Annotated in this window: 101 protein-coding genes (2 of these 101 cut by a window edge); 61 read left to right on the plus strand and 40 right to left on the minus strand. The window is 72.7% G+C overall.

Features of this window, described 5'->3' with window-relative positions:
• The 3 genes in view from AB8735_RS24015 to AB8735_RS24025 are tightly spaced (at most 53 nt apart) and all read right to left on the minus strand, a layout consistent with a single transcriptional unit that may run on beyond the window.
• Window positions 1-438, minus strand: partial view of a fumarate reductase/succinate dehydrogenase flavoprotein subunit gene (locus AB8735_RS24015; protein ID WP_372409297.1) — the 5' portion only. The gene continues 1,500 nt to the left of window position 1, outside the view; 438 of the gene's 1,938 nt are visible here — the first part of the coding sequence; its start codon is at window positions 436-438; its stop codon lies off the left edge, out of view.
• A 13-nt stretch (window positions 439-451) separates the two neighbouring features.
• Window positions 452-1,333, minus strand: a complete 882-nt coding sequence (locus tag AB8735_RS24020; RefSeq protein ID WP_372409300.1) for a hypothetical protein — start codon at window positions 1,331-1,333, stop codon at window positions 452-454.
• Window positions 1,334-1,386: 53 nt separating this feature from the next.
• Window positions 1,387-1,671, minus strand: coding sequence for a hypothetical protein (locus AB8735_RS24025; RefSeq protein WP_344020279.1), 285 nt, complete (start codon window positions 1,669-1,671; stop codon window positions 1,387-1,389).
• Between the two features lie 354 nt (window positions 1,672-2,025).
• Here AB8735_RS24025 and AB8735_RS24030 point away from each other — a divergent pair, with 354 nt between their 5' ends.
• The 7 genes from AB8735_RS24030 (at window position 2,026) to AB8735_RS24060 (ending at window position 12,547) form a co-directional block, all read left to right on the plus strand.
• A complete protein-coding gene (locus AB8735_RS24030) occupies window positions 2,026-3,981 on the plus strand; it encodes an ABC transporter family substrate-binding protein (RefSeq protein ID WP_372409302.1) in 1,956 nt (651 codons plus the stop codon).
• Between the two features lie 433 nt (window positions 3,982-4,414).
• Window positions 4,415-6,322: a translational GTPase TypA gene (gene typA, locus AB8735_RS24035; protein ID WP_372409305.1), complete on the plus strand. Its 1,908-nt coding sequence runs from the start codon at window positions 4,415-4,417 to the stop codon at window positions 6,320-6,322.
• Between the two features lie 395 nt (window positions 6,323-6,717).
• On the plus strand, window positions 6,718-8,349 hold the full coding sequence (locus AB8735_RS24040) for an ABC transporter substrate-binding protein (RefSeq protein WP_372409308.1): 1,632 nt from the start codon (window positions 6,718-6,720) through the stop codon (window positions 8,347-8,349).
• Between the two features lie 90 nt (window positions 8,350-8,439).
• Window positions 8,440-9,366, plus strand: a complete 927-nt coding sequence (locus AB8735_RS24045; protein ID WP_372409310.1) for an ABC transporter permease — start codon at window positions 8,440-8,442, stop codon at window positions 9,364-9,366.
• Window positions 9,359-10,357, plus strand: coding sequence for an ABC transporter permease (locus tag AB8735_RS24050; RefSeq protein WP_372409312.1), 999 nt, complete (start codon window positions 9,359-9,361; stop codon window positions 10,355-10,357). The genes AB8735_RS24045 and AB8735_RS24050 overlap by 8 nt, the downstream gene beginning before the upstream one ends.
• 11 nt (window positions 10,358-10,368) lie before the next feature.
• Window positions 10,369-11,424: an ABC transporter ATP-binding protein gene (locus tag AB8735_RS24055; RefSeq protein ID WP_372409314.1), complete on the plus strand. Its 1,056-nt coding sequence runs from the start codon at window positions 10,369-10,371 to the stop codon at window positions 11,422-11,424.
• Window positions 11,417-12,547, plus strand: a complete 1,131-nt coding sequence (locus tag AB8735_RS24060) for an ABC transporter ATP-binding protein (protein WP_372409317.1) — start codon at window positions 11,417-11,419, stop codon at window positions 12,545-12,547. Before AB8735_RS24055 ends, AB8735_RS24060 begins: the two co-directional genes overlap by 8 nt.
• Window positions 12,548-12,636: 89 nt before the next feature.
• Here the strand turns inward: AB8735_RS24060 and AB8735_RS24065 are convergent, their stop codons facing one another.
• Window positions 12,637-16,449, minus strand: coding sequence for a helix-turn-helix domain-containing protein (locus AB8735_RS24065; RefSeq protein WP_372409320.1), 3,813 nt, complete (start codon window positions 16,447-16,449; stop codon window positions 12,637-12,639).
• Between the two features lie 480 nt (window positions 16,450-16,929).
• Here AB8735_RS24065 and AB8735_RS24070 point away from each other — a divergent pair, with 480 nt between their 5' ends.
• From AB8735_RS24070 to AB8735_RS24105, 8 genes are all read left to right on the plus strand, one after another.
• Window positions 16,930-17,640 (plus strand): hypothetical protein, encoded by a 711-nt coding sequence (locus tag AB8735_RS24070; RefSeq protein ID WP_372409321.1) that lies wholly within the window; start codon window positions 16,930-16,932, stop codon window positions 17,638-17,640.
• 308 nt (window positions 17,641-17,948) lie between these two features.
• The gene (locus tag AB8735_RS24075; protein ID WP_372409323.1) at window positions 17,949-19,583 is read left to right on the plus strand and encodes an ABC transporter substrate-binding protein; all 1,635 of its coding nucleotides are present in this window, start codon (window positions 17,949-17,951) and stop codon (window positions 19,581-19,583) included.
• A gap of 9 nt (window positions 19,584-19,592) precedes the next feature.
• Entirely contained in the window at window positions 19,593-20,516 is a 924-nt protein-coding gene (locus tag AB8735_RS24080; RefSeq protein ID WP_344020255.1) for an ABC transporter permease, read from the plus strand.
• Window positions 20,509-21,492: an ABC transporter permease gene (locus AB8735_RS24085; RefSeq protein WP_344020252.1), complete on the plus strand. Its 984-nt coding sequence runs from the start codon at window positions 20,509-20,511 to the stop codon at window positions 21,490-21,492. Before AB8735_RS24080 ends, AB8735_RS24085 begins: the two co-directional genes overlap by 8 nt.
• A 10-nt stretch (window positions 21,493-21,502) precedes the next feature.
• Window positions 21,503-22,510 carry an ABC transporter ATP-binding protein gene (locus tag AB8735_RS24090; protein ID WP_372409326.1) on the plus strand — a complete coding sequence of 336 codons (1,008 nt, stop codon included), beginning with the start codon at window positions 21,503-21,505 and terminating at the stop codon, window positions 22,508-22,510.
• Window positions 22,507-23,544: an ABC transporter ATP-binding protein gene (locus AB8735_RS24095; RefSeq protein WP_372409329.1), complete on the plus strand. Its 1,038-nt coding sequence runs from the start codon at window positions 22,507-22,509 to the stop codon at window positions 23,542-23,544. The genes AB8735_RS24090 and AB8735_RS24095 overlap by 4 nt, the downstream gene beginning before the upstream one ends.
• Window positions 23,545-23,625: 81 nt before the next feature.
• Window positions 23,626-24,177, plus strand: a complete 552-nt coding sequence (locus AB8735_RS24100; protein ID WP_344020246.1) for an RNA polymerase sigma factor — start codon at window positions 23,626-23,628, stop codon at window positions 24,175-24,177.
• The gene (locus AB8735_RS24105; RefSeq protein WP_372409331.1) at window positions 24,174-25,208 is read left to right on the plus strand and encodes a hypothetical protein; all 1,035 of its coding nucleotides are present in this window, start codon (window positions 24,174-24,176) and stop codon (window positions 25,206-25,208) included. The genes AB8735_RS24100 and AB8735_RS24105 overlap by 4 nt, the downstream gene beginning before the upstream one ends.
• A gap of 49 nt (window positions 25,209-25,257) precedes the next feature.
• Here the strand turns inward: AB8735_RS24105 and AB8735_RS24110 are convergent, their stop codons facing one another.
• From AB8735_RS24110 to AB8735_RS24120, 3 genes are all read right to left on the minus strand, one after another.
• Window positions 25,258-25,803, minus strand: a complete 546-nt coding sequence (locus AB8735_RS24110; RefSeq protein WP_372409333.1) for a Uma2 family endonuclease — start codon at window positions 25,801-25,803, stop codon at window positions 25,258-25,260.
• A gap of 129 nt (window positions 25,804-25,932) precedes the next feature.
• Window positions 25,933-26,265 (minus strand): hypothetical protein, encoded by a 333-nt coding sequence (locus AB8735_RS24115; RefSeq protein ID WP_344020240.1) that lies wholly within the window; start codon window positions 26,263-26,265, stop codon window positions 25,933-25,935.
• Complete coding sequence (locus AB8735_RS24120; protein WP_372409335.1) at window positions 26,262-26,870, minus strand: DUF6232 family protein; 609 nt, start codon at window positions 26,868-26,870, stop codon at window positions 26,262-26,264. The genes AB8735_RS24115 and AB8735_RS24120 overlap by 4 nt, the downstream gene beginning before the upstream one ends.
• Window positions 26,871-27,264: 394 nt before the next feature.
• Between AB8735_RS24120 and AB8735_RS24125 the strand changes: the two genes are divergently transcribed.
• Window positions 27,265-28,125, plus strand: a complete 861-nt coding sequence (locus AB8735_RS24125; RefSeq protein WP_372409337.1) for a hypothetical protein — start codon at window positions 27,265-27,267, stop codon at window positions 28,123-28,125.
• Here AB8735_RS24125 and AB8735_RS24130 read toward each other — a convergent pair.
• The 6 genes from AB8735_RS24130 to AB8735_RS24155 all read right to left on the minus strand — a co-directional run bounded on the left by AB8735_RS24130 (window position 28,114) and on the right by AB8735_RS24155 (window position 37,164).
• Entirely contained in the window at window positions 28,114-29,097 is a 984-nt protein-coding gene (locus tag AB8735_RS24130) for an ABC transporter ATP-binding protein (RefSeq protein WP_372409338.1), read from the minus strand. The genes AB8735_RS24125 and AB8735_RS24130 overlap by 12 nt on opposite strands.
• A complete protein-coding gene (locus AB8735_RS24135) occupies window positions 29,090-30,139 on the minus strand; it encodes an ABC transporter ATP-binding protein (RefSeq protein ID WP_372409339.1) in 1,050 nt (349 codons plus the stop codon). Before AB8735_RS24135 ends, AB8735_RS24130 begins: the two co-directional genes overlap by 8 nt.
• Window positions 30,140-30,842: 703 nt before the next feature.
• Complete coding sequence (locus AB8735_RS24140; RefSeq protein WP_344020230.1) at window positions 30,843-31,820, minus strand: ABC transporter permease; 978 nt, start codon at window positions 31,818-31,820, stop codon at window positions 30,843-30,845.
• 10 nt (window positions 31,821-31,830) lie between these two features.
• Window positions 31,831-33,651 carry an ABC transporter substrate-binding protein gene (locus AB8735_RS24145; RefSeq protein WP_372409341.1) on the minus strand — a complete coding sequence of 607 codons (1,821 nt, stop codon included), beginning with the start codon at window positions 33,649-33,651 and terminating at the stop codon, window positions 31,831-31,833.
• 105 nt (window positions 33,652-33,756) lie between these two features.
• Window positions 33,757-34,749, minus strand: coding sequence for an ABC transporter permease (locus AB8735_RS24150; protein WP_372409342.1), 993 nt, complete (start codon window positions 34,747-34,749; stop codon window positions 33,757-33,759).
• A gap of 264 nt (window positions 34,750-35,013) precedes the next feature.
• Window positions 35,014-37,164, minus strand: coding sequence for an alpha/beta fold hydrolase (locus AB8735_RS24155; protein WP_372409344.1), 2,151 nt, complete (start codon window positions 37,162-37,164; stop codon window positions 35,014-35,016).
• Window positions 37,165-37,388: 224 nt separating this feature from the next.
• Here AB8735_RS24155 and AB8735_RS24160 point away from each other — a divergent pair, with 224 nt between their 5' ends.
• From AB8735_RS24160 to AB8735_RS24195, 8 genes are all read left to right on the plus strand, one after another.
• Window positions 37,389-37,583: a hypothetical protein gene (locus tag AB8735_RS24160; protein WP_344020222.1), complete on the plus strand. Its 195-nt coding sequence runs from the start codon at window positions 37,389-37,391 to the stop codon at window positions 37,581-37,583.
• Between the two features lie 115 nt (window positions 37,584-37,698).
• The gene (gene mshB / locus AB8735_RS24165; protein WP_344020220.1) at window positions 37,699-38,670 is read left to right on the plus strand and encodes an N-acetyl-1-D-myo-inositol-2-amino-2-deoxy-alpha-D-glucopyranoside deacetylase; all 972 of its coding nucleotides are present in this window, start codon (window positions 37,699-37,701) and stop codon (window positions 38,668-38,670) included.
• Window positions 38,664-39,044, plus strand: coding sequence for a DUF6113 family protein (locus tag AB8735_RS24170; protein WP_344020218.1), 381 nt, complete (start codon window positions 38,664-38,666; stop codon window positions 39,042-39,044). Before mshB ends, AB8735_RS24170 begins: the two co-directional genes overlap by 7 nt.
• A 229-nt stretch (window positions 39,045-39,273) precedes the next feature.
• On the plus strand, window positions 39,274-42,030 hold the full coding sequence (locus tag AB8735_RS24175; RefSeq protein ID WP_372409347.1) for a hypothetical protein: 2,757 nt from the start codon (window positions 39,274-39,276) through the stop codon (window positions 42,028-42,030).
• Window positions 42,031-42,180: 150 nt separating this feature from the next.
• On the plus strand, window positions 42,181-43,140 hold the full coding sequence (locus AB8735_RS24180; RefSeq protein WP_372409349.1) for an ABC transporter ATP-binding protein: 960 nt from the start codon (window positions 42,181-42,183) through the stop codon (window positions 43,138-43,140).
• Window positions 43,137-43,877, plus strand: coding sequence for an ABC transporter permease (locus AB8735_RS24185; RefSeq protein ID WP_344020212.1), 741 nt, complete (start codon window positions 43,137-43,139; stop codon window positions 43,875-43,877). Before AB8735_RS24180 ends, AB8735_RS24185 begins: the two co-directional genes overlap by 4 nt.
• A 96-nt stretch (window positions 43,878-43,973) precedes the next feature.
• Window positions 43,974-45,110 carry a sensor histidine kinase gene (locus AB8735_RS24190; protein WP_372411905.1) on the plus strand — a complete coding sequence of 379 codons (1,137 nt, stop codon included), beginning with the start codon at window positions 43,974-43,976 and terminating at the stop codon, window positions 45,108-45,110.
• 24 nt (window positions 45,111-45,134) lie between these two features.
• The gene (locus tag AB8735_RS24195; RefSeq protein WP_372409350.1) at window positions 45,135-45,758 is read left to right on the plus strand and encodes a response regulator; all 624 of its coding nucleotides are present in this window, start codon (window positions 45,135-45,137) and stop codon (window positions 45,756-45,758) included.
• A 210-nt stretch (window positions 45,759-45,968) separates the two neighbouring features.
• Here AB8735_RS24195 and AB8735_RS24200 read toward each other — a convergent pair whose 3' ends face one another.
• A complete protein-coding gene (locus AB8735_RS24200; RefSeq protein WP_344020206.1) occupies window positions 45,969-46,802 on the minus strand; it encodes a transglutaminase-like domain-containing protein in 834 nt (277 codons plus the stop codon).
• A 21-nt stretch (window positions 46,803-46,823) separates the two neighbouring features.
• The gene (locus AB8735_RS24205) at window positions 46,824-47,825 is read right to left on the minus strand and encodes a GNAT family N-acetyltransferase (RefSeq protein WP_372409353.1); all 1,002 of its coding nucleotides are present in this window, start codon (window positions 47,823-47,825) and stop codon (window positions 46,824-46,826) included.
• A 114-nt stretch (window positions 47,826-47,939) separates the two neighbouring features.
• On the opposite strand from AB8735_RS24205, the gene fdxA reads away from it, so the two are divergent.
• Window positions 47,940-48,260 carry a ferredoxin gene (fdxA, locus tag AB8735_RS24210; RefSeq protein ID WP_199892752.1) on the plus strand — a complete coding sequence of 107 codons (321 nt, stop codon included), beginning with the start codon at window positions 47,940-47,942 and terminating at the stop codon, window positions 48,258-48,260.
• A 126-nt stretch (window positions 48,261-48,386) separates the two neighbouring features.
• On the plus strand, window positions 48,387-49,484 hold the full coding sequence (gene dapC / locus AB8735_RS24215; RefSeq protein WP_344020201.1) for a succinyldiaminopimelate transaminase: 1,098 nt from the start codon (window positions 48,387-48,389) through the stop codon (window positions 49,482-49,484).
• Between the two features lie 88 nt (window positions 49,485-49,572).
• Here the strand turns inward: dapC and AB8735_RS24220 are convergent, their stop codons facing one another.
• Together AB8735_RS24220 and AB8735_RS24225 are read right to left on the minus strand one after the other, a co-directional pair.
• Window positions 49,573-50,007 carry an ATP-binding protein gene (locus tag AB8735_RS24220; RefSeq protein ID WP_344020199.1) on the minus strand — a complete coding sequence of 145 codons (435 nt, stop codon included), beginning with the start codon at window positions 50,005-50,007 and terminating at the stop codon, window positions 49,573-49,575.
• Between the two features lie 299 nt (window positions 50,008-50,306).
• Window positions 50,307-51,269: a hypothetical protein gene (locus tag AB8735_RS24225; RefSeq protein WP_344020197.1), complete on the minus strand. Its 963-nt coding sequence runs from the start codon at window positions 51,267-51,269 to the stop codon at window positions 50,307-50,309.
• Between the two features lie 112 nt (window positions 51,270-51,381).
• Between AB8735_RS24225 and dapE the strand changes: the two genes are divergently transcribed.
• Both dapE and AB8735_RS24235 read left to right on the plus strand, forming a co-directional pair.
• Window positions 51,382-52,461 carry a succinyl-diaminopimelate desuccinylase gene (gene dapE / locus AB8735_RS24230; RefSeq protein ID WP_344020195.1) on the plus strand — a complete coding sequence of 360 codons (1,080 nt, stop codon included), beginning with the start codon at window positions 51,382-51,384 and terminating at the stop codon, window positions 52,459-52,461.
• Window positions 52,462-52,541: 80 nt separating this feature from the next.
• Complete coding sequence (locus AB8735_RS24235; RefSeq protein ID WP_372409356.1) at window positions 52,542-53,288, plus strand: TIGR00730 family Rossman fold protein; 747 nt, start codon at window positions 52,542-52,544, stop codon at window positions 53,286-53,288.
• A gap of 216 nt (window positions 53,289-53,504) precedes the next feature.
• Here AB8735_RS24235 and folP read toward each other — a convergent pair whose 3' ends face one another.
• The gene (gene folP, locus AB8735_RS24240; protein WP_372409357.1) at window positions 53,505-54,365 is read right to left on the minus strand and encodes a dihydropteroate synthase; all 861 of its coding nucleotides are present in this window, start codon (window positions 54,363-54,365) and stop codon (window positions 53,505-53,507) included.
• A 122-nt stretch (window positions 54,366-54,487) separates the two neighbouring features.
• On the opposite strand from folP, the gene AB8735_RS24245 reads away from it, so the two are divergent.
• The gene (locus AB8735_RS24245) at window positions 54,488-54,847 is read left to right on the plus strand and encodes a DivIVA domain-containing protein (protein ID WP_344020189.1); all 360 of its coding nucleotides are present in this window, start codon (window positions 54,488-54,490) and stop codon (window positions 54,845-54,847) included.
• Window positions 54,844-55,440, plus strand: coding sequence for a DNA-3-methyladenine glycosylase I (locus AB8735_RS24250; RefSeq protein ID WP_372409358.1), 597 nt, complete (start codon window positions 54,844-54,846; stop codon window positions 55,438-55,440). Before AB8735_RS24245 ends, AB8735_RS24250 begins: the two co-directional genes overlap by 4 nt.
• 24 nt (window positions 55,441-55,464) lie before the next feature.
• On the opposite strand, the gene AB8735_RS24255 is transcribed toward AB8735_RS24250, so the two are convergent.
• Window positions 55,465-56,265 (minus strand): enoyl-CoA hydratase-related protein, encoded by an 801-nt coding sequence (locus tag AB8735_RS24255; protein WP_372409359.1) that lies wholly within the window; start codon window positions 56,263-56,265, stop codon window positions 55,465-55,467.
• Window positions 56,266-56,575: 310 nt separating this feature from the next.
• Here AB8735_RS24255 and AB8735_RS24260 point away from each other — a divergent pair, with 310 nt between their 5' ends.
• On the plus strand, window positions 56,576-56,743 hold the full coding sequence (locus AB8735_RS24260) for a DUF3117 domain-containing protein (RefSeq protein WP_004950282.1): 168 nt from the start codon (window positions 56,576-56,578) through the stop codon (window positions 56,741-56,743).
• 112 nt (window positions 56,744-56,855) lie between these two features.
• On the opposite strand, the gene AB8735_RS24265 is transcribed toward AB8735_RS24260, so the two are convergent.
• Complete coding sequence (locus AB8735_RS24265; protein WP_344020539.1) at window positions 56,856-57,569, minus strand: O-methyltransferase; 714 nt, start codon at window positions 57,567-57,569, stop codon at window positions 56,856-56,858.
• A 142-nt stretch (window positions 57,570-57,711) separates the two neighbouring features.
• Between AB8735_RS24265 and sigE the strand changes: the two genes are divergently transcribed.
• The 5 genes from sigE (at window position 57,712) to AB8735_RS24290 (ending at window position 62,406) form a co-directional block, all read left to right on the plus strand.
• On the plus strand, window positions 57,712-58,497 hold the full coding sequence (gene sigE / locus AB8735_RS24270) for an RNA polymerase sigma factor SigE (RefSeq protein ID WP_344020182.1): 786 nt from the start codon (window positions 57,712-57,714) through the stop codon (window positions 58,495-58,497).
• Window positions 58,494-59,186: a zf-HC2 domain-containing protein gene (locus tag AB8735_RS24275; RefSeq protein WP_372409361.1), complete on the plus strand. Its 693-nt coding sequence runs from the start codon at window positions 58,494-58,496 to the stop codon at window positions 59,184-59,186. The genes sigE and AB8735_RS24275 overlap by 4 nt, the downstream gene beginning before the upstream one ends.
• 105 nt (window positions 59,187-59,291) lie before the next feature.
• The gene (locus AB8735_RS24280; RefSeq protein WP_372409363.1) at window positions 59,292-61,055 is read left to right on the plus strand and encodes a trypsin-like peptidase domain-containing protein; all 1,764 of its coding nucleotides are present in this window, start codon (window positions 59,292-59,294) and stop codon (window positions 61,053-61,055) included.
• 105 nt (window positions 61,056-61,160) lie between these two features.
• Complete coding sequence (locus AB8735_RS24285; RefSeq protein ID WP_344020178.1) at window positions 61,161-61,586, plus strand: sec-independent translocase; 426 nt, start codon at window positions 61,161-61,163, stop codon at window positions 61,584-61,586.
• A gap of 115 nt (window positions 61,587-61,701) precedes the next feature.
• Window positions 61,702-62,406 (plus strand): hypothetical protein, encoded by a 705-nt coding sequence (locus AB8735_RS24290; protein WP_344020175.1) that lies wholly within the window; start codon window positions 61,702-61,704, stop codon window positions 62,404-62,406.
• A 23-nt stretch (window positions 62,407-62,429) separates the two neighbouring features.
• Here AB8735_RS24290 and AB8735_RS24295 read toward each other — a convergent pair whose 3' ends face one another.
• The 3 genes from AB8735_RS24295 to AB8735_RS24305 are packed head-to-tail and all read right to left on the minus strand — an operon-like array spanning window position 62,430 to window position 65,548.
• The gene (locus tag AB8735_RS24295; protein ID WP_344020173.1) at window positions 62,430-63,587 is read right to left on the minus strand and encodes an Mrp/NBP35 family ATP-binding protein; all 1,158 of its coding nucleotides are present in this window, start codon (window positions 63,585-63,587) and stop codon (window positions 62,430-62,432) included.
• A gap of 43 nt (window positions 63,588-63,630) precedes the next feature.
• Window positions 63,631-64,254, minus strand: a complete 624-nt coding sequence (locus AB8735_RS24300) for a DUF1003 domain-containing protein (RefSeq protein ID WP_344020171.1) — start codon at window positions 64,252-64,254, stop codon at window positions 63,631-63,633.
• Window positions 64,244-65,548: a magnesium transporter MgtE N-terminal domain-containing protein gene (locus AB8735_RS24305; protein ID WP_344020169.1), complete on the minus strand. Its 1,305-nt coding sequence runs from the start codon at window positions 65,546-65,548 to the stop codon at window positions 64,244-64,246. The genes AB8735_RS24300 and AB8735_RS24305 overlap by 11 nt, the downstream gene beginning before the upstream one ends.
• Window positions 65,549-65,699: 151 nt before the next feature.
• Here AB8735_RS24305 and AB8735_RS24310 point away from each other — a divergent pair, with 151 nt between their 5' ends.
• The gene (locus tag AB8735_RS24310; RefSeq protein WP_372409365.1) at window positions 65,700-66,512 is read left to right on the plus strand and encodes a hypothetical protein; all 813 of its coding nucleotides are present in this window, start codon (window positions 65,700-65,702) and stop codon (window positions 66,510-66,512) included.
• 391 nt (window positions 66,513-66,903) lie between these two features.
• Here AB8735_RS24310 and AB8735_RS24315 read toward each other — a convergent pair whose 3' ends face one another.
• Window positions 66,904-67,407, minus strand: a complete 504-nt coding sequence (locus AB8735_RS24315) for a hypothetical protein (protein ID WP_344020165.1) — start codon at window positions 67,405-67,407, stop codon at window positions 66,904-66,906.
• Window positions 67,408-67,498: 91 nt separating this feature from the next.
• On the opposite strand from AB8735_RS24315, the gene AB8735_RS24320 reads away from it, so the two are divergent.
• Complete coding sequence (locus tag AB8735_RS24320; protein ID WP_372409367.1) at window positions 67,499-68,503, plus strand: DMT family transporter; 1,005 nt, start codon at window positions 67,499-67,501, stop codon at window positions 68,501-68,503.
• On the opposite strand, the gene corA is transcribed toward AB8735_RS24320, so the two are convergent.
• Window positions 68,481-69,599 (minus strand): magnesium/cobalt transporter CorA, encoded by a 1,119-nt coding sequence (gene corA, locus AB8735_RS24325; protein WP_372409368.1) that lies wholly within the window; start codon window positions 69,597-69,599, stop codon window positions 68,481-68,483. The genes AB8735_RS24320 and corA overlap by 23 nt on opposite strands.
• A 484-nt stretch (window positions 69,600-70,083) precedes the next feature.
• Here corA and AB8735_RS24330 point away from each other — a divergent pair, with 484 nt between their 5' ends.
• The 4 genes from AB8735_RS24330 (at window position 70,084) to AB8735_RS24345 (ending at window position 73,122) form a co-directional block, all read left to right on the plus strand.
• Complete coding sequence (locus AB8735_RS24330) at window positions 70,084-70,689, plus strand: suppressor of fused domain protein (protein WP_372409370.1); 606 nt, start codon at window positions 70,084-70,086, stop codon at window positions 70,687-70,689.
• A 103-nt stretch (window positions 70,690-70,792) separates the two neighbouring features.
• Entirely contained in the window at window positions 70,793-71,434 is a 642-nt protein-coding gene (locus AB8735_RS24335; RefSeq protein WP_344020156.1) for a DUF6758 family protein, read from the plus strand.
• Window positions 71,435-71,519: 85 nt separating this feature from the next.
• Window positions 71,520-72,374: a PHP domain-containing protein gene (locus tag AB8735_RS24340; protein ID WP_344020154.1), complete on the plus strand. Its 855-nt coding sequence runs from the start codon at window positions 71,520-71,522 to the stop codon at window positions 72,372-72,374.
• 142 nt (window positions 72,375-72,516) lie between these two features.
• Window positions 72,517-73,122, plus strand: a complete 606-nt coding sequence (locus AB8735_RS24345) for a MarC family protein (RefSeq protein WP_344020152.1) — start codon at window positions 72,517-72,519, stop codon at window positions 73,120-73,122.
• Between the two features lie 92 nt (window positions 73,123-73,214).
• Here AB8735_RS24345 and AB8735_RS24350 read toward each other — a convergent pair whose 3' ends face one another.
• Window positions 73,215-73,367, minus strand: a complete 153-nt coding sequence (locus tag AB8735_RS24350) for a hypothetical protein (RefSeq protein ID WP_344020150.1) — start codon at window positions 73,365-73,367, stop codon at window positions 73,215-73,217.
• 217 nt (window positions 73,368-73,584) lie between these two features.
• On the opposite strand from AB8735_RS24350, the gene AB8735_RS24355 reads away from it, so the two are divergent.
• Entirely contained in the window at window positions 73,585-74,538 is a 954-nt protein-coding gene (locus AB8735_RS24355) for an NYN domain-containing protein (protein ID WP_372409373.1), read from the plus strand.
• A gap of 79 nt (window positions 74,539-74,617) precedes the next feature.
• Window positions 74,618-75,394 (plus strand): VOC family protein, encoded by a 777-nt coding sequence (locus AB8735_RS24360; protein WP_372409375.1) that lies wholly within the window; start codon window positions 74,618-74,620, stop codon window positions 75,392-75,394.
• Here AB8735_RS24360 and AB8735_RS24365 read toward each other — a convergent pair.
• Both AB8735_RS24365 and AB8735_RS24370 read right to left on the minus strand, forming a co-directional pair.
• Window positions 75,366-76,235: an alpha/beta fold hydrolase gene (locus AB8735_RS24365; RefSeq protein WP_372409376.1), complete on the minus strand. Its 870-nt coding sequence runs from the start codon at window positions 76,233-76,235 to the stop codon at window positions 75,366-75,368. The genes AB8735_RS24360 and AB8735_RS24365 overlap by 29 nt on opposite strands.
• 68 nt (window positions 76,236-76,303) lie before the next feature.
• Window positions 76,304-78,718, minus strand: coding sequence for a DEAD/DEAH box helicase (locus AB8735_RS24370; protein WP_372409378.1), 2,415 nt, complete (start codon window positions 78,716-78,718; stop codon window positions 76,304-76,306).
• Between the two features lie 537 nt (window positions 78,719-79,255).
• Between AB8735_RS24370 and AB8735_RS24375 the strand changes: the two genes are divergently transcribed.
• Window positions 79,256-80,005, plus strand: coding sequence for a ferritin-like fold-containing protein (locus tag AB8735_RS24375; RefSeq protein ID WP_344020140.1), 750 nt, complete (start codon window positions 79,256-79,258; stop codon window positions 80,003-80,005).
• A 50-nt stretch (window positions 80,006-80,055) separates the two neighbouring features.
• Here AB8735_RS24375 and AB8735_RS24380 read toward each other — a convergent pair whose 3' ends face one another.
• The 4 genes from AB8735_RS24380 to AB8735_RS24395 form a co-directional block, all read right to left on the minus strand.
• Window positions 80,056-80,346 (minus strand): hypothetical protein, encoded by a 291-nt coding sequence (locus tag AB8735_RS24380; protein ID WP_344020138.1) that lies wholly within the window; start codon window positions 80,344-80,346, stop codon window positions 80,056-80,058.
• Window positions 80,347-80,544: 198 nt separating this feature from the next.
• A complete protein-coding gene (locus tag AB8735_RS24385) occupies window positions 80,545-80,772 on the minus strand; it encodes a DUF3107 domain-containing protein (protein ID WP_344020136.1) in 228 nt (75 codons plus the stop codon).
• A gap of 158 nt (window positions 80,773-80,930) precedes the next feature.
• On the minus strand, window positions 80,931-81,566 hold the full coding sequence (locus AB8735_RS24390; RefSeq protein WP_344020134.1) for a TetR/AcrR family transcriptional regulator: 636 nt from the start codon (window positions 81,564-81,566) through the stop codon (window positions 80,931-80,933).
• 175 nt (window positions 81,567-81,741) lie between these two features.
• A complete protein-coding gene (locus AB8735_RS24395) occupies window positions 81,742-81,960 on the minus strand; it encodes a hypothetical protein (RefSeq protein WP_344020132.1) in 219 nt (72 codons plus the stop codon).
• A gap of 159 nt (window positions 81,961-82,119) precedes the next feature.
• On the opposite strand from AB8735_RS24395, the gene AB8735_RS24400 reads away from it, so the two are divergent.
• The 12 genes from AB8735_RS24400 (at window position 82,120) to moeZ (ending at window position 95,642) form a co-directional block, all read left to right on the plus strand.
• Window positions 82,120-83,115 carry an alpha/beta hydrolase gene (locus AB8735_RS24400; protein WP_344020130.1) on the plus strand — a complete coding sequence of 332 codons (996 nt, stop codon included), beginning with the start codon at window positions 82,120-82,122 and terminating at the stop codon, window positions 83,113-83,115.
• Complete coding sequence (locus tag AB8735_RS24405; protein ID WP_344020128.1) at window positions 83,108-84,190, plus strand: DUF3152 domain-containing protein; 1,083 nt, start codon at window positions 83,108-83,110, stop codon at window positions 84,188-84,190. Before AB8735_RS24400 ends, AB8735_RS24405 begins: the two co-directional genes overlap by 8 nt.
• 83 nt (window positions 84,191-84,273) lie before the next feature.
• Complete coding sequence (locus AB8735_RS24410) at window positions 84,274-84,369, plus strand: Ms4533A family Cys-rich leader peptide (protein WP_338399801.1); 96 nt, start codon at window positions 84,274-84,276, stop codon at window positions 84,367-84,369.
• Between the two features lie 183 nt (window positions 84,370-84,552).
• A complete protein-coding gene (locus AB8735_RS24415) occupies window positions 84,553-86,298 on the plus strand; it encodes an ABC transporter substrate-binding protein (protein ID WP_372409381.1) in 1,746 nt (581 codons plus the stop codon).
• On the plus strand, window positions 86,295-87,299 hold the full coding sequence (locus tag AB8735_RS24420; protein WP_344020123.1) for an ABC transporter permease: 1,005 nt from the start codon (window positions 86,295-86,297) through the stop codon (window positions 87,297-87,299). Before AB8735_RS24415 ends, AB8735_RS24420 begins: the two co-directional genes overlap by 4 nt.
• A complete protein-coding gene (locus AB8735_RS24425; RefSeq protein ID WP_344020121.1) occupies window positions 87,296-88,285 on the plus strand; it encodes an ABC transporter permease in 990 nt (329 codons plus the stop codon). Before AB8735_RS24420 ends, AB8735_RS24425 begins: the two co-directional genes overlap by 4 nt.
• Entirely contained in the window at window positions 88,282-89,877 is a 1,596-nt protein-coding gene (locus AB8735_RS24430) for a dipeptide ABC transporter ATP-binding protein (protein ID WP_372409383.1), read from the plus strand. Before AB8735_RS24425 ends, AB8735_RS24430 begins: the two co-directional genes overlap by 4 nt.
• 276 nt (window positions 89,878-90,153) lie before the next feature.
• Window positions 90,154-91,671, plus strand: a complete 1,518-nt coding sequence (locus AB8735_RS24435; protein ID WP_372409384.1) for a DUF3492 domain-containing protein — start codon at window positions 90,154-90,156, stop codon at window positions 91,669-91,671.
• On the plus strand, window positions 91,668-92,696 hold the full coding sequence (locus AB8735_RS24440; protein ID WP_372409386.1) for a hypothetical protein: 1,029 nt from the start codon (window positions 91,668-91,670) through the stop codon (window positions 92,694-92,696). The genes AB8735_RS24435 and AB8735_RS24440 overlap by 4 nt, the downstream gene beginning before the upstream one ends.
• A 46-nt stretch (window positions 92,697-92,742) precedes the next feature.
• Window positions 92,743-93,657 carry an NAD(P)-dependent oxidoreductase gene (locus tag AB8735_RS24445; RefSeq protein WP_199892790.1) on the plus strand — a complete coding sequence of 305 codons (915 nt, stop codon included), beginning with the start codon at window positions 92,743-92,745 and terminating at the stop codon, window positions 93,655-93,657.
• Window positions 93,645-94,400, plus strand: coding sequence for a spherulation-specific family 4 protein (locus AB8735_RS24450; RefSeq protein ID WP_372409390.1), 756 nt, complete (start codon window positions 93,645-93,647; stop codon window positions 94,398-94,400). Before AB8735_RS24445 ends, AB8735_RS24450 begins: the two co-directional genes overlap by 13 nt.
• A gap of 63 nt (window positions 94,401-94,463) precedes the next feature.
• On the plus strand, window positions 94,464-95,642 hold the full coding sequence (gene moeZ, locus AB8735_RS24455; RefSeq protein ID WP_344020111.1) for an adenylyltransferase/sulfurtransferase MoeZ: 1,179 nt from the start codon (window positions 94,464-94,466) through the stop codon (window positions 95,640-95,642).
• A 567-nt stretch (window positions 95,643-96,209) separates the two neighbouring features.
• Here the strand turns inward: moeZ and AB8735_RS24460 are convergent.
• From AB8735_RS24460 to AB8735_RS24490, 7 genes are all read right to left on the minus strand, one after another.
• The gene (locus AB8735_RS24460; RefSeq protein ID WP_344020109.1) at window positions 96,210-97,733 is read right to left on the minus strand and encodes an alpha/beta hydrolase; all 1,524 of its coding nucleotides are present in this window, start codon (window positions 97,731-97,733) and stop codon (window positions 96,210-96,212) included.
• Between the two features lie 35 nt (window positions 97,734-97,768).
• On the minus strand, window positions 97,769-98,041 hold the full coding sequence (locus tag AB8735_RS24465; RefSeq protein WP_344020107.1) for a hypothetical protein: 273 nt from the start codon (window positions 98,039-98,041) through the stop codon (window positions 97,769-97,771).
• Between the two features lie 115 nt (window positions 98,042-98,156).
• The gene (locus AB8735_RS24470) at window positions 98,157-99,728 is read right to left on the minus strand and encodes an alpha/beta hydrolase (protein WP_372411906.1); all 1,572 of its coding nucleotides are present in this window, start codon (window positions 99,726-99,728) and stop codon (window positions 98,157-98,159) included.
• Between the two features lie 78 nt (window positions 99,729-99,806).
• Window positions 99,807-101,771: an ABC transporter permease gene (locus AB8735_RS24475; RefSeq protein WP_372409394.1), complete on the minus strand. Its 1,965-nt coding sequence runs from the start codon at window positions 101,769-101,771 to the stop codon at window positions 99,807-99,809.
• On the minus strand, window positions 101,768-102,541 hold the full coding sequence (gene modA, locus AB8735_RS24480; protein WP_372409396.1) for a molybdate ABC transporter substrate-binding protein: 774 nt from the start codon (window positions 102,539-102,541) through the stop codon (window positions 101,768-101,770). Before modA ends, AB8735_RS24475 begins: the two co-directional genes overlap by 4 nt.
• A complete protein-coding gene (locus tag AB8735_RS24485) occupies window positions 102,541-102,939 on the minus strand; it encodes a helix-turn-helix transcriptional regulator (RefSeq protein WP_344020100.1) in 399 nt (132 codons plus the stop codon). Before AB8735_RS24485 ends, modA begins: the two co-directional genes overlap by 1 nt.
• Before the next feature lie 48 nt (window positions 102,940-102,987).
• A complete protein-coding gene (locus AB8735_RS24490; protein WP_372409398.1) occupies window positions 102,988-103,863 on the minus strand; it encodes a helix-turn-helix domain-containing protein in 876 nt (291 codons plus the stop codon).
• Window positions 103,864-104,107: 244 nt separating this feature from the next.
• Here AB8735_RS24490 and AB8735_RS24495 point away from each other — a divergent pair, with 244 nt between their 5' ends.
• The gene (locus AB8735_RS24495) at window positions 104,108-105,553 is read left to right on the plus strand and encodes an MFS transporter (protein ID WP_372409399.1); all 1,446 of its coding nucleotides are present in this window, start codon (window positions 104,108-104,110) and stop codon (window positions 105,551-105,553) included.
• On the opposite strand, the gene AB8735_RS24500 is transcribed toward AB8735_RS24495, so the two are convergent.
• Entirely contained in the window at window positions 105,550-108,282 is a 2,733-nt protein-coding gene (locus AB8735_RS24500) for a lysylphosphatidylglycerol synthase transmembrane domain-containing protein (protein WP_344020535.1), read from the minus strand. The genes AB8735_RS24495 and AB8735_RS24500 overlap by 4 nt on opposite strands.
• Before the next feature lie 155 nt (window positions 108,283-108,437).
• Between AB8735_RS24500 and AB8735_RS24505 the strand changes: the two genes are divergently transcribed.
• From AB8735_RS24505 to AB8735_RS24515, 3 genes are all read left to right on the plus strand, one after another.
• Window positions 108,438-108,809 (plus strand): MGMT family protein, encoded by a 372-nt coding sequence (locus tag AB8735_RS24505; RefSeq protein WP_344020094.1) that lies wholly within the window; start codon window positions 108,438-108,440, stop codon window positions 108,807-108,809.
• Window positions 108,810-109,046: 237 nt separating this feature from the next.
• Window positions 109,047-112,244, plus strand: a complete 3,198-nt coding sequence (locus AB8735_RS24510) for an ATP-dependent helicase (protein ID WP_372411907.1) — start codon at window positions 109,047-109,049, stop codon at window positions 112,242-112,244.
• Window positions 112,245-112,288: 44 nt separating this feature from the next.
• Window positions 112,289-114,656 carry the 5' portion of an ATP-dependent DNA helicase gene (locus AB8735_RS24515; RefSeq protein WP_372409403.1) on the plus strand. Its footprint extends 1,394 nt past the window's final position, so 2,368 of the gene's 3,762 nt are visible here — the first part of the coding sequence; the start codon lies at window positions 112,289-112,291; its stop codon lies off the right edge, out of view.

A 114,656-nucleotide genomic window follows, 5' to 3' on the forward strand; every position in this document is an offset into this window, starting at 1 on the left:
CTGCTGGAGCGTGCGGATCAGCTCCAGCCCGGTGCGGTCGCCGACGTGCGCCAGCCGCGGGTACTCGTGCCCGCCGAAGTTGCGCTGCGAGATCCGCCCGTCGGGCGTGCGGTCGAAGACCGCGCCCCAGGTCTCCAGTTCCCACACCCGCTGCGGGGCCTCGCGGGCGAGGAGTTCGGCCATCCGCCAGTTGTTGAGGAACTTGCCGCCGCGGAGCGTGTCGCGGTAGTGCACCTGCCAGTTGTCGTGCGCGTTGACGTTGCCCATGCAGGCCGCGATGCCGCCCTCGGCCATGACCGTGTGCGCCTTGCCGAACAGCGACTTGCAGATCACCGCGGTGCGCAGCCCCTGTTCGCGGGCCTCGATCGCGGCCCGCAGCCCGGCGCCCCCCGCGCCCACCACGACCACGTCCCAGGACTGCCGGTCCACCCGTGTCATCGAAACGTCTCCCCTAGAAGAAGCTCGGGTCGTCGAACACGCCGCCCGCGACCAGGTATACGTACAGGTCGGCCAGCGCGACGCTCACCAGCGAGGCCCAGGCGAGCGCCATATGACGGGCGTTGAGCCGGCCCACCCAGGTCCACATGCGGTAGCGGACGGGGTGCTTGGAGAAGGTGCGCAGGCGTCCGCCGACGATGTGCCGGCACGAGTGGCAGGAGAGCGTGTAGGCCCAGATCAGCACGGCGTTGGCGACGAGGACGAGGGTGCCCAGGCCCATGTGGCCCCACTCCTCGTGCTCGTTGCGGAAGCCGATGGCGGCGTCGTAGGTGAGGACGGCCGCCACGAGCACCGCCGCGTAGAAGAAGTAGCGGTGCACGTTCTGCAGGATCAGCGGGAAGCGGGTCTCGCCGGTGTACTTCTTGTGCGGCTCGGCGACCGCGCAGGCCGGGGGCGAGGCCCAGAAGCCCCGGTAGTAGGCCTTGCGGTAGTAGTAGCAGGTCAGCCGGAAGCCCAGCGGGAAGATCAGGACCAGCAGGGCGGGGGAGAGCGCCCACCAGTCGCCGAACAGCCCCCAGGAGGCGCCGTCCTTCATCGGGACGCAGCGGGTGGCGAAGCACGGCGAGTAGAACGGCGAGATGTAGGGCGCCGCGTAGTAGCGCTCGTCCGCGAAGGCCCGCCAGGTGGCGTAGACGACGAAGATCAGCAGCCCGGTGGTGGTGGCGGCGGGCGCCAGCCACCAGCGGTCGCGGCGCAGATGGGGGGCCGGGATCGCGGCCCGCGAGGGGTGGTGGACGCCGCCGCCCGCCGCGGGGGCGGGGACGGCGGGCCGGGGGCCGGTGCCGGCGGATGGCCGGGGACCGGTTCCGGTCGACGGATCGGTGCCAGTTGACAAGGGGGACTCCGGGAGGAGCGTGGGGTGTGGGGTTGGCGGGTGCCGGACGGCCGCTAGGGGGCGCGGCGGTCCCGGGAGCCGATCCCCTCCTCGTCGGCGTCCCGCCACAGCGAGGCGTCGTACGGGGTGTCGGGGATCGTCACCATGGCCGGACGGGGCCGCTCCGGCGGCTGGGTCTCGCGCAACAGCGAGAAGCTGTCCCGCAGATGACCGGCGTCGGAACGCATCCGCCGCAGCTCCGGACCGTCGCTGCCCAGCTGTCGCTCCAGCCGTCCGAGGGCTCGGTCGAGTTCGCCCAGGCAGCGCTGAACAGAAGTCAAATCGTCGTTCAGGGACACGGTTTGCCCTCACTTCCGCGATCGTCGGCGGTTGCGGGTGGCGACGGTGATGCGACAGAGAGTGTCGCGCGTCACACCCCTTCAGGGGAAGATAGCCGCCCCGATTGCACCTTCGCGGGAGCGCATTCCTCGGTCGGCCTGCCGCTGCCCAAACGTTCGTCCAGGTGGGTGGCGTGCGGGGCGGCGGCGCCGTGTCGGCATGCCTTCGTCCGGGCCGTCGCCTTCAGTGGGCGGAGAAGATCGGATCAGCCGCGCAATGCGCCGACTGAGCGATCCCGTCCCCGAGCGAATCCCTGAGCGAATCCCTGAGCGATCCGAAGGATCCGGCCCCGTACGGCGGAGGTTGTCACCCCCATGTCCGTCATCCGCACGCACTCCCGTTCCCGCTCCCGCTCGTACCGTCCCGCCGCCCTGCTCGCCGTCGGGCTCCTGCTCCCGCTGCCCGTCCTGGCCGGTTGCGGCGGCGACGGCGGCGCCGGGGCCGAACTGCCGGGCGCCACCCAGGACATCGCGGCCGCCCCCCGGTCGAAGGTCGCCGACAAGGGCGCCCTGACGTGGGCCGTCGACGCCCTGCCGGCCACGTACAACGTCTTCCAGTCGGACGCCGACGCCACCGCCCAGCGGGTGGCCGCGGCGGTGCTGCCCACCCTCTTCACCCTCGACGTCCACGGCCGCCCGCAGCGCAACGCCGACTACCTGACCGCCGCCGGCGTCGTCCGGCGCGAACCGGAGCAGGTCGTCCTCTACCGCCTCAACCCCCGCGCGGTGTGGAACGACGGCACACCCGTCACCGCCGCCGACTTCGAGGCCCAGTGGAAGGCCCTGCGCGGCAAGGACAGCGCGTTCTGGACGGCGGGGAATGCCGGGTACGACCGGATCGCCCGGGTCGAGCGCGGCGCCGACGCCCACGAGGTCAAGGTCACCTTTACGAAGCCCTATGCCGACTGGGCCGGCCTCTTCACCCCGCTCTACCCCCGGGCGGCGATGGGCACCGGGAACGCCTTCAACGACTCGATGCGCAAGGCCCTCCCGTTCTCGGCCGGTCCGTTCCAGGTGGCCGGGCGCGACGACGCGCAGGGCACCCTGGCGCTCGTCCGCAACCCGCGGTGGTGGGGCGACCGGGCCAAGCTCGACCGGCTGGTGCTGCGCGCCGTCCCGCGCGACGAGCGGCCCGCCGCGCTGGCGGGCGGCGGACTCGACGTCGCCGAGGTCACCCCCGCCGCGGCCGACCGGATCACCAGGGCGAACGAGCCGCCGCGGCAGCGCAAGGGGGACGACGCCAACAAGCCGGCCGCGGCGGACGGCCTGCGCGGGCTGGCCGTGCACCGCGCGCTGGAGCCCGCCTACACCCAGCTGGCGCTGAACGGCGCCGCCGGGCCGCTCTCGGACGAGCGGGTGCGGCGCGCCGTGGCGCGGGCCATCGACCGCAAGGCGCTCGCCGAGTTCGTCCTGGCCCCCCTGGGCCTGCCCGCCGCCCCGCTCGGCAGCCACGTCCTGGTGGCCGGGCAGCCGGGCTACGAGGACAACAGCGACGCCCTCGGCTCCCCCGACCCCGGGGCGGCCCGGGACCTGCTGGCCGACGCGGGCTGGAAGGAGGGCAAGGGCGAACCGCCGCGGCGCCGGCCGGCGCAGGCGGGGCCGCAGCGGCCCGCCGCCGGGCACCCGGACGACAAGGCCGAGGTCCCGTCGGCGGAGGAAGTGCCGGAGTTCGGCGGCGACGGGCAGCTGCCGGAGGACGAGAAGGACTCCGACGGGGGCAAGGGCGGCCTCGCCCCGGTCCGCTTCAAGGAGGGCAAGAAGCTGACCCTCCGCTTCGTCCTGCCGAAGGGGGCGGGGGCCGAGCCGCTGCGGGAGGTCGGGGCGCGGATCGCCCGGCGGCTCGACGCGGTGGGCATCCGCACGGAGATCGTCAAGGTCGAGGACGCGGGCTTCTTCAAGGATCACGTCGCCTCCGGCGACTTCGACCTGGCCCTCTACTCCTGGCCCGCCAGCGCCTTCCCCGCCACCGACGCCCGGCCGATCTTCGCCAAGCCGCAGCCGGCGGCGGACGGCTCGCTCCAGGTCGAGCAGAACTACACCCGGGTGGGGACGGACCAGATCGACCGGCTCTTCGACCAGGCCTCCACGGAGCTGGACGCGGACGCGGCGCGCGATCTGGTGCTGCGGGCGGACGCCCGGATCTGGGCGGCGGCCGCGGCGATTCCGCTCTACCAGCGGCCGGAGCTGGTCGTGACGCGGCGGTCGGTCGCGAACGCGGGGGCGTTCGGGCTGGCGAGCCCGCGGTATCAGGATGTGGGGTTCCGGCGGTGAGCGGTTCCGCGTGGTTCGCGCGGTGAGTTCTCCCCTGGCCCGCCCTTTCACCGTTTCTTCCGGGGCTCCGCCCCCTCGGCCCCGCAATGCGGCTCCGCCGCATTGTCCTCAAGCGCCGGACGGGCTGGATCAGCCTGGAGGGCGCTTTGGGGGTCCAGGGGGCGGAGCCCCCGGTGGGGCGCAGGGGCGAAGCCCCGCCCACCCGCGCGGAGCGCGGTGCCGGGGCCGAGGGGGCGGAGCCCCGGAAGAAACGGTGAAAGGGCGGGCTGGGGGAAAAGAAACCGCAGGTCAGAGCACCCGCGCACATCCCCGGGCAGCCCAATCCGCCACTTCCCCGTACCATGGAGTGAGGCCGTGGCTTGATCCGCCCGGCAGGCACGCGTACCGGACCGTACGCGCCGCCATCCACGATTCCGGGAGAAGCGCCGCAAGTATGCCCACGCGCCACGACATTCGTAACGTCGCCATCGTCGCCCACGTCGACCACGGCAAGACGACCATCGTCGACGCCATGCTCAAGCAGGCCGGCGCCTTCGCCGCGCACCAGCTCGAGTCCGTCGACGACCGCGTCATGGACTCGAACGACCTGGAGCGTGAGAAGGGCATCACGATCCTCGCCAAGAACACGGCGGTGAAGTATCACCCCAAGGACGGCGGGGCCCCGATCACGATCAACATCATCGACACCCCCGGCCACGCCGACTTCGGTGGCGAGGTCGAGCGCGGTCTGTCGATGGTGGACGCGGTCGTCCTCCTCGTCGACGCCTCCGAGGGCCCGCTGCCGCAGACCCGCTTCGTGCTCCGCAAGGCGCTCCAGCAGCGGAAGCCGGTCATCCTGTGCATCAACAAGACGGACCGCCCGGACTCCCGCATCGACGAGGTCGTCAACGAGACCTACGACCTCTTCCTCGACCTGGACGCCGACGAGGACCAGATCGAGTTCCCGATCGTCTACGCCTGCGGCCGTGACGGCATCGCCTCGCTGACCAAGCCGGAGGACGGCACCGTCCCGGCGGACAGCACCAACCTGGAGCCGTTCTTCTCCACCATCCTGGAGCACGTCCCGGCTCCGGCGTTCGAGGAGGACGCGCCGCTCCAGGCCCACGTCACCAACCTCGACGCCGACAACTTCCTCGGCCGTATCGCGCTGCTCCGCGTCGAGCAGGGCGAGCTGCGCAAGGGCCAGACGGTGGCCTGGATCAAGCGCGACGGCTCGATCTCCAACGTCCGCATCACCGAGCTGATGATGACCGAGGCGCTCACCCGCAAGCCGGCCGAGGTGGCGGGCCCGGGCGACATCTGCGCCGTCGCCGGTATCCCCGACATCATGATCGGCGAGACCCTGGCCGACCCGGAGAACCCGGTCGCCCTGCCGCTGATCACGGTCGACGAGCCCGCGATCTCCATGACCATCGGCACCAACACCTCGCCGCTGGTCGGCCGTGGCGGCACGGGCAAGGGCGCGGACGCCAAGTCCGCGGTCAAGGACCGCAAGGTCACCGCCCGCCAGGTCAAGGACCGTCTGGACCGCGAGCTGATCGGTAACGTCTCGCTCCGCGTGCTGGACACCGAGCGCCCCGACGCCTGGGAGGTCCAGGGCCGTGGCGAGCTGGCGCTGGCCATCCTGGTCGAGCAGATGCGCCGCGAGGGCTTCGAGATGACCATCGGCAAGCCGCAGGTCGTCACCAAGGAGGTCGACGGCAAGACGCACGAGCCGGTCGAGCGCCTCACGGTCGACGTCCCCGAGGAGCACATGGGCGCGGTCACGCAGCTCATGGGCACCCGCAAGGGCCGGATGGACAACATGTCCAACCACGGCTCCGGCTGGGTCCGCATGGAGTTCGTCGTCCCGTCCCGCGGTCTGATCGGCTTCCGTACGGAGTTCCTGACGAACACCCGCGGCACCGGTATCGCCCACTCGATCCACGAGGGCCACGAGCCCTGGTTCGGCGAGCTGAAGACCCGCAACAACGGCTCCCTGGTCGCCGACCGCGCGGGTGCCGTCACCGCCTTCGCGATGACGAACCTCCAGGAGCGCGGCGTCCTCTTCACCGACCCGGGCACCGAGGTCTACGAGGGCATGATCGTCGGCGAGAACTCGCGCGCCGACGACATGGACGTCAACATCACCAAGGAGAAGAAGCTCACCAACATGCGCTCCTCCTCCGCCGACTCCTTCGAGGCGATCGTCCCGCCGCGCAAGCTGTCGCTGGAGCAGTCCCTGGAGTTCTGCCGCGACGACGAGTGCGTCGAGGTGACCCCGGAGGCGGTCCGCATCCGCAAGGTCGTCCTGGACCAGAAGGAGCGCGGCCGCAGCGCTTCGCGCGCCAAGCACGGCTGAGCCCTGTAGCAGCTCATCGGGCCCGGCCCCTCCGCAACACTGCGGAGGGGCCGGGCCTTTGCCATGTCTGTCCGGATAACGGACAGGCAGATCCGGATTCTTGGGTCATCGACCCGATTCGTCGCTGTCTGTCTGGGTGGTGTTTGTCCGGATTTCGGGCACGTATGGCTGATCGATGTGACCAAAGCGAAACCCTTTAAGTGTGGTTTACGGGGCGGTGGTGCTCAATAGTGGGGCCATTAGCTCGGGTCAATGGGTCAACGCGCTGTTGGGGAGCGCGCCGACTCACGAGCACACTCGGGGGTTCCGGTTCCTGTTGCGCTGTCAGGGGTGTCAGCGCCATGGGGGCCGGTTCCTCCTATCTGGTGACAGTGGACTCCTGAGGAGGGATACCCATGCGCGGTGCCAAGAGCGCCAAGTGGGTCGTGGGCGCGATAGTCGTCGCCATGGCGGCGACAGCCTGTGGCGGTGGCAGCAGCAACGATGACGAGGGGAACGCGGCCGTTGACCCCAACGGCGTGTTCAGCTACTACAACACCGAGCCGCAGCGCGGGCTCATTCCGACCAACACCAACGAGGTCGGCGGCCACTACATGATGGCCAACATGTTCCGCGGCCTGGTCACCTTCGACATCAACAACAAGCTGCAGATGGCCCAGGCGCAGAGCGTCGACACCACTGACAACCAGCACTTCACCGTCAAGCTGAAGCCGGGCTGGAAGTTCCACAACGGCGAGACGGTCACCGCGAACTCCTTCGTGAAGGCCTGGAACTGGGCGGCCAACGCCAAGAACGCCCAGCTCAACTCCTCCTGGTACGAGGCCATCAAGGGCTACGAGGACGTCCACCCCAAGGAGGGCGACCCCAAGACCGACACGATGTCGGGCCTGAAGGTCGTCAACGACAACGAGTTCACCATCGAGCTCGCGCGGCCGGTCTCCACCTTCAAGGAGCGGCTGTACTACGACGCCTTCTTCCCGCTCCCCGAGGCGTTCTACAAGGACCCCAAGGCCTTCGGCGAGCACCCCATCGGCAACGGCCCCTACAAGATGGAGGGTTCGTGGGCGCACAAGGTCGAGCTGAAGGTCCGTAAGTTCGCCGACTACAAGGGTGACGACAAGCCCAAGAACGGCGGCATCGACTTCAAGTTCTACAGCAAGGACGACGCGGCCTACGCGGACCTGCTGTCGGACAAGATCGACATCATGTACCAGGTGCCCAACTCCCAGGTGAGCAAGTTCCAGAGCGACCTGGGCAAGCGCGCCATCAGCCAGCCGTACGGCGGCAACACCAACATCGCCTTCCCGCTCTACGACAAGGAGTGGGGCAAGCCCGAGAAGGTCAAGGTCCGCCAGGGCCTGTCCATGGCGATCGACCGCGAGACCATCGCCAAGACCGCGCTCAGCGGCAGCAAGGACGCGGCCACCGGCTTCACGCCGAAGGGCATCCCGGGCTGGCAGGACGGCGCCTGCGGCGAGTTCTGCAAGTTCGACCCGGCCAAGGCCAAGGACCTCATCAAGCAGGGCGGCGGCGTCCCGGGCAACAAGGTGACCATCACCTACAACGCCGACGGTGCCAACAAGGAGTGGGTGGACGCGGTCTGCAACGACATCCGGCAGAACGCCGGCGTCGAGTGCGTGACCGACGCGAAGTCCACCTTCCAGGAGGCCCGCGACCTGATCACCGACAAGAAGCTCAGCAACCCGTTCCGTATGGCCTGGGTGATGGACTTCCCGAACATCGCCAACTTCGTCACCGAGCAGTTCCGCACCGGCGCCGGCGCCAACGACATGGGCTTCAGCGACAAGTCCGTCGACGCGCTGATGGACAAGGCGGACGAGGCCAAGACCGAGGACGCGGCCAACAAGGGCTACTTCGAGGCCGAGAAGAAGATCATGCAGGACCAGATGCCGGCCATCCCGCTCTTCACCGACCACACCGTCGCGGGCTACTCCAAGCGCGTGCAGAACGTGAAGATCGACTACCAGCGGCAGGCCGTCTGGACCGAGGTCGAGGTCAAGAAGTAACACCGGGACGCTTGCAGTGACGCAGGCCCAGCGGCCGCTCCCCCACAAGGACTTGGGTGGCCGCTGGGCCCGTCGGCGACAGGAGGAACGATGGGGCGCTTTGTCGCGAGGCGACTGCTCCAGATGATCCCGGTGTTCATCGGGACCACGCTGCTTATTTTCTTGATGGTGTATTCGCTGCCGGGCGACCCCGTCAAGGCCATGTTCGGCTCAAAGGCGGCCGACCCGGCGACAGTCGTGAGACTGCGCCACGAGTACGGGCTGGACAAACCCCTGATCCAGCAGTATTGGGACTACATCTCCGGACTTTTCCAAGGTGACTTCGGGCAGAGCTTCACCGGCCGGCCCGTGGCCGACCTGATGGCCGACGCCTTCCCGGTCACCATCCGGCTGGCGCTCTTCGCGTTCGCCATCGAGCTGGTCTTCGGCATCGGGCTCGGCGTGCTCACCGGTCTGCGACGCGGCAAGTTCCTGGACCAGGCCGTGCTGATCTTCACGCTGATCGTGGTCTCCATCCCGGTCTTCGTGCTCGGCAACATGGCCCAGTTCGTCGTCGGTGTGAAGTGGAAGCTGGTGACACCGACCGTCCAGGACCCGCAGGACCTCACCCAGCTGACCCTCCCGGCGATCGTGCTCGCCCTGCTCTCGCTGGCGTATGTCACCCGCCTGACGCGGACGACCGTGGCGGAGAACCTCCGCGCCGACTACGTCCGCACCGCGGTGGCCAAGGGCCTGCCCCGGCGCCGGGTGGTCGGGGTGCACCTGATGCGCAACTCGCTCATCCCCGTCGTCACCTTCCTCGGCACCGATCTCGGCGTGCTCATGGGCGGCGCCATCGTCACCGAGGGCATCTTCAACGTCCCCGGCGTGGGCAACACCCTCTACCAGGCCGTCATCACGAGCGAAGGCCCCACCGTCGTCGGCGTCGTGACCGTGCTGGTGCTCGTCTACCTCGTGAGCAGCCTGGTCGTCGACCTGCTCTACGCAGTCCTGGACCCGAGGATCCGCTATGCCTGACAACAAGCCCCCCCAGGTGACCCCGAGCAGCGTCGTGGGTGCCGGTCCGAACGCCGACGGCGCCGCGGCCACGGTGGCGGCCGCCGCCGTACTCCCCGTCGAGGCCGACAAGCAGGCATCCACCGAAAAGGCCCGCAGCCTCGGCCAGGACGCCTGGCGCGAGCTGCGCCGCAGCTGGCTCTTCTGGACCTCCGGCGTCCTGCTCGTCCTGCTGATCCTCATGGCCGTGTGGCCCTCGCTCTTCACCGACGTGGACCCGCGCCAGGCCGACCTGCGCAATCACTTCCTGGGCGCCCCGCAGTGGTCGCACTTCTTCCAGGAGGACTGGTTCGGCTACAACATCCAGGGCCAGAGCGTCTACGCGCGTACCGTCCACGGCGCCCGTGCCTCGATCATCGTCGGCGTCTGCGTGACCCTCGCCGTCACCGTCCTCGGCGGCATCGTCGGCATGATCGCCGGGTACTTCGGCGGCTGGGTCGACACGCTGCTGTCCCGGATCACGGACATCTTCTTCGGTATTCCGCTGCTCCTCGGCGGTCTGGTGCTGCTCCAGGCGTTCACCGACCGCACCATCTGGACGGTCACCTTCGCCCTGACCGCCTTCGGCTGGATGCAGATCGCCCGTGTCATGCGCGGTGCCGTCATCACCCAGAAGCACGCGGACTTCGTCACGGCGGCCCGGGCGCTGGGCGCCGGCACCGGCCGGATCCTCTTCAAGCACATCCTGCCGAACGTCATCGGCCCGGTGATCGTCGTCGCCACCATCGCGCTCGGCGGCTATATCGCCACCGAGGCGACGCTGTCCTACCTGGGCATCGGTCTGAAGGACCCGACGGTCTCCTGGGGCGTGGACATCTCCGCCGCGCAGAAGAACCTGCGCCAGGGCCCGCACGCGCTGCTCGTACCGGCCGGCTTCCTGAGCCTCACCGTGCTCGCGTTCATCCTGCTCGGCGACGCGGTGCGCGACGCCCTCGACCCCAAGCTGCGCTGAGGGAGGCGTACGTGACCACCACGACCGCGAAGCCCGCGAACGTCCCCGAGCAGAAGGGGCCGGACGAGGGTCCGCTCCTCGAAGTCCGTGACCTGCACGTCGAGTTCCACACCCGGGACGGTGTCGCCAAGGCCGTCAACGGCGTCAACTACTCGGTCAGCGCGGGCGAGACGCTCGCCGTGCTCGGCGAGTCGGGCTCCGGCAAGTCCGTGACGGCGCAGGCCGTCATGGGCATCCTCGACATGCCGCCGGCGAAGATCCCCAAGGGGGAGATCCTCTTCCGCGGCCAGGACATGCTGAAGATGTCCGGCGAGGAGCGCCGGAAGATCCGTGGCGCCAAGATCGCCATGATCTTCCAGGACGCGCTGTCCTCCCTGAACCCGGTGCTCTCCGTCGGCTACCAGCTCGGCGAGATGTTCCGGATCCACCAGGGCCTGTCGAAGAAGGACGCCAAGGCCAAGGCCATCGAGCTGATGGACCGCGTCCGCATCCCGGCGGCGAAGGAGCGCGTCGGCGACTACCCGCACCAGTTCTCCGGCGGTATGCGCCAGCGCATCATGATCGCGATGGCGCTGGCGCTGGAGCCGGACCTGATCATCGCGGACGAGCCGACGACGGCGCTGGACGTCACTGTCCAGGCCCAGGTGATGGACCTCCTGGCCGAACTCCAGCAGGAGTTCAACATGGGCCTCATCCTCATCACCCACGACCTGGGTGTGGTGGCGGACGTCGCCGACAAGATCGCGGTCATGTACGCGGGCCGGATCGTCGAGACCGCGCCCGTGCACGAGCTCTACAAGCGCCCGGCCCACCCGTACACCCGGGGCCTGCTCGACTCGATCCCGCGCCTGGACCAGAAGGGCCAGGAGCTCTACGCGATCAAGGGTCTGCCGCCCAACCTGCTGAACATCCCGGCCGGTTGCGCCTTCAGCCCCCGCTGCCCCAAGGCGCAGGACATCTGCCGTACGGAGATCCCGGCGCTGCACGACGTGGCCGAGCAGGACGGCGCGGCGATGCCGGGCCGGCGGAGCGCCTGCCACTTCTGGAAGGAGACGATCCATGGCTGAGACCGGCAAGCAGGACGAGGCCCTCTCCGACGTCGTGGCCAGTGACGCGAGCACGACCGCCGAGGTCGAGGCCGTCCTCGACGCCCCCGTCGAGCGCGGTGAGCCGATCCTCCAGGTCCGCAACCTCGTCAAGCACTTCCCGCTGACCCAGGGCATCCTCTTCAAGAAGCAGGTCGGCGCGGTCAAGGCCGTGGACGGGGTCTCCTTCGACCTCTACCAGGGCGAGACGCTCGGCATCGTCGGCGAGTCCGGCTGCGGCAAGTCCACCGTCGCCAAGCTGCTGATGACCCTGGAGACGGCCACCTCCGGCGAGGTCTTCTACAAGGGCCAGGACATCACCAAGCTGTCCGGGCGCGCGCTGAAGGCCGTCCGCCGCAACATCCAGATGGTCTTCCAGGACCCGTACACCTCGCTCAACCCCCGTATGACGGTGGGCGACATCATCGGCGAGCCCTTCGAGATCCACCCCGAGGTGGCCCCGAAGGGCGACCGCCGCAAGCGGGTCCAGGAACTCCTGGACGTGGTCGGTCTCAACCCCGAGTACATCAACCGCTACCCGCACCAGTTCTCGGGCGGCCAGCGCCAGCGCATCGGCATCGCGCGCGGTCTCGCGCTCAACCCCGAGATCATCATCTGCGACGAGCCGGTGTCGGCCCTGGACGTCTCCGTCCAGGCCCAGGTCGTCAACCTGATGGAGAAGCTCCAGGACGAGTTCAACCTGTCCTACATCTTCATCGCGCACGACCTGTCCATCGTGCGGCACATCTCCGACCGGGTCGGCGTGATGTACCTCGGCAAGATGGCCGAGATCGGCACGGACAGCGAGATCTACGACCACCCGACGCACCCGTACACGCAGGCGCTGCTGTCGGCCGTCCCGGTCCCGGACCCGGACGCCCGCGAGGGCCGCGAGCGGATCATCCTCACCGGCGACGTCCCGTCGCCCGCCAACCCGCCGTCGGGCTGCCGTTTCCGCACCCGCTGCTGGAAGGCGCAGGACAAGTGCGCGGAGGAGGTGCCGCTGCTGGCGGTGCCGGAGGTCTTCTCGGGCAAGAAGTCGCCGGCGGCGCACGAGTCGGCGTGCCACTTCGCGGAGGAGAAGCAGGTGGTGGGGGCGGCGTAGCCGTACGGGATCCACGGACCCGACCGTTCACCGTCCCGTCCGGGCAGTGTGCCCGGTCCCTTCGGGGGCCGGGCGCGCTGCCCGGATCTTTATGTGCAGGGCATGTCGCGGGGGAAGTCGGGAATGAACTCCGCCCAGCGGTGTCTCTTGGCGAGCAGGCAAACCTGATCGGCCACTGCGGCGGGGTCGGTGTCCCAGAGCCGGCTGACGTTCTCTCCGCTCGCGGTGACGAGGGTGTGGTCGTCGGGGGAGAAGACCGGTGACCGGTCGGGTGTGTCCGTGGAGAGGACCGCTGTTGTCCGGCGTTCGCCGGTGTCCCAGAGACGGATCGTGCCGTCACTGCTCGTGGTGGCCAGCGAGCGGCCGTCCGGCGAGAAGGAGGCCCCGGAAACGTTGGCGGTGTGCCCCGTCAGAGTGGCGACCTTCCTGTGCGTGGACACTTCCCACAGGCCAACGGTCCGATCCTTGCTGGTTGTTGCCAGTGTGCGTCCGTCAGGCGAGAAGGCCACTGCGTTGACCGTGGAGAGGTGACTGAACGTCGTGATCTCCTGGTGGGTCCGGGTGTCCCAGAGTTTCGCCCGTCCGTCGTAGCCCGCGGTCGCCAGGGTGCGGCTGTCGGGGCTGAACGCGATGTCGATGATGTGGCGCTTGTGACCGGTGAAGGATGCGGTCCGTCGCAGTGTGGCGGCATCCCACAGCCGTATGGAACCGTCCTTGTTCGCGGTCGCGAGGGTATGGCCGTCAGGGGAGTAGGCCAACGCGTTCACCGGCCCGGCGAGTTCCTTCGGGATGACGGATTGCGATCGGGCAGCCGTGTTCCGGATGCGGACGGTGCCGTCGTCGTCGAGGACGGCCAAGGAGCGGCCGTCAGGCGTGAAGGAAAGGCCCGTTATTTCCGCGGAACTCGCGGAGAAGGTGGTGATCGGCCGCAGAGAGGGCAGATTCCGCAGCCTGATGGTCCCGGTGGTGTCCCCGGTCGCCAGGGTCTGCCCGTCCGGGCTGATGCGTGCCACCGTGCCGGGAGCAGAGCGTCCCGACAGCGTGCCGATCCGCTGGTGGGTGGACACGTCCCACAGATCGGTGAAGTCGACGCCGGTATTGGCGGTGGCAAGGGTGCGGCCGTCCGGTGAGAATGCGACGGCGGTGACGACATCGTTTCCTGCGCCGGCGTCGAGTGCGAAAAGTTGTCGATGCGTGGCGACGTCCCACAGGCGGGCCGTTCGGTCGTAGCCGCCGGTGGCCACCGCGCGTCCATCAGGGGAGAAGACCACTCCGGAGGCGAATCCTGTATGCCCGGTGAGCGTGGCGGTCTGCCGATGCGTGGAGGTGTCCCACAGGCGCACGGTACGGTCGTTGCTCGTCGTCGCCAGCGTCCGGCCGTCCGGGGAGAAGGCCACGCCCTGCAGGGTGTCCGTATGACCGGCCAACGTGGCTCCGGCCCTGGACGTGGTCAGGTCCCAGAGAAGTGCCGTACGGTCGGCGCCGGCCGAGGCCAGCGTACGTCCGTCGGGTGAGAACGCCACCGCGTGGACGAGGTCCTTGTGCCCCGTAAGGGACGCGGTCTGCCGGTGTCCTGCGATGTTCCACAGACGCACGGTCCGGTCGAACCCGGCGGTTGCCAGGGTGCGCCCGTCGGGTGAGAACGCCACGGTGGTGACCGGGCCGCGGTGTCCGGTCAACGTGGTGATCGGACTGTGCGTGGCCACATCCCAGAGTTTTACGCTCCGGTCGTCACTCACCGATGCCAGGGTGCGGCCGTCAGGGGAGAACGCCACACCTTCCACCACATCAGTGTGCCCGGACAGCGTGGCGACGACCTCATGGGTGGCCGTGTCCCAGAGCTTCACGCGGTGATCCGCGCTCGCGGTTGCCAGGGTGCGGCCGTCAGGGCTGAAGGCCACGCTGTTCACGTGTTTTGTGTGCCCGGTGAGCCAACGGGAGCGGTACCGGCCGTACGAGCTCAGAAGGCTGCTGCGGGCCTGATCGGTCGGCGACTTGCGGTAGGCGGCGAGCGCAGTGATGACCGCAGCCTCCGGACGATCCTTCACCAAGGAGTCCGCTCTGGCGGCGAGTTCACGGGATACGGCAAGACGGCGCTGATGCTGGGCATCGAGGTTCTGGCGGACGGCGACCGCGCCGGCGACCAGGGCAAGGACCAGCAGGGTCGCCAGACTTGAGGTCAGGACACGCAGCTGCCGCAGACGCCGCTGCTCCATGCGTTTCTCGGATCTTTCGGCTTCGTCACTCGCCTTGAGGAACGCACGTGCCACGGGGGTGAGCGGTGTGCCGTCGTGCGGATCGGCAGCCCATTCGCGCGCCATGGCCAGGCGTGCTCCTCGGTACAGCAGACCTTTGTCACGCCCTTCGCCCTCCCAGGCCGCAGCGGTCTCCAGGAGGAGCTGCCGGGTCCGGAGCGTGCTGCGATCGTCGTCTATCCATTGGCGCAGCCGTGGCCAAGCCTGCAGCAGGGTTTCGTGGGCGAGCTCCACATGGTCGGCGTCCATGGTGAGCAGGCGGGCCTGGGTGAATGTTTCGAGAACCGTTTCGACCGGCCCTGCCGGGCTGCTGTCCAGCAGATTCGCATGACGGATGCGATGGCCGGTCACCTTGTCCGTCCCTACGTGAACAAGCTGGAGCAGAACGCGTCGGGCCACGGCACGTTGAGTCCTGCTCAGTGAGGTGTATGCCCTTTCTGCCGTGGCGGCCACCGCTCCGGAGATCCCGCCTGTCAATTCGTAACCCGCCACCGTCAACTTGGCATTCTCACGGTGCTGCCAAGTGCTGAGCAGGGCGTGTGACAGCAGGGGGAGGGCACCGGAACAGGGCGTGCCGAACTCCGGTGTACCGTTCGGGCCGAGGCCCGCGTCGCGCAGCAGGACTTCCACCAGTCCTGCCTCCACCTCGAGGCCGCATTCGCGAGCGGGTGCCGTGATGACTTCGCGCAGTTGGGCATCGTTCATCGGACCCAGAGCGATGTGTCCGCGCTGCGACGAGGCGGCGAGCCCGGGATACGTGAGGCAGCGGTCGTAGAAGTCCGCCCGAATCCCCAGCACGACAAGTGCTGACGGTATGCCGCTTCCGTCGTCTCCGCGCCCGGAGGCCAGGGCGAGCAAGGCCTCCACGAAGACCGTACGCTCTCGCTCGTCACGGCAGAGGGTGAAGGTCTCCTCGAACTGGTCCACAATGATCAGCGAAGCACTGGAACTCTCCGCGGACTTGCTGTCCGTGGCTGCGCGTATTGCTGCGGAAAGACTCTCGGGACCCTCGTCGAGCGCCTTTCTGAGCAATTGCAGCGAGCCGCCGGTCGCGACTGCCATCTGGATCAGGAGTTCTTCAACGGGGTGTTCGCCGGGGGTGAGCAGTACGACGGGCCAGGTGTGCGAGTCGTCAACCGGCAGCACACCACGGGCCAATGCCGGCAGCAGACCCGCTCGGAGTACGGACGACTTTCCCGCTCCTGATGGTGCCATGACGAGCAATGGGCCTGTCGTCCGGATCCGTTGTGTCAGCTCGGTGACGATGCCCGCAATGGCATCGTCACGTCCGAAGAACCAGCGCGCATCCTTGGTTCCGAACGGGGCCAGTCCTTGATAAGGGCACTTCCCCTCATACTGCGGCCGGGGGTACCGACCCTTCCCGACCGGGGTCGAGACAAGGCGTTCCAGGGTTCCGTCGGATTGCAGAGCCTGGTCACAAGCACGGGCGAGTTCCTGGGTAAGCGGCTTCTCCCCGTTCTCGACCTTGCTGAGATAGCCCTTGCTGTAGAACGCCGCGCGGGACAGTTGCGTCAGCGACATGCCTCGTTCCCGTCGCAGCCGGCGCAACAGATCACCTGCTTGAGGCCGCTCCGGGAACGGATCCCCGACGCCGGTGCCGCCAGGGCCCTGGTCGCTTCCTGCCACTGGTCGATGCCTTTCTCCGGATCCCTGACGCGTGTCGGTCGACAGCCCTGGAGATCCTTTCAGCGGTGGCCGCAACGGCTCAATGGCGCTCCTGCCCGGGATGTCTCGGCCGGACAACGCCTCACCGAAGGGGGTAACGGCGCAGCGGCCGCCCGGGGCCTCACGCGAGGGTGGGCTTCCGTTCAGAGTTTTCGCAGGTCACCGGTGTTTCCCTCGGCCCGCTTCGGAGGGGAAACCGGGAAACGTCTCGTCCGCGCAGCCGGTGTGCACTGAACTGTGACACCGGGATCCGCAGGGCTGTGAGCAGCCGGAGCGCTGTGTCCCGAGGAGCCCCGGCGCACAGGGCAATTCGGTCCGGGGGCGGATGCTGCCTCGCTGCTCCGTGCGCCCCGAAGGGTGGCCGGTGCGTACTTCCCGCACTGTCCCGATGGCAGTGGACGCTCCCGTTCCCCCGGACCCATAACGACGTGATGAGGATGCATGGATCAGTACGGAGAGCCGCTCTTCGCTCCGAACGGGTCGGAAGAAGAGCGTCTTTTCCTGATGGACGAGGTGTTCGATCCGATGTCGATCGCCGCTCTGTCCGGGTTGGGAGTCGGGCGGCGGGCACGGTGCCTCGAAGTAGGGTCGGGCGGTGGCTCGATGGCCCGCTGGTTCTGCAGCCGGGCTTCGGAGGGCGAGGTGGTGACCACCGGCCTCGGTGGCCCCCTTCCGGAGGAACCCCGGTCCTTCGACGTCATCCATGCCCGTTTCGAACCCGGTCAATTGCCCGTCCGGGAAGGTGTGATGCGGCGGATGACGGAGTGGCTGCGGCCCGGTGGGTTCCTGCTGGTCGAGTCGTTCTCGTGGATCCCGAGCCACGGTTCACCGAACCCGCTCTACCAATACGTCATGCGGCGTTGGAGCGATCTGGTTCTGCATGACAAGGGCAGGGGCAGCGGCCGGCCGGGAGATTTCCCCGGGGTGCGGTACGGGCTGCGGCATCCGGGCGCGGAATCCGTTGTCCGGCACTTTCAAGGCGGCGGTCCGATCGCCGAGTTCTGGCGGTTGACGATTGATTTGTCCCGTGAACGGCTCCTCGGCGATGGACATTTGACGGAACCAGAACTTGAGCAGACTTATGGCCTGCTCCGTAATCCGCGTTTCTGGGATGCCGCACCCGCGCTCACCCAGGCCTGGGGGTACCGATGACCGTCGCCGCTGCTCTGCGCCTCCACAGGGCGGTCGGGCGAGCGAGGCGGGTCACGCGCGTGGGGACGCGCCCCGACGGCGGTGCGGTCGCGGACTGGTCCGAACGGGTGGAGAGGCCGTAGGGCTCCCCGTTGCCGACCGTCACGGATGGAACGAGCCCGAGCTCACGCATACGGGCGGATTCTCCGGCCGGAGGTGCACGTTCGGCGGTCGCATGAGTGCACCGGGTGATCGGATCGGTGATATTTGGCCGTACCCCGGCCCGCACCCAGGCCGTACCCGGTACCCGGCACCCAGGAGGCAGGCCCATGCGAGGAGGCGTGCGGACGTGGGCCCGCCGGGGCGTCGCCGCTCTGCTCGCCGTGCTCCTCGCGGCCGTCGTGGCGGGCTGTGGCGGTGGTACGGGGGCGCGGGTGCCCGGGGTCGTGCGGGCCTCGTGGGGGGATCCGCAGAATCCGCTGGAGCCGGCCAACACCAACGAGGTCCAGGGCGGCAAGGTGCTGGACCTCATCTTCCGGGGGCTGAAGAAGTACGACCCGACGACCGGCGCCGCCGTCGACATGCTGGCGGAGAGGATCGAGTCGACGGATGCGCAGAACTTCACCGTCAAGGTCAAGGACGGCTGGACGTTCAGCAATGGGGAGCCGGTCACGGCGCGTTCGTTCGTCGACGCCTGGAATTACGCGGCGTTGGTGGACAACAAGCAGCGGAACGCTTCTTTCTTTGCCTATATCGATGGTTATGGGAAAGTGCATCCGGAGTCGGGGGAGGCGACCGCGAAGACGCTTTCCGGGCTGGTGCTGAAGGATGCCAGGACTTTTACCGTCAAGCTCAGTACGAAGTTCTCCACCTGGCCGGGGACTTTGGGGTACCCCGCCTTCGCCCCGCTGCCCCGGGCGTTCTTCGAGGACCACGCCGGGTGGCTCAAGAGGCCTGTCGGCAACGGGCCTTACGCGATCGACTCCTACACCCGCGGCTCGGCGATGAAGCTCAGCAAGTGGGACGGCTACCCCGGGCCGGACAAGGCCGGGAACGAAGGGGTCGAGCTGCGCGTCTACACGGACAACAACACCGCGTACGCCGACCTCCAGGCCGGCAACATCGACCTCGTCGACGACATTCCCAGCACTCAGCTGAGGAACGTCCGCAAGGATCTGGATGACCGGTACATCAACCAGCCCGCCGGCATCATCCAGACCGTCGTCTTCCCGCTGTACGACGCGAAATGGAACGGGCCCGGGGCGGAGAAGGTGCGCCGCGGGCTGTCCATGGCGATCAATCGGCCGCAGATCACCTCCCAGATCTACCGGGACACCCGTACACCGGCGAGCGACTGGACCTCACCGGTGCTGGGGGAGAAGGGTGGTTACAAGGCCGGGTTGTGCGGCGCGGAGTGCACCTACGATCCGGGGCGGGCCAAGCGGCTGATCCAGGAGGGCGGCGGGCTGCCGGGCGGGCGGGTCACCCTCACCTCCAACGTCGATACCGGCTCCCACCGGGTGTGGATGGACGCCGTCTGCAACAGCATCAACAACGTGCTGGGGGACGACCGGGCCTGCACCGTCAACCCCATCGGTACCTTCGCGGACTTCCGCAGCCGGATCGCCCAGCAGCAGCTCGGTGGGATGTTCCGGTCCGGGTGGCAGATGGATTACCCGCTCATCCAGAACTTCCTCCAGCCGCAGTACTACACCAACGCCTCCTCCAACTACGGGAAGTTCAGCGATCCGCGCTTCGACCGGCTCGTGGACGAGGCCAATGCGGAGTCCGACACCGGCAAGGCCGTCGCGAAGTTCCAGGACGCGGAGCGGATCCTCGCCGAGAAGATGCCGGCCATCCCGCTCTGGTACCAGAACGGGAACGCCGGTTACTCGGCCGAGCTGTCGGACGTGCAGCTCAACCAGTTCAGCGTGCCGGTGTACGAGCGGATCAAGGTCAAGTGAGGTCGGGCGATGGGGCGGTATGTGATCCGGCGGCTGCTCCAGATGATCCCCGTGTTCATCGGCAGCACCTTCCTGATCTTCTTCATGGTCTACGCGCTCGGGGACCCCGTCGCCGCGCTCTTCGGCGACAAGGCCCCCGACCCCGCCGTCGCCGCCCGCATCCGCCAGGAGCTCTACCTCGACCAGCCGTTGTGGAAGCAGTACCTGCACTACATGGGGCAGGTGCTGACGGGCGACTTCGGCACCGCCTTCACCGGGCAGCCGGTCCTGGAGCTGATGGCCGACGCCTTCCCCGTCACCATCCGGCTGACGATCGTCGCCGTCCTCTTCGAGGTCGTCGTCGGCATCGCCCTCGGCGTCGCCGGGGGCCTGCGGCGCGGCCGGCCGCTCGACACCACCGTGCTGATGCTCACCCTCGTCGTGGTCTCCGTGCCGACCTTCGTCAGCGGCTACGTCCTCCAGTACCTCTTCGGCGTGCAGTGGGGAATCGTCCCGCCGACCGTCTCGCCCGAGGCGACCTTCCTCGAACTCCTGCTGCCCGGCGTGGTGCTGGGGCTGGTCTCGCTCGCGTACGTGACGAGGCTGACGCGCACCTCGCTCGCCGAGAACGCCCGCGCCGACTACATCCGCACCGCCGTCGCCAAGGGGCTGCCCCGCCACCGGATCGTCGTGCGGCACCTGTTGCGCAACTCCCTGATCCCCGTGGTCACCTTCATCGGCGCCGACATCGGCGCGCTGATGGGCGGCGCCATCGTCACCGAGCGGATCTTCAACATCCACGGCGTCGGCTACCAGCTCTTCCAGGGGATCCTGCGGCAGAACTCGCCCACCGTCGTGGGCTTCGTGACCGTTCTCGTCCTGGTCTTCCTCGTCGCCAACCTGGTCGTCGACCTCCTCTACGCCGTGCTCGACCCGAGGATCCGCCATGTCTGAGCCCCTGGACCCGTTCCGTCAGGAGCCGCGGGACGCCGTCAGCCCCGGCGACGGCGGGGCCGCCAGCCTGGCCACCCGCGAGGCCGAGACCCTGGAGGGCGGGCCCGTCCCCGGCACCGCGGCCAGCGCCAAGGCCCGCAGCCTGTGGACGGACGCCTGGTACGACCTGCGGAGGAATCCGGTCTTCGTGCTCTCCGCCCTGGTCATTCTGTTTCTGCTGGTGATCGCCGTGTGGCCCGGGCTGGTCGCGAGCGGCAACCCGCTCCAGTGCGACCTCGCCAAGTCCCAGGAAGGGCCCCAGTCCGGGCATCCGTTCGGCTTCGACGCCCAGGGCTGCGACGTCTTCACCCGCACCGTGTACGGGGCACGCGCCTCCATCACCGTCGGCGTCTGCGCCACCGCCGGGGCCGCCCTGCTCGGCAGCGTGCTGGGCGGGCTCGCCGGGTTCTACGGCGGCTGGTGGGACGCCCTCCTCTCCCGCCTCGCCGACGTCTTCTTCGGCATCCCCATCATCCTCGGCGGCCTCGTCTTCCTCTCCGTCGTCACCGGAAGCTCCGTCTGGCCCGTCGTCGGCTTCATCGTCCTGCTCGGCTGGCCGCAGATCTCCCGCATCGCGCGCGGCGCCGTCGTTGCCGCCAAGCAGCACGACTACGTCCAGGCCGCCCGCGCCCTCGGGGCCGGCAACGCCCGGCTGCTGCTGCGGCACATCGCGCCCAACGCGGTGGCCCCCGTCATCGTCGTCGCCACCATCGCGCTGGGCACCTACATCGCCCTGGAGGCGACGCTCTCCTTCATCGGCGTCGGCCTCAAACCGCCCACGGTCTCCTGGGGGATCGACATCTCCAACGCCTCGAACCAGATCCGCAACGCGCCCCACATGCTGCTGTGGCCCGCGGGAGCGCTGAGCGTCACCGTGCTCGCGTTCATCATGCTCGGCGACGCGGTGCGCGACGCCCTCGACCCCAAGCTGCGCTGAGGAGGCGACCGTGAGCGAGGCTCTGCTGGACGTGCGCGACCTGCACGTCGAGTTCCGCACCCGGGACGGCGTGGCCAAGGTGGTCAACGGCGTCAGCTGCACCGTCGAGGCCGGCGAGACGCTCGCCGTGCTCGGCGAGTCCGGCTCGGGCAAGTCCGTGACCGCCCAGGCCGTCATGGGCATCCTGGACTCCCCGCCGGGCCGGGTCACCGGCGGCGAGGTGCTCTTCCGCGGCCAGGACCTGCTGACCATGAGCGAGGAGCACCGGCGCCGGCTGCGCGGCGACCGGCTGGCGATGATCTTCCAGGACGCGCTCTCCGCGCTCAACCCGGTGCTCCCCGTCGGCGCCCAGCTCGCCGAGATGTTCGAGGTCCACCAGGGCATGACCCGCAGGGACGCCCGCGTCCGCGCCGTCCGGCTGATGGAGCGGGTGCGCATCCCGGCGGCCGAGGACCGGGCCGGGGACTATCCGCACCAGTTCTCGGGCGGCATGCGGCAGCGCATCATGATCGCGATGGCGCTGGCGCTGGAGCCGGACCTGATCATCGCGGACGAACCGACGACGGCGCTGGACGTCACCGTGCAGGCCCAAGTGATGGATCTGCTCGCGGAGTTGCAGCGCGAGTTCAATATGGGACTGATCCTGATCACTCATGATCTGGGCGTGGTGGCGGACGTCGCCGACCGGATCGCGGTGATGTACGCGGGACGGATCGTCGAGACGGCGCCCGTGCGGGAGCTGTACGCCGCCCCCGCCCACCCGTACACCCGCGGACTGCTCGACTCCGTCCCCCGCCTCGACCGCAAGGGACAGCAACTGCACGCGATCAAGGGGCTGCCGCCCAGCCTCACCGACATCCCGCCCGGCTGTCCCTTCAACCCCCGCTGCCCCCGGGCCCGGGACGTCTGCCGCACCGACCGGCCGCCGCTCTTCGCCGTTGCTCCGGGCCGGGCCAGCGCCTGCCACTTCTGGCAGGAGACGGTCCAGGGGACACCCGCGGAAGGAGCGCCGGAATGAAGGCCGACGGCGGGGCGGTCCTGGAGGTGCGCGACCTCGTCAAGCACTACCCGCTCACCCAGGGCGTCCTCGGCCGCCGCCAGGTCGGCGCCGTCCGCGCCGTCGACGGCGTCTCCTTCGACCTGCGGCGCGGCGAGACCCTCGGCGTCGTCGGCGAGTCCGGCTGCGGCAAGTCCACGCTCGCCCGGCTGCTCGTCAACCTGGAACGGCCCACCGCCGGGGAGATCCGCTACAAGGGCGAGGACATCACCCGGCTCTCGCGGCGCGCCCTCAAGGCCGTGCGCCGCAACATCCAGATGGTCTTCCAGGACCCCTACACCTCGCTCAACCCGCGCATGACCGTCGGCGACATCGTCGGCGAGCCCTACGAGATCCACCCCGAGGCCGCCCCCAAGGGCAGCCGCCGGCAGAAGGTCCGCGAACTCCTCGACGTCGTCGGCCTCAACCCCGAGCACATCAACCGCTACCCGCACCAGTTCTCCGGCGGCCAGCGGCAGCGCATCGGCATCGCGCGCGGGCTGGCGCTGCGCCCCGAGGTGATCGTCGCCGACGAGCCGGTCTCGGCGCTGGACGTGTCGGTGCAGGCGCAGGTCGTCAACCTGCTGGAGCGGCTCCAGGCCGAGTTCGACCTCTCGTACATCTTCATCGCCCACGACCTGTCCGTCGTGCGGCACATCTCCGACCGGGTCGCGGTGATGTACCTCGGGCGGCTGGCCGAGGTCGGCACGGACGCGCAGATCTACGAGCACCCGACGCACCCGTACACGCAGGCGCTGCTCTCCGCCGTGCCGGTCCCGGATCCGGAGGCGCGGGGCCTGCGCGAGAGAATCCTGCTCATGGGCGACGTCCCCTCGCCCGCGAACCCCCCGTCGGGCTGTCCCTTCCGCACCCGCTGCTGGAAGGCGCAGCGGGTGTGTGCGGAGGTGGTGCCGCCGCTGGAGGTCCCGGAGCGCTTCCGGGAGGCGGGCGGGCCGGTGGCGCACGTGTCGGCGTGCCACTTCGCGGGGGAGCGGGTGCCGCACGAGGACGGGTGACCCCGCGGCGAACGCTTCCGGTGCTTCCGAGCAAGTAGGGAGTGGGGCCGCGAAAGGCGCGGCCCGGGGAAGGGGAGGTCCGTGGCGACGGACGAGGAACTGCTGGCGCGCTCCGGAACGGACGCGTCGGCCTTCGAACCGCTCGTGGAGCGCCATTCGGCCGCGCTGCACGGCTACTTCGCGCGCCGGGCCCCCGGGGCCGCGGACGACCTGCTGGCCGAGGCGTGGCTGCGGGCGTACGCGGGGCGCGGCACGTACGACGCGGACCGGGGGCCGGTCCGGGCGTGGCTCTTCGGTGTGGCCCGCAATGTGCTCGCCGCGCACTGGCGCGGGCGGGAGCAGCCCGCCGCCCTCCCCGAGGAGACGAGCAGCGACCCCTGGCATGCCGTCGACCGGCGGCTGGACGCGGCGGCGGTCGCGCCGCTGATGCGCCGGACCCTGGCCGAGCTGCCCGCCGTGGAGCGGGAGCTCCTCCTCCTCGTGGCGTGGGAGCAGCTCAGCCCCACCGAGGCCGCGGCCGTCGTCGGCGTCCCCGCGGGCACGGCCCGCTCCCGGCTGCACCGGGCGCGTACGCGCCTGCGCACGGCGCTCGGCCCGTCCGTTTCGCTTTCCCTGACAGGAGAACCCGCATGACCGGGAATGAGAAGGACATCCTCGACTTCCCCGGCGCGGACCGGTTGCGGTCCGCGGGCCGGGTCGCGCCTCCCTCGCCGGACGTGATCGCCGCGGCGCTGGCTGCAGTGCGGCAGGCCGCGGCCGGGCCGACGGAGGCCCCGGTGGAGAGCGTCGAGCTCGAACGGGAGCCGGTGGCCGCGGTGGTCCCGGTGCGGAAGTGGCGGCGGCGGATGCCGGTGCTCGTCTCGGCGGCGGCGGTCGTGGCGGTCGCGCTGGGCGCCGCGTTCCAGCCGTGGTCGGACTCCGGGGGCGTGCAGGGCTCCCCGGCGACGCAGCGGACGGCGGTGCGGGAGCGGGCGGAGACGGCGCCGTACTGGAAGGTTCGGACGTTCCATTACGAGCGGGCGTACCACAAGGGGGGGGCCGCGCTGACGTGGGAGGAGACCGAATGGCTGGGCCGAATGACCGTGAGGTCCCGGACCACCCCCGACGGCCCCATCAAGGATTTGCCGATGAGCGAACCGATGACCTTCAAGGTCTGCGACCAGCCCGTCTCATGGGATGACCTTGAGAAGCTGCCCACCGATCCGGCGGCGCTGCGGAACCGGCTCGTGGGGAAGGCCACCGGCGCGGACGCCAGGCAGGGCCTCTTCAACGGCATCGAGGATCTGCTCTCCCGGTCGCCCGCCGGACTCCCGCTCCGGAAGGCGCTGTTCAAGGTTCTCACCGACATCCCTGGGGTGCGGGTGACGACAGGGGGCAAGTCCGAGATGACCTCGCGTGTCGGGACCGCCGTCGAGATCGAATGGGACGGCTGGCGCAGAAGGCTGATCGTCGAAACCGATACGTTCCGCGCGGTGGAGTCCCGGGACACGGCGGGGCGCGACTCCCAGCCCTGGGGGACGGTGAAGCTCCGGAAGGGGGAGCTCGCGAGCCAGACCAGCTACATCGAACTCGCACCCGCCTGGGAGGTGCCGAAGCCGTCGCCGACGGCGGGACGCCGCTCGTCGGGGAGTCCTGCGCCGGGTGGGAAACCCTCGGCCGGGTGAGGGGACCCGCTTCCGGGAGCGATCCGCTTCCCGGAAGCGGCCACAGCGCTCAATACGGCTGGAGCGTGCTTGTGTCGAGGGCGAATCCGAAGGGCTCCGGAATGTGGACGGCTTCGCCGAAGGCAGCCTCTTCGCGCAACCGGTACCGGCCGTTTTCGGGCTCGCTGAACAGCGTGACATTCTTCTGCCGCGCGTCGACGATCAGGTACAGGGGGATCCCCATCAAGGGATAGTCCCGAAGCTTGCCGACCCAGTCGTTCTCCGGATTCGACGGCGAGACGATCTCGATGGCGATCAGGGCAAGCTCGGCGGGGACACTGCTCTCCATGGTCGTCATGGCGGCTTCGGGCAGGTAGGTCAGGTCCGGGTTCCGGACCTTGGCCGTCTGCGGTGATTCGAGGTCTGTGTTTCCCGAGTCGATGTATCCGGTCGGTGTGTGACCGTCGAACTGCCTTCGAATCTTGCTCAAGTTGAGCTGGTGAAGGGCTGACGGCGAAGCCTGCATGACGATGATGTCGCCGGACAGTTCTGTTTTGAAGCCTTCTGGAAGGGCGCGGCGAGCGGCTTCGAGCAATTCAAAGTGGCGACGGTTCACTTGTACGATGTCCTCACGGCCTGATTCGCTTGTCGCTGGGCGGTACCTCCGTCGGTCAATCTTGGCACAGGCCGCAGTTTGCTGCCCCTGCCATCCCGGATGGCAGGGGCAGCAAACTGCTCGGCTGTCCTACCCCGCGCCCAGCAGCTCCAGGATCCTGTTGACCGCCTCCAGGACGGGCTGGCCGATCGTCCCGGCCGTCGCGGCGATACCGGCGATGGCCAGCAGGGCCCGGTGGCGCTCCGGGGGCTGGGCGGTGAGGTCCGGGAGGGTGTCGTCGAGGGTCCGGGTGCTCGCGGGCGGGAGGGCGGGGCGGAGTTCCTCGACGAGTCGGAGGAGTTCCTCGACGGCGGGCTGGAGGGTGGGGGGTGTTGCTGTCGGCTGGTTCTTGATGATGCCGGTGTTGCCCGTGCCGCCGTGCATAGTGACGTTGTCGCCGAAGTAGTAGTGGTCGCCGCTCATCGGCTCGCCATCCCCACGTTGCCCGTGCCGCCGTACATGTTGACGTTGTCCCCGAAGTAGTAGCTCTTCGGGTTGACCATGATGCTCTCCACCGTCACCTGGAATTCGGTGCCGGGGTTCTCGATCGCGTGGGAGATCCGGCCGACGAGCTGGTCCAGGTGGTGCGGGTTCGTGCTGGTGACCACGGCGGTGGACGGGCCGGACGTCTCGATGGACAGGACGTAGTGGGAGGCGGCCGTCAGGACGGACAGCAGCTGCACGGTGAAGGCGATCAGCGCGGCCAGGGCGCCGATCCAGACGAAGGTGATGATGCCGCCGCCCACGCTCTCGTTCGAGAGCGACGTGGCGCCGCCGATGACCGTGAGGGCGATCGCCGCCGTGAGCGTGATCGCGACGTTCTTCAGGAAGCGCACGGTGGCTTCCTTGCGCTTGGGGTGGAGGGTGAAGGTGTGGACCCGCGCGATGTTCTCCAGCGGGTAGGCGGCCCGGCCCACCCACAGCAGTCTTTTGCTGACCCGCAGGTCGATGTTGCTGACGAGCCGTGGTGGCCGGTCGGGTAAGGGCGGGGCGTTCTCCGGGAAGCCCTTCGACTCTGTTGTCGTCATCCGTCGTCCAACTTCTGTGGTGGGCCGGGTGAATGTGGTGTTGCCGGGTGGACAACCATTAGGGGGTGAGGGGGAGGCGGGCGCAAGTCGTATGCACGGCGCTTGCGTTCCGGGATCCGGGGGCCGGGATCCGAGCGCTTCCCAAAGGAATGGTGGGTCGTCAGACCCACCCTCCCTCCCCAAGTCGCGCGTATACCACGGGGATTTCGCGTTCCGTAGTCGGGTTGCGGCGCTCCGTCGCCAGGGCCTAGCGTGCGCAGCAACAAGACGACCCCGGTCGGTGCTACGAACACCGGGTCCGGGGTCTGACCTACGAGATCGCGCGTAATTGGAGACGATCCCGATGGCTGACGCCTACCCTAGTCCCGCTCCGCTTCCCGCGCACGCCCCCCGTATGGCCCGGCCCGGGTACGGCAAGCGGTGTGCGCCCGATCAAGGGCCGCGCCACAGAGACGACTTCGCCCACCTCCCGAAGCGGGAGGCCCAGATCGCCCGGTTCGTCGACCGGCTGCCCGAGGGGGCGGCCATCGACGGGAAGTCGCTGGGCGATCAGGTTGCCGGTTACGGGCAGGCCGCCTGCCTCTCGGCCTTGCGACGCCTGACCGAGGCCGGTCATCTTCGGCGCTTCCTCGTCCACCTCAAGAGTGATGACGGAAGCATGCGTTGGGTGACGCGGACGTTCTTCTCGCGGACGCCGCGCGACGACGCGTGGTGGGAGGCGGTGCGGAAGGGGGACATCCCCTCGGGTGGGTGCGGGACGGAACGGGAGCCCGGACCGGCTCCTGTGCAGGCGCCGGTCCGTGGTCGCTCCCACGCCTACCGCCTGCTTGCCTCCCTCGGGCGCACCGAGCCCCGCCTGACCTTGTCCGCCGCCGATTGCGCGGCCCTCGCGCCGCTCGTGGAGAAGTGGTGCGAACGAGGCGTATCCGATGCGGAGTTCGTGCGGATCCTGGCCTCCGGGCTGCCGTCCGGCGGTGTGCATCACGCGGGAGGGTTCGTCCGGCGTCGGCTCGTCGACAAGCTGCCGCCCGAGGTGGTCGAGCCCCCGGCCCGCCGCCGCCCGCTCATGCTGCTCGAATGCATGGTCTGCCGCGATCCCGGCACTGCGGAATCGATCCCCGGCGGCATCTGCTCCGCCTGCCGTGGCGAGGCCCCTTCCCGGCGCGACACCTGCGGCAGGGCGGCCGAGGACGTCCACGCACTCGTCGGTGAACTCCGGTCCCTCAGCAGGCAAGGGCGCTCCTCAGTCCGCTGATTCCGGGAAGTGGCAGGCGGAGAGGTGGCCTTCGCGGCTGCCGTCGGCGCGGGTCAGGGGCGGCTCCTCGGTGGCGCATTTGGCCTGGGCCTTCCAGCAGCGGGTGCGGAAGCGGCAGCCGGACGGGGGGTCCACGGGGGAGGGGACGTCGCCGGTGAGGCGGATGCGGTCGCGGTTGTCCTCCGTCCCGGGGACGGAGGACAGCAGGGCGTGGGTGTACGGGTGGCGGGGGCGTTCGTAGATGTCCTCGCGGGCGCCCGTCTCGACGATCCTGCCGAGGTACATCACGGCCACGCGCTGCGAGAAGTGCCGTACGACGGCAAGGTCGTGGGCGATGAAGAGGAAGGCGATGCCGAGGTCCTGCTGCAACGCCCGTAGAAGGTTGACGACTTGGGCCTGGATCGAGACGTCCAGTGCCGAGACCGGTTCGTCCGCGACGATGATCCGCGGTTCGAGGGCGAGCGCGCGGGCGATGCCGATGCGCTGGCGCTGGCCGCCGGAGAACTCGTGCGGGAAGCGGTTGTAGTGCTCCGGGCTGAGCCCGACGGTGTCCAGCAGCTCCCGGACGCGGGCCTCGCGCCCGCCGGGCGGGCGGATGCCGTTGATCTCCATCGGTCCGGAGACGATCCGCCCCACGGTCTGGCGGGGGTTGAGGGACGCATATGGGTCCTGGAAGATCATCTGGATCTCGGAGCGGATCGGGGCGAGTTGCTTGCGGTGCGCGTGGGTGATGTCCTCGCCCCGGTAGGCGATCCGGCCGGCGGTGGGTTCCAGGAGGCGGGTCAGGAGGCGGCCCGTGGTGGACTTGCCGCAGCCGGACTCGCCGACGAGCCCGAAGCTCTCGCCGGCGCGGACGGTCAGGTCGATGCCGTCCACGGCGCGGACCGCGCCGACGCGGCGGCGGATCGGGAAGCCGCCGAGGACGGGGAAGTGCTTCACCAGGCCCTCGGCCACGAGGAGTTCGTCACTCATGGTCCGCCTCCTGGCCGGTGCCGGTGCTGGCACTGGCTCCGGCGAACAGTGCGCGGGCGCGTGCCGTACCCAGGTGGCAGGCCGCACCACGGCCCTTCGGCAGCTCCGGGCGCTCGGTGCGGCAGCGGTCGCCGTCGACGTGGGAGGTGTACGCGCAGCGTGGGTGGAACGGGCAGCCCGGGGGCGGGGACAGCAGGCTCGGTGGGGCGCCAGGGATGGGGGTGAGGGGTCTGGTCACGTCGGAGGTGAGGCGGGGCATGGAGGCGAGGAGTCCCCAGGTGTAGGGGTGGCGGGGGGAGTCGAGGACGTCGCGGACCGGTCCGTACTCGACCGCCCGGCCCGCGTACATCACCAGGAGGTCGTCCACGGTGTTCGCGACGACGCCGAGGTCGTGGGTGATGAGGACGATCGCCGAACCCGTCTGCTGCTGGAGGTCCTTGAGGAGGTCGAGGATCTGGGCCTGGACGGTGACGTCGAGGGCGGTGGTCGGTTCGTCGGCGATGAGGAGTTCGGGGTCGCAGACCAGGGCCATGGCGATCATGGCGCGCTGGCGCATGCCGCCGGAGAACTGGTGCGGGTAGTCGTCCACGCGGCGGGCGGGGTGGGGGATGCCGACCTTCTCCAGCATCTCGATCGCCCTCAGGCGGGCGTCGTGGCGGGAGGCGCCGGTGTGCTTGCGGAACGGCTCCGCGATCTGGCGGCCGACGGTGTAGTAGGGGGAGAGGGCGGTGAGCGAGTCCTGGAAGACCATGGCCATCTTGGCGCCCCGGAGTTTTTCGAGGGTCGACTCGGGGGCCTTCGTCAACTCCTGGTCGTCGAGGCGGATTTCGCCGGTGATGCGGGTGGACCGGGGGTCGTGGAGGCCGAGGACGGCGAGGGAGGTGACGGACTTGCCGGAGCCGGACTCGCCGACGATGCCGAGGGTTCTGCGGCGGGGGAGTTCGAGGGTGAGGCCGTCGACGGCCTTGACGACGCCGTCGTCGGTGGGGAAGTGGACGTGGAGGTCGTGGAGGGAGAGGAAGGGGGGTGTTGTTGTGGTCATGTTGGCCTCCGTGGGTGGGTGGGTGGTTGCGGTGGGGGTGTGGGGTGCCCCGGTCCCGCCCTTTCACCGTTTCTTCCGGGGCTGCGCCCCGGGCCCGACACCGCGGCTCCGCCGCGGTGGGCGGGGCTTCGCCCCTGCACCCCACCGGGGGCTCCGCCCCCTGGCCCCCCGCTTTGGGGCTGCGCGTCCTGGTCCCCCGCTTTGGTGCCGCGCCTCCTGGCCTCTGCTTCGGGGGCGCGCGTCCCGGTCCCCGCTTCGGGGCTGCGCCCCGGACCCGTAACGGGACCCGTAAGGGGGCTGTGGCCCGGGCCCGTAACGCGGCTGCGCCGCGTTGACCGGGGCTGTGCCCCTGTCCCCTTCCGGGGCCGCATCCGGGAGCGGTAACCGCACTCCGCTGCTCCCGGCGGGGCTGCGCTCCCGGCGCCCCGCATAGCCCTTCGGCCGAAGTCCCCAGCGCCGACCAGGCACTTCAGCCCGTCCGGCGTTTGAGGACAACCGCGCGAAGCGCGGTTGCGGGGTCCGGGGCGGAGCCCCGCAACGGGGCCCGCGCGCAGCGCGGCGCGGGGCCAGGAGGCACAGCCCCGAAGCGGGGGACCAGGGGGCGGAGCCCCCGGTGGGGCGCAGGGGCGGAGCCCCGCAACGGGCCCCGGGCGGAGCCCGGAAGAAACGGTGAAAGGGCGGGCCAGGGGCAACCTCCCCACCCCTACCCCAACCGCACCCGCGGATCGATCAGCGCATACGCCGCATCGACCACAATGTTCGCCACCACAATCCCCGTACACCCCACCAACATCACCGCCATCAACGTCGGCAGATCCGTCTCGCTCACCGACGTCACCGCCAGCCTCCCCAGCCCATGCAGGCTAAACGTGAACTCCGTGATGATCGCGCCGCCGAAGAGCGAGCCGAGGTCGATGCCGAAGAGGGTGACGATCGGCGTCAGTGCTCCGCGCCAGGCGTAGCGGAAGAAGACCGTCCGACGGGACAGGCCCTTGGCGCGGGCCGTCCGCACATGGTCCTCCGTCAGCTGCTCGATCATCTGGGAGCGCGTCATCCTGGTGTAGTTGGCGATGAAGATGATGGAGAGGACCAGCCAGGGGATGATCATTCCGGTGAACCACTTCACCGGGTCGTCGGTGATCGGGTGGTACTCCGGGTTGTCGAGCCAGTGCAGCCCGCTGACGAGGACGGCCAGGGCGACGACGCCGACGAAGTACACCTGGAGCGAATTCCCCAGCAGGGACAGCGAGCTGAAGAGCTTGTCGATCCAGGTGCCCCGGAACGCGGCGGCGATCATCCCGAGGCCGACGCCGACGACGAGGAAGACCACGGCCGCGCCCAGCGTGATCGACAGAGTGGTCGGGAAGCGGTCCACGATCGTGTCCCAGACCGGCTGCTGGTTGGAGAAGGAGTAGCCGAGGCAGGGTGCGGGGCAGTGCCCGACGGTGAGGTCCCGGCCGGCGAAGATGCCGACGATGTAGTGCCAGTACTGGACGGGTACGGGGTCGTCGAGGCCCAGGTTCTTGTTGATGACGGCCAGGGAGTCCGGTGTGCAGTTCTTGCCGCAGGACATCAGGGCCGGCTGGGACGGCAGCGCGAAGAAGAGGAAGAATGTGATCGCGCTGATCAGCAGGATGATGACGAGGGCGCCGGCGGAGCGGCGGGCCAGGAATCTCAGCATGGGCGGCAGGTCACTTCACGAAGACGCCGGTCGGGTCGGGAGTGCCGTAGACCGGCATGTACTTGACCCCGCCGAGGTTCGGACCCCACAGCGAGAACTGGAGGTTGGCGAAGGTGGGCACGACCGGGACGTCCTCCGTGAGGATCCGGTCGGCCAGCTTCTGCCACTCGGGCGCCGCCTTCTTCACATCGGGGATCGCGTTGATGCGGTCGATCTCGGTATTGACGGCGGGGTTGTTGTGGTGGGAGTAGTTCTGGGAGCCGTCGGAGATCACCCGGCCGTCGTAGAGCGGCGGGACGACGGTCGAGGCGACCGGCCAGTCCGCGCCCCAGCTGGTGCGGTAGATGTCGAACCCGTTCTTCACCTCGCCGATCGCGCTGGCCCAGTTGTTGGAGTCGACCTCCTTCTTCTGCACCTTGAAGCCCGCCCGCTCCAGCGCCTGGGCGACGACGACCGAGACCTTCTGCTGGACGTCGGTGTTGGCGTAGGCGTAGACGATCTCCTGGCCCTCCTTGCCGGCCTCCTTGAGCAGCGCCCTCGCCTTCTCCGGATCGCCGTTGGGCTTGGCCTTCTTGCCGAACGGGTCGGTCGGCCGGTACCCGTCGATGGAGGGGGGAACGAGGTTGGTGGCCAGCTGGGCCGCCGTGGCGCCGCCCATCTGCTGGACGATCTGCGCGTTGGGCATGGCGTAGGCGAGGGCCTTGCGCACCCTGACGTCCTTGATCCGGTCGTTGTTGATCGTCATGACGTCCAGATAGGGCTGGATCTCGTCGAAGCGCCGGGCCTTGGTGCCCGGATCGCTCAGCACCTTCTCGGTCATCTCCGGGGCGACGGCGTTGGAGAGGGACATGCCGTTCCTGTCGTTGCCCTGGCCGGCCAGGAGGCGGCGGGTGGAGTCGCCGAGCTGGTGCCCGAAGCTGATCTCGAAGCGGTCGGCGTACTGGTGGCGGACGGGGTCGGTCGCGGGGTCCCAGTGCTCGTTGCGGACGAGGGTGAGGGACTTGCCGACCTTGTAGTCGCCGACCTTGTAAGGGCCGCTGGAGAAGGGGGCGTTGTCGTACTTCTGCCTGCCGTCCTTCTCGGCCTTGACCGGACCGATGCTGGGCATCGCGGTGGCGAACGGGGCGTCCGCGTGCGGCTGCCGGAAGTGGAAGACGACGGTCTTGTCGTCCGGGGTGTCCAGCACCGAGGACGGCAGATGCTTCCCGTCGTACGGCCCGTCGGGCAGCGCCTTGCGGTAGGTGGTGCCCTCGCCGGAGAGCCACTGCTGGATGTACTGCGGGCCGTCGGTCTCGAAGGAGGCGTAGAGCCGCTCGATGCCCCAGCGGATGTCCTTGGACGTGATCGGGGAGCCGTCCTCGAACTTGATCCCGTCCTTGAGCGTGAACTTCCAGGTCCGCCCGCCGTCGGACGGGGTCCCGATGTCCGTGGCGAGGTCGCCGACCAGCTTGACCCGGCCCTTCTCGTCGATCTTGTACGAGGTGAGGGTGCGGTTGTAGAGCATCTGATTGGCGAGCATGTCGGCGTAGTAGATCTGCCCGGGGTCCAGGTGGTGGAAGGCGTCCCGCTGGAGGACGGTGACCGTGCCGCCCTTCTTGGCGCCGGGGGAATCGGGCGCGGGGCCCTTGGAGTCGGCGGCCGTGCCCAGCGTGTAGTTGGAGGACACGTTCTTGTCGGAGGCGGGCCCCTCGCTCTTCGTACCGCCGCCCCCGCCCCCGCCGCCGCTGCTGCACGCGGTGAGGACCAGGGCGCCGGCGGCCAGCGCGACCGCGGCGCAGTGGCCTCTCCGCCGGAACGGTGTCGTGGGAAGCGTCGGATGCGTCGGAAGCATGGGAGGCACCTGCCTGTCCGAGGAGGGGGACGTACGGGGCGGGTCGTGCTCGGCCGGCCGTGCTCGGCCGGCCGTGCTCGGCCGGGCGTGCTCAACCGGGCGTGCTCAGCGCTTGGTCCGGGGGTCGAAGGCGTCCCGGACGGAGTCCCCGAGGAGGTTGAAGGCCACCACGAAGAGGATCATGGCGATCCCGGGGAAGAAGATGTACGTGATGTCGCTCTCGTAGTACTTGGCCCCGTTGGCGAACATCCGCCCCCAGTCGGGAGTGGGCTCGACGATGCCGACCCCGATGAAGGACAGCCCGGCCTCGGCGGTCACCAGCGCGGGCAGCATCAGGGTGGCCTGGACCAGGATCGGCGTCCACAGGTTGGGCAGCAGCTCCCGGGTGATGATGCGCCACGTCGAGGCCCCGGTCACCTTGGCCGCCTCCACGAACTCCCGCTCCCGCAGGCTCAGTACCTGCCCGCGCAGCAGTCGCGCCAGGCCCATCCAGCCCAGCAGCCACAGCACGATGATGAGCGTGATCACCCTCAGATAGGTGGGCGTCTCCTTCCCCGGGCTGACGAACAGCGAGTAGACCACCGGGGTGAACGCGACGAACGACAACTGCTGGGGAAAGGCGAGCAGGAGATCGATGAACCGGCCCAGGAAGTAGTCGGTCCGTCCGCCCGCGTAGCCGGCCGTCACCCCGACGAGGATCCCGGTCAGCACGCACAGCACGGTGGCCGCGGCGGCGATCAGGAGCGAGGTGCGGATGCCGTAGACGAGCTGGGTCAGCACGTCCCGGCCCAGGGTCGGCTCGACGCCGAACCAGAAGCGCCCGGACATCCCCCCGTTGGGGGCGACCGGATAGCCGAACTCGTTGAGCAGACCGCCCTCGTCGAGACCGTAGGTGGTGTACGGATCCTTCCCGTACACCGCCGAGATCAGTGGCGCCGCGAGGGCGACGAGAAAGAAGACGACGACCACACAGGCGGAGACGACCCCCGCGCGGTCGCGTCTGAAGCGCCGCCACATCAACTGGCCGGGCGAGCGGCCCGCGGGGGGCCCGGGGCGCGCGGCGACCGCGTTCTCGGCGGTCAGGGAAGGACTCGTCATCGCGTACAGCCCCCGCCATGTCTCCGGTGGACCTTCCGGTGCGCCCGGGAGTGATCCGTCGAACACACCGGGTTGCACGGGACTGTCGCAATGGCGTTACCGTGCAGTCAAGGGGGCTGCCGTGGACGATGCCACGGATTGACGCATCTTGAGCGAAGGTTGTGCGGATCGAGGTGGCGGCGTGCTTGACAGCCGGTCGTGCACGCCGCGACCCTTCGTCACCCGGTGGGAGCCTTGACCGTCACCCGGTGGGAGCCCCGGTCGTCACTCGGCCGGATCCTTGGCCAGGGACCGCCGGAGGAAGTCCACCTGGAGCAGGAGCAGGTTCTCGGCCACCTGTTCCTGCGGGGTCATATGCGTCACCCCCGACAGCGGCAGCACCTCGTGCGGGCGGCCGGCGGCCAGCAGCGCGGAGGAGAGCCGCAGGGTGTGCGCGGCGACCACGTTGTCGTCGGCCAGGCCGTGGATGACCATCAGGGGCCGGTGCTGCGCGGCGGCGTCCGTCAAGCCCCGTTCGCCGACAAGGGAGTTGCGCTCGTAAACGTCCGGCTGCTCGTCCGGCAGGCCCAGATAGCGCTCGGTGTAGTGGGTGTCGTACAGCCGCCAGTCGGTCACCGGGGCGCCCGCGATGCCCGCGTGGAAGACGTCGGGGCGGCGCAGCACGGCGAGCGCCGCGAGGTAACCGCCGTACGACCAGCCGCGGATGGCGACCCGGTCCAGGTCCAGCGGATAGTCGTCCGCCAGCGCCCGCAGCGCCTCGACCTGGTCGTCGAGGGTGGCGCCGGCGAAGTCGTCGCGGACCGCCTTCACCCATTCCGGGGAGGTGTGCGGGGTCCCGCGCCCGTCGGCGACGATCACGGCGAAGCCCTGGTCGGCGAACCACTGCGAGGTCAGATGGGCCTGCTGCGCGGCCACCACGCGGGCGCCGTGCGGACCGCCGTAGGGGTCCATGAGGACGGGCAACGGGCCGTCGCCGTCCCGGTATCCGGAGGGCAGCAGTACGGCGCCGGGGATGCGGCGCGCGCCCGCCCGGACGAACCGCGGACGGGCCGTCAGTACCGGCTGCTCGGCGAGCGAGGCCACGGTGGCGACGGGCTTCTCGTCACCCTTGCCGTCGCCGTCGCGGAGCACCACCGTCTCCGTGCCGGGCCGCTCCGCCGCGGCCGACACGAGGACGGTCACGGTGCCGCCGCGCACCGCGGAGTGCCGCCCCGGGCGGTGCGAAATCCGTTCGACGCCACGCTCGTTGACGCGGTAGACATGGGACTCGCCGGTCTCCGGATCGGCCGCCGCGGGTCCGGCGGAGGCGGAGACGAGGACGTCGTCGTCGGCGACGTCCAGGACGGCGTGGACGAACAACTCCGGTCCCGTCAGGGCCCGGTCGCCCACCACGAGCACCCGGGCACCGCCCTCGTCCGCCACCCGCACCAGTCGGCCGTCCGGCGTCCACGCGGGCACACCGGGGAACAGTTCAAGCCAATTCGCCGGGTCCTCCTCCGTGTGGAGCGCACGGGTGGCGCCGGTGGCGGTGTTCACCTCCAGACAGACCTGGGTGCGCTGGTCGCGCGCCTGCACCAGCAGCAGCGGCGGGCCGCCGGCCGACCAGTGGACGCGGGCCAGGTAGGGGAAGCGGGCGCGGTCCCAGTCGATGTCGGTGCGCGAGCCGTCCAGGCCCAGCAGGGCCAGTGTCACCTCGGCGTTCGGCGTCCCGGCGGCCGGGTAGGCGACCTCGGCCGGGGCGCTCGCGGGGTTGGCGGGGTCGGCGATCCACCAGCGCCGCACGGGCCGGTCGTCCACCCGGGCGGCGAGCAGGGCATCGCCCGCGGGGGACCACCAGAAGCCGCGGTGCCGGTCCATCTCCTCCGCGGCGGCGAACTCGGCCAGCCCCCAGGTCACCTCGGGGGCCTCGGGCCGGGCCAGCACCCGGTCGCCGGTGCCGTCGGCCGCCACCACGCGCAGCGCGCCGTCCGCCACGTAGGCGACGTGCCGCCCGTCGGGTGCCGGTCGGGGGTCCGCCACCGGCCCGGGGACGGGGAGTTCGGCGGTGGTGCCGCCGCGCAGCTCCGCCACGAACAGCCGTCCCGAGAGGGTGAACGCCGCCAACTCGCAGGCCGCGTCGACCGCATAGCCCACCACGCCCGCCGAACCCTCCCGGGTGCGTTCGCGCCGCGCGCGCTCCTCGGCGGACAACTCCTCCTGCGCGCCGCCCAACAGGGCGTCCGGGTCGGCCGCCGGGCGGGTGCGGCCGTCGTCGAGGTCGAGCACCCACAGCGCGTGGGAGCGGTCGGTGCCGGAACGGGAGCGCAGGAAGACGACGCGCGAGCCGTCCGGTGCCACGGTGAACGACCGTGGTGCGCCGAGGGAGTAGCGCTGCGTCCGGGCGTACTGGCGGGGGAAGGAGAGCTGACCGGTCATACGGGCGAGCCTAGGGCGTGTCCCATGGGCCGGTGCGGGGGTCGGCGAGAAGTCGCCGTGCGCCCCGGGTTTGCTCCCGTGCACCGAGTCATGGGCGCGCGCGGAAAGTTATGATCGCTCACGCATAGTGGGTAAGTCTTCCGTGACTCGCCCGTGTGCCTCCGGGCATGCGCGCGTCGTCCGTCCTGCCGTCCGTTCGACCGCGTCCCTGGAGGTGAACCGCTGTGGCACTCTCGATTTCGGCGGTGGTGCTGCTGGCGATCATCGTCATCCTGCTGTGCCGGAAGTCGGGACTGAAAGCGGGCCACGCCGCCATCTGCATCCTGCTGGGGTTCTACCTCGCCAGCTCGACCGTGGCTCCCACGCTCAACCAGTTCACCAAGAGCATCACGGCGATGATCGGCGGCATCCGGTTCTGACGGGGGCCCCCGCGTTTTGGCGGGGGGCCTTCCGGGTTCTGACGGGTGCCCCTGGTGCGGGGGCGCGTCGCGGGCGGCTCCCCGGGCGGGCCGCCCGGCTCGTAGGCTGTCCTTCATGACCGACCTTCCAGGCCGCCGGCTGCTCCTGGTGCACGCGCACCCGGACGACGAATCGATCAACAACGGCGCGACCATGGCCAAGTACGCCGCCGAGGGCGCCCTCGTCACGCTGGTGACCTGCACCCTCGGCGAGGAGGGCGAGGTGATCCCGCCCGGCCTGGCCCATCTGGCCGCGGACCGGGACGACGCCCTGGGCGGCCACCGCACGGGCGAACTGGCCGCCGCGATGAAGGAGCTGGGCGTCACCGACCACCGGTTCCTCGGCGGCGCCGGGCGCTACCGCGACTCCGGGATGATGGGCGCCCCGCAGAACGAACGGCCGGAGTGCTTCTGGCGGGCCGACGTCGACGAGGCCGCCACGTACCTCGTCGAGGTGATCCGCGAGGTGCGCCCGCAGGTCCTGGTCACCTACGACCCGGACGGCGGCTATGGGCACCCCGACCACATCCAGGCGCACCGCGTCGCGATGCGCGCGGTGGAGCTGGCCGCGGAGACGGCCTTCCGCCGGGACCTCGGGGACCCGTACGAAGTCGCCAAGGTCTACTGGAACTGCGTGCCGCGCTCGGTCGTGGAGCACGGCTTCGCCCGGCTGGAGGAGGCGGCCGCGACGGGTGCCGCCGTACCGTTCCCCGGCGTCGCCGCCCTCGACGACGTCCCGGGCGTCGTGCCCGACGAGGAAGTGACGGCCGCTCCGCGCACCGCTCCCTACGTGGCCGCGAAGGCGGCGGCGATGCGGGCGCATGCCACCCAGGTGGTGGTGGACGGCCACTTCTTCGCGCTCTCCAACGCGCTGGGCCAGCCGCTGTTCGCGGAGGAGTTCTACAAGCTCGTCCGCGGCCGGGCGGGCGGGCCGGGGCGCGAGGACGACCTCTTCGCGGGCGTCGGCACCGGAGCCGTCGGCGACGGATCCGTCGGCAACGGCGGGACCGGGACCGCCGGTACGGGAGCCGAGGAGGGCGCATGCTGACGGGGACGCTCACCGCGGGGAAGCTCGCCGCCCATCTGGGCCTCGTCGTCCTGGGGTTCCTGGTCGGCGTCGCGGGTTCGCTGGTGCAAGCGGGCTGGTCCCCGGGCGGGTTGCTGCTCGCCCTGCTGGGCGTCGCCGGTCTGTGCTACGGCGGTGCGGTGCTGGCGGGCCGGTCCGGGGGTGCCGCGGGCGGCGTCGGCTGGCTGCTCGCCGTGCTGATGCTCTCGCTCAACCGCCCCGAGGGCGACTTCCTTTTCGAGGCCGGCATCGGCTCCTATGTCTTCATGCTGGGCGGGATGACCGTCGCTGTGATCTGCGCCACCCTCGCGAAAAAGCCGCAACCGGGGCGTCCCGTCGACCGACTTGACGGGTGAGACGACTGTTTTGTCCGGTGATTCGCCGGACATTTCCCTGATGTCGCTCGGCCCGTGAATGACGCGCGGACGTACGTCGCGCTCCCCGTCCCCGGGGGTATGCGGCGGTCGTCAAGTGCGTATCCGCGGTGCCCAGTATGGTGGTGCCGCCGCCGAGCCCCCCTGACCGTGGGCATGGGCGACCCCAGTGAGGTCAGAGGGCGGCGGAGAGTAACCGGGAGAATCTGCTTTGAGCCGTGAATCTGACAGTCCGTCCTCCGGGCCCCAGGGGCGCGGAGGCGCCGCGTACCCCTCGGGCACCCCGCCGTACGGGCCCACGGGCGACGGCACACCGGACGCGCCGAAGACCGAGACCACGCTGACGACCCGGATCCGCATCAACATCCCGGGCTCGCGTCCCATCCCGCCGGTCGTCATGCGGACGCCCGTCGGTGACGAGGCGTCCGACGCCGACGGCGCGCCGCGCGCGGAGCGCGAGCGGCCCGCGGCCGCCGCGCCCGCACCCGCGCCGGAGGCCGAGCGCCCGGCCGAGAAGACCAGCGACTGGTTCGCACCCCGCAAGTCGGCGGGCGCCTCGGCGACGCCGCCCGGCGGTACACCGACCGGTGGCGGTGCGCCCGGTGGTGCCATGGCCGGTGGCGCGGTGCCCGGTGGCAATCCGCCCGGTGGCAATCCGTCCGGGGGCCTGCCGCGCCGTACGCCGCAGCAGGGGCCGGGCGCGCCCGGCGCCGGGCACGGCCCGCGCGACCTCGCGGGTGGCGGAGCCGCTCCGCACCCGCCCCTGCCGGGCGACCCGATGACGGCCCAGGGCCCGAACCCGGCCGCCGGCGCGAACCCGATGGCCGGTGCGAACGCCCCGCGGCCGGGCGGGCAGGGCGGTGCGCCCTTCTCCGGCGGTCCCGTCGCCGGTGGTCCCGGTGCGCCTGGTGTGTCCGGTGGTCCCGGCAGTGCGAGGGCCCGGCGGGCCGCCCGGCGGGCCGAGCCCTGGCCGGGCGACGCGGCCGCCGCCCCGGGGCAGGGCCCCGGCGGTCTTTCTCCGTCCCCGTCGACGACCGGTACGACACCCCTGCCCGGCGGCCCGATACAGGGCGGTCCCGTACAGGGCGGCCCGATGCAGGGCGGTCCTCTGCAGGGCGGCCCGATGCAGGGTGGTGCCCCGTACCTGCCGAACGATTCGTCCACCACCGGCGCGATGCCCGTCCCGAACGACCCGTTCGCCGGACCGCAGGGCCCTGCGGCGGGGGCCGCCGCGCCGTGGCCGGGCGGCCCGGGGGCGACGGGCCAGGGGCCCGTCCCCGGCGGTGCGATGTCGACGACGGGCACCACGCCCCTGCCGGGCGGCTCCATGTCGACCACCGGCAGCACTCCCGTCCCCGGCGACCCCTCCACCACCGCCTCCATGCCTCTGCCCGGCGACCCCTTCGCCGGCCCGCAGGGCCAGGGCGGCGGCGCGGGCGCGCCGTGGACCGCCGACGCCCTGACCGGCGGCGCCGCGCCGCAGGCGCCGGGCGCCGCGCAGTGGAACGGTCCGGGTGCGCCCGAGACCACCCAGCAGTTCCCCGCGCCCGGCGCGGACCAGGGCCGGCAGGGCCCCCGGCTGCCGTTCCCCGTGGGCGGCCAGGCCGGCGGGCGTACGGACACCCCGCACGCGGGCACCCCGGTCGTGCCGCCGCCCGGTCCGGGCGCGCCGCAGGGCGGGGCCGTTCAGCAGGGCAAGACCGCTCAGCAGGGGAAGAAAAAGAAGGGCGGCCCCAAGGGCGGTGCCCAGGGCGGCCCGAAGGCCCCGAACGCTCCGAAGGCCCAGCGCCCCGGCGATCCCGCGGCCGAGACGCTGGTCAGCGGCATGCCGCCGGTGCCCGGCCCCGGCGGGCCGAAGAAGCCGGTGGACGCCGGCGCCCCGCGCGTCGCCGTGCCCAGGCCCAAGTCGGGCGGCGGCTCCGCCGTTCCCAAGCCGCCCGTGGCGCAGGGCGCCCCGTCCGGTGTGCCGAAGCCCGCGGCGAAGCCTGCCCCGAAGGCCGCGGCCAAGGCCGCGCCCAAGAAGAAGGGCCGCTCCAAGGTCGTCCTGCTCGCCGGCGGCGTGATCGTCCTGGCGGGTGTGGCCTACGGCGCCGGCCTGGTCATGAACCACTCGGACGTGCCGCAGGGCACCACCGTGCTGGGCGTCGACATCGGCGGCAGCTCCAAGGAGCAGGCCGTGCAGAAGCTCGACGCCAAGCTCGGCGACCGGGCGAACGCGCCGCTGAAGGTGACGATCGCCGGCAAGCAGGCGGAGCTCAAGCCGTCCGTGGCGGGCCTGTCCATCGACACCCAGGAGACCGTCCGTTCGGTGTCCGGCCGGGACTACAACCCCGTCACCGTCGTCGGCTCGCTCGTCGGCAGCAGCCGCACCGCCGAGCCGACGGTGATCGTCGACGAGGAGAAGGTCGCGGCCGCGCTCAAGGCGCTGTCGGGCGAGGCCGGCGGGGCCAAGGACGGGACGATCCTGTTCAAGCCGGGCAAGGCCGTGGCGGTCTACGGCAAGCCGTACCAGGGGATCGACACCGGCAAGGCGGTCAAGGCGGTCGCGGACGCGTACCGCGCGCGTGCGGAGAGCGGCACGGCGGCGCCGGTCGCGCTGCCCAGCGCGAACCAGCAGCCGAAGGTGGACAACGCCGAGGTCGACCGGATGATGGAGGAGTTCGCCAAGCCGGCGATGTCGGGGCGGGTGACGATCCAGACGGATCCGTTCCACTCGATCCCGTTCGGTCCGGACATCTCGCTGCCGAAGATCCTCTCGGTCAAGGAGGTCAACGGCAAGCTCGTCGAGAGCTACAACCTCGACGTGCTCAAGTCCCTCTACGGCAGCAAGTTCAACGGGGTGCTCATCGAGCGCGGGAACGGTACGAAGACGCCGGTCACCCCGCAGGACGTCGCGGGTGCCCTCGGCAAGGCGCTGCGCGGCAAGACGCCGGCGGAGCGCGTGGGCGTCATCAAGACGAAGGGCTGATCCGCCCGGAGCGTGAGGGGGTCCCGTGCCGCTGCCCGGCACGGGACCTCCTCTGTCATGCCGGGTGTCATGCCGGGCATGACATCTGTCATGGTCTTCCGACGACGGCCGACACTGCCCGGCCGCGGCCCGGTCGGCGACCATGGATCCATGACCATCACCACGACGACGTTCACGGGGGACGGCCGGCGCACGGGAGTCGCTCCCGTCGTCAGCTTCGCGAACGTCAGCAAGACCTTCGGCACGGTACGGGCCGTGGCCGATCTCGACCTGCACCTCTACCCGGGCGAGACCGTCGCCCTGCTCGGCCCCAACGGCGCGGGCAAGTCCTCCACCCTCGACCTGCTGCTCGGGCTGAGCCGCCCGGACGCTGGCCTCGTCGAGCTCTTCGGCATGGCGCCGCAACAGGCCGTGCAGGAGGGCAAGGTGGGCGCCATGCTGCAGAGCGGCGGCCTGATGGAGGAGGTGAAGGTCCGCGAACTGGTCCGCCTGGCCTGTGACTTGCACCCCCGGGCGTACTCCGTGGAGCAGGTCATGGAGCAGGCCGGCATCACCGAGATCGCCGATCGTCTGGTCAACAAGCTCTCCGGGGGCCAGGAGCAGCGGGTGCGCTTCGCCCTCGCGACGGCCGGGGAGAACGAGCTCATCGTGCTCGACGAGCCCACCACCGGCATGGATGTGACGGCGCGTCAGGCGTTCTGGAGCGCGATGCGCCGGCAGGCGGACGCGGGCCGCGCGGTCCTCTTCGCCACCCACTATCTGGAGGAGGCCGACGCGATAGCCGACCGTGTGGTCGTGCTGCACCGCGGCCGGGTCCTCGCCGACGGCTCGGCCGCCGAGATCAAGGCCCGGGCCGGCGCCCGCCGGATCGTCTTCGACCTGGACGGCGAGATCCCGGCGGAGGCGGTGCGCGGTCTGCCGCACCTGACCTCCGTCGAGGTCTCCGGCCGCACCGTGCGCATCCAGTCGCGCGACGCCGACGCCACCGTCCACGCGCTCTACGGCCTCGGCCTCTACCCCCGCAACCTGGAGGTCGCGGGGCTGGGCCTGGAGCAGGCGTTCATCGCCATCACCGACGCCGCGGCCGCCGAGGAGTCGGCCTCCCGATGAAGACCCTGATCCAGCTCGAAATCGCCCGCACCCTGCGCAACAAGAAGTTCATGTTCTTCTCGGTGCTCTACCCGGCCGCGCTCTACCTGCTGATCGCGGCCGGCGCCAAGGACACCGACAAGATCGGTGACACCGGGCTGACCTTCCCGGTCATCTACATGGTCTCCATGGCCACCTTCGGCGCGATCACCTCCGTCCTCATCGGCAACGCCGAGCGGATAGCCAAGGAGCGCGAGAAGGGCTGGGTGCGCCAGCTGCGGCTGACCGCGCTGCCGGGCCGCGGCTATGTGACGGCGAAGGTCGCCTCGGCCGCCGTGGTGTCGCTGCCGTCCATCCTGGTCGTCTTCCTCGTCGCCGCGGTCGCCAAGGGCGTCCGGCTCGACGCCTGGCAGTGGGGCTCCCTGGTCGCCGTGATCTGGGCCGGCAGCTGCGTCTTCGCGGCGCTGGGCGTGGCCATCGGCTACCTCGCCACGGGCGACGCGGTCCGGCCCATCGTGATGGTCGTCTACTTCGGCCTGTCGATGCTCGGCGGTCTGTGGATGCCGACCGCGACCTTCCCCCAGTGGCTCCAGAAGATCGCGGAGTATGTGCCCACGCACGCCTACGCGGGTCTGGGCCAGGCCATCGAGCGCGGTGACGCGCCCGGTGCCAAGGACGCGGCCATCCTCGTCCTCTACCTGGTGCTCTTCGCGGGCGCCGCGGCCTGGCTGTACCGCCGGGACACCCACAAGAACTGAGGACGGAGAGCCATGGGGACCGGCGGGCGCACGGGCACGGGCAGCACCGGCACAGGCGGCGGCGGCACGGACGACGCGGCCGACAACGGCTACGTCATGATCGGCAGGCAGCCGGAGAACCGCCGGCAGCTCGTGGCCAAGGCGTCCTGGACGGTCCTCTGGCTCACCTACATGTTCTACGCGGTGGTCGACCTGGTGAGCGGCCGGCACTCGGCGGCCGCGACGGCCCTCGGCTGGGGCGGGCTCGTCGCCTTCGTGGTGGTGTACCTGTTCCTGCTCTTCGGCCCGCGCCCGCGCCACCGGGTGGCGGGCCGTCAGCTCGGCCTGCTGGCCGGACTGTACGTCCTGGCCGTGCTGATGGTGGCGACGCTGGGCGGGCCCTGGCTGACGCTGCTGGTGTACGTCTCCATCTCCAGCGCCGTGCTGCTGCCGGTCAAGTGGGCGGCCCGGGCGATCCCCGCGGTCGCCGTCACCGCCCTCGGCCTGGGGGCGCTCAAGGGGGCCGCCGACTCCGGGCTGCTCCTGGTCGTCACCGCCATCCTGCTCGGCGGCGCGGCGATGGCGGCCGTCGTCCAGATGGGCCGCACCATGCGCGAGCTGCGCGAGGCGCGGGCCACGGTCGCCCATCTCGCCGCGAACGAGGAGCGGTTGCGCCTCGCCCGCGACCTGCACGACCTGCTGGGGCACTCGCTCTCCCTCATCACGCTCAAGAGCGAGCTGGCCGGCCGGATGCTCCCGGACCATCCCGAGCAGGCGGCCCGGCAGGTCGCCGACATCGAGCAGGTCGGCCGGCAGGCGCTGGTCGACGTCCGGGAGGCGGTCAGCGGCTTCCGCCGGCCCACCCTGGACGGCGAACTGGCCGGTGCCCGCACCGCGCTGGCCGCCGCGGGCGTCACCGCCGACCTGGGCGGCGCGGCCGGCCGCCACCCCGACCTCGGGCCGGACGCGGAGGGGGCGCTCGCCTGGGCCCTGCGCGAGGCCGTCACCAACGTCGTCCGGCACAGCGGCGCGAGCCGCTGCGAGATCGCGCTGACGGAGGCCGGCGACGAGCTCTGTCTGACCGTCACCGACGACGGCCGCGGCCCCGAGGGACCGCACGGCAACGGCCTGACGGGCCTGACCGAGCGGATGGCCCTCGCCGACGGCCGTCTGGTCACCGGACGGGCACGGGGAGGAGGCTTCCGGCTGCGGGCGTACGTGCCGCTGAGCCGTCGCATGGAATCGGTGTCGTAGCCGGTCAGGACCTACCCTGATGCGGTGACGACGACCGATGACACCATTCGCGTTCTCCTCGCCGAGGACCAGTCCATGGTCCGCGAGGCCCTGGCCGCGCTGCTCGGCCTCGAACCGGACATCGAGGTCGTCGCCCAGGTCGCCCGCGGGGACGAGGTGGTGGACGCGGCGCGCACGGCCGACGTGGACGTCGCGCTGCTCGACATCGAGATGCCCGGGCTGACGGGGCTGGACGCGGCGGGGCTGCTCGGCCGTGAACTCCCCGGTGTGAAGGTCGTCATCCTCACCACCTTCGGCCGCCCCGGCTATCTCCGCCGCGCGATGGAGGCCGGGGCCTCCGCCTTCCTCGTCAAGGACGCGCCGGCGGCGCAACTGGCGGACGCGGTGCGGAGGGTGCTCCGCGGGGAGCGGGTCATCGACCCGACGCTGGCGGCGGCGGCCCTGGCGGAAGGGGCGAGTCCGCTGACGGACCGGGAGCGGGCGGTGCTGCGGGCGTCGGCGGACGGTTCGACGAACGCGGAAGTTGCCGAGAAGCTCTGCTTGTCCCCGGGGACGGTGCGGAACTACCTGTCCACGGTCATCCAGAAGACGGGGGCGAGGAACCGGGCGGAGGCCGTCCGCATAGCGCGGGAGAAGGGGTGGTTGTGAGTTTGGCCCTGGCCCGCCCTTTCACCGTTTCTTCCGGGGGCTGCGCCCCCTCGGCCCCCGCAATGCGGCTGCGCCGCATTGTCCTCAAACGCCGGACGGGCTGATCATTCAGCCCGTCCGGCGTTTGAGGACAGTGCCCGGAGGGCGCTTCGGGGTGCCGGGGCTTGCCCCGGAAGAAACGGTGAAAGGGCGGGCCAGGGGCAAACCCCCCTAGTTCAACAACGCCCGCGCCGCCCGCGCCTGATGGCGCACCGTCTCCGCCACATCCGGCTCCACCGGAGCGATCACCTCCGCGTACTCCTCCAGTTCCCGCGCCCCCCGCGCGAACTCCCCCCGCTCCACGAGCAGCTCCGCCCGCTCGTAGCGCAACCGCGCCGGATGGCTCGGCAGGAGCAGGGACAGTTCGACGGCCCACAGCTGCACCCCGCTCCGCTCGGGCCGCGCCGCGGCCCAGGCGCGGATGTTGTTGAGGATGCGCAGCACGATCTCCAGCGGCTCCGCGGGGGAGAACGCCGTCGCGGACAGGGGCGTGCCGGTCGCACCGGCGACGAGGAGCCCGGCCTCCTCCTCGGAGATCGGCCGGCCGCCGTCGAAGGGATCGGCGAGCACATGCTGCCCGTACGGATCGCCGAAGCCGACGACGAAGTGGCCGGGCAGGGCCACCCCGTAGACGGGGGCGCCGGCCCGCCGGGCCACCTCCAGCCACACCACCGACAGCAGGATCGGCAGCCCCCGGCGCCGCCGCAGGACCTCGTCGAGGAGCGAGGACTCCAGCCGCCGGTAGTCGGCGGGCGAGCCGCGGAAGCCGTGCCGCCCGCCGAGCAGGTCGGCCAGTGCCTCGGCCCACAGCCGCGGTGCCGCGTGCCGGCCGAGCGCGGGCAGCTGCCCGGCGAGGTCGTCGAGCTCGATCTGCACGGCGTCGAAGCCCCGCTCGTCCAGCCCGGGATCGGCCTCGGCGGCGATCAGCAGGCACAGCAGCGCCAGATCGGGCCGCTCCCCGCGGGCTTCCTCGGCGAACCGCCGCCGGCCGGTGGTGTCGGTCATGCCTCTATGGTGCGACGGCGATCAACGTCCTGGCTCGCGGCGGTAGTGATAGGCGTGGTGCGTGGTGAAGCCGAGGCGCCCATAGAGCGCCTCCGCGCCCGCGTTGTCCCGCTCGACCTGGAGGTACGCGGCGGAGGCGCCCTCGTCCAGGGCCTGCCGGGCCAGCCGGGCCATCAACAGCGTGGCCAGCCCCTGCCGGCGGTGCTCCGGGCCGACCTCCAGGGCGGCGAAGCCGGCCCACCGGCCGTCGACCACGCACCGGGCTATGGCCGGGGCCCCGGGCACGCGCGCGAACCACACCGACGGCCCGCCCGTCAGCACCGCCCGCGCCGCACCGGCGTTCTCCCGCGTCCGGCCGTAGGCGTCGAGCCACGCCTCGTCCGGTTCCCGGCCGATCAGCACCCGGTCCAGGTCGGCGTCCAGGCCGGCGTCCGTGTCGGCGATCGGGGCCAGCGCGGCCGTCCGCATCAGGGCGTGCCGTTCCGCGGTCCAGCCACGGGCGGCCAGCTCCTCGTCCAGCCGCCGGTCCGCGGCCGGGTCGCCGGTGGTGACCTGGACGAGCGCGGGCAGTCCGCGCTCCGCGTACCAGGAGGTGACCCGGTCCAGCGCGGTCGGCAGCGGCAGCCCGGAATCGCCCAGGGGCAGGACCGAGTTGGCGCGGGCGGTGAAACCGCCGGCGGCCCGGAGCGTCCAGCCGCCCAGCCGGCCGGTCTCCGGAGCGGGCCAGCCGCGGGCCGCCGTCTCCTGGAGCTCGCGCACGCCGGCGGCGGGCCCGCGGCGCCGGGCGGGGGTCATCGGCACGACCTTCCCCGCGACCACCGCGTCCTCCGCGATCCGCACGGTCTCCCCGTTGCGGCGTGTGACGCACAGCACGCCGTCCGACCAGGAGTCGAGCATTCCGACGGTGTCGGTGAACCGTTCGGGCGACCGCGTACGGTCGTTGAGGGCGCGGATCGACACCCTCTTCCCCACATCGCCGGAGTTAATCCGGATCTCCAGCCGCCCGCCCGTGGTGAATTCCACAGCTCTCCCTGCCCCTCCTGTTCGTCATGTGCTCCGGAACGGAGATACTAGGTGTGGGCATCGACGACGCCGCGCTCCCGCGCGAGATGACCCCTACCGAGGAGGAACGACAGCGTGACCTACGTCATCGCGCAGCCTTGTGTCGATTTGAAGGACAAGGCGTGCATCGAGGAGTGCCCCGTCGACTGCATCTACGAGGGCTCCCGGTCCTTGTACATCCACCCGGACGAATGTGTCGACTGCGGTGCCTGTGAGCCGGTCTGCCCGGTCGAGGCGATCTTCTACGAGGACGACACCCCGGATGAGTGGAAGGACTACTACAAGGCGAACGTCGAGTTCTTCGACGAGCTCGGTTCGCCGGGTGGCGCTTCCAAGCTGGGGCTGATCGAGCGCGACCACCCCTTCATCGCCGAGCTGCCCCCGCAGAACCAGTGAGCCGCCCCTAGGCGTCGCACCCGGCCCCGTACAGCCTCACCGCCGTACGGGGCCGCGGCATTCCCGCCCCGCGGGCATCACCGCCCCCATGGATCACCCCTAGCGCAAGAGAGCGAGCCGTCCAGAGTGAGCGCAGTCTCCTCCCGCCTCCCCGTCTTCCCCTGGGACCGCCTGGAGCCCTACAAGGCCACCGCCGCCGCCCACCCGGACGGCATCGTCGACCTCTCCGTCGGCACCCCGGTGGATCCCGTGCCCGCGCTGGTCCGGCGCGCCCTGGCCGACGCGGCCGACAGCCCCGGCTACCCCACGGTGTGGGGGACGCCCGCGCTGCGCGACGCCCTCACCGGCTGGGTCGAGCGCCGGCTGGGGGCCAAGGGTGTTGAGCACACCAATGTGTTGCCCGTCGTCGGCTCCAAGGAACTGGTGGCCTGGCTGCCCACCCAGCTCGGGCTGGGCCCCGGCGACAAGGTCGCCTACCCGCGCCTCGCGTACCCGACGTACGAGGTCGGCGCCCGCCTCGCCGGCGCCGAGCCGGTCGTCTACGACGAGCCGACGGACCTGGACCCCACGGGCCTCAAGCTGCTCTGGCTCAACTCCCCGTCGAACCCGACCGGTCGCGTCCTGTCCGCCGAGGAGCTGCGGCGCACCGTCGCCTGGGCGCGCGAGCACGGCGTCCTGGTCTTCAGCGACGAGTGCTACCTGGAGCTGGGCTGGGAGACCGAGCCCGTCTCGGTGCTCCGCCCGGACGTCTGCGGCGGCTCCTTCGAGGGGATCGTCGCCGTCCACTCGCTGTCCAAGCGCTCCAACCTGGCGGGCTACCGCGCCGCGTTCCTCGCGGGTGACGCCGCCGTCCTCGGCGAGCTGCTCCAGATCCGCAAGCACGGCGGCATGATGGTCGCCGCCCCGGTGCAGGCGGCCACCGTGGCCGCCCTCGGCGACACCGCGCACGTCACCGAGCAGCGCGCCCGCTACGCCCACCGCCGGGCCGCGCTGCGGGCGGCCTTCGAGGGCGCCGGCTTCCGCATCGAGCACAGCGAGGCGTCGCTGTACCTGTGGGCCACGCGGGACGAGCCGTGCTGGGACACCGTCGGCGCGCTGGCCGGGCTCGGCATCCTCGTCGCGCCGGGCGACTTCTACGGCGCCGCGGGCGACCGCTTCGTACGGATCGCCTTCACCGCCACCGACGAGCGGGTGGAGGCAGCGGTCCGCCGCCTGGCCGGCTAGCGGGGCGGACGTGCGCGAGGGCCCGGAAGCGGATCTCCCGGGCCCTCGCGCGCCGTGCCGGTCGTGCTGGCGGTCGTGGACCGCCGGTTCAGCCGCCGAGGTGCGGCAGCGCCTTGGTGACGTTGCCACCGGCCGGCATGTTGCCACCGCTCTTGGCCACGCCCTGCGCGGCGCCGCCGACCGCCTGGCCGGCCTGACCCGCCAGCTGACCGGTGGTGTGCTGGGTGGACTCCAGGGCGCTCTTGCCGGTCGTCCCCGCGGTGCCCAGCGCGTGCTGGGTGGCGGGCAGAGCGGTGTGCACAACCTTGTTCCCGGCGTCCGTCGTCAGCGCGCCGGCCTGGTGGGAGACCGCGTCGACCTTGTTGCCCAGCTGCGCGCCGTCGGCCATGCTCACCGCGCCGAGGGCGTCGGGGGCCTTGAGGGTGTCCGCGCTGGCCGCGCCTGCCGCGCCGGCGGCGGCACCGGCGCTCGCCGCGACGAGGAGGGCGGCCTGAGCGATCCGACGCGTGAGGGGGAGGGACATGTTGCTCCTTCGACGGAGGTGAAGTCGGTTGCTGTCCGGCGTGCGGACGCTGTGACTACCGCCCGAGTCGGAGGAAGGTTGCGGTGCCCCAAAGCAAAGAGTTGGTAATGCGTCGCATGATCCGATCTATGAACAATCGGGTGAACCGGACCGGCCGTTGAGGTGCCGGAAAAGCCGACAACCCTTTATTCATCAGGGATGTCGTGGCGGATCCGGGAATCGGGGCGCTGCGCATTCCCAGGGGTCACACGCGGCAACCTCCGGTTCCGCCGGATGCCCCCGAAGGGGGTGTGATCGCACTACTGAGCGGTGGTGATCCGGACCGCGGCCGGGCCCTCGTCGGTCCTGCCCGCACCCCGCCGCCAGCCGTCCCGCGACTGCTCCGCGGTCCACACCCGGCCGTCGAAGGAGACGCGCTCGACGCGCAGTTCGGCGGCGTGCGCCACCGCCCAGGAGGCCAGCTCCCAGCCGCGCCGCCGCGGTCCGTTGTCCGGCGCCGCGGTGGGCACCGGCCGGGGCGGGACGGAGACGGTGCGGGACGCGGCCGCGTCCTTCCCGTCGCTCTTCCCCCCGTTCCCCCTGTTCGTCCCGTTCTTCCCGTCCCCGGACACCCCGGTGGCCGGCAGGACGGACGGGCCGAAGTCGCGCCGCAGACCGGCCCGGACGGCCGACGGATCCCCGGGCTTGCCGTCGCTCGGGCTGGTCGAACAGCTGAACGCGGCAGGTGTGCGCCCGGTCAGCGCCGCGGCGAGCAACGACGCTCCCGGCTCGTGCTTCGCGTACGCCTGCGGGAAGCCGCTGTGCTGCACCCGCTGGGCCGCGACCGTCAACGGCAGCCGTGAATAACCCGGCACCCGGACGAGGTGGTCGTAGAACGCGCCCGCCGCGTACACCGGATCGGTGATCTGCCGGGCGGTGCCCCAGCCCTGGGTCGGCCGCTGCTGGAAGAGGCCCAGCGAATCGCGGTCGCCGTGATGGATGTTGCGCAGCCCCGACTCCTGCATCGCGGTCGCCAGGGCGATGGTCACCGCCCGCTCGGGCAGCCCGCGCGAGGTGCCCACGGCGGTGATCGTCGAGGCGTTCCCCGCCTGTTCGGGATCGAGCGAGTACGACTCCCCGTCCGCGCTCGCCGTGCAGCGCGGGGCTCCCGGACCACCCGTGAGGAAGTACGCGACCGCATAGCCGATCAGCGCCAGCAGCACGGCACAGGCGGCCCCGATGCGCAGCAGCCGCCCGCGGCGGACAGGGAAGATCGGGGACATGCGCCCACGTTACTTGACGGAGCGGACGGACTGCCGTTCCCGGACCGGGCGTCGGTTCGGGGCCGCCGCACGGCCGGGGCGGGTGCCGGAGGCAGGGGTTAGAGTCGCCTGTATGGAGCACGCCGCACTCGACCTGTCCCTCGACGCCGCCGCCCTCACCGCGCAGCTCGTCGACTTCCCTTCGGTCAGCGGTACCGAGGGCCCGCTCGCCGACGCGATCGAGCGGGCGCTGCGCGCGCTGCCGCACCTGACGGTGGACCGGCACGGCAACAACGTCGTCGCCCGCACCAACCTCGGCCACGCCGAGCGCGTCGTCCTCGCGGGGCACATCGACACCGTGCCCATCGCGGACAACGTGCCGTCCCGGCTGGACGACAAGGGTGTGCTGTGGGGCTGCGGCACCTCCGACATGAAGTCCGGCGTCGCCGTACAGCTGCGCATCGCCGCGACCGTCCCGGCCCCCAACCGCGACCTGACCTTCGTCTTCTACGACAACGAGGAGGTCGCCGCCCACCTCAACGGCCTGGGGCACGTCGCCGAGGCCCATCCCGACTGGCTGGCGGGCGACTTCGCCGTCCTGCTGGAGCCCTCCGACGGCGAGGTCGAGGGCGGCTGCCAGGGCACCCTGAGGGTGATCCTGAAGACCGAGGGCGAGCGCGCGCACTCCGCGCGGAGCTGGATGGGGTCCAACGCGATCCACGCCGCCGCGCCGGTCCTCGCCCGGCTGGCCGCCTACGAGCCCCGACGCCCCGTCATCGACGGCCTGGAGTACCGCGAGGGGCTCAACGCCGTGCGGATCTCCGGCGGAGTGGCGGGCAACGTCGTGCCCGACGAGTGTGCCGTGACGGTGAACTTCCGCTACGCGCCGGACCGTACGCAGGAGGAGGCGCTCGCCCACGTCCGCGAGGTGTTCGAAGGCTGCGGCGTCGCCGAGGTGGTCGTGGACGATCACTCGCCCGGTGCGCTGCCCGGTCTCTCGCACCCCGCCGCGGCGGCGTTCATGGCGGCCGTCGGCGGCGCCGCGCGGCCCAAGTTCGGCTGGACGGACGTCGCCCGCTTCAGCGCGCTCGGGGTGCCCGCGGTCAACTACGGCCCCGGCGACCCCCTGTACGCCCACAAGCGGGACGAGCACGTGGCCGTGGAGCAGATCCTGCACTGCGAGGAGCGGCTGCGCAGCTGGCTCACGGCGTGATCGCGCGGCTCGCGGCGTGATCGCGCAAAGCGTGGGCAGCCTACGCTGAACTGCACCAACGGCAGCGGAGGGAGCACGGAATGGTCAATTCCGAAGGAGCGCGCAGGCGGGAGCAGCGCCGGGGGCCGGTGCTGCGGCGGCACGGCCAGATGCAGCAGGGGACCACGGACCAGCACCTGTTGGACACCCGGGGCACGGCGGACTGGGTGCACGAGGACCCGTTCCGGGTGCTGCGCATCCAGTCCGAGTTCGTCGAGGGCTTCGGCGCGCTGGCCGAACTCCCGCCCGCGATCAGCGTGTTCGGCTCCGCCCGGACCCAGCGGGACAGCCCCGAGTACGAGGCCGCCGTCGCGATCGGGCGCGGCCTGGTCGAGGCGGGCTTCGCGGTCATCACCGGCGGCGGGCCCGGGGCGATGGAGGCGGCCAACAAGGGGGCCATGGAGGCCGGGGGCGTCTCCGTCGGCCTCGGCATCGAGCTGCCCTTCGAGCAGGGCATCAACCCTTATGTGAACCTCGGGGTGGACTTCCGCTATTTCTTCGTCCGCAAGACGATGTTCGTGAAGTACGCGAGCGGTTTCGTGGTGCTGCCGGGCGGACTGGGCACGCTGGACGAGCTGTTCGAGGCGCTCACCCTGGTGCAGACCAAGAAGGTGACCCGGTTCCCCATCGTGCTGTTCGGCTCCGCGTACTGGAGCGGGCTGGTGCGCTGGATCGAGGAGACGCTCGTCGCCCAGGGGAAGGTCAGTGCCCACGACCTCCAGCTGTTCCACCTCACCGACGACGTGGAAGAGGCGATCGGGCTGGTCACCAAGGAGGCCGGGGCCTGACCCGGGCGGGCCGGGGCCCCGCCCCGGCCCACGGGCCTACGCCAGGCCGCGGCGCGCGACGGCCGGCGGGCGGTGACCTGCGATCGACGCCACCATGTCCAGCACCTGCTTCGGCTGTGCCTCTTGACGCCGGCCTCGCGAGGTTCGGCGCCGGGGCGCCTCACCGGCTTCGGCCGGCTGCGGCGGACGCCGTCCGCCGGGCGGTGGTTCCGCGGGTCAGGCCAGCCCCCTTCGGGCCACTGCGGGGGGCCGGTGGCCGGCGATCGACGCCACCATGTCCAGCACCTGCTTCGTCTCCGCGACCTCGTGCACCCGGTAGACCTGGGCGCCCAGCCAGGCCGAGACCGCCGTGGTCGCCAGCGTGCCGATGACCCGCTCCTTCACCGGCCGGTCCAGCGTCTCGCCCACGAAGTCCTTGTTCGACAGCGAGACCAGGACGGGCCAGCCCGTGGCGGTCATCTCGTCCAGCCGCCGGGTCGCCTCCAGCGAGTGCCGGGTGTTCTTCCCGAAGTCGTGGCCCGGGTCGATCATGATGCCGTCGCGGCGCACCCCCAGGGCCGCGGCCCGCTCGGCCAGGCCCAGGGTCACCCGCAGGACGTCGGCCATCACGTCCTCGTACTCCGTCCGGTGCGGCCTGGTACGCGGCTCGACGCCGCCCGCGTGGGTGCAGACCAGACCGGCGCCGTGGCGGGCGGCGACCTCGGCCAGCCGGGGGTCCACGCCGCCCCACGCGTCGTTGAGCACGTCCGCGCCCGCCTCGCACACGGCCTCGCCGACCTCGTGCCGCCAGGTGTCCACGCTGATCACCACGTCCGGGTGGCGGCGGCGCACCTCCGCGACGAACCCGACGGTCCGCCGCGCCTCTTCCTCGGCCGTCACCTCCTCGCCGGGACCGGCCTTCACCCCGCCGATGTCGATGATCGCGGCGCCCTCCGCGACGGCCTGCTCGACCCGGGCCAGCGCCGGTTCGTCCTGGAAGGTGGCGCCCTGGTCGTAGAAGGAGTCCGGCGTCCGGTTCACGATCGCCATGATCACCGGTTCGTGAGCGTCGAACTCGCGTCGTCCCAGCCGCAGCATTTCCCGCACTCCCTCTCCGTGGTCCGCAGTGACCTTAACTGTCGGTGGGGCATGGCACGATCGGTGTGGACGGATCGGATGCCGTCGGTGCCGTCGTATGCCGGAGAACTGTGGGGAGCGCCGTGTTCTGGTTCTTGCTCATCGCGCTGGTCGTGGTGGTGGCCGCGGTCACGCTCGCGGTGCTGGGCGGCAGGGGTGGTGTGCTGCCCGAGGCGGAGCCCGACCGGATCGCCTGGCCGCTGCCCGACGGGCGCCCGCTGGCCCGTGCCGACGTCGAGGCCCTGCGGCTCCCGGTCGCGCCGCGCGGCTACCGGATGACGGAGACGGACGACGTGCTGGACCGGCTGGCGGCGGAGCTCGCCGAGCGGGACGCGCGGATCGCGGAGCTGGAGGCGGCACTGGCGGGCGCGCGGGCGGCGGCCGCGGCGGCGACGCGGGACGATGCCGCCGCCGCGGAGGACGGGAAGGGGGAGGAGTCATGAGCGACGGTGGTGCCGTCCTCGGGCCGGACGGGCTGGCGCGCTGTCCCTGGGGGCTGGAGGCGGAGTCCATGGCGGACTACCGCGCGTACCACGACACCGAGTGGGGCGTCCCCGTGCGCGGGGACGACGCCCTCTTTGAGCGGATATGCCTGGAGGCGTTCCAGTCCGGGCTGTCCTGGCTGACGATCCTGCGCCGTCGCGAGGGGTTCCGGGCGGCCTTCGCCGGGTTCTCCATCGCGAAGGTGGCCGCCTTCACCCCGGCGGACGAGGAGCGGCTGCTGGCCGACCCCGGGATCATCCGCAACCGGGCGAAGATCGCGGCGGCGCTCGCGAACGCACGGGTCGCGGCCGGGTGGGCGCCGGGGGAACTGACCTCGCTCGTCTGGTCGTTCGCGCCCGGCGGCGCCCGGCGTGCCCCGCGCACGGCGGCGGAGGTCCCGGCGGTGACGCCGGAGTCGACGGCGCTGGCGAAGGAGCTGAAGAAGCGGGGCTTCCGGTTCGTGGGGCCGACGACGGCGTATGCGTTGATGCAGGCGTGCGGGCTGGTGAACGATCACTTGGCCGGGTGCCATGTGCGGCGGGGCCTGGCGTAGGACCTCAGCAGCCCGCTGACTACCTCACCGGCCCTCGAACACCGGGCGTTCCTTCTTCAGGAACGCCTCCACCGCCGTCCGGTGGTCCTCCGACGCCCCCGCCACCGCCTGGAGCTCCTCCTCCGCCCCCAGCGTCTCGCGCAGCGACCGCTCCGCCCCGACCGCCAGGGCCTTCTTGATCGCCGCGTAGGCCACCGTCGGGCCCGCGGCCAGCCGGCGGGCGACGGCCTCGGCCGTCCCGGCGAGTTCCCCGGCCGGGACGACCCTGTTCGCGATGCCCAGCTCCAGCGCCTCCTCGGCGGGAATGTTGCGCGGGAAGAGCAGGAGGTCCGAGGCCCGGCCGTGGCCGACGAGGCGGGGGAGGGTCCAGGAGACGCCCGAGTCGCCGGTGAGCGCCACTCCCGCGAACGCCGTGTTGAAGGCCGCTGTGTCGGCGACGACCCGGTAGTCCGCCGCGAAGGCGAAGCCCGCGCCCGCCCCCGCCGCGGCCCCGTTCACCGCCGCGACCACGGGCTTGGGCATCTCCGCGATGGCCAGCGTGATGGGGGAGTAGTGGTCCCGGACCGTGTCCCAGGTCCGGTTCGTGCCGCGTTCGCGGTCCGCGGCCAGGGAGGCGGTGTGTTCCTTGAGGTCCTGGCCCACGCAGAAGGCCCGTCCCGTGCCGGTGAGCAGGACGGCGCGCACGGCCCGGGCCTCCGCCGCCCGCCGCAGCGCGTCGAGGAGGGCGGTCTTGGTGACGGTGTCCAGCGCGTTCATGGCGTCGGGCCGGTTCAGGGTGATCGTCGCGAGCCCGTCGCTCACCTCGTACAGCACGGTGTCGGCCATGGTGCGTCCTCCCTCGGTCGGCTGCGGTCCGCGGCCAGCTTGCCGCAGATTTCCGGCGGGCGGCATGTGAGCTGCGTCAAAGAATCGGGCGTCCGTACGGGTACGGAGTTGGTGCACAAGTGCGGAGCAATCCCCGAATTGGGTGGTTTTGCCGGAGCGTGTTGCCGAAGGGATGCCGACCGATGTTGGTCATTGGGTCGCGCGATGCGGGATAATGGCCTGGAAGCAATGTGTTCGATGCCGGTGACACGTGCCCTTTCGAGAGGGGTTGTCGGCTGACGATGAGCTGGTTTCAGGAAGGGGAACGAGCATGGCGGCCATGAAGCCGCGGACGGGCGACGGCCCGCTCGAGGTGACCAAGGAGGGGCGGGGCATCGTCATGCGGGTTCCGCTCGAGGGCGGCGGTCGTCTCGTCGTCGAGCTGACCCCGGACGAGGCGGCGGCTCTCGCCGACGCCCTGAAGAACGTCGTCGTCTGACGCACGGACTCGGTCCTTCGCTGACTTTGCTTGCCCCGGCAGCCGTTCCCGGCTGTCGGGGCAAGGTCTTTTCCGGACCTTCCGCCCCGCGGAGTGGCCGGTTCCCGCCGGGTCAGCCGCTGCGGCGGGCCGCGCACAGCAGCCCGTCGCCCACCGGCAGCAGGGACGGCACCAGCACGGTGGACTCCCGCACGGCCCGCAGCAGTTCGCGCAGCCGCAGCACCTCGGCGGGCTGGGCGGCGGAGTCCACGGTGCGGCCGTCCGCGAAGACGCCCTCGAAGCAGACCAGGCCGCCGGGGCGCAGCAGGCGCAACGATTCCGCTAGGTAGTCGAGGTACTCCAGCCGGTCCCCGTCGCAGAAGACCAGGTCGTACCCGCCGTCCGCGAGGCGTGGCAGCACCTCCAGCGCCCGGCCGGGGATGAAGCGGGCGCGGTTGCCGGCGAAGCCCGCGGCGCGGAACGCCTGCCGGGCGAACTGCTGGCACTCGGGGTCGCTGTCCACCGTCGTCAGCACGCCGTCGGGGCGCATGCCGTGCAGGAGATGCAGGCCGGACACCCCGGTGCCGGTGCCGATCTCGGCGACGGCCTTGGCGTCCACCGCCGCGGCGAGCAGGCGCAGCGCGGAGCCCGTGCCGGAGGAGACCGAGCGCAGCCCCGCCTCGTCGGCCCGGTCGCGCGCCCAGAGCAGTGCCGGGTCGTCGATGTGCTCGACGCCGTACGCATCGGCGAACGCCCAGCTCGTCTGCCGGTTGCCGGTAATGGCCCTCTCCTGTCCCCATGTGTCGACGCAACGGTGACTGTATCCGCTGCTGTCGGGAACCCGCAGATGGGACCGTGCGTTGATGCGGTGAGGAGACGGCGTGAGGGGGGCGTGGGGGTCCGTTCGGAGCCCCGGGCCGGTCCGGGAAGAGGATCAAACCCAAAAGCAGGTCAAAATTCCTTATCCGGAGCTAACGGGCGAGGTGGATATGGTAGGGGCTCCACTGGACACCACCAGAGCCGACAGGGGAGGTGCGGCTACGTGCAGCGGCCCTCGTGGAGTGCTCAGGCGCTTCCGGCGGACCGCCGTCGAGCCGAAATCCGTGACCGACACCGCTGACCGTTCCACCACCCGGACCTCCGCAACCGCGACTTTCGCCGGCGACGGGGACGCGCAGGCGTGGACCCCTCCCACCTGGGAGGAGATCGTCAGCACCCACAGTGCACGGGTCTACCGTCTCGCCTACCGCCTCACGGGCAACCAGCACGACGCCGAGGACCTCACCCAGGAGGTCTTCGTCCGGGTCTTCCGCTCGCTGTCCACGTACACCCCGGGGACGTTCGAGGGGTGGCTGCACCGCATCACCACCAACCTGTTCCTCGACATGGTCCGCCGCCGCCAGCGCATCCGCTTCGACGCGCTGGGCGACGACGCCGCCGAGCGGCTCCCCAGCCGCGAGCCGTCCCCGCAGCAGCACTTCAACGACACGCACTTCGACGCGGACGTCCAGCAGGCGCTGGACACCCTCGCCCCGGAGTTCCGGGCCGCGGTCGTCCTCTGCGACATCGAGGGGCTCTCCTACGAGGAGATCGCGGCGACGCTCGGCGTGAAGCTGGGCACCGTCCGCAGCCGTATCCACCGCGGCCGTTCCCACCTGCGCAAGGCGCTCCGGCACCGGTCCCCCGACGCCCGTGCCGAGCAGCGGGCCGAGCAGCGCGCCGTGGTGGGAGCCGCCGCCGGCGCCCGGCTGAGCGGGGAGGTCGGGATCGCGTGACCGGTTCAGGCGGTCAGTCCCCCGCCGAGCAGCATCTCGGCGACCGCCTCGCGGCCCTGGTCGACGGGGAGTTGGGACACGAATCGCGGGAGCGGGTGCTCGCCCATCTCGCCACCTGTGGAAAGTGCAAAGCGGAAGCCGACGCCCAGCGTCGGCTCAAGAGCGTGTTCGCCGAGGCCCCGCCCCCACCGCTCTCCGAGGCGCTGCTGGCCCGGCTCCAGGCCCTGCCGGCCATGGGGATCGACGGTCCCGCGGGGCCGGGGGCGTCCACCGCGGACGGCGACGGCGATGCGGCCCGGCCGCGTCGCCGGAGTGCGTTCGGGCCCCGGGCCGACGCCTTCGCGCTGGTGCCCCTGGGCGGCCTGACACCCCGTGAGCAGGGCTTCCGGGTCCACGAGGTGGCGCGGAGCGCCTCGCGCGGGCGGCGCTTCGGGATCGCGGCGGCCGGTGCCGTCTCGATCGCGGCCTTCGCGCTGGTCGGCGCAGCCCAGCCGCTGGGGGCGGTCGAGGACGCGCCCCGCGCCCGGGCCGGCGATCCCCAGGGCGGCGCCCCGGCGTTCGCCCTCGGTTCCTCCTCGGGCGGCGCGGCGCGCGACGCCGTCGTCCGCCGGAGCTCGCTGGTCGTTCCGCCCGCCCTGCCGGTCGCCGTCCCGTTCCGGATGCCCCAGCAGTCTCCCCTCTCCCGCTGACGCGGGCTGCCCTGCTCACCTGCGGCCGCACCTGGTTGAATCGCCGGTGGGCCGGGCACCCGGGGCGGTGCCGCGGCCTCTGCCGAATTGTGGGGGGAGACCGGGATGGACGAGGGCAAGGGGCACTGGTGGAGCCGTACGCGCCGCGACGATGACGGGTCCGGGGACCCGTCGGTGCCGCAGCACGATCCCGATCCGTACAGCACGCCCCCGTACGGCCGCCCGGGCCCCTGGGCCCCGGCCCCGCCGGTCCGCCACCCGGCCGCTCCGGCCGGACGCGAGCCGATACCGGACGCGGAGACCCACGCCGCGGAGCCCCACACCGTGGAGCCCTTCGCCACTGCGGGGCCGCCGTCCGGCGGCACCGCGCCGCGCCCGGCCGGCACGCCCCCGTACCCCGCCGCAAAGCCGTATCCGCCGGCGGACGGCCCCCGGCATCCCGCCGCGGACGCGCGGCCCCTGGCCGCCGGGCCGGCTCCGGCGGGCGCGCCCCCGTACCCGGCGGACCGGCAGCCCCTGCCCGCCGGGCCGCAGCCCCCGGTCACGGCGCAGCCGTACGCGACGGAGGGCGCCGGCCCGCAGCCGTACCCCGGCGGCCCGGTGGGCGCCCCGCAGCCGCAGCACCCCGGCGCAGGCGGTGTCCTGCCGCAGCCGTACCCGGCCGCCCGGCCCCCCGTCCTCGGCGTCACCTCCCCGTACGCCGCGCAGGGGCCCTGGCAGTACGACCCCTGGGCCGTGGAGCGGCGGGAGGAGGCCGGGGCGGGGAAGGGCGTGGCGCGGCGCAAGGTCGTCGTCGGGGCGCTCGTCGTCGCGCTGGTCGCGGGCGGAGTGGGGGGCGGGCTCGGGGCCTGGCTGGAGCGGGACGGCGGCGGGCGGCATGTGACGCTGCCGCAGGCGCCCGTCGACAGGAGCGAGCGGGACCCGGGCAGCGTCGCCGGGATCGCCGCCCGTGCGCTGCCCGGAGTGGTCACCCTGCATGTGCGCGGCAGCAGCGAGCGGGGGACCGGCACCGGCTTCGTCCTGGACAAGCGGGGGCACATCCTCACCAACAACCACGTCGTCGAGCCCGCCGGCGGGAGCGGCGAGATCGTGGTGACCTTCAACGGCGGCCAGACCGCCAAGGCCACCGTCGTCGGCCGCGACAGCGGCTACGACCTGGCCGTGGTGAAGGTCTCGGGCGTCTCCGGGCTCACCCCGCTCGCCCTGGGCAACTCCGACTCCGTGCACGTCGGCGACTCCGTCGTGGCCATCGGCGCCCCCTTCGACCTCGCGGGCACGGTCACCACGGGGATCATCAGCGCCAAGGAGCGCCCGATCACCGCGGGCGGGAAGAAGCAGGACGGCAGCGACGTCAGCTATGTGGACGCGCTCCAGACGGACGCCCCGATCAACCCGGGCAATTCCGGCGGCCCGCTGGTGGATTCCCGGGCCCGGGTCATCGGCATCAACAGCGCCATCCGCTCGGCCGGCGGCTCGGAGGCCGGCGGACAGGGCGGGAGCATAGGGCTGGGCTTCGCCATCCCGATCAACCAGGCCAAGCGCGTCGCCGAGGAGCTGATCAACACCGGCAGGGCCGCCCACCCGGTGATCGGCGTCTCGCTCGACATGGCGTACCAGGGCGACGGCGCCCGGGTGAACCCCAAGGGCGGCAGCGGTACGCCGGTGACCCGGGGCGGCCCGGCCGACAAGGCGGGCATCGAGCCCGGGGACGTCATCAAGAAGGTCGACTCCTCGGCCGTCCACAGCGGCCAGGAGCTCATCGTCAAGATCCGCAGTCACCGGCCGGGGGACCGGCTCACCCTCACCGTGGAGCGCGGCGGCAAGGAGCGGACCCTGCCGCTGACCCTGGGCTCGGCGAGCGCGGGCTGACCCTTGGCCCGATGTTGGCCCGGGCGTCTCCCGCGCATACGTCCGGGCCAGGTACCGTGATAGGCGGCCGGAGCCGTCGGCCGCCCCCGCATCAAGGAGCTTCAGGTGCTCGACATAGGACTTCCCGAGCTGATCGCGCTCGTCGTCCTCGCGCTGCTCATCTTCGGACCGGACAAGCTGCCGAAGATGATCCAGGACGTGTCGAGCACCCTGCGCAAGATCCGGCAGTTCTCCGAGAACGCCAAGGAGGACATCCGCTCCGAGCTGGGGCCGGAGTTCAAGGACTTCGAGTTCGAGGACCTCAACCCCAAGACCTTCGTCCGCAAGCACGTCCTGGACAAGGACGAGCTGGGTCTGAAGGAGATCCGCAACGGCTTCGACCTCAGGTCCGAGATGGCCGAGGTGACCGACGCCGTCAACGGCCGCGACCCGGAGCCCGCCCCGCATTCCGCCGGCGGCCCCGACCTGCTCAAGAAGAAGGAGCGGCTCCAGCCGGGCGAGCGGCCCCCGTTCGACTCCGACGCCACCTGAGCCTCGCCTGCCGGGCCCCATTGACGGGGGTGGCTATCCTCCCCTTGTCCGGGTTGACGGTGCCCGCGGTGCGGGCCGGCCGGGCACGACGGGCCAACGAGGAGGCGCCGCGCAGATGGAGACCACGAGTCGGGCAGGGGCGGCGGGAGCACCCGCCGGGGAGGACACCGGCGCGGAGGGGAGCGCCCCGCCGGGCGGGTCCGGCGTACGGCGCCCGGTCGACGGCTATCTGCAGGCGGCTTTCCCCTGGTACGGCCTGGACGACGCGTTCACCGGACGCCGCTGGCTGATGCAGGTGGGCACGGCGGCCGACGGCACCGTGGAGCACGGCTCGACGGGACACGGCACGGAGCCCAACCTCCACTCGGGCCGCCCCGACCGGGTGGCACCCCTCTCCGCCGCCCAGCGCTTCTCGGTGGTGGTGACCGTCGCCAGCCGCCCGGTGCGGCGCAGCGCGGACGGCACGGGCGTGCTGGAGGCCACCTCCGTCTCCTCGGCGGCCTGGCTCGCCGGCGCGGGCCTGCTCTCGTACACCTGGCCCGACCGCATGGAGCGGGCCCTGCGGCAGCACTGGCTCGACCAGCAGACCGCCCTCGCCTGGGAGCTGGCGGACCACCTGGACGAGGCCCCCTGGTCCACGCTCTCGCTGCCGGTGGACGGGGTCTCGACCGACTTCCGCTACCGCGAGTCCGAGTACGGCTGGGTCCTCGCCGGCTCCGCGCAGGGCGGAGCGGTGCACATCGGGGCGTACGGGCGCGGGATGAGCGCCTATGGGATGGGCTTCTCGGCGGTCGAGGACATCGCGGCGTACACGGGCTGAGCCCGGGTACGCCGCGTCGGCGGTCAGAACTTGTTGCGCGGCGTGATGCCGAGCGACATCCCGGACAGCCCGCGCTGCCGCCCGCCCAGCTTGCCGGCGATGGCGCGCAGCGCGCTGCCCGCGGGGGACTCCGGGTCGGTGAGCACGACCGGCTTGCCCTCGTCGCCGCCCTCGCGCAGCCGGACGTCGATGGGGATCGAGCCCAGGACGGGCACGGTGGCGCCGGTGGTCCGGGTCAGGCCGTCGGCGACGAGCTGGCCGCCGCCGGTGCCGAAGACGTCGACCATCTCGCCGCAGTGCGGGCAGGGCAGCCCGGACATGTTCTCCACGACGCCGACGATCTTCTGGTGGGTCTGCACGGCGATGGCGCCGGCCCGCTCGGCGACCTCGGCGGCGGCCTGCTGAGGCGTCGTCACCACCAGGATCTCGGCGTTGGGCACCAACTGCGCGACGGAGATGGCGATGTCGCCCGTGCCCGGCGGCAGGTCGAGGAGCAGGACATCGAGGTCGCCCCAGTAGACGTCGGCCAGGAACTGCTGGAGCGCGCGGTGCAGCATCGGGCCGCGCCAGACGACCGGCGCGTTGCCCGGGGTGAACATGCCGATGGAGATGACCTTCACGCCGTTGGCCGACGGCGGCATGATCATGTTCTCCACCTGGGTGGGGCGGCCGTCGGCGCCCAGCATCCGCGGGACGGAGTGGCCGTAGATGTCCGCGTCGACGACGCCGACCTTGAGCCCGTCGGCCGCCAGTGCCGCGGCCAGGTTGACCGTCACCGAGGACTTGCCGACGCCGCCCTTGCCGGAGGCCACGGCGTAGACCCGGGTCAGCGAGCCGGGCTTGGCGAACGGCACCTCGCGCTCGGCCGTCCCGCCGCGCAGGGCGGTGGCCAGCTCGCGCCGCTGCTCGTCGCTCATCACGTCGAGCTCGACCGTCACGCCCGTCACACCCGCGACGCCGGAGACGGCCTTGCGGACGTTCTCCGTGATGGTGTCCCGCATCGGGCAGCCGGAGACCGTCAGATAGACCGCCACCGCGACCGTCCCGTCCGCCGCGATCTCGACGGATTTGACCATGCCCAGTTCGGTGATCGGCCGGTGGATCTCGGGGTCGTTCACCGTCGCGAGCGCGGCGCGCACCGCCTCTTCGGCGGGGACGGAGTTGGGGGTCTCGGTAGCCATGCCCCGATGGTACGGCGCACCACCGACACCCGGGGAAGGGCCGTCAGCGGTCGCGTTCCTCACTCTCCACCGGGAATACCCTGCGCTGTTCCATCTCCTTGATCAGTTCCTGGAACTCGGAGCGGATCCAGTCCCGGGTGGCGACCTCGCCCAGCCCCATGCGCAGCGCCGCGATCTCCCGCGTCAGGTACTCGGTGTCGGCGATGGACCGCTCGTTCTGCTCGCGGTCCTGCTCCAGGTTGACGCGGTCCCGGTCGTCCTGCCGGTTCTGGGCCAGCAGGATCAGCGGCGCGGCGTACGACGCCTGGAGGGACAGCACCAGGGTCAGGAAGATGAACGGGTACTGGTCGAACCGTACGTACGGCGGGGCGGTGGTGTTCCACACCACCCACAGCACGATCACGACCGTCATCCAGACGATGAACCGCCCGGTGCCCAGGAAGCGGGCGATCTTCTCCGAGGTCCGGCCGAACGCCTCCGGGTCGTACTCGGGCAGCCAGCCGCGCCGCTTGTGCTGGGGCTGGTCGAGGCGGACGCGCGGGGGCTGCTGGGCGGCGGCGGATCGTTCCTTCTGCCGTTCCCGCTCCCGCTGGCGCTCCCTCTCCTCCCGCTGGCGCTCCCGTTCGCGGAGCCGCTCCCACGGGGTGCCGCGCCCGTCAGCGTTCATCGCCGCCCTCCTCCCCCTGCGCCCCGGGCACGTCCATGCCGAACGCGCCCTGGTGCAGCTCCGTCTCGCGCCAGTCGTCCGGCAGCAGGTGGTCCAGCACGTCGTCCACGGTCACCGCGCCCAGTAGCGATCCGCCGGAGTCCACGACGGGGGCGGCGACCATGTTGTACGTGGCCAGGTAGCTGGTCACGGCCCGCAGCGGGGTGTCGGGGTGCAGCGGTCGCAGCTCGGTGTCGGTGATCGAGGCGACCAGGGTGAACGGCGGGTCCCGCAGCAGCCGTTGGAAGTGCACGGTGCCCAGGTACTTCCCCGTCGGCGTCTCGTCCGGCGGCCGGCAGACGTAGACCTGGGCGGCGAGCGCGGGGGACAGGTCCGGGTTGCGGACCCGGGCGAGGGCGTCGGCGACGGTGGCGTCCGGGCGCAGCACGATGGGCTCGGTGGTCATCAGACCGCCGGCGGTCCGCTCCTCGTACGCCATCAGCCGCCGCACGTCCGCCGCGTCCCCCGGCTGCATCAGCGCCAGCAGCCGCTCGGTGTGCGCCTCGGGGAGCTCGGAGAGCAGGTCGGCGGCGTCGTCCGGGTCCATCGCCTCCAGGACGTCGGCGGCGCGCTCCTCCTTGAGCTTGCCGAGGATCTCGATCTGGTCGTCCTCCGGCAGCTCCTCCAGGACGTCCGCGAGCCGGTCGTCGTCGAGGGCGGCGGCCACCTCGGAGCGCCGCTTGGGGGACAGGTGGTGCAGCACGCTCGCGAGGTCGGCGGGGCGCAGCTGCTCGAAGGTGGCGAGGAGGTTGGCGGCGCCCTGGCCGTGCTCCTCCAGGGAGAAGCCGGTGACGGCCGACCACTCGACGGTCAGGGTCTCTCCCCTGCGGCGCAGCGCGCCGCCCTTGCCGCGGCGGACGAAGACCTTGTCGATCTCCCACTCGCGGCGGGCCTGGAGCTGGGTGATCGACACGTCGAGCACGGTGACCTCGTCGTCGGCCGCGACCAGCCGCACCCGCCGGTCGAGGAGCTCGCCGAGGACCAGGGTCTCGGTGGGGCGCTGTTCGAACCGGCGCATGTTGATGACGCCGGTCGTGATGACCTGGCCGGACTCCACGCCCGTCACCCGGGTCATCGGCAGGAAGACGATGCGTCGGCTGGCGACCTCCACCACCAGGCCCAGCACCCGCGGCGGGCGGTTGCCGACGCGCAGCATCGCGACGACGTCGCGGACCCGGCCGACCCGGTCGCCGTTGGGGTCGAAGACCGCCACCCCGGAGAGGTGCGAGACGAACACGCGGGCGCTCGCCGCCATGCCGTGCACCTCCTCCTCCGCCGTTTCCCGGTTCAGGCTAACGTGACCGGCCCTGCGCTGCCGCTCCGCGACGGTCGCGGGGAACGGGCGCGAGTACGCTGCCGTATCCAGTGCTGACCGGTGCTGACAGTGCTGACAGGAGGCAGGGCAGGTGCGAACCCGGAACGCGGCTCTCGTAGGGGCTCTGTGCACCGTGCTGTCCACGGCCCTGACGGCCTGTGGCGGCGGCGAGGACCCCGACGCGGGGACCAACGGCGTGGGCAAGCTCCGCCCCGCGGTGATCCAGGACCGGGCGCGGTCGGCGGCGAAGGGCGCCGCCGCGGTCCGTCTGTCCGGCGCGGTGGTCAGCCAGGGGCGTACGTACCGCATCGACGTGCGCCTGAAGAAGGACGGCGGGACGGGGCGGGTCGCCTCGGGGGACGTCTCCTTCGAACTCCTCCGGGTCGGCGAGGAGCTCTTCGTCAAGGGGGACGCGGCCTTCTGGGCGCGGGGCGGGACGGGGGCGGGGGCCGGTGCAGGTGCCGGTGCCGGTGCGGGAGCGAAGCCGGGTGCGGCGGACACCGCGAAGCCGGCTCCGCCGGGGGGCGGTGGTTCCGCCGCCGCGAAGCTGAACGGTAAGTACGTGAAGGTCCCGTCCGGCGACCCCGCCTATCGGCAGCTGCGCGGCTTCACCGACAAGGACGTCCTGCTGGACGGGCTCCTCGGCCTGCACGGCAAGCTGTCGCGGGGGGAGCGCGGGACGGTCGGGGGAGTGCGGTCGATCCGGCTCAACGCGGGGGATGAGAAGGGGACGGGGGGCGTGCTGGATGTGTCCCTCGTGGGGACGCCGTATCCGTTGCGGGTGCAACGGGCGGGTGGGGCGGGGCAGTTGGAGCTGGGGGACTGGGGGAAGGATTTTGTGCTGAGGGTGCCGGGGAAGGGGGAGATGGTGGATTACGGGTCGCGGATTCCTGCGGGGCGGTGAGGGGTTTGCTCCCCGCCCCGCCCTTTCACCGTTTCCGTAGGGGCTGCCGCCCCTGCGGGACCCCGCTGCGCGCTGCCGCGCGCGGGGGCCGCGCTCCGGGTGGGCTGGGTGTGTGCCCCGGTCCCGCCCTTTCACCGTTTCTTCCGGGGAGACCCCGGACCCCGTCCGCCCTCCGGGCGGAGTCCTCAAACGCCGGACGGGCTGAAGTGGCGCGCCGATCCAGCCCGTCCGGCGCTTGAGGACGAGCGGCGGAGCCGCGACAACGGGGGCCAGGGGCGGAGCCCCGGAAGCGGGGGTGCAGGGGGCGCAGCCCCCGCCCCACCGCGCGGCAGCGCGGTACCGGGCCGAGGGGCGGAGCCCCGGGAGAAACGGTGAAAGGGCGGGCCGGGGGCTACTTCCCCCGGCCGCGGCGCAGCAGCCGCGGCAGCGCCGCCGGCATCGGGCGGCGCGTCGTCGCCGGCGTCCGCAGCGGCACCGCCGCCAGCGACGCGTCGGGCAGCGGCTCCGACGAGCCCGTCGGCTCCAGGCGGAGGATCCGGCACTCGCGGGCCCACCGCTCCTCCAGCGTCCCGAAGTCCACGGCGTTCAGCCGCTTGCCCTTGAGCTCGGCGACCGCTCCGGTCCACGCCTCGTCCCCGGGCGGCAGTTCGGTCACCTGCGCGGTCCAGGCCACCAGCCGGCCGCCCTTGTCCTTGCTGCGGACGGTCACGGTCGCCGTGCAGCCGTCGGTCAGGCCGAGGCCGTCGAGGGGCTGTTCGCCGGGGCCGCCGACGAGATGGGCCGCACCGTCGTGCCAGACGTGCCACAGGGCACGGCTCGGCCCCGTCGGGCCCTGCACCCAGAGGAGGCCCGACTTCTTCGTGGCCTCTTCGATCAGCGCCAGCGTCTGCGTCATGCGCCCAACTCTAGGGGCACGCGCCGGTACGTCCGCCCATGCGCCCATGATCCCGGTTACGCAGAGCCACCCTTGGGCCTAGGCTGGAGCGGTGAGCGATGTCCGTACCCAGCAGGCCCGCCGACGAGGGGCGGGGCCGTCCGAGGCCGCCGCCTCTCCCGCCGGTGTCCGCCTCGACTTCGTCCTGCTGCTGGTCGCCGTCTCCGGGATCGCCCTCTCCGCACCGCTGATCGCCTCCGTCACCGCCGCCCCCGCGCTCGCCATCGCCTTCTGGCGGAACGCCATGGCGGTGGGCGCGCTCACCCCGCTCGTCCTGCTGCGCCACCGCGCGGAGCTGCGGGCGGTCGGCCGCCGGGCCGGGCTGCTCGCGGTGGCCAGCGGGGCGCTGCTCGCCGTGCACTTCGGGGTGTGGCTGCCGAGCCTGTCCATGACCTCGGTGGCGTCCTCGACCGCGCTGGTCACCACCACTCCGATATGGACGGCGGTCCTGATGCGGCTCGGCGGCCGCCGCCGGCCGGCCCTGGTCTGGGCGGGCACGGGCCTCGCCTTCCTCGGCGTGGTCCTCCTCACCGGCGTCGACCTCTCCGGTTCGCCGCGCGCCCTGGCGGGCGACGCCCTCGCGCTGACGGGCGGCATGGCGGCCGCCGGGTACGTCCTGCTGGGCGCGGAGGTGCGCCGGACGGTGGGCACCGTCCCGTACACCTATATCTGCTACACGACCACCACGGTGCTGCTGCTCGCCGCGTGCCTGGTGTCCGGCGCCTCCCTCGCCGGGTACGACGGGGGCACCTGGGGCAAGCTCGTGCTGCTGACGGTCACGGCGCAGCTGCTCGGCCACTCCCTGATCAACCGGGTGGTCAAGGGCCTGGGCCCGTCCGTGACCTCGACGGCGATCCTGCTGGAGACCCCGGGTGCGGCGCTGATAGCCGCGCTCTGGCTGGGGCAGACACCGCCGGTGGCGGCGTATCCCGCCCTGGCGGTGATCGTCGGGGGTCTGGCCCTGGTGATCCTGGCCGATCGCAGGGAGGCAGGGACGGCGGGTACGGCAGGGACGGCAGGGACGAAGGAGCCCGCTACAGCCAGCCGTTCCGCTTGAAGCCGCGGTGGATGGTCACACAGATCGCGACCGTGACGACCATGACGGTGGGGTAGCCGTACTTCCAGCCCAGCTCGGGCATGTACTTGAAGTTCATGCCGTAGATGCCCGCGATCATCGTGGGCACGGCGAAGATCGCCGCCCAGGAGGTGATCTTGCGCATGTCCTCGTTCTGCGCCACGGACGCCTGGGCGAGGTTGGCCTGGAGGATCGAGTTGAGCAGGTCGTCGAAGGCGACCACCTGCTCGTGCACCCGGGCGAGGTGGTCGGCGACGTCCCGGAAGTACTTCTGGATGTCCGGGTCCACCAGCCGCATCGGCCGCTCGCTGAGCAGCTGCATCGGCCGCATCAGCGGCGTCACCGCCCGCTTGAACTCCAGCACTTCCCGCTTCAGCTGGTAGATCCGGCCCGCGTCGCCGCCCCGCCGGGACCCCTTGCCCGGGTCGGAGAAGACGTCGATCTCCACCTCGTCGATGTCGTCCTGCACGGCGTCGGCGACCGCTATGTAGCCGTCCACGACCTGGTCGGCGATGGCGTGCAGAACGGCCGAGGGCCCCTTGGCCAGCAGCTGAGGGTCCTCCTGGAGCCGGTGCCGCAGGGCCCGCAACGAGCCCTGGCCGCCGTGCCGGACGGTGATGATGAAGTCCTCGCCGGTGAAGCACATCACCTCGCCGGTCTCCACCACCTCGCTGGTGGCGGTGAGTTCGGCGTGCTCGACGTAGTGGATGGTCTTGAAGACCGTGAACAGGGTGTCGTCGTACCGCTCCAGCTTGGGCCGCTGGTGGGCGTGGACCGCGTCCTCCACCGCCAGCGGGTGCAGCCCGAACTCCCGGGCGATGCCCGCGAACTCCTGCTCCGTGGGCTCGTGCAGCCCGATCCAGGCGAACCCGCCCTCGGCCCGCACCCGCCGCATGGCCTCCGCCGGCCCGCACGGCGCGCTCACCCGCTGCCCCTCGTGATAGACGGCACAGTCCACCACCGCGCTGCTGGTGGACGGGTCGCGGGTGGTGTCGTTGCACGCGTACGGCTCGTACGGGGTCCCGCCCTTGCGCAGGGCGGGGCGGACGGCGGCACGCAGGTCACGGATCATCGACATGACTGGCTCCATTCACGGGCCGCCGCCGGCCGGGACGTACGGCGCCGCGGTCCGCGACGGGGACGTACGAAGGCCTGTCGGCAGGGGCAGGCGGACGGACGTCCATGCGGCGGACCGCGCTCCGTGCGGTGCGTGCGACTGGCGGCAGTTCGCGGAGAACTCGCAGAGGGCTTTGCAGGAGGGCGTGTGAGGGCAGCGCTCTCCCGTCAACTGCCGTGGGCGCGGAAGGACTTCCAGGAGGCCGGTGCGGAGACCGGCGGGGCGGAAGGCCCGCTTCTAGTTCACAAAGCGCGCGTCCGGAGCGGAGGGACGGGAGAACTGTCGGTACTGCACGGTCGACTAGGATCCACCGCAGCCCCACCTCCTCCGGCCGGTCCCCGCTGAGGGACGGACGTAACTCCCTGACCAGAGGCCAAGGCTAGCAGCCGCCCGACACGTCAAGCCCCCGCTTTGCCTGTTCGATACACGTTCTATGCTCGGGCGCATGTCGGACGTTCTCGCACTGGTCGAGGCCAGGCTGCACACCACCTTCGGGAAGCCGGACGCGCGCGCGGCGGTGACCTTCCTCGGCGCCGACCGGATCGAGGTCCTGCGCTTCACCGGGCCGGGGGAGGGCAACTCCGGGGAACACGTAGTGCGTTACGTCACTCTCGGCATGTCCGCCCAGCCGATGACGGATCCCACCTCGCCGCTGGCCGACCCGGTCCGCGGTCCCCGCGCCGAACTCGTCCTCACCGTCCGCCCCGGCCGCGCCGGCACGGACAAGGTGCTGCGCCCCCTCGCCGTGCTGGCCGCCTCCCCCCAGGTCGAGGGGCTCGTCGTCGCGCCCGGCGCCTCGCTCGACACCGGTGAGCCGCTGTGGCCGGGCGCCCCCTTCACCTCCGTCCTCGTCGCGGAGCCCGGCGGGCTGGTCGAGGACCTGGAGCTCGACGCCCCGATGGACCCAGTGCGCTTCCTTCCGCTCCTGCCGATGACGCCGAACGAGGCGGCGTGGAAACGGGTCCAGGGCGCGGCCGCGCTGGAGGAGCGCTGGCTGCGGCACGGTACGGACCTCCGCGACCCGCTGCGCGGGGGCGTGCCGCTGGGGTGACACCGGCCCTGGGGGACGGGTGTTCCGCCGGGTCCCGGACGCCGCCCTCCGGACGAGTGATCGTCCTTGACGCGACGGCGGCCGCGGAGGACCGTTGGAAGTTATGAGGGGCGAACCCAGTTGCCCGAAGTGCGGTGGCCGGGTGCGAGCGCCCGGACTCTTCGCCGACTCCTGGCAGTGCGCTGCGCACGGAACGGTGCACCCTCTGCAGCCCGTGGTCCCGCCGAGCGTCGAGGCGCTCGCCGTTGTCGTCAACCGGTCCCGGGTCCCCGTCTGGATGCCCTGGCCGCTGCCGGTCGGCTGGCTGTTCACCGGGGTCGTCGCCGCCGGGGACGACCGCAACGGGGGCCGCGCCACCGCCGTCGCCTGCTCCGGGCCCGGCCCGCTGGGCGGCCCGGGCGAGCTGCTGCTGATCGCCGAGGAGCTGGGGGTGGGGCTGGGTGCGCGGTACGCGGGCATCGACGGCCCGGACCCCGGCCCCCTGATGAGCGTCGACCGCGCCCCGCACGCCAAGGTCCTCGCGGCCGGGCGGCCCACCCCCCTGTGGCATGTGGAGGGGGTGCCCGGCGACCGGGCGGTCTTCGCGGGCGAGGCGCGGGGGCTGTGGCTGTGGGCCGTCGTCTGGCCCGAGCCGTCAAGCCTGTTGATGTACGACGAGCTGGTCATCACCGACCTCCGGGACGCGGGCGCCGAGGTGGACCTGGTGCCCTGCGGGGCGCTGTCCCCGCGGATCGTCGCGCCCTGACCGCGCGGGAGCGTCCGCGGGCGACCGTTATCCTGAACCGGTCCCGTCCGATCCCGTCGACGTTCAGTGCTGGGAGGCCCGTGTCGTGCGCATCGACCTGCACACCCACTCCACGGCCTCCGACGGTACGGACACCCCCGCCGAGCTGGTCCGCAACGCGGCCGCCGCGGGCCTGGACGTCGTCGCGCTGACCGACCACGACGGCACCGGCGGGTATGCGGAGGCGATCGCGGCACTGCCGCCGGGCCTCACCCTCGTCACGGGCGCCGAACTCTCCTGCCGCCTGGGCGGCGTGGGCGTGCACCTGCTGGCCTACCTCTTCGACCCGGCGGAGCCGGAGTTCGCCCGCGAGCGCGAGCTCGTCCGCGACGGCCGCGAGCCCCGGGCCCGCGCCATGGTCGCGCGGCTGCGCGAGCTCGGCGTGCCGGTCACCTGGGAGCGGGTCGCGGAGCTGGCCCGCGGCGGGGCCGTCGGCCGGCCGCACGTGGCCACCGCCATGGTCGAGCTGGGCGTGATCGGCTCGGTCTCGGACGCCTTCACGCCCGAGTGGCTGGGCAACGGCGGCCGGGCGTACGCCGAGAAGCACGAGTTCGACCCGTTCGAGGCCGTCCGCCTGGTCAAGGCCGCCGGCGGGGTCAGCGTGCTCGCGCACCCCATGGCGGTCAAGCGCGGCGTGGTCCTGCCGGAGGGCGCGATAGCCGAGCTGGCCTCGGCCGGTCTGGACGGCGTCGAGGTCGACCACATGGACCACGACGGGCCCACCCGCGCCCGGCTCCGCGGCCTCGCCGCCGACCTCGGTCTGCTGACCACCGGTTCCAGCGACTACCACGGCCGCAACAAGACCTGTGAACTCGGCGAGTTCACCACCGACCCGGAGATCTACGGGGAGATCACGCGCCGCGCGACGGGCGCGTTCCCCGTTCCGGGCGCGGGCGGCTGATCCCGCACCCCTTCGCGAGGCCATCCGCGCGGGCCGGGCACCCCTTCGACGGTGTCCGGGCCTTCGCGCGCCTCCGCGCGCCGTTCCGGCACCGCACCTCCTCACCACCTTCCCCGCCCGGTACCACACGCAAGGCCCTACCGTGTTCGACTTCGCTGTCTTCGGATCCCTCTTCCTCACCCTGTTCGTGATCATGGATCCGCCCGGCATCACCCCGATCTTCCTCGCCCTGACCTCGGGCCGCCCCGCCAAGGTCCAGCGGCGCATGGCCTGGCAGGCGGCCACCGTCGCCTTCGGTGTCATCACCGTCTTCGGCATCTGCGGCCGGCAGATCCTGGACTACCTGCACATCACCACCCCGGCCCTGATGATCGCGGGCGGGCTGCTCCTGCTGCTGATCGCGCTCGACCTGCTCACCGGCAAGTCCGAGGAGCCGAAGCAGACCAAGGACGTCAACGTCGCGCTCGTTCCGCTCGGCATGCCGCTGCTGGCCGGTCCCGGGGCGATCGTCTCGGTGATCCTCGCGGTGCAGCGCGCGGACTCGGTGACCGCGCAGGTCTCGGTGTGGTGCGCGATCGCCGCCATGCACATCGTGCTGTGGCTGGTGATGCGTTACTCGCTGCTGATCATCAAGGTCATCAAGGACGGCGGTGTGGTGCTGGTCACCCGTCTCGCGGGCATGATGCTCTCCGCGCTCGCCGTGCAGCAGATCATCAACGGCATCACTCAGGTGATCACGCACAAGTAGGGCACCGGAAACGCGAAGCGCCCCCGTACGGCTGTTCCGTACGGGGGCGTTCCGCGTCCTGCCGGGCCGCGGCATGCGTACCCTTTAGCGCGTCACCGGGTCGCGGTGTCGGCAGGGCGGATGTAGAGGCGTTGGCCGATCGAAGCGGCCTGCATCACGATCCGGTTGACGGAGGCGGCGTCCACGACGGTGCTGTCGACGGCGGTGCCGTCGATGTCGTCCAGGCGCATGATCTCGAAGCGCACGGCTTCTCCCTTCGTCCGATCCTCCTGAGGAGAACTTCACAGAGCTCGAGGAAGCGCGCCGCGGCACTGCGGCGCGTCCACACACTGTCCAACGAGGTGCCTATGTCAAACATTCCCTACGCTAAGGAAATTTTTAACCTGACTAATAAGTAACCGGCAAGTGACCGGCGACCGGACGTCCCCCCACCCCACGTGACCACCGGATGAGCGAGCCCCCATGAATGACCCGCACCACCTGCCTGACCTGCCTGACGCCAAGCCCGATGCCCCCGACCTCGCCACGATCGTCGCGGGCATCGAGCGCACCAACGCCCTGCTGACCCGCGTCCTCGCCGAGGTCGCCACCCGCCCCTCCACCCACGCCGTCTTCGCCGACGCGGGCTACGTCTACGCCGCCGCCGGCCGCCTGGTCGCCGGCACCGAGGACCGGCGCGCCTTCGAACTCGACGCCGAGGGGCTGATCGAGGCCTTCATCGACAAGGCCCGCACGATCTTCCCGGACAGCCGGCTGCTCCGCGTCTACTGGTACGACGGCGCGCGCCGCCGCATCCACACCGCCGAGCAGCAGGGCATCGCCGAACTCCCCGATGTCAAGGTCAGGCTCGGCAACCTCAACGCCAACAACCAGCAGAAGGGCGTCGACTCCCTCATCCGCACCGACCTGGAGTCCCTCGCCCGGCACCGCGCCATCAGCGACGCGGTCCTCATCGGCGGCGACGAGGACCTGGTCTCGGCCGTCGAGGCCGCCCAGGGCTACGGCGCCCGCATCCACCTCTGGGGCATCGAGGCCGTCGGCGGACGCAACCAGGCCGAGCCGCTGCTGTGGGAGGTGGACAGCCAGCGCACCTTCGACCTCGACTTCTGCAAGCCCTACGTCAGCCGGCGCGCGGCCTACGAGCCGCTCTCCGAGGCCGCCCCGCACCGCGGACCCGTCCCCGCCCGCGAGGACGTCCGCTTCGTCGGCGCCCGCGTCGCCGCCCAGTGGCTGGGCGCCCGCGGCCGCGACACCCTGGCCGACCTGCTGCCCGGCCACCCCTATCTGCCCGGCGCGGTGGACCAGGAACTCCTCGTCGAGGCGGAGGGGCTGCTCGGGCTGTCCCTGCGCGGCCACGCCGATCTGCGCCGTGCCGTGCGGGACGGTTTCTGGGACCACCTGCGGATGCAGTTCTGAGCCGGATGCGGTTCCCTGGCTACGGGTGGGCTGGAGCACCGCACGCGTCACAGCGTTCACAGGAGAGAGGCGATCGGCCATGGCCGCTACCGAGCACGCGCGGCCGGGGACGCCCTGCTGGGTGAGCCTGCAGACCGCCGACCTCACCGCGGCGCAGAAGTTCTACGGAGCGGTGCTCGGCTGGACCTTCCGGCCCGGCTCGCTGGGCGAGGACTTCTGCGTGGCGCTCTCCGGCAACCGCGCCGTCGCCGGCCTCGGCAACGTCGCCCGCACCATGGGCGTCCCCGTCTCCTGGACCTGCTACTTCGCCGTGGACGACGCCGACGCGGTCGCCTCGCGGGTGCGCGAGCGCGGCGGCACCGTCGCGGTGGGCCCGCTCGCCTTCGGCCCCGGCCGGGCCGCCCTCGCGGCCGACCCGGCCGGGGCGGTCTTCGGCTTCTGGGAGGGCCGGGTCCTGCGCGACTGGCGGATCGGCCGCGGCGCCGCCCCCGCCTGGCTGGAGCTGCGCACCCGCGACTGCTTCGACGCCGCGCTCTTCTACAGCGGCATCTTCCTGTGGGACCAGAGCCAGGAGACCGACGTCGGCTACGAGGACGACGTGGTGCTGGTGAGCGTCGGCGGACACACGGTGGCCTGCCTGCGCGGCGGCGGCGTCGAGGCCGCCCCCGACCCCAAGGTCCGGCCGCGCTGGCACGTCTACTTCCGCGTCGACAACGTCGAGAAGGCGGTCGAGGCGGCCCTCCTGGCCGGCGGCTCGGTGGCCGCCGAGCCCGGCCTGTCCGTGGTCGGCCATGAGGCCACGCTCTGCGACCACGAGGGCGGCATCTTCACCGTGACGTCGGGTCCGCCGGACTGACCGCGTCCCAGAAGGCGAGCAGCGCGGCGGCCGTCGGGCCGGGCCGCTCGGCGGCGGGGGAGTGGCCCGCCCCCGCGATCACCGTGCGGCGGGCGCCCAGCGCGGCGGCCATCGCGTCCATCGCCGGCACCGGCCAGGCGAAGTCCTCCTGGCCGGACAGGACGTGCTTGGGCGGCGCCGTGCGGGCGAGCTCCGCCGTCCGGTCGGCCGTCTCGATCAACTGACGTCCCGCGCCCACCAGTTGGGCCGGGTTCGTGCCCGTCCAGCGGCGGTGGTGGAACGCGTCCTGCGCCGCCTCCGGGCCGTCCAGGCGCACCTTCTCCCGCCACACGCTCTCCATGTCGAGCTTCAGCTCCGCGAGAGCGTGGATCAGCAGCCGCGTGCGGTCGCGCTGTTCGGCGCCGACCGCCGCCGGGCCGCTGCTCATCAGGGTGAGCGAGCGGAACGGGCGGGCGTCGGCGAGCACGGCCGCGCGGGCGACCAGACCGCCGAAGGAGTGGCCGAGCAGATGCACCGGCCCGTCGCCGAGGGCATCCGCCTGGGCGAGCACGTCCAGCGCCAACTCGTCGAGCGCATAGGCGCGTTCGTCGTCCGGACCCGGGCTCTCGTACTGGCCCCGGCCGTCCACGGCGACGGCCCGCACACCGGCCCGTGCCAGGGGCTCCAGCAGGGCGATGAAGTCCTCCTTGCTGCCGGTGAACCCCGGGACCAGCAGCACGGTGCCGCGCGGCCGGCCCCCGCCCTCCGGTCGTGCGTCGTGGACGGCGAACTCCCCCCGGGCGGTGGCGAGACGGTACGCGTGCGCGCACCCGGGCAAGGTGAGGAAGGGCGGCCTGCTCATGCCCCCGAGGCTAACGCGGCGCAGCCCTGCCCCACCGCGCGAGCGCGATGGGGCAGGGCTGGGAACCGCTACGCCGTGGCCTCGGCCTCCGCCGGTGCCGCCGCCTTGCGGACCACCCGGCGGCGCTTCGGCTTGGCCTCCGCCTCCGCCGGCTCCGCGCTCTCGGCGGTCTCCACCGGTGCGGCGGCCTTCTTGACGACGCGTCGGCGCTTCGGCTTCTCCTCGGCAGGGGTCTCGGCGGCCGGCTCGGCGGCCTCCGCGACCGCCTTCTTGACGGTGCGGGTCCGCTTCGGCTTGACCTCGGCCTCGCCTTCGGCGGCCGCCTTCTTGACCGTGCGGGTCCGCTTGGGCTTGGCCTCGGGCTCCGCGCCCTCGGCGGTCTCGACCGCCGCGGCGGCCTTCCTGGCCGTGCGGGTCCGCTTCGGCTTCTCCTCGACGACCTCGGTGACCTGGGCGGCCTCCGGTGCCTCGGCCGCCTCCACGGTGGCCTTCCGGACGACCCGGCGCCGCTTGGGCTTCTCCTCGGCCTCCGGCACGGCCGCGGTCTCCACGGCTTCGGTGGCCTCGGCGGTGACATCGGCGGTGACCTCGGCGGTGGCCTTCCGGACGACGCGGCGGCGCTTGGGCTTCTCCTCCGCCTCCGGCACGGCCGCGGCCTCCACGGCCTCCACCGGCGCGGTGGCCTTGCTCACGGCCCGGCGGCGCTTCGGCTGGGTCTCGGCCTCGGCCTTCGCCGGCTCGACGGCCACGACGGGCTCGACCGTCTTGGTGGCGGCCGCTGCCGCAGCCGCGGCGGCCTGACGCAGGATGGCGGCCTCGACCGTCTCGAAGCCCACCTCGGCCACCGGCTCGACCGGCGCGGCGACCCGGCGCACGGGCGCCCGGCGGGCCGGCGGGGCCTGGACCGGTACGGCGGCGGCGCGGCGGCGCGGAGCGGCCGGAGCCGCCTTGGGCTCCGGGCTCTTCTCCGGGCTCTTCACGGGGGCGGAGGCGACGGGAGCCTCGACGGGCGCGGCGGCCGTGTTCCGCGTCCGGCGACGGCGCCGCGGCCGGGCCGGGGTCTCGGGAGCGGTCGTCTCCGTGACGGTCGTCTCCACTGCGGTCGTCTCCACGGCGGTGGCGACGGCCGGGGCCTCGTCGGCGACCGGTGTCGTCGTCGGCACGGTCGCGTCCAGCGCCGTACCCCCGCGGGTCCGGCGCCGCTGCCGCGGCGTCCGCGTCCGCTCCGGGCGCTCCTCGGCGGCGGCCGGAGCGGCCTTGGGGCCACGGCCCCGGCCCGCACCGCGGCCGCCCGTCTCGCCGAGGTCCTCGATCTCCTCCGCCGCGAGCCCGGCCCGGGTCCGCTCGGAGCGGGGCAAGGTGCCCTTCGTCCCGGCGGGGATGTTCAGCGCCTCGAACAGGTGCGCGGAGGTGGAGTACGTCTCCTCCGGCTCGTCGAAGCCGAGCTCCAGCGCCTTGTTGATCAGCTTCCAGCGCGGGACGTCGTCCCAGTCGACCAGGGTGACGGCCGTGCCGGACTTGCCCGCGCGGCCGGTGCGGCCGGTGCGGTGCAGATAGGTCTTCTCGTCCTCGGGGGACTGGTAATTGATGACGTGCGTGACGTTGTCGACGTCGATGCCGCGCGCGGCGACGTCGGTGCAGACCAGCACGTCGATCTTGCCGTTGCGGAAGGCGCGCAGCGCCTGCTCGCGGGCGCCCTGGCCGAGGTCGCCGTGGACCGCGCCGGAGGCGAAGCCGCGGCGGAGGAGCTGGTCGGCGATGTCGGCGGCCGTCCGCTTCGTCCGGCAGAAGATCATCGCGCGGTCGCGGCCCTCGGCCTGGAGGATCCGGGAGACGATCTCCGGCTTGTCCATGGAGTGGGCGCGGAAGACGTGCTGCGCGATGTTGGCGTGGGTCTGGCCCTCGTCGTCCGGCGAGGTGGCGCGGATGTGCGTGGGCCGGTCCATGTAGCGGCGGGCCAGGGAGATGACGGCGCCGGGCATGGTGGCCGAGAAGAGCATGGTCTGCCGGTTGGCCGGCAGCATGGTGATGATGCGCTCGACGTCGGGCAGGAAGCCCAGGTCGAGCATCTCGTCGGCCTCGTCCAGGACGAGGGCCTTGACGTGCGCGAGGCTCAGCTTCTTCTGGCCGGCCAGGTCGAGCAGCCGGCCGGGGGTGCCGACGACGACGTCGCAGCCGGCCTTGAGGGCCTCGACCTGCGGCTCGTACGCCCGGCCGCCGTAGATCGCCTGGACGCGCACATTGCGCACCTTGCCGGCGGTGAGGAGGTCGTTGGTGACCTGCTGGCACAGCTCGCGGGTGGGGACGACGATCAGCGCCTGCGGGGTGTCGGTCAGCTGACCGGGCTCCGCCCGGCCCGCCTCGACGTCGGCGGGGACGACGACGCGCTCCAGCAGGGGGAGGCCGAAGCCGAGGGTCTTGCCCGTACCGGTCTTGGCCTGGCCGATCACATCGGAGCCCGAGAGGGCGACCGGGAGCGTCATCTCCTGGATCGGAAAGGGGTGGACGATGCCGACGGCCTCAAGCGCCTCGGCGGTCTCGGGGAGGATCCCGATTTCTCGGAAAGTGGTGCGGTTCTCGGAAGTGTCCGGCGTGTTCAGGGTGCTGCCTCTTCTGTGAGACGCGGCGAATGGCGGCGAAGGGGGTCGTACGAGGAGTCCGTACGTACCGCGCCGGAGTACTCACCGGCCGGAAGCCGGATGGCGCGGGACCACTGCCTTCGCGCGAGCACACGTGCCGCGAGCGGATCCCTCCTGGTCTGCGTACGCCTCGTACGCACCGCGGGGAGGGCGGTCGGTTTTGTGGAAGCCGATCGGGCCACCGACCGGGCATCCGCTGGCGCTCCGGGGACTCGCTCCCGGAGGAACCGGCATGGATATGGCCGGCCGAATACGCGGCTGGCCATATAGCACTCTACCCCGGAAAGACGCACATGTGCCCGGGCCGTTCGTCCCGAGGGCCTCGGACGAGTGGCTGACCAGGCCCTTCCGTCCACGCCACGGCGGGCTATGGTTCCGTTCATGGAGACGTCCGACAAGGCCGCAGCGGCCGCAGAAGGCCCTGCCGAAGAACCCACCGGAATCGCCGCCCAGGACTGGGCGCAGGCGTCCGCCGACCCCCGCTACCGCGCCGCGGTCGTGGACCTGCTCGGCGCCCTCGCCTATGGCGAGCTGGCCGCCTTCGAGCGGCTCGCGGAGGACGCGAAGCTGGCGCCCACGCTGGGCGACAAGGCGGAGCTGGCCAAGATGGCGGCCGCGGAGTTCCAGCACTTCCAGCGGCTGCGCGACCGGCTGGCGGCGGTCGACGCCGAGCCGACCGGGGCCATGGAGCCCTTCGCGGCGCCGCTCGACGAGTTCCACCGCCAGACCGCCCCCTCCGATTGGCTGGAGGGCCTGGTCAAGGCGTATGTGGGCGACTCGATCGCCAGTGACTTCTACCGGGAGGTCGCGGCCCGGCTGGACTCCGACACCCGGGCCCTGGTGCTCGCCGTCCTCGACGACACCGGCCACGCCACATTCGCGGTCGAGAAGGTCCGGGCCGCCATCGAGGCGGACCCGCGGGTCGGCGGCCGGCTGGCGCTGTGGGCGCGGCGGCTGATGGGCGAGGCGCTCTCGCAGGCGCAGCGCGTCGTCGCCGACCGGGACGCCCTGTCGACGATGCTCGTGGGCGGGGTGGCCGACGGCTTCGACCTGGCGGAGGTCGGGAAGATGTTCTCGCGCATCACCGAGGCGCACACCAAGCGGATGGCCGCGCTGGGCCTGGCCGCCTGATCCGCGCGGGCGGCGCACGCCGTATCACCGGGGCCCCGTCGGGGTCCGCCTCAGGCCGTGGCTGAGCGGCGGGGCGGGCCCGAGGGCCCCGCGGCGGGGCGCAGCAGCAGGGAGAGCAGGGCGACCGACAGCACCAGCGCCGCGGCCAGCGTGCCGGCGAAGTGGCCGGGGCCCAGGACCGAGTGCGCCAGGAGGGCGCCGAAGAGGGCGGCCACCGGGCCGGTGCCCAGGGCCAGCGTCCGGGAGCCGAACCGCCCGAGGCGGGCGGGCAGCCAGCGCAGGGCTCCATAGGAGACGGCGAGGCCGATGAGCACCGAGCCCAGCGCTTCCCAGAAGATCATGTCGGTCTTCCCTCCCGTACCGCGGACCGGCAGCAGGTGCAAAACGGTCGTAGCGGTCTTACCCCTTGACCACCCCGGGCAACCCTGCTCCGCACGACGGTCCGGTCACCGAAGTCACCGTCGGGCAACGGCGGTCGGCGGACATGGGAAGGGCCCCGGTGCACCGCGCACCGGGGCCCTTCCGTAGTCGTCGACCGCTCAGAGCGTGCTGAAGCCGACCCGCCGGATGGCGGGCTGGCCGATCTCCACGTAGGCCAGCCGGTCGGACGGGACCAGGACCTTGCGGCCGTGCTCATCCGTCAGGCTGAGCAGCTGCGCCTTGCCGGCGAGCGCGTCGGCGACCGCGCGCTCGACCTCCTCGGCGGACTGACCGCTCTCCAGAACGATCTCGCGGGGCGCGTGCTGCACGCCGATCTTGACCTCCACGGCTACTGTCCCTCCGAAGGTGTGCGGTCCCCACGGTGTGTGGCCCCGGGGGAGAGGTGCGCGGACGAGCCGCGCCGTACGGTCCACACATTAGCCCGCTGCCCAGGGGCACCGGGCCCCGGCCGTACACGCTCGCAGCGAACAGCCGGGGTACGGGGTCAGTTACCGTCGCCGTTCTTCGGGAAGCCCGCGATGCCCCGCCACGCCAGCGAGGTCAGCAGCTGGACGGCCGTGCCGCGCGGGACGGTGCTGCCGCTGGAGAGCCAGTAGCGGGCCACGACCTGGGAGACGCCGCCCAGCCCGACGGCCAGCAGCATGGCCTCCTCCTTGGCCAGGCCGGTGTCCTCGGCGATGACCTCGCTGATCGCCTCGGCGCAGGCCAGGGAGACGCGGTCCACGCGCTCGCGCACGGCGGGCTCGTTGGTCAGGTCGGACTCGAAGACCAGGCGGAAGGCGCCGCCCTCGTCCTCGACGTAGGCGAAGTAGGCGTCCATCGTGGCGGCCACGCGCTGCTTGTTGTCCGACGTGGACGCCAGCGCCGTGCGCACCGCCTGGAGCAGGTTGTCGCAGTGCTGCTCCAGCAGGGCCAGGTAGAGGTCGAGCTTGCCGGGGAAGTGCTGGTACAGGACCGGCTTGCTGACGCCGGCGCGCTCGGCGATGTCGTCCATGGCTGCCGCGTGGTACCCCTGCGCGACGAAGACCTCCTGGGCGGCGCCCAGGAGCTGGTTGCGTCGGGCTCGGCGCGGCAGGCGCGTGCCCCGCGGGCGCGCCTCGGTCTGCTCGATGGCTGTCACGCCGCCTCCCATGTGTGTTCAAGCACGGTGTGCACCGCGCCCGCCATCGTACTTTTGGGTAACCGGACCGTGCGTGGCCGGAGAGGAGAATTTCACCGGGCGGACGCTGTGGGAAGCCCACAAAAATCAGACAATTCCCACAGGCCTGCCCGGCCCGCCCCGCCGGACGCGCCCGTCACCGGTAGTCGTCCTCGTCCAGCTCCACGACCCGGGCCTGCTCGGCGCGGTCCGCCTCGTTCGCCTCCGGGCCGTCGGCCGCCGGGTCCTCGTCGCGGTGGGGGGCCAGGTCGGCGTGCTGTTCGGCCGCGTCCGCCTCGGGGGCCTCGACATCGAGCTGGACGGTGCCGTCCTCCTCGTCCTCGAAGGTCTCCGGGTCGGTCGGATCGACAGGCATGCGAATCCCTTTCGTCATCCCTTGCAACTCCACGGCATCCAGGATGAGCGCCCTCGTGTTCCTGCCTATGAGCCTAGGAGGTCCGGCCCCGGACCGCCAGGCGATCTGTGACGGCCACCACAGGGGTTTCCGGCGTGATCGTCTCGTAACATTGCCCGCATGTCCGAGACCGAGTCGCCGGCCGCCCACGCCGTGCCCGTGGTGCCGCCCGTGCCGTCCGCGCAGGTCGACGAGGGGGAACGGGTGCGCACGGCGCCCCTGCCGGGAGCGACGCTCACCGTGCGGTACCGGCCGCCGGCCGCTCCGGGGGCCGAGCCCGCGCTCTTCGTCCACGGCCTCGGCGGCTCGTCGCAGAACTGGTCGCCGCTGATGGCCCTGCTCGCGGACGAGCTGGACTGCGAGGCCGTCGACCTGCCCGGATTCGGCGACGCGCCGCCGCCCGACGACGGCGACCACTCCATCACCGCGTACGCACGGGTGGTCATCCGCCATCTCGACGCGGGCGGCCGCGGGCCGGTGCACCTCTTCGGCAACTCGATGGGCGGGGCCATCGCCACCCGCGTCGCGGCCGTCCGCCCCGATCTGGTGCGCACCCTGACCCTCGTCTCGCCCGCCCTGCCGGAGCTGCGGCCGCAGCGCACGGCGTGGCCCACCGCGCTGATGGCCGTCCCGGGGATGGTCCCGCTCTTCGCCCGGCTGACCCGGGACTGGACGCCGGAGCAGCGCACGCGTGAACTGCTGGCCCTCTGCTACGGGGACCCCCAACGGGTGACACCGGAGGGGTTCGCGCGCGCGGTCGAGGAGTACGAGCGAAGGCTGGAGCTCCCGTATTTCTGGGATGTGATGGCGCGCTCGGCCCGCGGGGTGGTGGACGCGTACACCCTGGGCGGTCAGCATTCGCTGTGGCGGCAGGCCGAGCGCGTCCTTGCCCCTACTCTGCTGGTGTACGGAACGCGCGACCGCCTCGTCTCGTACCGCATGGCCCGCCGGGCGGGCAGGGCGTTCCGCGACGCGCGGCTGCTGACCCTGCTGGGCTCGGGCCACGTCGCGATGATGGAGGACCCGGACGCGGTGGCCCGTGCCGTCCGCGAACTCCTCGCGGACACCGTCGACACCGTCACGACGTCGGAACGGAGCGCCACGCCCCGTGGGTAAACACAGCGCACGTGCCCCCCAGGCGGAACGGGAGGCCACCGGGGAGATCCCGGTCGTCCCCCCTTCCGCGGCGCGGGGTTCCCTCCGGACCGAGCCCTGGGAGCCGGTGGGCCGGTCCGCGGTGCGGGGTCCGGCCATCGGCTGGGGCGTCATCGGGCGGCAGGCCGGACCGCCGCCCGCCGACCCCCCGCCCGCCCCGGCGGGGGACGGGGGCGCCCGGCGGTCCGGCGGCGCGCGCGGCGGTTCGCCGGGCGGGGCGCACCGGGCCGGCGGGGGCATGGGCCGGACGGTCACCGGGGTGGCCGCCGCGGTGGTGACCGCCGTACTGGCCGTGATCGTGGCCGGCCAGGTCGAGGACGGTACGGAGAGCAAGGCGCAGGCCCGTACCCAGGACGCGGACCGGCGGCACGGGCCGGACGCCGCTTCCCGGTCGGACAGCCGGCCGACGCCCAACGGCGGCGCCGTGGCGCCGGCCACGTACGACCAGAAGATGGCGCGCAAGTACCCGCTGGACAAGGGGGCGAAGGGATCGGGGGAGTTCGCGGCCGTCCCGGGCCGCGACAAGGCCCCCGGAAAGGGTGAGGTCCTCCGCTTCCGCGTTGACGTGGAGAAGGGACTGCCGCTCGACGGCGCGCTGTTCGCCACCGCCGTCCACCGGACCCTGAACGACGACCGCAGTTGGGGGCACGGCGGCGCCCGCACCTTCGAGCGTGTCTCCTCCGGCCCGGCCGACTTCGTGGTGACCCTCGCCAGCCCGGGGACGACGGCGCGCTGGTGCGCCAAGTCGGATCTGGACACCACCGTGGACAACGTCTCCTGCGACTCCGCCGCCACCGACCGCGTCATGATCAACGCCTATCGGTGGGCGCAGGGCGCCGACACCTACGGCGACCGGATGCACGAGTACCGGCAGATGCTCATCAACCACGAGGTCGGCCACCGCCTCGGGCACAACCACGAGACCTGTACGAAGTCCGGGGCGCTGGCCCCGGTGATGATGCAGCAGACCAAGTTCCTCAAGGCGGAGGACGGGACGACCTGCCGCCCCAACCCCTGGCCCTATCCGGGACGTTGATCATTTCCCGGAATGCGGGACATTTCGTCTCGCATTCCGGGACACCTTTGTCAGCGGCCGAAAATTCGTTCAGGCTGCTCTGCATGTCGCGCCACCACCACACCTACGAGCACGCCGGCTTCGAGCTGGCGCTGATCGGTGTGGCCGCGCACGCCGTCGCCGACATCCACTGTCGCTAGAGACCGCCTCTTCCCCCTTTCCCCGCTTTCCCCCGCGCAGTTCCTCGCGCGCCGCTTCCGTGCGCCGCGCCCGCCGGGGCGGTCCCGTGTGCTCCGTGCGCCCTCCTCCGCCGCCTTCCGCGGGTGCGTCCTGTCCCGGACGCCTCTTTTCTCTCCCCGCTCCCGCGAAAGGCATGTGCCGTCATGCGCCATCCGTCCGCCCACCGCCGCCGCGTCGCCGTGGCCGCCCTCGTCGTCGCCGTCGTCACCGGGGCCGCGGCCTGCGGCCCCAAGGACGGCGGCGGTGACGCCGGGAGTGCCGACGGGGCCGGCGGCGCGCCGAAGAAGGGCGGCACGCTGACCGTCCTCAACAGAGCGCCGCAGAAGCAGTTCGACCCCGCCCGGCTCTACACCTCCGGCGGCGGCAACGTCCCCTCGCTGGTCTTCCGCACCCTGACCACCCGCCACCGCGCCAACGGCGCCGAGGGCACCAAGGTCGTCCCCGACCTCGCCACCGACACCGGCAAGCCCAGCGACGACGCCAAGGTGTGGACGTACCGTCTCAAGGACGGCCTCACGTACGAGGACGGCTCGCCCATCACCAGCGCCGACATCAAGTACGGCATCGAGCGCTCCTTCGCCGCCGAACTCTCCGGCGGCGGGCCCTACTTGCGCGACTGGCTGATCGGCGGGCAGGACTACCAGGGCCCCTACAAGGCTGCGTCCGACGGAAAGACGGGAAAGGGGCTGGACTCGATCGAGACGCCGGACGCGAGGACCATCGTCTTCCACCTCCGCAAGTCCGAGGGAGACTTCCCCTACCTCGCCACCTCCACCCAGTTCGCGCCCGTCCCCAAGGCGAAGGACACCGGCGCCAAGTACGCCGAACACCCCGTCTCCTCGGGCCCGTACAAGGTCGTCAGGAACACCGGCGACGGCGAGCGCCTGCTGCTGGAGCGCAACCCGCACTGGTCGGAGGCGACCGACAAGGAGCGGCACGCCTACCCCGACACCATCGACGTCCGCTCCGGCCTCTCCCCGGCCGTCATCAACCAGCGGCTGTCCACCGGCTCCGGGGCCGACGCGGCCGCGGTGACCACCGACACCAACCTCGGCCCCGCCGAGCTCGCCCAGGTCACCAACGACAAGAAGCTCGCCTCGCGGGTCGGCACCGGTCACTTCGGTTACACCAACTACCTCGCGTTCAACCCCGAGTCGAAGCCCTTCGACGACCCGAAGGTGCGGCAGGCCGTCGCCTATGCCATCAACCGCACCAGCGTCGTCAACGCCGCCGGCGGCTCCTCGCTCGCCGAGCCGGCCACCACCTTCCTGCCGAACCAGAAGCCGCTCGGCTACACGCCGTACGACCACTTCCCGGCCGGGAAGACCGGCGACCCGGACAAGGCGAAGGAGCTGCTGAAGGAGGCCGGGCACCCGGACGGGCTGGAGATCACCCTCACCCACTCCACCGCGGCGAACTTCGAGACCGGCCCGGACGTGGCCACGGCTGTCCAGGAGGCCCTGAACAAGGCCGGGTTCAAGGTCAGGCTGGAGGGCCTGGAGGACAACGCCTACGAGGACAAGATCCACAGCGTCAAGGACCAGCCGGGCCTCTTCCTCGGCCACTGGGGCGCCGACTGGCCGTCCGGCGGCCCGTTCCTGGCCCCGATCTTCGACGGGCGCCAGATCGTCAAGGACGGCTACAACTTCAACTCCGGCCGGCTGGACGACTCCAAGGTCAACGACGAGATCGACGCCATCAACAAGATCACGGACCATGACGCCGCCGCCAAGCGCTGGGGCGCCCTGGACGTGAAGATCGGCGAACAGGCCCTGACCGTCCCGCTGTTCCACCCGGTCTACAAGCGCCTCTACGGCAAGGACGTCAAGAACGTCGTCATCAGCGACTGGACCGGTGTCCTCGACGTCTCGCAGGTCGCGGTCAAGTGACCGAGCTCCTCACCGCTCCGTCCGGCCCGTCCGGCACCGAGGCGGGGGCCGCGGCCCCCGCCTCCGGCGCCCGCCAGGTCTGGCGGCGGCTCCGCGCCCGCAAGGCGGCGCTCGCGGCCGCCGCCGTCCTCGGCCTGCTCGTCGTCCTCGCCCTCGGCGCGCCGCTGTTCGCGGCGCTGGAGGGCCAGGACCCCACCACGTACCACGACGGCCTCGTCGACTCCGCGCGCGGCGGCGTGCCCGTCGGACCGTTCGGCGGGATCAGTGCCGAGCACTGGCTCGGCGTCGAACCCGGCACCGGGCGCGATCTGTTCGTACGACTTCTCTACGGCGCCCGCGTCTCGCTGGCCGTCGCCGTCGGGGCCACGCTCGTCCAGGTCCTCATCGGTGTCGTCGTCGGCCTGGCCGCCGCGCTCGGCAACCGGCTCGCCGACAGCGTGCTCGGCCACCTCACCGATGTGATGGTGGCCCTGCCGCTGCTGGTGTTCGCCATCGCCGTGACCGCTGTCGCCCCCGAGGACTTCCCGCGCCCGCTGCTGCTCGTCGTCGTCATCGGACTGATCGCCTGGGGCGCGATGGCCCGCCTCGTGCGCGCCCAGGCGCTCGGCCTGCTCAAGCTCGACTATGTCTCGGCCGCGCGGCTCTCCGGCGCCTCCACCTGGCGGATCGCCCGGCGCGAGCTGCTGCCCGGGCTCGCCGCGCCGGTGATCACCTACGCGGCCGTGATGCTGCCGCAGAACATGCTCAACGAGGCGTCCATGTCGTTCCTCGGCGTCGGCATCAAGCCGCCGACCCCGTCCTGGGGCCAGATGCTGTCCTCGGCCACCACCTGGTTCCGCGCGGACCCGCTGTATGTGGTCCTGCCGGCCCTGATGCTCTTCGTCACCACCTTCGCCTTCACCGTGCTGGGGGACACCGTGCGCGCCGCGCTCGACCCGCGCGAGGCGTCGCGGCTGCGCGTGGGGCGCAAGCGTCGTACGCGTAAGGGGGGCTCGTCGTGATCTCCTACGTCGCGCGCCGTCTCCTCGGCGTGCTCGCCGTCCTCCTCGTGCTGTCCGTCGTCGTCTACGCGACCTTCTACCTCGCCCCCGGCGACCCGGCCCGGCTGGCCTGCGGGCCCAAGTGCGACCCCGAGCAGGTCCGCCAGGTCCGGGCCCAACTGGGCCTCGACCAGCCGGTGTACGTCCAGTACTGGCACTTCCTCACCGGCATCGTCACCGGGCACGACTACTCCACCGGCACCGGCGTCCGGCACTGCGACGCGCCCTGCCTCGGACTGTCCTTCCAGAGCGACCAGCCCGTCACCGACCTGATCGTCCAGCGGCTGCCCGCCACCGCCTCCCTCGCGGCCGGCGCCATGGTCCTGTGGCTGGTCATCGGCATCGGCAGCGGGCTGCTGTCCGTCCTGCGGCGCGGCGGCGTCACCGAACGCGTGCTCACCTGGATCACCCTGGCCGGCACCGCCACGCCCGTCTTCATCAGCGGCATCGGGCTGCTGATGCTGTTCTGCGCCTATCTGGAGTGGCTGCCGTTCCCGACGTATGTGCCGCTCGTGGACGACCCCGAGCAGTGGGCCTGGAACCTGCTCCTGCCCTGCCTCGCGCTGGCGCTCCTGGAGGCCGCGAAGTACGCGCGGATGACGCGGAGTTCGCTGCTGGAGACGCTGGCCGAGGACCACGTCCGCACCTTCCGCGCCTACGGCGTGGGCGAGCGGGCGATCGTCGGGCGGCACGCGCTGCGCGGCGCCCTGGCGCCCGTCATCGCCCTGACGGCCGCCGACTTCGGGTCGATGTTCGGCAACGCGATGCTGACGGAGACCATGTTCGGTCTGCCGGGCGTGGGGCAGCTGCTCGTGCACGCCACACAGACCATCGACCTGCCGGTCGTCGTGGGACTGGTGATGGTCACCGGTGCCGCCGTGGCGATCGCCAACATCGTGGCGGACGTGCTGTACGCCGTCGCCGACCGGAGGGTGGCCCTGCGATGACCGCGAAGTCCCTGGTATCGGTGGAGGGGCTGTCGGTCTCCTTCCCGTCGGCCGGCGGGCCGCCGGTGCGGGCCGTGGAGGACCTCTCCTTCTCGCTCGCCCCCGGCGGCGCGCTCGGCATCGTCGGCGAGTCCGGCTCCGGCAAGAGCACCGCCGCCTACGCGCTGCTCGGGCTGCACCGCGGCACGGGCGCGGACGTCACCGGCACCGTACGGGTCGCCGGGCACGACGTCACGGCGGCGGACGAGGCGGAGCTGCGCCGCGTACGGGGCGGCGTGGCCGCCATGGTCTTCCAGGACCCGCTCTCCTCGCTCGACCCCTACCAGGCCGTCGGCGACCAGATCGCCGAGGTCCACCGGGTCCACCACCGGGGCGTCTCGCGGCGCGCCGCCCGCGCGCGGGCCGTCGAGGTGCTCGACCGGGTCGGCATCCCCGACGCCGCCCGGCGCGCGCGGTCGCGTCCGCACGAGTTCAGCGGCGGCCAGCGGCAGCGGGCCCTGATCGCCATGGCCGTGGCCTGCGCGCCGCGGCTGCTCGTCGCGGACGAGCCGACGACGGCGCTGGACGTCACCGTGCAGGCACAGATCCTGGGCCTGCTGCGGGAGTTGCGCGAGGAGACGGGCATGGGGCTCGTCCTCGTCACCCATGACCTGGGGGTGGCCGCGGGCAGCGTCGACGAGCTGCTGGTGATGCGGGGCGGGCGCGCGGTGGAGCGCGGTCCGGTGCGCGAGGTGCTCCGCGCGCCGGCCGAGCCGTACACGCGCGAGCTGCTGGACGCCGTGCCGCGCGTGGAGGAGCGGCGGGCGCCGGTCGCTTCCTCCGATGGCCCGGTGCTGCTCGAAGCGACCGGTCTGCGGCAGGAGTTCGGGCGGGGGCGGCGCTCCGTCACCGCCGTGGACGGGGTCTCGTTCACCCTGCGGGCCGGGGAGACGGTCGGTGTCGTGGGCGAGTCGGGGAGCGGGAAGACGACGCTGGGGCGGATGCTGGTGCGGCTGCTGCGGCCGACCGATGGTGAACTGCGGTATAGGGGGCGGGACATCGGAGGCATGAAGGAGCGGGAGCTGCGGTCCTTCCGCAGCGAGCTCCAGATGGTCTTCCAGGACCCGGTGTCCTCGCTCAACCCGCGGCGCAGCGTCGGCGAGTCGATCGCCGATCCGCTGCGGGTGGCCGGGCGGCTGGGCGAGAAGGAGATCGTCGCCCGGGTGCGCGACCTGCTGGAGCGGGTCGGGCTCGATCCGGACGCGTACCACCGCTATCCGCACGAGTTCAGCGGCGGGCAGCGGCAGCGCGTCGGGATCGCGCGGGCGCTGGCCCCGTCGCCCAAGGTCGTCGTCTGCGACGAGCCGGTGTCGGCGCTGGACGTCACGACGCAGGCGCAAGTCGTCTCGCTGCTGGGGGAGTTGCAGCGGGAACTGGGGCTGGCGCTGGTGTTCATCGCGCATGACCTGGCGGTGGTACGGCAGGTGAGCGACCGGGTGGTCGTGATGCGGGGTGGGCGTGTGGTGGAGGAGGGGGTGGCGGATGCGGTGTACGAGCGGGCGGAGCATCCGTATACGCGGGGGTTGCTGGAGGCGGTGCCGCGGGTGGGGTGAGTGCGGGGTGGGTTGCCCCCTCCGGGGAGCTTGAGGACTTCGCCCGAAGGGCGAATGGGGGTCCGGGGGTCTCCCCCGGAAGAAACGGTGAAAGGGCGGGACCGGGGCAACCCTCCCCCCGCGCGGCCCCCATAACGCGCCCCCAAACCCCAAAGTCACGCCCGTTCACCCCTTCCGGTGGTGCGACGGACAACCGTCCGCCGCGCCACCGGCGAGCCCCCATAGCGTGCTCCCGGCTGCCGTACGACGGAGAAGATCGGGGGTGCGCTCGTGCGCGTGGGACTGCTGACCGAGGGTGGGTACCCGTACGCCGCGGGGGAGGGCGGCGAGTGGTGCGACCGGCTGGTGCGCGGCCTGGCCCGGCACGAGTTCGAGGTCTACGCGCTGAGCCGCAGCGCCCGTCAGGAGGAGGGCGGTTGGTATGCGTTGCCCGGCAACGTCCGCCGGATCAGGGCCGCTCCACTGTGGGGCGGCCCCGCGGGGTCCGCGCAGGGCCGCGCCGGCGGCACGTATGGCCGCCGCGAACGCCAGCGCTTCACCGGCCACTTCGGTGACCTGGCCGCCGCCCTCACCACCCCGGGCGATCAGGCGTACCGTTTCGCCGAGGGCCTCTACGGCCTCGCCGACCTCGCCCGCGACGAGGGCGGCCTCGCCTGCGCGCTCCGCTCGGAGGCCGCCCTGCGCGCCCTGGAGGCGGCCTGCCGCGCCCCCGGCGCCCACCCCGGCGCGTACGGCGCCCGCGTCGCCGACCTGCTCGTCGTCTCCGGACTGCTGGAGCGCGCCCTGCGCCCGCTCTCCCTCGACTGGTACGGGGCCCCGGACGGCGACCTGGGGCTCGCGGGAGTGGACCTGTGCCACGCCGCCTCCGCCGGGCCGGCCGCCCTCCCGGGGCTGCTGGCCCAGCGCTTCTTCGGCACCCCGCTGCTCGTCACCGAGTACGGTGTCCGCCTGCGCGAGCACTACCTGGCCGGACCGGCGGGCCTGTCGCTCTCCGTCCGCACCCTGCTCTCCGCCTTCCACCGCCTGCTGGCCGGCGAGATCTACGCCCGGGCCGCCCTGATCACCCCCGGCGACGCCCAGGTGCGGCGCTGGCAGGAGCGCTGCGGCGCCGACCGCGCCCGGCTGCGCACCGTCCCCCCGGGCGTGGACGCCGGGCTGTACGAGGCGGTGGGCGAGGCCTGCCCCGAGGACGGCCCGGCGACGCCCGGCGGACCGCTCCTCCTGCTGGCCGGCGGCCCGCCCGAACCCTGGCTGTGGGAGGCGTTCACCGTGCTGCGGATGGCCGAGCCCGGGGTGTGGCTGGCCGTCACCGGCACCGCCCCGGACGCCCCGCTGCCCGAGGGCGTCGCCCGCGTCGCCGCCTGCGGCCCCGACGACTACGCCGCCGCGGACGCCGTCGTCGTCTGCGCCCCCGGCGACGGCTTCCCCGTCCCGCTGGCCGAGGCCATGTTCTGCGGCCGGGCCGCGGTCGCCCCCGACACCGCCGCGGTCCGCGAAGTCCTCGGCGGCACCGGCCTGGTGGTGCCCCCGCGCGACCCCCACGCCCTCGCGGAGGCGTGCCTCACGCTGTTGCGCGACCCCGGGTACGGACGGCGGCTCGGCACCGCGGCCCGCGCCCGTGCCCTCGAACTCTTCACCGTGGAGCAGAACATCGCCTCCTTCGGCGCCATCTACCTCGAACTCCTCTCCCGCGCCCCGGTCCGGCACGACCTCGCGCCGCCGCTCGACGGGCCGGTCCGCACCCTCGCCGCCGCCCCCCGGTCCGCCTCGCCCACCTGGGCGGGCCGCCGGTGACGTCGACGACACAGCACGCCCCCTCCCCGGTGCTGTCCTCCGGCCCGGCCGACATATCCGCTGCACCGGCCGGCCCCCGTCCCGACCCGGTCCGGGCCCTGCTGCGCGACCACCACGCGCTCTGTGCCGGCGCCGTGGACCCCCTGGAGATCGCCGCCGGCCTGGAGGCGCACGGCGTCACCGACCGCACGGCCGCCGACTGCGGTCACCGCGACGTCTTCTCGCTCGCGGAGGAGCTGCACGCCCGGGTGGAGCGCGGCGGACCGCCGCCCGTCGCCGGGCACGTTCCCCCGGCCGCCGGGGGGGCGTGCCCGGCCCGGCCGGGGGGCGGTGGTGTCCTAGGCGCCCTGGCCGGGCTCTGGCTGCTCGGCTACGGGCTGTTCGGTGACGCTCTCCGGCGCGGCCACCGCCTCCCCGGTGCGCACGCCCTGGCCGCGGCCGCCGCGCCGACCGCCCTGGCGCTGGCCTGCGCCGTCGCCCCCGCGGCCTGGTGCGCGCACGCCTTCGCCGGATATGCCCGGCGCAGGCTCACCGGCAGCCGGTCGCTGGCCGAGTTCCACGGCCGCGTCCGGCGGGCGCTGCTGGCCTCGGTCACCGTCTTCCTCGGCGTCCTGTGCGCCTGCGTCGCCCTGGCCCGCTCGGCCCTGCCCGCCGCCGGGGCCGCCGCGCCGCCCGCCCTCGCCGCCGTCGCCCTGGGGTCCCTGCTCTTCCTGGCCGGGCTCTGCACCGCGCACGGCACGGCCCGCCCGGCCCGCGCCGCCTGTCTCGCCGCCTGCGCCGCCGAGGCCGTGCCGCTGGCCGCGCTGCTCGCCGCCCGCCTCCCCGGCTGCTCCGCGCTCGACCGGCCCGTCACCTGGCTGACCGGCGCCCACGGCCCGGCCGTGGTCCCCCTCGTGGCGTGCGCCGTACCGGCGTTCGCCCTCCTCGTCCACGCCGTCACCGTCCTGCCCCGGGCCGCCGTCCACGGCCGGGGGGATCTCCCGACCGCGTCCGCCGCACACCCGTCAGAGGAGCACGCACCATGACCGTTCACCCCACCGGCACCACCGGGCGAGAGCGAGGACGCGACCGATGAGGGTCCTGTTGCTCGGCGCCAACGGCTACCTCGGCCGCTTCGTGGCCGACCGGCTGCTCGCCGACCCCGCCGTCCAGCTCACCGCCCTGGGCCGCGGCGACGACGCGGACGTCCGCTTCGACCTGGCCACCGGCAGCCCCGGCGCGCTCACCCGGTTCCTGAACGCCGTCCACCCCGGCGTCGTCATCAACTGCGCGGGCGCCACCCGCGGCGGGGCCCGCGACCTCGCCCGGCACAACACGGTGGCCGTGGCCACCGTCTGCGAGTCCCTGCGCCGCAGCGGCTGCGGCGCCCGTCTGGTGCAGCTGGGGTGTTCCTCGGAGTACGGGCCCTCGCAGCCCGGCTCGTCCACCGCCGAGGACGCCGTGCCGCGCCCCGGCGGCCCGTACGGCGTCAGCAAACTCGCCGCCACCGAACTGGTGCTGGGCTCCGGGCTCGACGCCATCGTGCTGCGGGTCTTCTCGCCCGTCGGCCCCGGCACCCCCGCCGGGTCCCCGCTGGGCCGCCTCGCCGAGGCCATGCGCCGCGCCATGCAGAACGGGGACAACGAGCTCAAGCTCACCGGCCTCGGCGTCCAGCGGGACTTCGTGGACGTCCGCGACATCGCCCGGGCCGTGCACGCCGCCTCCCTGTCCGCGGCCCAGGGCGCCGTCAACATCGGCACCGGCCGGGCCGTCCGGCTGCGCGAGGCCGCCTCCCTGCTCGCCCGCGTCGCCGGCTTCGGGGGCGCGCTGCACGAGCTGGACGACCCGCACCTGGGCGCCGCCCCCGCCTATCCCTACCCGGACGGCTGCGGCGGCTGGCAGCAGGCCGACGTGCGCACCGCGCGCGACCGGCTCGGCTGGCGGCCCCGGATCGGGCTGGAGGAGTCGCTGGCCGACATCTGGATGGAGGCCGCGTGTCGCATCTGATCTCCTCGGGGAACCGACGGCCGGTCCCGGCCGGGAAGGTCCCGCTGCGGCTGGGGATCCCCGGCTTCGCCCACCCCCTCGTCGCCCCCGTGGAGTGGGGCCGGCTCTGCCGGGCCGGGCTGCCGCTGGAGTGGGCCGTGCTCGGCGGCGCGTCCGGCGGCCCGGGCAGCCGCCCCGACCCGTACTACGCGGCCGCCGCCGCCCCTCTGCGGAACGTGGGCGTCCGGGTGCTGGGCCACCTCGACGCCGGGTACGGGTCCCGGCCCTTCGGCGAACTCCTCTCGGACGCCCAGCGTTTCCTCAACTGGTACAAGGTGGACGGCTTCGCCCTGGCCCGCTGCCCCGCCGACAGCGGGGCGCTCGCCGACGTCCGCCGGGTGACCGGCGCGCTGCGCACCCTCTGCGACCGGGCGTACCTCGTCCTCGCGCACGGCAGCCACCCCGTCCCCGGCTACGCGGCGCTCGCCGACCAGTTGGTGACCTTCACCGGGCCGTGGAACCGCTACCGCTGGTCCCGCCCGGCCGACTGGACCGCCGACCACGCCCCCGGCCGCTTCTGCCACCTGGTGCACAGCGTGCCGCGCGACCATCTCAAGGAAGCCCTGTGCATCGCCCGCCGGCAGGGCGCCGGCACGGTCTACATGACCGACCGCACCGACCGGGACGGACTGGACCCCTGGGAGTCCATGCCCGGCTATTGGGACGAGTTCATCTCGAACATCGGACCTGGTGTCTCGGAATGAGCCGGGGCGTGGCAGTGTTACGGGAATTGACGACCGCCCTTTCTTCCGACCTACGGAGACCCCGTGTCGCTGCCACCCCTGGTTGAGCCGGCCGCCGAGCTCACCGTCGACGAGGTTCGCAGGTACTCCCGCCACCTGATCATCCCGGACGTCGGGATGGACGGGCAGAAGCGGCTCAAGAACGCCAAGGTGCTCTGCGTCGGTGCCGGCGGCCTCGGTTCGCCCGCCCTGATGTACCTCGCCGCGGCCGGTGTGGGCACGCTGGGCATCGTGGAGTTCGACGAGGTCGACGAGTCCAACCTCCAGCGGCAGATCATCCACAGCCAGTCGGACATCGGCCGCTCCAAGGCCGAGTCCGCGCGCGACTCCGTGCTCGGCATCAACCCGTATGTGAATGTCGTCCTCCACCAGGAGCGCCTGGAGGCGGAGAACGTCAAGGAGATCTTCTCCCAGTACGACCTGATCGTCGACGGCACCGACAACTTCGCCACGCGCTACCTCGTCAACGACGCGTGCGTGCTGCTCAACAAGCCTTATGTCTGGGGCTCGATCTACCGCTTCGACGGCCAGGCGTCCGTCTTCTGGAGCGAGCACGGCCCCTGCTACCGCTGCCTCTACCCCGAGCCCCCGCCGCCGGGCATGGTCCCCTCCTGCGCCGAGGGCGGCGTGCTGGGTGTCCTCTGCGCCTCGATCGGCTCCATCCAGGTCACCGAGGCGATCAAGCTGCTGGCGGGGGTCGGCGATCCGCTGGTCGGGCGGCTGATGATCTACGACGCCCTGGAGATGACCTATCGGCAGGTCAAGGTCCGCAAGGACCCCGACTGCGCGGTCTGCGGCACGAACCCGTCGGTGACGGAGCTCATCGACTACGAGGCGTTCTGCGGCGTCGTCTCGGAGGAGGCCCAGGCGGCCGCCCTCGGCTCGACGATCACCCCCAAGCAGCTGAAGGAATGGCTGGACGAGGGCGAGAACATCGACGTCATCGACGTCCGCGAGCCCAACGAGTACGAGATCGTCTCCATTCCGGGGGCGCGGCTGATCCCGAAGAACGAGTTTCTGATGGGCAATGCGCTCCAGGACCTGCCGCAGGACAAGAAGATCGTCCTGCACTGCAAGACGGGGGTGAGGTCGGCGGAGGTGCTCGCGGTGCTGAAGTCGGCGGGGTTTGCGGATGCGGTGCATGTTCAGGGTGGCGTGATTGGTTGGGTCAACCAGGTGGAGCCGCATAAGCCGGTGTATTAGGCGGGGGGTTGCTCCCCGCCCCGCCCTTTCGCCGTTTCCGCAGGGGCGTCGCCCCTGCGGGACCCCGCTGGCGCGCTGCCGCGGGGGGGCCGCGCTTCGCGCGGGTGGGCGGGGCTTCGCCCCTGCGCCCCACCGGGGGCTTCGCCCCCTGGCCCCCTGACCGGGGCTGCGCCCCTGGCCCCCCCGAAGCGCCCTGCGGGCGCTGTCCTCAGGCGCCGGACGGGCTGGATAGTTGCCCCTGCCCCGCCCTTTCACCGTTTCTTCCGGGGAGACCCCGGACCCCGTCCGCCCTCCGGGCGGAGTCCTCAAGCGCCGGACGGGCTGAAGTGCGCGCCCGGGCTTTGGATTCCGGCCCGGGCGCACAATCCAGCCCGTCCGGCGTTTGAGGACGAGCGGCGAAGCCGCGACAAACGGGGTCCGGGGCGGAGCCCCGGGAGCAGGGGTGCAGGGGGCGCAGCCCCCGCCGGGGCGCAGGGGCGAAGCCCCGCCCACCGCGGCGAAGCCGCGGTACCGGGCCCGGGGGCTTGCCCCCGGGGGAAACGGTGAAAGGGCGGGGGTGGGGAGAAACTACCCGCAAGTCGCCCCGCGCACCGGCACCCTCCCCTCCAGCAAATAGCCGTCCACCAGCGCCTTCATACACGCATTGCCGCTGTTGTACGCACCGTGCCCCTCCCCCTTGTACGTCACCTCGACCGCCGAGGCGCCCAGCGCCTGCGCCATCCGGTGCGCACCCTCGTAAGGCGTGGCGGGATCACCGGTGTTGCCGACGACCAGGAGCGGCGCGGCGCCCTTCGCGGGGACCGACGACTCGGGGGTCTTCCACTTGCCCTTGACGGGCCAGCCGGTGCACTGGAGCAGGGCCCAGGCCGCCGATTCGCCGAACACCGGTGAGGCGGAGCGGAATTCGGGCAGCAGGGCCTTGATCTCGTCCGGTGAGTAGCGCTGCTCCGCGTCCGCGCAGCTGACGGCGCGGTTGGCGGCCTGGAGGTTGCTGTAGTGGCCCTCGGGGTCGCGGCCCGCGAGGGAGTCGGACAGGAGCAGCAGGATGGTGCCCTTGTTCTTGGTCGTGGCCTCGCGGAGGCCGGCGGCCAGGTATTTCCAGGTGTCCTTGGAGTAGAGCGCGGCGGCGATGCCGTTCACCGCCTGGTCCTGGGAGAGCGGCCGGCCGATGCCCGTGGGCAGCGGCTTCGCGTCGAGCCGTTCGACCAGCGACGTGATCCCGTCCCGCGTCGGGCAGCCGTCGCCGCAGTCCTTGAGGAAGTCGTCGAGGGCGAGCTGGAAGCCCTTGGCCTGGGAGAGGGAGCCCTGCGCCGGGTCCTGCCGGGGGTCGACGACGGCGTCCAGGACGGCCCGGCCGACGTTCTTCGGGAACAAGTGGGCGTAGACCGCGCCGAGTTCGGTGCCGTAGGAGATGCCGAAGTAGCGGAGCCTGTCGTCGCCGAGGGCGGCCCGCAGCCGGTCCATGTCGCGGGCCGCGTCGAGGGTGTCGACGTGGGCCAGGACCGGGCCCGCGTTCTTCCCGCAGGCCTGGGCGAAGCGGCGGTTGAGGTCCACGGCCGCCGCGATCTCCGCGTCGTCGTCCGGGGTGGCGTCGACGCGGTCGGCCGCGTCCAGCTCCTTGTCGGTCAGACAGCGCACGCCGGCGCTCTCGCCGACGCCGCGCGGGTCGAAGCTCACCAGGTCGTAGCGCTTGCGCAGGTCCGCGTAGCTCTTGGCGAACGAGGGCAGCGTCGCCACGCCGGAGCCGCCCGGGCCGCCGAAGTTGAAGACCAGCGACCCGATGCGGTGCTCCGCGTCCGTGGCCCGGGCGCGGATCAGCGCGAGGCCGATGGTCTTTCCGGCCGGCTGTGCGTAGTCCAGCGGGACGGGCAGGGATCCGCACTCCCAGCCCGCGCCGGGCGCCTTGCCGCCGCCCTGGGCGACCGTGGGGGCGGCGCACGGCTTCCAGTCGATGCGGGAGCCGACGGGGCTCCCGTCCTTGCCGCTGTCGTCGTCGCGCGCGCCGCCCGTACCACTGCCGCAGCCGGCGGTGAGCACGAGCGCGAGCGCGGCGCTTGCGAGGGCGAGGGCCCTCGGCCGAGGTGGACTCATGCACCGACTCTACGGCGGGGGTCGGACACCGTGCGTCACGATCCGGCAGGTATTGCCCGCAATGGCCGTTCGGTGGTGCCGGTGACGTATCCCGTGGGGCCGGGGGAGTGGGTGCCGGACGGGTGCGACGTCGTCGACGGGGGGCCCGGGGCCGGCGGCGCGGGCGTGTCGTCCGGGCCGACCAGCGGGGCCGACTGGGTCTGCCAGAGCGCGACCAGGGCGGCCAGCAGGGCCGTGACGGCCAGGGCGCCGGTGAGTCTGCTGCGCACGGGGCCGCCGGACTCCGGCGGCGACGGCTCGTCGGGCATGACACACCCCCTCCTTACTCGACTCGGCGATCGTAGTGCGGGCCACTGACAGTAGTGCGGGCCACTGACATTCGAGAGAGCGGAATTCGCCGTACGGTGTGATGTGCTGCGGGTGCTATGAGCACACCGTGCCGCGCCCCGGCACAGTACCGTCCAGCAGGTAGGCGTCAACCGCCTTCTTGACACAGGGATTTCCGCTGTCGTACGCGCCGTGGCCCTGTCCCCGGTACGTCATCTCGATCCCGACGCCCTCGCCCAGCGCCTGCGCCATCCTGCGCGCTCCCTCATAAGGGGTGGCGGGATCACCGGTGTTGCCGACGACCAGGACGGGCGCCGACCCCTTGGCGCCGACGTCCGGCCGCTGCCAGGCGCCCTTGACGGGCCAGCCGGTGCACTGGGTGAGGCTCCACGCCATGAAGTCGCCGAACACCGGGGACGCCTTGCGGAACGCGGGCACCTTGTCCGTGATCTCGGCGGCGGTGTAGCGCTGGGCGTAGTCCGCGCAGCTGATGGCGGTCAGGGACGCCTGGAGGGTGCTGTAACGCCCGTCCTGGCCACGGCCGTTCATCGCGTCGCCCAGCGCCATGAGGATCTTCCCGTCGCCGTTCTCCGCGTCCTCCAGGCCCTCGGTGAGGTAGTCCCAGAAGTCCTTGGAGTACAGCGACTGGGCGATGCCCGTGGTGGCCAGCGACTGGGTCAGCATCCGGCCCTCGCCGCCGGGCACGGGGTTCCTGCCGAGCCGGTCCAGCAGGGCGACGATCTGCTGTTCCGTGGGGCAGTTGTCGTGCGTCGCGGTGCACGCCGTCAGGTAGTTGCCCAGCGCGAGTTCGAAGCCGCGGGCCTGGCCGAGGGCGCCCTCCTCCGGGTCGGCGGTGGGGTCCACGACGGCGTCGAAGAGGGCCCGCCCCACCCGGTGGGGGAACAAGTGGGCGTACACGCCGCCCAGTTCGGTGCCGTAGGAGACGCCGAAGTAGTGGAGCCTGTCGTCGCCGAGCGCCTGCCGCATCAGGTCCATGTCCCGTGCCGCGTCGGTCGTCCCCACGTACGGCAGCACCTTGCCGGAGTGCTTCGCGCAGCCCTGCGCGTACTTCTCCACCCGGCCGATCAGGGCCTTCTGCTCGTCGCCGGTGCGCGGGGTCGCGCCGGCCGCGTAGTACGAGTCCAGTTGCTTGTCGTCCAGGCAGGTCACCCCGGAGCTGCGGCCGACGCCGCGCGGGTCGAAGCTCACCAGGTCGTAGCGCTTGCGCAGGTCCCGGTAGTCCTCGGCGAACGCCGGGAGGGTGGCCACGCCGGAGCCGCCCGGGCCGCCGAAGTTGAAGACCAGCGAGCCGATGCGGTGCGCCGGGTCGGTGGCCCTGGCCCGGATCATCGCGATGTCGAGCGTGCCGCGGTCCGGCTTCGCGTAGTCCAGGGGCGCGCGGAGCGTCGCGCACTCCCACTCGTCCCCGGGGGGCCGGGCCGGGGCGCCCTCCGCGGTGCTCGGCGCCGGGCAGGACGACCAGCGCAGCGTGCCGGCCCCGGCGGCCGACGGTTTCGGGGAGGCCGGGGCGCCCTGCGCGGCGACGCCCCCGCCGTCTCCCGTGCAGCCCACGACCGCGAGCAGCCCGGCGGCGAACAGGCACCCGGCCCGTACGGATCTGGACACCGCGGCTCCTGGGGGTTCGGAGGAGGGGAGGGACGCCTTCATCGTCCGGGCGGGGGAGCGGGGTGCGCGCGCAGTGCGGGGCGTACGGGTGGACGTGGGGCCCATGGGCCGCGGGGTGCGTCAAATGCCGTCGGAGGGGTACGGGGCGCCGCCCGTCGGGACGAGCGTGACCTCCTTCGGCGGGACGCTCACCCACACCGGGACGCCCTCCGCCAGGCCGAGTCCGGCCGCCTCGGCGGGGGTCAGCTCGGCCACGGCCTCCGGTCCGCCGCCGGCCACCCGCACCCGCAGCCGGCCGCCCTGCGCGGTGATCTCGCGGACGGTGCCGGGCCAGGCGTTGGCCGCGGCGCCGTCGGGGCGGGCGGTGTGCAGGGCCACCGCCTCCGGGCCGGCGACGGCCAGCGCCGCCTCCGTCCCCTCCGGCAGCCGGTCCGCGCCGTCGAGCCGCGCGCCGCCGTCGAGCAGCAGGGCGCCCTCCGCGACCGGTGTGCCCGGCCAGGCGTTGCGTCCGAGCATCCGCGCGACCCACGGCGAGCGGGGGCGCCCGGCCAGTTCCGCGGGCGCTGCGTACTGCACGGCCGCGCCGTCCTCCAGGACTAGCACCCGGTCGGCCAGGGAGACGGCCTCCACCGGGTCGTGGGTCACCAGCAGGCACACCCCCCGGAAGCCGGCGAGCCGGCGGCGCAGGGCCTGCCGCACCGACGCCTTCGTGGACTGGTCGAGCGCCGCCAACGGCTCGTCCAGCAGCAGCAGTCGGGGCCGCGCGGCCAGGGCGCGGGCCAGGGCGACGCGCTGCGCCTGCCCGCCGCTGAGCCCGTCCGGCCGGCGCCGGGCCAGGTGCCCCACCCCCAGCTCGTCCAGGTGCGCCCGGGCCGCGCGCAGCGCCTCGGCCCGGGGGACGCCCCGGGCCCGCAGCCCGTACGCGGCGTTGGCCACCGCCGTCAGGTGCGGGAAGAGCGCCCCGTCCTGCGGCACCCAGGCGATCCGCCGCCGGTGCGCGGGGAGTTGGGCGACGTCCCCGTCCCCCAGGGCCAAGGGGTGTGCGGCGGCCCGGGAGGTGAGCCCGAGGAGCGCCCGCAACAGGGTCGTCTTTCCTGCCCCGTTGGGCCCGACGACGGCGACGGTGGTGCCGGCGGGCACGTCGAGGGTGAGGTCGACGGCGCCGGTGACGGTGGTGCGGAGGGGGTGCCCGGCGCCGGTCGCGTCCGGCACGGTCCCCGTGGCGGCGACGAACGGAGGCCCGGAGTCCGCCTCTTCGGCGGGGCCGCGGTGGCCGTCCCGCCGCGCGTCCGCGGCCGTGCGGCCCGCCCCCAGCCACCGCCCCCGCAGCGCCAGCAGGACCGCCGTCGCGATGACGAGCAGCAGCAGGGACACCGCCGTCGCCCCCTCCGGGTCGTCCTGGAGCAGGAGGTAGACCTGGAGCGGGAGGGTCTGGGTGACGCCGGGGAGGTTGCCCGCGAAGGTGATCGTCGCGCCGAACTCGCCCAGCGCCCGCGCCCAGCACAGCGCCGCCCCGGCGAGCAGCCCGGGGGCGACCATCGGGACGGTGATCGTCCGGAAGACGCGCAGGGGGGAGGCGCCCAGCGACAGCGCGGTCTCCTCGTAGCGCGGGTGCAGCCCGGCCAGCGCCCCCTCCAGGCTGATCACCAGGAACGGCATCGCCACGAAGGCGGACGCCACGACCGCGCCCGCCGTCGAGAACGGCAGCGTGACGCCCGTCCAGTCCTCCAGCAGGCCGCCGGTCAGGCCCCGTCGCCCGTACCCCTGGAGCAGTGCCACGCCCGCGACCGTCGGCGGCAGCACCATCGGCAGCATCACCAGGCAGCGCACGAACGCCTTGCCGGGGAAGTCCGTCCGGGCCAGCAGCCAGGCCAGCGGCACGCCGAGGACGAGCGAGACGAGCAGGGCCCAGCCGGAGACGGTGAGGGAGAGCGTCAGCGCCTGGCCGACCTCGGGCGAGGCGATGCGCGCGGGGAGCGTGGACCAGGGGGTGTGCGCGAGCACGCCCGCCAGCGGCAGCAGCAGGAACGTCACCGCGAGAACGGCCGGCAGGGCGAGCGCCAGCGGCGGGCGGACGCGCCTCACGGCCGCTGGAAGCCGGCGGCCGTGAGGAGTCCGCGGGCCTCGTCGCCGCGCAGCCACTTCACGAACCCGTCCGCCTCCGCGGCGTGCCGGGAGCCCTTGAGGGTCGCGGCGGGGTACGCGGCGACGGCGTTCTGCGCGTCCGGCACGGCGACCGTGCCGACCCTGCCCTTGGCCGCCGTGGCGTCCGTGACGTACACCAGCCCGGCGTCGGCCTCGCCGAGGGAGACCTTGCTCAGCACGGCCCGGACATTGGGCTCCTGGGAGACCGGCTTCACGGTGACGTGCTGCCGGTCGAGGATCTGCTTGCCGTAGCGGCCGACGGGCACCTCGGGCGCGGCCAGGACGACCTTCAGATCGCTCTTCGCGAGGTCGGAGAGGCCCTTGAGGTGCTTGGGGTTGCCGGGGGCGGTGGCTATGGTGAGCCGGTTCTTGGCGATGACGGCGGGCTCGCCGGTCTCCTTCGCGAGTGCGTCCATCGTTTTGGTGTCGGCCGTCACCAGTGCGTCGGCGGGCACGCCCTGGCGCACCTGCGCGGCCAGCTCCTGCGAACCGGCGAAGGAGAACTTCACGGCGACGCCCGGGTGTTCCTTCTCGTACGCGGCCTTGGCCTGCTGGAAGACATCGGTGAGGGAGGCGGCGGCGAGCACGGTCAGCGTCGTCGTGTCCTTGCCCTCGTTCGTGGATCCGCCGCCGCCGCAGGCGGTGGCCAGGGGCAGCACCAGCAGCGCGGCGAGGGCGGCGGGACGGACGGACGTGCGACGGCGGCGCATCAGCTCTCCAGGTCGATATGGACGTTGGTGGCCTTCACCCGGGCCACGGCCTCCCGGCCGACGGCCAGCCCGAGCTCCTCCACGGCCTCCCGCGTCAGCAGCGAGACCAGGCGGTGCGGTCCGGCCTGCACCTCCACCTGGGCCACGACGTCGCCGAGCTTCACGGCGGTGATGATCCCGGGGAAGGCGTTGCGGGCGCTGGTGCGGGGCTCGTCCCCGTCCTCGCCCGCCTCGGAGGCGAGCGCGACGGAGAAGGCCGCCAGATCGGTGCCGTCGATCAGCCGCTTGCCCTGCTCGTCCCGGGCGGTGGGGATCCGTCCGGCATCCGCCCAGCGGCGGACGGTGTCGGGGCTGACGCCGAGGAGCCGGGCCGCCCGGCCGATGGTGTAGGACCGCATGCGCGGCACGTTAGGGGGAATGGCCTCGCATGTGCAAGGTGGATCCCTTTATCCGCCTGGTATCTGCCGGGCGCCTGGGATCTGCCGGGCGGCGTCCGGGTCCAGCCGGAGCATCGCCGTCTCGTCGGGGGAGCCCTCCGGCGCCGAGTACACGACGAGCCGCTGGCCGCCCGTCCGGCTCAGCCGCATGACCTCGTAGGTGAGCGTCACGTCGCCGAGCTTGGGATGCGCGAAGGGCTTGGACCCGCCCACCCGCTCCTTCACGTCGTACCGGTCCCACAGCTTCGCGAACTCGGGCGACTTCAGCAGGAGTTCGCCGACCAGGGCGGTCAGCCGGGGCGAGTCGGGATCCAGGCCGCCGACGGCCCGCAGATGGGCCACCGACTTGGCGACGGTCTCCTCCCAGGGCCGGTAGAGGGTCCGGCCCGTCGGATGCAGGAACAGATACCGGGTCATGTTGCGCTGCTCCGGAGGCCAGTCCCACAGGCCGGGCAGCAGGCGCCGGCCCGCCGGGTTGGCGGCCAGCATGTCGCCGTACCGGCTGACCACATAGGCGGGCAGCGGGCGCACCGCCTCCAGGACGCGCAGGACGGACGGGCGCACGGTGGCCTCGTCGGCGGAATCCGGCTCCGCCGGCCGCCCGGAGGCCAGTTCGGCCAGGTCGTAGAGGCGCTCGTGGGCGTCGCCGTGCAGGCGCAGCGCACGGGCGAGGGCGTCGAGCACGGCCGCCGAGGGATTCGTCTCGCGGCCGCGTTCGAGCCGGGTGTAGTAGTCCACGCTCACCCCGGCGAGCGTCGCCAGTTCCTCGCGGCGCAGCCCGGGTGTGCGCCGGATCCCCGCGCCCGCGGGCAGTCCCACGTCCCCGGGGGTGATCAGCGCCCGCCGCGCCCGCAGATATCTGCCCAGCTCAGTGCCGTGTGCCATCCGGTCATTGTGTCCCGCGGCCCGCGCGGCAGGGGGGCTGTGTCAGGGCCAGGAACGGCGCGCCCCGGAAGGATGCGCCCTGCCGCCGCGCCCGGCGGCTCCGCAGACTGAGGACCGCGGGCGGTCCGGCCGCCGCGGACCCAGGGGGCGCACGGCGCCGGGCCGCGGCCGGGGCGGCGGGGCCGGCCGTATCCCAACGCCGTTGCGGCCCGCCGCAGTTGGTCGTCCCCGAGAAGGAGTGCCCATGTCGTCGGACGAGTCCGGCATACCGTCGTCCGTCACCGCCCCGCGCCCGACACCGGTTTCCGCGCCGCCCGCGGGCCGCCCCGGGACGGCGTCCCCCTCCGCCGCGCTGATCGTCTCCCTGCTCGGCTTCACCGTCATCACCATCGACGTCTCCGCCGTCAACATCGCGCTGCCCGCGATCCGTTCCTCCCTGCACGGCGGAATGGCCGGGCTCCAGTGGGTCGTCGACGCCTACACGCTGATGTTCGCGGCGCTGATGCTCTCCGCGGGGGCGCTCGCCGACCGCGCGGGCGCCCGGCGCGCCTACACCGTGGGCGTGGCGCTGTTCACCCTCGCCTCCCTCGGCTGCGCCCTCGCGCCGGGGATCGGCTGGCTGGTCGGGGCGCGCATCGCCCAGGGCGGGGCCGCCTCCGTGGTGATGCCCGCCTCGCTGGCGCTGATCCGGCAGGCGTACGAGGACCCGGCCCGCCGGGCGCGCGCCATCGCGCTGTGGACGGTGGGCGGTTCGATCGCCCTCGCCGCCGGTCCGGTGCTGGGCGGGCTGCTCACCGAGACGGCCGGGTGGCGGGCCGTCTTCCTGCTCAACCTCCCCGTCGGCGCCGTGGTCCTGGTGCTGCTGACGCGCACCGCGCCCTCCCCGCGCCGGCCCCGGCCGCTCGACCCGGCGGGGCAGGTCACCGCCGTCCTCGCGCTGGCCGGTCTCACCTTCGCGGTCATCGAGGGCGGGCACGCGGGCTGGTCCTCGCCCGCGGTGCCCGGGGCGCTGGCCGTGGCGGCCGCCGCGGGCCTCGGGTTCGTCGTGGCCGAGCGGCGCCATCCCGCGCCCATGGCCCCGCTCGGCATGTTCCGGCAGCGCGGCGTCTCCCTCCCGCTGGTGATCGGCTTCGCCGCGAACGCCGGCTTCTACGGCGTGGTGTTCCTGCTGGGCCTCTACTACCAGCAGCTGCGCGGGATGTCGGGGACGGCGGCGGGGCTGATGTTCGTCCCCCTGGCCGCGGTGATCACCGCGTCGAACCTGCTGTCCCCGCGCCTGGCCGAACGGCTGGGCCGCCGCCCGGTGATCCTGGTGGGAGAGGTGGTGCTGGCCGCGGCGATGTTCGCGCTGCTGCCGCTGGACGGGGGCACTCCGCTGTGGGAGGTGGCGCTGCTGCTCGTCCCCATGGGGGTGGGCGGCGCGCTGGCCATGCCCGCGCTCACCGCGCTGCTGATGGACGCCGTCCCCGCGCACCAGGCCGGTACGGCCTCGGGGCTGTTCAACGCCGTGCGCCAGACCGGCGGGGCGCTGTCCGTCGCGGTGTTCGGCGCGCTGGTGGCGGACGGCGGCGAGGGGTTCGCGCTGCCGGGCCTGCGCACCAGCCTCCTCGTGGCGGGGAGCGCGCTGTGCGCGACGACGCTGCTGACGGCGTGGGCGTTCGCCCGCGAACGGCGGCCCGCCGCGGGCTAGATGGCCCCCTTCCGCGTCAGCTGGTTGAAGCAGAGCCAGCCCGGCAGCACCGGCAGCCAGAACGTCAGCAGGCGGTACAGCAGCACCGCCGGCGTCGCGATGTCCGCCGGGAGGCCCGCCAGGGTCAGCGCGCCGATGAGCACGCCCTCGACCGCGCCCACGCCGCCCGGTGTCGGCGCGGCCGAGCCCAGCGCATTGCCCGCGAGGAAGATCACCGCGACGCTGGCGTAGCTCATGTCCCCGCCGAAGGCCCGGATCGAGGTGTCGAGGCACATCACGAACGCGGCGGTCAGCAGCAGCATGCCGCCGATGCCGTTGACCAGCTTCCGCGGCCGCTGGAGGAGGTCCAGCATGCGCGGCACCACCCCCGCGAACAGCGACCGCACCCGCGTCGAGACGAACTTGCGCAGGAACGGGATCGCGGTCACCACCAGCACCAGCACGGCCGCCGTCAGCAGCCCGCCGATGATCGTGCGGGAGGGCGGCAGCGGGGACGAGGTCCGCTCGGTCCCGGTGATGTAGCCGAAGGTGAGCAGCAGCATGATGTGGGCGGCCAGGCCGATGAGTTCGGAGGCGCCGACGCTGGCCACCGCGAGCCCGGGCCGGATGCCGGCCCGCTGCAGGAAGCGGGAGTTCAGCGCCACGCCGCCGACCGCGGCCGGGGCGACCAGCTTGACGAAGGACCCCGCGACCTGGGCCATCACCGTCCGCAGGAAGGGCACCTTCTCCGGGACGAAGCCCAGCAGCCGCATGGCCGCGGCGAAGTAGCTCAGCGCGGAGAACGCGGCGGCGGCCGCGACCCAGCCCCAGTTGGCCTGCTCGACGATGTCGCCGAACCGGACGTGCGAGAGCTGCGAGAGCAGGAAGTACGCGGCGATCGCGCCCGCGATCGAGCTGATCAGCGTGCGCGGCCGGATGCGCTCCAGCCGGACGGGCTCTATCGGCGCCTGCGGCCGGATCAGCAGGACCTGACGGCGGATCTGGGCGAGCAGGTCCTCCTCGCGGGCCTCCTCGGCCGCCTCGTCCAGGGCCTGCTTCTCCGCCTTCTTCTCGGCCCGCTTCTCCGCCTTCTCGGCCTTGAGCGCCTTGCGGTCGGCGGCCTCCCCCGAGCCCCGTTCCGCGCGCTCGCGGGCCCGTTCCTCCTTGGCGATCCGGGACGCCTCCAGCACCGCGTCCCGCTCGCGGCGGGAGCGCTCGCGGGCGAGCCGGCGCAGGGTGGCCCGGCTCTCCCGGGTCAGGGCGATGGGCTGGAGCAGCGGCAGGCTGTCGGCGACCGCGTCCGGGCCGAGGACGGAGACCGCCGAGGCCACCGCGCGCTCGGCGCCGACCCGCAGGCCGAGGGTGGTGAGCAGCTGGGCGACGTCCATCCGCAGGACGAGGTCGCCGGCCGCGATCTCACCGCCGCGCAGGTCGGTGAGAACGACGTTGCCGGAACGATCCACCAGGAGGGAGTCGCTGTCGAGCCGGCGGTGCGCGATGCGCCGCGACTGCAGGGCCTTCACCTGGCGGAAGGCGCTGGCCAGCAGCTCGTCGGTGAGCTCCTCGTCCGGGATGGTGTCGAGCCGGCGGCCGCCGATGTGCTCGTACACCAGCATCACGGCGTCCGGGCCGAGCTCGGAGGTGGCGATCAGCTTGGGGGCGTTGGCGCCGGCGGCGATGGCCGCGTAGGCGAGCAGCGCCTCCTGTTCGAGGGCCTGGCGCAGCGACTGGAGGCTGCGCCGCTGGGTGACGCCGCGCAGCGCGAGGCGCTGGTAGACCCGGTAGAAGAAGCCCTGGGCCTGCTGCTCGCGGTCGACGACGGTGACGTCGAGCGGGGGGCCGTCCTCCAGGGTGACGACATAGCGCCGGCCCCGGTCGTGCGGCTCGGTGTCGCCGGCCGCGTCCTCGGTGCGGAGCGCGGTCACCGGCCGGAAGCCGACGCGGCGCAGTCCGTGCAGCAGGTGCTGGCCGGTCGGGCGGACGTTGGGGGAGCCGACGGCGTAGAGCGTGCCGTAGGCGACGGTCCAGCCGATGAGGACGGTGATGACGATCGAGAACGGCGTCGAGTAGCCGTTGACCACCACCGCGAAGGCGTCCAGCAGCAGCACCGCCCACATCGCGACCCGCCAGCGCGGGCGCCGGGACATGCCGACGGCCGTCATATAGGCGATCACGGGGGCGAGATAGCCGTGCACCGGGTCGGTCACCCCGGTGGGGGTGGTCCGGGTGAGCGCGTCCCGGATGGTCTCGGGGGCCGCCTCGGCGACCCAGAGGGCGGCGCCCAGGGAGACGCCGTGCGCGAGGACGGCGGCCAGGACGCCGTCGGCGATGCGCAGTCCGTCCCGTTTGATCAGCCGCTCGACGGCGAAGGCCACCGGCACGATGAAGATCGCGACATTGGCGGTGAGCCCGGCGAGGTTCGCCAGCGTGGCCGGCGCGTGGCCCGCGCTCTCCTTGACGTCCGCCTCCAGCCCCGACGTGGTGGCGTGGGCGAACGCCGCGAGGGCGAGGACGAGGGCGATGCCGACGATCCCCAGCAGCATGCGCACCAGGTCGGCGGGGCGGTGGACGCGGGCCGGGAGCAGCGGCTCGTCGCCGGAGACCTTGTCGATGTGGACCTCGCCGTCCTTCGTCTCGGGGGGCTGTGCTTCGCCCTTCCCGGGCAACGCGTGGGGGGCGCGCGCCTCCTCAGGAGGCCCCGCGCCCTGCTCGTCGTCCGTGTCTTCCTGGTCTTCTCGTTCTCGTATCACCAGAGTCACCGCCCGGAAGATGGTGGCATGGCCCGGCCGGGCAAGGGTGTATCAGGGTGCATTTCGGGGGCGCGGACATCGGATCGTACGCCCTGGGGTCGGGTGCCGCACTCCGGGTGATCCCGGCCGGTCCCGGCCCTCGGACGGCGGGCAGGATGGGCCGGGTGACCGACGAAGCACTGCCCGAGTACGCGGAGCGGGTCCTGGCCGTCGCCGAGACGATCCCGCCGGGCCGCGTGATGACCTACGGCGACGTCGCCGAGTGGCTGGGCGAGGGGGGCCCGCGGCAGGTGGGCCGGGTGATGGCGCTCTACGGGGGCGCCGTGCCGTGGTGGCGCGTCGTCCGCGCGGACGGTGTCCTGCTCCCCGGCCACGAGCGGCGCGCCCTGGAGCGCTACCGGGAGGAGGGGACGCCGCTGCGCTCCGCCGGCCCGGCGGGTCCGTTCCGGATCGCGATGGCGCGGGCGCGCTGGGACGGCGTCCCGGACGGTTCGCGTGGTGCGGACGGTGTGAAACGCGACACCTGATCCACGGTGCACCCGCGCCACCCGAACGGATGAGGTGCTCGAACGCCCGGGGTGACTCCCGGGACGATCTGCGCCCCGCCCGCCTCCTGGCGTAGCGTCGGGGACCGCCCCGCCCGCCCCCGTCACCGACCAGGACCCGTAGCCCACGTGAGATCCCAGCCCCTCTCCGGCCCGTCGCGCCCGGACCGTCCGGAGCACCGGCGGACGCTCCGGGCCGGCACCGGCGCGTACCGCCTGGTGCGCACCCCGCCGGGTCCCGTGGTCCCCGCACGCCTGGACGCGGCGCAGCGCGCGGTGGTTGAGCACGGGCCCGGGCCGTTGCTGGTGCTCGCCGGGCCCGGGACGGGCAAGACCACCACGCTCGTCGAGAGCGTCGCCGAACGGGTGCGGCGGGGCGCCGACCCCGAGCGCGTCCTGGTCCTCACCTTCAGCCGCAAGGCCGCCGTCGAGCTGCGCGACCGCATGGCGGCCCGGCTCGGGGGGGCCCGCGCCCCGCGGGCGACCACCTTCCACTCGTACTGCCACGCCCTGGTCCGCGCGCACCGGGACGCGGACCTGCACGCCGAGCCGCCGCGGCTGCTCTCCGGCCCCGAACAGGACGTCACCGTGCGCGACCTGCTGGCCGGCCAGACCGAGCTGGAGCGCGAGGGGCGCGGGGCGGTGCGCTGGCCGGACGAGCTGCGCGCGTGCCTGACCACGCGCGGGTTCGCGGACGAGGTGCGCGCCGTCCTCGCGCGCAGCCGCGAACTGGGCCTGGGGCCGGACGAGCTGGCCGCCTTCGCCGAGCGCACCGGGCGCGGCGACTGGGGGGCCGCGGCCGCCTTCCTCGCCGAGTACCTCGACGTCCTCGACGCCCGCGGCGTGCTCGACTACGCGGAGCTGGTGCACCGCGCCGTCCTGCTCGCCGAGCGGCCCGAGGTCGGGGCGGACCTGGCCGCGCGCTACGACGCGGTCTTCGTGGACGAGTACCAGGACACCGACGCCGCGCAGGTGCGGCTGCTGAGGGCGCTGGCGGGCGGGGGCCGGACGCTGGTCGCCTTCGGCGACCCCGACCAGTCCATCTACGCCTTCCGCGGCGCCGACGTCGGCGGCATCCTCGACTTCCCGGACGCCTTCCCGCGCCGCGACGGCACACCCGCCCCGGTGCGGGTGCTGACCACCTCGCGCCGCTCCGGCGCCGCGCTGCTGGCCGCCACCCGGCTGCTCACCGCCCGGATGCCGCTCACCCGCCTCCCGGCCGACGCCGTCCGCGCCCACCGCCTGCTGACCGCCGACCGCCCCGGCGGCCGGGTCGAGGCGTACACCTACCCCACCGCCGGGGCCGAGACCGACAACGTCGCCGACGTCCTGCGCCGCGCCCACCTGGAGGACGGCGTCCCCTGGGGCGAGATGGCCGTCCTGGTCCGCGCCGGGTCCCGCTCGCTGCCGGTGCTGCGCCGCGCGCTGACGTCGGCGGGCGTCCCGGTGGAGGTCGACGGCGACGACGTCCCGCTGCGCCACGAACCGGCGGTGGCCCCGCTGCTGACGGCGCTGCGGGTGGTGGCCGGTTCCTCCGCGTCCCTCGCCCCCGAGACCGCCCTCGCCCTGCTCACCTCGCCGCTCGGCGGGATGGACGGCACCGACCTGCGACGGCTCGGCCGCGCCCTGCGCGAGGAGGAACGGAGTGCCGGGCAGGCCGTCCCCCGGCCCTCGGACGTGCTCCTCGCCGAGGCGCTCGCCGCACCCGAGCGCCTGGTCGCGCACGACCCGGCGTACGCCAAGGGCGCCCAGCGCCTGGGCGCGCTGCTGCGCACCGCCCGCGAGCGGCTGGCGGCCGGCGGCACCGCCGAGGAGGCCCTGTGGACGCTGTGGGACGGCACCCCCTGGCCCGAGCGGCTGCGCCGCGCCGCGCACCGCGGCGGGGCGGCCGGGCGCAACGCGGACCGCGACCTGGACGCGGTGTGCGCCCTGTTCGAGACCGCCGCCCGCGCCGAGGAGCGCGTCGGCGGCCGGGACGTGCTCAACTTCCTGGACGAGCTGGAGGCCCAGGACATCGCCGCGGACACCCTCACCCGCCGGCCGGTGCGCCCGGACGCCGTCCGGCTGATGACCGCGCACCGCTCCAAGGGCCTGGAGTGGCGGCTCGTCGTCGTCGCCGGGGTCCAGGAGGGCCTCTGGCCCGACCTGCGCCGCCGCGGCTCGCTCCTGGAGGCGGACCGCATCGGCCGCGACGGCCTCGCCGAACCCCTCCCGCCCGGCGCCCTGCTGGCCGAGGAGCGGCGGCTGTTCTATGTGGCCGCCACCCGGGCCCGGGAGCGGCTGGTCGTCACGGCGGTCAAGGCGGCGGCGGAGGACGGCGACCAGCCGTCCCGCTTCCTCGCCGAGCTCGGCGTCGAGCCGGTGGACGTGACGCAGCGCCCGCGCCGCCCGCTCGCCGTCGCGGCGCTCGTCGCCGAGCTGCGGGCCACCACCGTGGACCCCGCCGCGTCCCCCGCCCTGCGGGCCGCCGCCGCCCGCCGGCTCGCCCGGCTCGCCGCGCTGCGCGACGAGGAGGACCGGCCGCTCGTCCCCGCCGCCGACCCCGACCGCTGGTGGGGCCTGTACGAGCCGACGCACAGCGAGGTGCCGCTGCGCGACCGGGAGCGCCCGGTCGCGCTCTCCGGCTCCGCCCTCGGTCAACTCGCCGACACCTGTTCGCTCCAGTGGTTCCTGGGCCGCGAGGTGCGGGCCGAGGCCCCGGCCGGCCCCGCGCAGGGCTTCGGCAATGTGGTGCACGTCCTCGCCGACGACGTCGCCTCCGGCCGCACCCCCGCCGACCTCGACGTCCTGATGGAGCGGCTCGACACCGTCTGGGACGCGCTCGCCTTCGACGCGCCCTGGAAGTCCCGCCAGGAGAAGGAGAACGCGCGGGCCGCCCTGGAGCGCTTCCTGCGCTGGCACGTCCTGGAGCGCGGCCGCACCGCGGTCGCGAGCGAGCACCCCTTCGACGTCACGCTGAAGGCGGAGCAGTACCTGGTGCGGGTGCGCGGGTCCATGGACCGCGTGGAGCGGGACGACGCGGGCCGGGCGTACGTGGTCGACTTCAAGACCGGCAAGAGCGCCCCGAGCGCCGCCGAGGTCGCCCGCCATCCGCAGCTCGCCGTCTACCAGCTGGCGGTCGGGCAGGGCGCGGTGGACGACCTGTTCGACGGCGGGCGGCCCCGGTCCGGCGGCGCGGAACTCGTCCAGTTGCGGCAGGGCGCGGCCAAGCGGGACGGCGGGGACGCGCTGCCCAAGGTCCAGGCGCAGGAGTCCCTGGAGGACTCCGGCGACGGCTGGGTCGGCGAACTCCTGGCCACCGCGGCCGGCCGCGTCCTGGACGAACGCTTCGCCCCCCGGCCCGGGCAGCACTGCACCCACTGCGCCTTCCGCGCGTCGTGCTCCGCGCGGCCGGAGGGGCGGCAGGTGGTGGAGTGAGCGCGCCCCCGCCCCTGTCAGTGGGTCCCCTTACCGTGAAGGACATGACGCCGCGCCTCACCGACCCCGAGCAGCTCAAGGACCTGCTCGGCATCCCCTTCACCCCCGAGCAGACGGCCTGCATCACCGCCCCGCCCGCCCCCCAGGTCATCGTCGCCGGCGCCGGCTCCGGCAAGACCACGGTGATGGCCGCCCGAGTCGTCTGGCTGGTGGGCACCGGCCAGGTCGCCCCCGAGCGCGTCCTCGGCCTCACCTTCACCAACAAGGCCGCCGGCGAGCTCGCCGAGCGCGTCCGCAAGGCCCTGGCCAAGGCCGGGATCACCGCCGGCGAGGCCACCGACGAGGACGGCCCCGGCGAGCCGCAGATCTCCACCTACCACGCCTTCGCCGGCCGCCTCCTCAAGGAGCACGGTCTGCGCATCGGCCTGGAGCCCACCGCCCGGCTCCTCGCCGACGCCACCCGCTTCCAGCTCGCCGCCCGCGTCCTGCGCTCCTCCCCGGGCCCGCACCCCGCGCTCACCCGCCCCTTCGCCGACCTCGTCGCCGACCTCCTCGCCCTCGACGGCGAGCTCGCCGAGCACCTGGTGGACCCCGCCGCCCTCCGGGCCCAGGACGACGAACTGCTCACCGCCCTCGAAGGCGCCCGGCTCACCAACGCCGACCTGCGCAAGGCCCCCGAGACCGCCCGCGCCCGCCGCGAGCTGACCGGCCTCGTCGAGGCGTACCGCGCGGAGAAGCGCGGCCGCGACCTCCTCGACTTCGGCGACCAGATAGCCCTCTCCGCCGAGCTGGCCCGCACTCGCCCCGAGGTCGGCCGCATCCTGCGCGAGCAGTTCGAGGTCGTCCTCCTCGACGAGTACCAGGACACCTCGGTCGCCCAACGCCTCCTGCTCGCCGGCCTGTTCGGGGAGGGGACGGGCCACGCGGTCACCGCCGTCGGCGACCCCTGCCAGGCCATCTACGGCTGGCGCGGCGCCTCCGTGGCCAACCTCGACGACTTCCCGCGCCACTTCCCGCACGCCGACGGCCGCCCCGCGGCCCGCCACGCCCTCGGCGAGAACCGGCGCAGCGGCGGCCGCCTCCTCCGCCTCGCCAACGGCCTGGCCGCGCCGCTGCGCGAGCGCCACGAGGGCGTCGAGGCGCTGCGTCCCGCGCCCGGCGCCGAGCACGACGGGCTGGTGCGCTGCGCCCTGCTGCCCACCCAGGCCGAGGAGCTGGCCTGGCTCGCCGACTCCCTCGCCCACCTGGTGCGCACCGGCACCCGCCCCGGCGACATCGCCGTCCTGTGCCGCACCGCCGCCGACTTCGCCCGCATCCAGGGCGCGCTCGTCGAGCGGGACGTCCCCGTCGAGGTCGTCGGCCTCTCCGGGCTGCTGCACCTGCCGGAGATCGCCGACCTCGTCGCCGTCTGCGAGGTGCTCCAGGACCCCACGGCCAACGCCGCGCTCGTCCGCCTGCTGACCGGCCCGCGCTGGCGCATCGGCGCGCGCGACCTGGCGCTCCTCGGCCGCCGCGCGCGCACCCTCGTCCCGTACGGCGCCTCGGGGTCGGACCCGGAGCGGCGGCTCGCCGAGGCCGTCGAGGGCCGCGACCCGGCCGAGACGATCTCCCTCGCCGACGCGCTCGACACCTTCCTCACCGCCGGGGACACGCCCGACGACGGCCTGCCCTTCTCCGCCGACGCCCGCGTCCGCTTCGCCCGCCTCGCCACGGAGCTGCGCGAGCTGCGCCGCTGCCTGGCCGATCCGCTGATGGACGTCCTGCACCGCGTCCTCGCCACCACCGGCCTGGACGTCGAACTCTCCGCCTCCCCGCAGGCGCTGGCGGCCCGCCGCCGCGAGACGCTCAGCCAATTCCTCGACCTGGCCGCGGGCTTCGCCGGCCTGGACGGGGACGCCGGGCTCTCCGCGTTCCTGGGGTTCCTGCGCACGGCCGTGCAGTACGAGAAGGGTCTGGACAGCTCGCTGCCCGGCGCGGAGGACACGGTCAAGGTCCTCACCGCACACAAGTCGAAGGGCCTGGAGTGGGACGTCGTCGCCGTCCCAGGACTGGTCGCGCGCACCTTCCCCAGCGAGCAGCCGCGCGAGTCGTGGACGGCCCAGGCCCGGGTCCTGCCGCACGCCCTGCGCGGCGACGCGGACACCCTCCCGGACGTCACGTCCTGGGACGCCAAGGGCATGGCCGCCTTCAAGACGGCCATGAAGGAACACCAGTCCGTCGAGGAACTCCGCCTCGGCTACGTCACCTTCACCCGCCCCCGCTCCCTGCTGCTGGGCTCCGGCCACTGGTGGGGCCCCGAGCAGAAGCGCCCCCGCGGCCCGTCCGCCTTCCTCGACGCCCTGCGCGAGCACTGCGAGGCGGGCCACGGCGAGATCGAGGCCTGGGCGGACGCGCCCGAGGAGGGCACCGGGA

Origin of the sequence: Streptomyces luteireticuli, assembly GCF_041519305.1 — a bacterium.
Lineage (GTDB): Bacteria > Actinomycetota > Actinomycetes > Streptomycetales > Streptomycetaceae > Streptomyces > Streptomyces luteireticuli.

Coding starts and splice junctions, on each gene's coding strand:
- AB8735_RS24030 (WP_372409302.1), top strand. CDS start 2,026: ATGTCCGTCATCCGCACGCACTCCCGTTCCCGCTCCCGCTCGTACCGT.
- typA (WP_372409305.1), top strand. CDS start 4,415: ATGCCCACGCGCCACGACATTCGTAACGTCGCCATCGTCGCCCACGTC.
- AB8735_RS24040 (WP_372409308.1), top strand. CDS start 6,718: ATGCGCGGTGCCAAGAGCGCCAAGTGGGTCGTGGGCGCGATAGTCGTC.
- AB8735_RS24045 (WP_372409310.1), top strand. CDS start 8,440: ATGGGGCGCTTTGTCGCGAGGCGACTGCTCCAGATGATCCCGGTGTTC.
- AB8735_RS24050 (WP_372409312.1), top strand. CDS start 9,359: ATGCCTGACAACAAGCCCCCCCAGGTGACCCCGAGCAGCGTCGTGGGT.
- AB8735_RS24060 (WP_372409317.1), top strand. CDS start 11,417: ATGGCTGAGACCGGCAAGCAGGACGAGGCCCTCTCCGACGTCGTGGCC.
- AB8735_RS24070 (WP_372409321.1), top strand. CDS start 16,930: ATGGATCAGTACGGAGAGCCGCTCTTCGCTCCGAACGGGTCGGAAGAA.
- AB8735_RS24075 (WP_372409323.1), top strand. CDS start 17,949: ATGCGAGGAGGCGTGCGGACGTGGGCCCGCCGGGGCGTCGCCGCTCTG.
- AB8735_RS24080 (WP_344020255.1), top strand. CDS start 19,593: ATGGGGCGGTATGTGATCCGGCGGCTGCTCCAGATGATCCCCGTGTTC.
- AB8735_RS24085 (WP_344020252.1), top strand. CDS start 20,509: ATGTCTGAGCCCCTGGACCCGTTCCGTCAGGAGCCGCGGGACGCCGTC.
- AB8735_RS24095 (WP_372409329.1), top strand. CDS start 22,507: ATGAAGGCCGACGGCGGGGCGGTCCTGGAGGTGCGCGACCTCGTCAAG.
- AB8735_RS24105 (WP_372409331.1), top strand. CDS start 24,174: ATGACCGGGAATGAGAAGGACATCCTCGACTTCCCCGGCGCGGACCGG.
- AB8735_RS24115 (WP_344020240.1), bottom strand. CDS start 26,265: ATGAGCGGCGACCACTACTACTTCGGCGACAACGTCACTATGCACGGC.
- AB8735_RS24120 (WP_372409335.1), bottom strand. CDS start 26,870: ATGACGACAACAGAGTCGAAGGGCTTCCCGGAGAACGCCCCGCCCTTA.
- AB8735_RS24125 (WP_372409337.1), top strand. CDS start 27,265: ATGGCCCGGCCCGGGTACGGCAAGCGGTGTGCGCCCGATCAAGGGCCG.
- AB8735_RS24130 (WP_372409338.1), bottom strand. CDS start 29,097: ATGAGTGACGAACTCCTCGTGGCCGAGGGCCTGGTGAAGCACTTCCCC.
- AB8735_RS24135 (WP_372409339.1), bottom strand. CDS start 30,139: ATGACCACAACAACACCCCCCTTCCTCTCCCTCCACGACCTCCACGTC.
- AB8735_RS24140 (WP_344020230.1), bottom strand. CDS start 31,820: ATGCTGAGATTCCTGGCCCGCCGCTCCGCCGGCGCCCTCGTCATCATC.
- AB8735_RS24145 (WP_372409341.1), bottom strand. CDS start 33,651: ATGCTTCCGACGCATCCGACGCTTCCCACGACACCGTTCCGGCGGAGA.
- AB8735_RS24150 (WP_372409342.1), bottom strand. CDS start 34,749: ATGACGAGTCCTTCCCTGACCGCCGAGAACGCGGTCGCCGCGCGCCCC.
- AB8735_RS24155 (WP_372409344.1), bottom strand. CDS start 37,164: ATGACCGGTCAGCTCTCCTTCCCCCGCCAGTACGCCCGGACGCAGCGC.
- mshB (WP_344020220.1), top strand. CDS start 37,699: ATGACCGACCTTCCAGGCCGCCGGCTGCTCCTGGTGCACGCGCACCCG.
- AB8735_RS24170 (WP_344020218.1), top strand. CDS start 38,664: ATGCTGACGGGGACGCTCACCGCGGGGAAGCTCGCCGCCCATCTGGGC.
- AB8735_RS24180 (WP_372409349.1), top strand. CDS start 42,181: ATGACCATCACCACGACGACGTTCACGGGGGACGGCCGGCGCACGGGA.
- AB8735_RS24185 (WP_344020212.1), top strand. CDS start 43,137: ATGAAGACCCTGATCCAGCTCGAAATCGCCCGCACCCTGCGCAACAAG.
- AB8735_RS24190 (WP_372411905.1), top strand. CDS start 43,974: ATGATCGGCAGGCAGCCGGAGAACCGCCGGCAGCTCGTGGCCAAGGCG.
- AB8735_RS24200 (WP_344020206.1), bottom strand. CDS start 46,802: ATGACCGACACCACCGGCCGGCGGCGGTTCGCCGAGGAAGCCCGCGGG.
- AB8735_RS24220 (WP_344020199.1), bottom strand. CDS start 50,007: ATGTCCCTCCCCCTCACGCGTCGGATCGCTCAGGCCGCCCTCCTCGTC.
- AB8735_RS24225 (WP_344020197.1), bottom strand. CDS start 51,269: ATGTCCCCGATCTTCCCTGTCCGCCGCGGGCGGCTGCTGCGCATCGGG.
- dapE (WP_344020195.1), top strand. CDS start 51,382: ATGGAGCACGCCGCACTCGACCTGTCCCTCGACGCCGCCGCCCTCACC.
- AB8735_RS24235 (WP_372409356.1), top strand. CDS start 52,542: ATGGTCAATTCCGAAGGAGCGCGCAGGCGGGAGCAGCGCCGGGGGCCG.
- folP (WP_372409357.1), bottom strand. CDS start 54,365: ATGCTGCGGCTGGGACGACGCGAGTTCGACGCTCACGAACCGGTGATC.
- AB8735_RS24250 (WP_372409358.1), top strand. CDS start 54,844: ATGAGCGACGGTGGTGCCGTCCTCGGGCCGGACGGGCTGGCGCGCTGT.
- AB8735_RS24255 (WP_372409359.1), bottom strand. CDS start 56,265: ATGGCCGACACCGTGCTGTACGAGGTGAGCGACGGGCTCGCGACGATC.
- AB8735_RS24260 (WP_004950282.1), top strand. CDS start 56,576: ATGGCGGCCATGAAGCCGCGGACGGGCGACGGCCCGCTCGAGGTGACC.
- sigE (WP_344020182.1), top strand. CDS start 57,712: ATGGTAGGGGCTCCACTGGACACCACCAGAGCCGACAGGGGAGGTGCG.
- AB8735_RS24280 (WP_372409363.1), top strand. CDS start 59,292: ATGGACGAGGGCAAGGGGCACTGGTGGAGCCGTACGCGCCGCGACGAT.
- AB8735_RS24290 (WP_344020175.1), top strand. CDS start 61,702: ATGGAGACCACGAGTCGGGCAGGGGCGGCGGGAGCACCCGCCGGGGAG.
- AB8735_RS24295 (WP_344020173.1), bottom strand. CDS start 63,587: ATGGCTACCGAGACCCCCAACTCCGTCCCCGCCGAAGAGGCGGTGCGC.
- AB8735_RS24300 (WP_344020171.1), bottom strand. CDS start 64,254: ATGAACGCTGACGGGCGCGGCACCCCGTGGGAGCGGCTCCGCGAACGG.
- AB8735_RS24305 (WP_344020169.1), bottom strand. CDS start 65,548: ATGGCGGCGAGCGCCCGCGTGTTCGTCTCGCACCTCTCCGGGGTGGCG.
- AB8735_RS24315 (WP_344020165.1), bottom strand. CDS start 67,407: ATGACGCAGACGCTGGCGCTGATCGAAGAGGCCACGAAGAAGTCGGGC.
- corA (WP_372409368.1), bottom strand. CDS start 69,599: ATGTCGATGATCCGTGACCTGCGTGCCGCCGTCCGCCCCGCCCTGCGC.
- AB8735_RS24330 (WP_372409370.1), top strand. CDS start 70,084: ATGTCGGACGTTCTCGCACTGGTCGAGGCCAGGCTGCACACCACCTTC.
- AB8735_RS24335 (WP_344020156.1), top strand. CDS start 70,793: ATGAGGGGCGAACCCAGTTGCCCGAAGTGCGGTGGCCGGGTGCGAGCG.
- AB8735_RS24355 (WP_372409373.1), top strand. CDS start 73,585: ATGAATGACCCGCACCACCTGCCTGACCTGCCTGACGCCAAGCCCGAT.
- AB8735_RS24360 (WP_372409375.1), top strand. CDS start 74,618: ATGGCCGCTACCGAGCACGCGCGGCCGGGGACGCCCTGCTGGGTGAGC.
- AB8735_RS24365 (WP_372409376.1), bottom strand. CDS start 76,235: ATGAGCAGGCCGCCCTTCCTCACCTTGCCCGGGTGCGCGCACGCGTAC.
- AB8735_RS24370 (WP_372409378.1), bottom strand. CDS start 78,718: ATGACGCTCCCGGTCGCCCTCTCGGGCTCCGATGTGATCGGCCAGGCC.
- AB8735_RS24375 (WP_344020140.1), top strand. CDS start 79,256: ATGGAGACGTCCGACAAGGCCGCAGCGGCCGCAGAAGGCCCTGCCGAA.
- AB8735_RS24380 (WP_344020138.1), bottom strand. CDS start 80,346: ATGATCTTCTGGGAAGCGCTGGGCTCGGTGCTCATCGGCCTCGCCGTC.
- AB8735_RS24395 (WP_344020132.1), bottom strand. CDS start 81,960: ATGCCTGTCGATCCGACCGACCCGGAGACCTTCGAGGACGAGGAGGAC.
- AB8735_RS24400 (WP_344020130.1), top strand. CDS start 82,120: ATGTCCGAGACCGAGTCGCCGGCCGCCCACGCCGTGCCCGTGGTGCCG.
- AB8735_RS24410 (WP_338399801.1), top strand. CDS start 84,274: ATGTCGCGCCACCACCACACCTACGAGCACGCCGGCTTCGAGCTGGCG.
- AB8735_RS24415 (WP_372409381.1), top strand. CDS start 84,553: ATGCGCCATCCGTCCGCCCACCGCCGCCGCGTCGCCGTGGCCGCCCTC.
- AB8735_RS24430 (WP_372409383.1), top strand. CDS start 88,282: ATGACCGCGAAGTCCCTGGTATCGGTGGAGGGGCTGTCGGTCTCCTTC.
- AB8735_RS24445 (WP_199892790.1), top strand. CDS start 92,743: ATGAGGGTCCTGTTGCTCGGCGCCAACGGCTACCTCGGCCGCTTCGTG.
- AB8735_RS24460 (WP_344020109.1), bottom strand. CDS start 97,733: ATGAGTCCACCTCGGCCGAGGGCCCTCGCCCTCGCAAGCGCCGCGCTC.
- AB8735_RS24465 (WP_344020107.1), bottom strand. CDS start 98,041: ATGCCCGACGAGCCGTCGCCGCCGGAGTCCGGCGGCCCCGTGCGCAGC.
- AB8735_RS24470 (WP_372411906.1), bottom strand. CDS start 99,728: ATGAAGGCGTCCCTCCCCTCCTCCGAACCCCCAGGAGCCGCGGTGTCC.
- modA (WP_372409396.1), bottom strand. CDS start 102,541: ATGCGCCGCCGTCGCACGTCCGTCCGTCCCGCCGCCCTCGCCGCGCTG.
- AB8735_RS24485 (WP_344020100.1), bottom strand. CDS start 102,939: ATGCGGTCCTACACCATCGGCCGGGCGGCCCGGCTCCTCGGCGTCAGC.
- AB8735_RS24490 (WP_372409398.1), bottom strand. CDS start 103,863: ATGGCACACGGCACTGAGCTGGGCAGATATCTGCGGGCGCGGCGGGCG.
- AB8735_RS24495 (WP_372409399.1), top strand. CDS start 104,108: ATGTCGTCGGACGAGTCCGGCATACCGTCGTCCGTCACCGCCCCGCGC.
- AB8735_RS24505 (WP_344020094.1), top strand. CDS start 108,438: ATGGGCCGGGTGACCGACGAAGCACTGCCCGAGTACGCGGAGCGGGTC.